This is a genomic window from Kordia periserrulae (assembly GCF_003054265.1).
GTDB classification, from domain to species: Bacteria; Bacteroidota; Bacteroidia; order Flavobacteriales; family Flavobacteriaceae; genus Kordia; species Kordia periserrulae.
This window is the reverse complement of the sequence record NZ_QBKT01000003.1, coordinates 346029-461371: the sequence shown is the minus strand read 5'-3', so window position 1 is coordinate 461371 and position 115343 is coordinate 346029. Positions and strand designations below refer to the sequence as shown.

The window sequence follows — 115343 nt, the reverse complement described above, 5'->3', positions numbered from 1 at the left end:
AATCGACACCTTGTAAGCGCGCAATCGTTGCCGCATTGTCAATCATAAATTGTTCACTGTTTTGGAAGGTAGCTATACTTCCATCAGCATACGTGTAGTATCGCGGATTGAATCCTTGATTGGCACGAATATCATTTTGATATTGTACATATTCTGCCGTATTCAATACATCGATATTGTTGGTAATGGTTCCTACTCGCGTGCTCACGTTATAGGTAAATTCCGTTTTACCAGCTTTTCCTCTTTTTGTAGTGATTAATACTACTCCATTAGCTCCTCTGGAGCCATAAATTGCCGTTGCAGAAGCATCTTTTAAGATTTGAATGTCTTCAATATCTCTCGGATTGATTCCCGTAATTCCTCCTTGTGGTGCCAAGTAACTATTTCCTCCCGATAGTGGATCGGCGGTGTCTTCTGTGGCAGAATCGACAATAATTCCGTCAATAACATATAGAGGTTCGGTATTTCCTGTAAGACTGTTTAAACCACGTATTTTTATACTGATTGGCGCGCCAGGTTCAAAACCATTAGAACTTACTTGAACACCTGCGGCTCTACCTTGAATTAATTGTTCAACCGTTTGCGATTGTGCAACAATGTCTTCTTGCGGTTTTAGTGTTGAAACAGCTCCTGTTGCGTCTTTTTTGTTGACTTCTCCATACCCAATAATAATCACTTGCTCCAGCGCTTGTTCGTCTTTTTCAAGCGTTACATTTACGGTTTTTTGATTCGTAACTAAGACTTCTTTTGTTTTAAAGCCGATATAACTGAATAGCAATGTTGCAGGACTTTTTTGGATGGCAATTGTGTAGTTACCGTCAATATCTGCAATCGCTACTTTAGAAGTTTCTTTGACTACTATAGAAGCTCCAGGAAGTGGAAATCCTGTTTCATCAACAACTTTACCTGTGATTTCAGTTTGCGCCGATAACGTTATCGTAAAAAGGGAAACTAAAAAGCAGACAAACTTTAGGTGTTTCATAATTTTGATTCGTTTGTTTTGTGCTAAACTACTATTTTAATGTAATGAGAGGGTTTTAAAATACATCACAAAAGGTCTATTTATTGTCAAACCCTTTAAATATCAGCAATAAACAAGGGTGAATCTTATATATTTCTGAATTATGAAGTCTGTTTTTTGATGATTTTGGAATGGTTTTGCCACCGAAGAACTAACTTTTTAGCTGTTTTTGTAAGTTTATTTTAAACTCTCCAAGAAACCACTTGGTGTCATTTTGTAGAATTTTTTGAACGAGGTACTAAAGTATTTCGGATTGGAAAATCCAGAACTGTATGCCACTTCTTTAATCGTTTTATCACCTTTGATGAGTAATTCTTTTGCGTATTTGAGTTTGGTGTGAATGATGAAATCCTGCGGCGACAAATCGACTAAGTTTTTGAGTTTCATGTAGAGTGATGTTCTACTCATCCCAAAACTTGCCGAAAGATCGTGAACAGAAAAAGAGTCATTGTTTATATTTTCAATAATAGTTTGCTCTAGCTTCGTTAGAAATTCTTGATCACTTTTGTTTCTGAATACGGTAGCATTTTCTACATCGCTTTCATGCACGTATTTTTTATGCAGCTTTTTCTGAAATTTGAGTGTATTGATCATTTTGGCAAACAATATTTTCATATTGATGGGCTTTTCAATGTATTCTGAAATACCGCTTTCCAAACTTTCCAGTTTTTGAGTAGAATTCTGCAAAACTGTCATCATAAACACAGGAATATGATTGAGATTGATGTCTTTTTTGAGTTGTTGTGCCATTTGCATTCCGTCCATTTCAGGCATGATCAAATCTGTCAATATGATATCTGGAAATAGTTGATGCGCCGTTTCTAGTCCCGCTTTTCCATTACTAGCTTCAAACACTTGAAAATACATGCCTAGCGTATTTACCAAAAGCTTTCGGAGTTCGTCATTATCTTCTACGATGAGGATTTTGCTATCGCTAAATTCTTCTAGTTCTTCCTGTATTTCTAGCGTATTTGGTATGTCTTCAACTGCATCTTCTGTACTTGCTTTATGGTTGTGAAATTCTTTTACATAATCTGGCAACGTCACGGTAAATGTTGTTCCCTTATTTTCTTCACTCACAAAAGAAATAGTTCCTTTTGTTTTTTCTACCAAATTTTTAATCATAATGAGTCCCAATCCTGTTCCTGGACGTTGACTGTTGATGACATTTCGCGCACGATAATATCGATTGAGTATATATTTTTGTTGATCTTTCGGAATTCCAATTCCGTTGTCAATAACGTCTATTTTTAAGTGTTGATTGTTAGTATGCGCAAGTACTATTTTAATTTGACCATTATCGTGTGAATATTTAATGGCATTGGACAATAGATTGAGGACTATTTTTTCGAAAGCATCTGTATCAAAAAAGAAATTATCATGTACTAATTTTTCTGTATCAACCGTAATTTCAAGATTGCGTTCCGTTAATAATGGTTTAAAATCATTGATAATTTGTGTAATGTGTTTGCGGAGTTCAATTTTTTGAATGTCTTGTAACAGTGACTCTTGCGAAGTGACTTTGTGGAAATTCAGCATTTGCTCAAACAACGAATTGATGCGTTTTACGGTAGTCTTTATTTGATTTTTAGAGGCTTCTTGCGTGGTAGATTCATCCGTAACATTATCCAACGAAGAAATTAAAATCGTTAACGGTGTTTTAATTTCGTGTGTAATATTATTTAAGAAGTTGATTTGCTGGTCGGCATTGCGCTTTTTTACGAGTATGGAGATGTAATGATAAATGGTGTATGCAATGGCAATTCCTAACATAATGTAGAGCAGAATCGCCAAATTGCTTGCCCACCAAGCCGTACGAATGTGAATTTGTAAGGTGCGTTCTTGACCAAAATCACCATATTTTCCAGAAGCTTTTACGCGAAAGGTATAATTTCCAGCATTCAAATTGGTGTAAGTTGCAAAATCTGTAGCACTTGGCGTAGACCATTCTTCGTCAAAACCTTCCAACTTCCATGAATATTTGAGTTTGGACGACATTCCATGTGAAATTCCTGTAAAGCCAATTTCTATTGAGTTCTCATGACTTTTTAACGTGATTTTATCCGTAACATTGATATGCTTTTCAAGAATTGCTGAACCTGGCACTACCGCTTTGTTAAACAGTTTGAATTCGTCCAAAACCACTGTGGGACGATAGTTTTCTCCTTTTATTTTTGCTGGATTAAACAGTACAACGCCATCTACGCCTCCAAAAGCGAACAGGTTTTCAGTAAGTTTTGCAAAACTTCCATAGTTAAACTCAGTACTTGCCAAACCATCTTTTTTATCAAAAGTATTGATGATGGTATCTTTTTCAGAGATGTTAATTTGCGTCAAACCTTTGGTCGTACTTGCCCAAAATGTACTATCATTCATTACTAGAATACCTTGTACAATATCAGAAGGCATGCCTGAACTTACCGTAAGTTTTTGAATTTGATCATTTTTTGGATTGTAAAATAATATGCCTTCTCCATTAGTCGCTACGATGTACTTGTTATCTTCCGCAAATTGTACTGCATTGACCGTGGCAAATGCTAAGGTTTTTTCATTCGGTTTTAATGCTTCTATTAGTTTAAATTCTTTTAAAGCATCATTAATGACATATACACCATTTCTACCCGCAACAACAATATTGCCTTCTTTATCTGTCGTAATTGACTTTACATTGTTAATGGGATAATTGTCAATTTGTTCATTATTACGAAGCACTGCCAAGTATCCACCAATTCCACCAATCCAAATATTGTTATTGGCGTCTTTATAAATTGTATATACTTTTTTTAATAAGGCAGGATTGGTTTCAATTTTAGAAAAACGCTCGCTTTCCAGTGTGTTGCTGTGTACTTTGTAGAGTCCATTATTGTAGGTGCCAACCCACATATAGTCGCCATCTGCTTCTATCGCCAATACAATATCTTTTACGCCTTCTTTATTTTTAGAGAGTTTTTCAATATGTGTCCAAGTTTTGCTTTGTTGGTCATAAATACTGGTTCCTTTTTTAGTTCCAAACCACAATTTTCCATTGGCATCTTTTGCTATGGCGCGTGTAAAATTGACTAATAAGCTATTCTTTTTATTTAACTCGTGTGTAATGTTTTGAAACGGAAGTTGTTTTGAGTTAAAGTAATTTACGCCGCCACCGTACGAAGCAATCCATAAAATACCGTGTTTACCAAATTCCAAGTCGTAAATTCCATTGCTAGAAATTGAGGTAGGATTATCAGCGTCTTCTGTGTAATGATTTAGAATAGAAAAGTTTTGATTTACATAGTACAAACCATTTCCATCTGTTGCAATGTATATGTTTTCTTTGTCATCGAGAATAAAATCATTAATCGGACCTTTGAAGCTTTTGGAAAGTTGTACCGAATCAACATTGAAGGATTTTGTATGTACTGTAAAGATTGTTCCCGTTTTTGTTCCGACCATTAACTGATCTTTCAACAAAACAATGCTGCTGATATCTTGATTGTTGTCGCTAAGTTTAATTTTAGTGGCAGTTCCAAGTTTTTTATCAAAAGAAAATAATCCTTTACTTGTTCCGATGAAGATAACCTCATTTAATGCTAATAATGCTTGAATTGCATGACCTTCTAATGCATGTTCAAGTTGTCTGTTGCTATTGTTGGGCGTGTATTTCCACAATCCATTAAACCCTCCAATCCAAACGGTTTTGTTGGAATCTTCACAAAAAGCTTCTACCAAAGAAGGATTGATGCTTTTTTGATTGTCTATCAAACTGAATACATCTTGATTGGCATCATAAACACAAATTCCTTTTTCAGAGCCTGCCCAAATTCGCTGTTGTGAGTCGATAAAGATTTCTGTAATTCTATTGTTCAGCGACGTTGGCAATCCGTTATATGTATTGTAAAATTTGAATGTTTTACTGTTGTGTTTGGCGATGCCTTCTTCAGAAGCGATCCAAATATTCCCTATACTATCTTGTTTAATATCGTATACTATACTTTGCGAATATTCATCTTCGCCTGCCAATTGTGCAAAGGTAATTTCGTTTTGCGCGAATGATTTCCACACAAAAAGTACACAGATGTATAGGAATATGTTATAAGAAAACTTCAATTTATGAGTTGAATATGTATATTTGGTGCTAAATATAATTGTTTTTTAAATATCCCTTCAATATTTTCAAGAATATGAAATATAGCCTACAAACCATCGCTTTCTTTTTATGTATAGTTTGTGTTAGTTGCAAAGAAAAAACTAATTCCAACACTAATGCTGATAAAAGTAATTCTATTCTTAAAGAAAAACCTACCAATATGGAGGCGCCAGAAGGAATGGTTTGGGTTGCTGGAAAAACTTTTACGCAAGGAGCAAAAGATGCGGATCCTTTTGCTATGCCAAGAGAAAAGCCTGCACATAGCGTAACGGTAGACGGTTTTTTTATAGATATTCACGAAGTAACGAATAAAGAGTTCAAAAAATTTGTAGATGAAACTGGTTATATAACCGTTGCTGAACGACCTATTGATTGGGAAGTGATGAAGAAAGAATTGCCCGAAGGCACCCCAAAACCACACGATTCTATCCTACAACCTGGAAGCTTAATTTTTAATAAAGAGGTAAATGCTGTCGCCAATATGAACAACTATGCACAATGGTGGACATGGAAAGTGGGTGCCAATTGGAAGCAACCCGAAGGCAAAGGAAGTTCTATTGAAGGAAAAGATAACTATCCTGTGGTACACGTAGCGTATGAAGACGCATTAGCCTATTGCAAATGGGCAAACAGACGCTTACCAACCGAAGCCGAATGGGAAGCGGCAGCACAAGGAACGCAAACAGATGCCATATTTACTTGGGGAAATGACAATGCATTACTTAATCAAAAAGCGAATACTTGGCAAGGTACATTTCCGACTAAAAACTTATCATTAGATGGCTTTACCTATATAGCGCCTGTAGGTTCATTCGAACCAAATAGCATTGGAGTGTATGATATGCTAGGAAATGTGTGGGAATGGACTTCCGATGTATATAATATGAATTATTATAAAAGTTTAGACACTACAAAACCTGTTATAAATCCAAAAGGTGCTGAGAAATATTACAATCCGCAAAATCCGTATCAAGTAGAAATGATTATGAAAGGTGGTTCGTATTTGTGTCATGATTCGTATTGTGCCAGTTTCCGTATTTCTGCACGCATGTCTACTAGTAAAGATTCTGGCTCTGACCATTTAGGTTTTAGAACGGTTGCAACGCCAGCTATGCTTCTAACTAAATAGGCAAACATTTTTTTAATACAGTGCTCATAAAAAGCTTCATAAGAGTACCGTTTCAGAGTACCGAAAAGTATAAAAATCGACACTTTTTCGGACTCCTTATTTTGCAAATAACTGAAAATCAGGTATGAAAATTTTAACCACCTGCTGGTTGCTGGTTGCTGGTTGCTGGTTGCTGGTTGCTGATTGCTGATTGCTGATTAACTTGTTTACGCTATCTGTTATTTCAAAATTTAAACTCCTCAACTTATAAACATATAAACTTCGTATTGTCGATTGTCGTTTAAAGATACTTTTACATTTTACGGTTTTACATTTTAAATTTCGTTATTCGTTTTTTGTGAATTCGTTTATCTAGAATGCTGAGCTTGTCGAAGCATTGAATTTTTAAATTGAGCGAAGTGAATAAAAAAACACCTCATCCGTTTGTTTAGATAAGGTGTTTTTGTCACGCTCTTTTTGGTGGAATTTCCAACTCATATTACGCGTTTTTTACAGTGATGGCTACGGCTTTTCCTGGTGCGAATTCGTTGGTAACTTCTACTTTTTCTAATTGTTCCAATAAGTTTTGATCTTGTTTCCACTCGCCATTTTCATAAACCAATACTTCATAAATGGTTCCTTCTGTGGTCAATTTTACTTGCAATCCTTCAAAGTTTGCGTTGTATGCTTTTACGACACTTTCGTAGTTGGCTTTAAACCATAATTCCGCTTCTTTTGCTTTTTGGGCAATGTATGCTGGAGAAGATTCTCTTTTCTTTCTTGCTGCTTCCGCTTTTGCTAAGGCTTCTTTCAATTCCAATTCTGCTTTGGCAATACTGTCTGCTTTGCGTTGCGCTTCTGCCGCTTCCATCAATTTGATTTCATCTTGAATCTTCGCGTATGCAATGCAATCTTCCATCGCTTTTTCCTCAAATTGTGTTGTTGTTTGTACTGCTACCTTTTCTGTGTTTTGAAGCTCTTTTACGACTTCTACATTGTTTTCTTTCGTTTTTGTGTTGCAAGCTAAAAATGTAATTGCTGCTAATCCTAATACGGTGAATGTTGTACGTTTCATAATTGTTTGTTTTAATTGTTATACTTGATTTATACTTCAAATATCCAACGAAACACGCTCATAATTTGGGTAGCTTTAGTATTCGTTAGGAACTATCTAGAATTCGTTTGGTAATAGTAAAATTGTTTGTGTTTTTCAATGTTTTTCACACTTTCGTGTAGCTGATTCCGTTTACAATAACAGGCGAATATTCATGTTGGGCATCCTGTTTCATAATCGGTTGCATGACACATAAAACCGTCGTTTTCCCTTTGATGCATAACGTGTTGCCACGCACTTTGGTCAACCATCTAAATTTTTCTATCGGAATATTGAATGCTTGAATGGTACTGAGCAAATTTTCATCTTCTGAAATCCAATCGATGATTTCTTGTGTATTGCGAAAATTGGGAATGTCTGCGCTGTCTTCAAACTCAAATTCCCACTCCACAGGAATATTGAAACGATAGGTATACAAATCGCCAGGCAATTGTTCGGTTCTGGTTTTCAACACCGTTTCCCAAGCTACCTTCACATTTGGATACTTCGCTTGAAATTCCATTGCCAACGCTCTCGGACCTGGCGAATGAGCCGTTGGATAGTATCCGTAATAGGTTTTTGCCAAATAATGCGCAGCATACTTTCCTCCAAAAACATTGAAAAATTCAGAAGCGTATAACGGAATGTTTCTATCGTTTGTAAATGCTTTTTTCAAACATTGCAATAGCGCTCTATTGGCTCCCAAACCACAGGAATGAAAGACGATTTTTGTATCTTTTCGCAAGAATTTTTTGTCCAATGGCACAATTTCGTTCTGCTGTAAAGCATCTTCTAAAGTTGCTTTGGTGATTCGGTCACTTTCACTCGTTACTTTCAGCGACAAGCCGCGCCACGGATTGCTGTGACTTACAATATGAATATCTCCATATACATTCGCATCGTAATGCAACCGCAACCACACTAAGATTTCAGCCAAACTTTGCGCCGCTTCTACCACTTGAAAATGCTGATTGATAAAGTAGTTTTTCGCATTCGTATAATAACGATTATCGCCTTCGTCAAAACCTGCGATAAACACCAACGGTTGTCCTTTTTTCCTGTTTTGTAAAGTCGTGTCAGTTCCCGCGAAAGCGAGAACTGCACCACAAAAACACACTATAAAACATAGCTTCTTCATCTTATGCGTTTTTTAATGTAATAGTTACTTTTTGTCCAAAATGATACGCTTCGTTGACGTCTAACAAGTTGATGCGCTCTAACAATACTTCATTCAAAATCCAACTACCGTTGATGAGGATTTCTACTTTTACAATCGTGCCGTCTTTTGCTATTTCTACGCGAATTCCGTCATAGGTTTTTAAATACTTTTTGATAATTTTTGTATAGTTTTCACGAAACCAAACGGTTGCTTTTTCATTAAGATTTTTAGTATCTGCTTTCGCGATGGCAACACGCTTTTTTCGTTTTATAAAAGTTTTCCCTTTTACTGAAGCTGCTGCACCAACGGCACTATTGTTCACGTTTTTCGGCATTGGCAACGGTTGCTTTACTGTGATTTGCTTTCCGTTTTTGTTGACAACTTCATGATCAACTGCTACAAACGACGTGTATTGCGTCACCAAATTATACTGCAATCCCAACTTGATGACTTCTTGTTTGGTGTTGTCTCTAAAACGTCTTTTATAATCGTCCAAGCGTTCTATTTTTTTGCGCGCCCACAAGTATTTTAAAGCTTCGTTGTCTTTACTCAAAACACCATCCGAAATGTTGAATTCTTTTTGAAAAACACCATTTCCTGTGTGTCCCGTAATGGTCAGCCTTCCTTTGGCGTCTCCTTTGTATTTTCCAAAAACCAAAATCGGTCGCGATGCAAACACATCCGGAATGCTACTTGGCGTTACGTCATACGCGTTGAAACCGTCTGCTTTGATGCGAATTTGCGTCAATAAAGGCGATTTGATATAGTTTCTAAATTTTTCTGCGACAGCATCCGCTTCGTTCTTTTCGGTCGCAATGAACGACTCGCTATTGCTGACCTTTGCCATGCCTTCTATCAAATATCTATTCACGCCCGCACCAATTCCAAACGTAAATACATTGGCTTGTCCCAAGTTTGTTTCAATCATTTCAAAAGCTTCACGCTCTACACTCACGTAACCGTCTGTAATCACTATCATGGAGCGTGCGCTAGTTTCGTCCATTCGCGGCAACGCATACGCTTTTTTGAGTGCGTTTAACAAATTTGTGCCACCTCCACCACGAATATTGCTTAAAAAGTTGACGCCTTTTTGGATGTTTTCTGGAGTACATGGCAACGGTGTATTGGACAATGTGCTAGAACCGCCTGCAAAGAATAGAATGTTGTAATGATCAGTTTCTGGGAGATTTACCAATAGATTGCGCAATAATTTTTTTGAAACTTCCATCGGATATCCGTTCATGGAACCCGAAACGTCTACTACAAATAGGTATTCTTTTGCGGTAGTTTGCATGTTTACAGACGCTTTTGGCGGCTCCATCATGTAGGCGAAGAATTGTTCATCGTTTTCTTCATATAGTAATAATCCTGATTGAATTTCACGACCACGCATGCTGTAGCGTAAAATGAAATCGCGATTGGAAGGATTTTGATTTTTGCTTGTCAACGAAATTTCTGCTTTTCGTGTTATTGGATAGTGTACGTTGATGTCGTGCGTGTTGGAAGAAACATCTGCAATTGGAATTCCCGAATTGATTTGGACATTGATATCGTAGTCAAATGTATCTGCAATGCCTTTTTTTGTATATGGTTGATTGAAGTTTGTTTCTCCCGAAGTATTTTCGCCTGTATAACGCGGTCCGACCACACCTGGAAAGACAAATTCGTAGCTTCCAGCCAATGGCACTAGCATTTCAGTGTAATAAATATCTATTGTTACGAGGTCATTTTTCAAGATGTTTCCCACGTTCATTTGAAATACGTTTGGACGCTGTTGATCGAGTTTTGCGGCTCTTTTTCCTGCTTTAAGCGCTTTGTCATACACGCGTTGTGCTTCTTGTTTTTCAAAGATTTGTGCATTGATGGTACGATTGCCTATCGTCATTTGCATTTTGTGTACCGCAGCTTGTGTGGATAATGGAAATAGGTATTTTGCTTCAATTGGCGTGTTTCCTGTGTTTTGATAAGTTTGCGCAATATGTACATGTGCGATGTTTCCTGAAATTTTCACGTTCGCTTTGGTAGATTTTAATGGAATTACTGCATTTGGCGTAAGGATTTCTAGGTACGGACTTTCGGTTTTTTGTGCGAAGCTACTAATGGAAATTAGCAATAGTAAGAAGATACAAAAGTGTTTCATGATATTGGATTTTGATAGTTTTTGTGTGTTTGTGGTACCAAATATCCTTTGAAACTGCTGTAAAATTTAAGTTGTTTTAGTATTCGTTGTGAGCTATCTAGAATTCGTACTGCAACCTATTATTTCTCATGAAAGTGAAAAAAAGACATCACACTTCCCCTTTTCCACGTATTTTCACCTGATTTACAACACATTGCCATTCATTTTAACTGTTTTCATGTGTTTTTCAACTATATTTAATTGAAAGAAAACAAACCAACTTTAATTGATACACCATGAAACGTCTCCTTTTTTATTTTTTAATCGCTAGTATTGGATTGCAAACTTCCTGTAAAAAAGACAAAGAACCAATCGTCCTTTTTAAAACAACGTATAGTACTACAGAAGATTCACTTACGGTGATTGATGATGAAAATGCCTTACTGACGGTTTCTTTGGAAGACACAGATGCGTTTTCAAAATATACCTATACCATTAGTGACGAAGGAAAAACGCTTTACACCAATGATACGCTGCAACTTGCCAAAGAATTTGCTGTTGATATAAAAAAACTAGTCAAATTTAAAACGTTTTCCAACCAAGATGTGGACCTCAATGTAACGCTTTTGGGCGATGGAACCAGCAAAACAATTACACGCGATGTAGATTATATATATGACGCCACTTCGCCTATTCCGTATGTGGTGATTACTGTAAAAAATGGTGATTTTCCTGAAGACAGGACTCGCCTAGAAGCCGATTTTAAGTTTTATGACGTTCCGATGCCGAATGGTTGGTATAGCTTGTCTGGAGAACATCAATCAGCTTCTGGAACCATCCATGCGCGCGGTCAAGGAAGTATGGCATTTCCTAAAAAGAGTTTTTCATTAAATTTTGGAAAAGACAATCCACTGTCAATTATGGGCATGCCTGACAGTCATAAATGGGTAATGATTGCCAATTGGGTAGATACCTCGCAATTATGTAATAAAGTAGCGTATGACAGTTATGCGGAAATGGGGCATTACGGCGCACAAAGTAAACATGTACAAGTATTTTTAAATGGAGAATATTGGGGATTGTACACCTATGGTGAAAAAATTGAACGAGGAAAAAATCATGTAAATACGCCTAAAAAGAGTGATGGCGGATTTATCGTAAAAGAAGTTGACAATTCACCTGATTTTACAACCATTTCAGGAAGAACGTTTCAGTACGAATATCCTGATAGTGAAGATGCTACCGACAAACAAAAAGCGCATATTCAAGAAACGATTAATGCGTATGAAATTAAAGTAAAAAAAGGAGGAAACTGGGAAGCAAACGTCGCTGAAGAAGCGGAGATTGACTATTTTATCATGACCGATGTTTTTGCCAATCCTGATAGTTATTACAATGGAAAAAATGTGTTTTATTTCTTGAACCAAGAAAGCAAGCTAGAACCTGTAATTTGGGATTTTATTTGGGCATTTGGAACACCGTATTATGTGTGTTATGGCAACAATCCGTGGTGTTATATTTATTCGCCTGTAGGCGCGCAATATTGCAGAGCTGAAACGCCATGTTCTTCTTGGGTTGGTACTAGTATTTATAGTCCTGACAGCGAACTCATGTATGGAAATCCAAAATACAGAAATAAACTTGGATTCAACCGTTTTTTATTGATGGAAGAATATATGAAAACCGCTCAAAATGTCAATATGTTTAAAGACCGTTATTTTGAATGGAGAAACGGAACAAATGGCAAAAAGGCCGTTTTATCTGATGAAAACATTTTGGGAAGAACCGAAGAATTGATTCGAATTTTACGCTCTGGCGAAATTTATAAAAAAGACAGCCTACGTTGGTCTATAGATCCTGATTTTCAGAAAAAACGATTCTCTCCCGAAGACATTCGCAACAAAATTAAAGAGCGTTTAGAGTTTATGGATAATGCGGTAAAAGCGTTGAAAGTGCAATAATCACTACCACATACTACGATTTTAATGAAAGAAGCTGTATTTTTATAGTGTCTTCTAAAAAAAGCACTATGAGTATACATTATAAATCTGCGTCCGAATCGCGCGTGGCAATTTCAGAATTGATGTTGCCCTCCTATTCTAACTTTAACGGAAAAATTCACGGAGGTTATATTCTTTCATTGTTAGATCAAATTGCTTTTGCGTGCGCTTCTAAACATTCAAGAGCGTATTGCGTCACTGCTTCGGTAGATACGGTTGATTTCCTAAATCCGATTGAAGTGGGCGAATTGGTTACGATGAAAGCTTCTATCAATTACGTAGGACGTACTTCCATGGTTGTGGGTATTCGCGTTGAAGCGGAAAATATTCAAACTGGTGTCGTAAAACATTGTAATTCTTCCTATTTTACGATGGTGGCACGCGATGATGAAGGTAATGGTGTGGAAGTAGACGGCTTATTACTGGAAGACACTACTGCGATAAAACGCTTTTTAAAAGCTGTAAAACGTATTGAAACGAAACGCAAACGCAAAGAAGAATTTGACAGAGAAGATTTTGTTCCAAGCGACTACTTAGCTGATTTGGAAAAATATAAAGTGAAAGTTGGGTTTTAGGTGTTTGGTGTTTGGTTTTGGGTGTTGGGTGTTGGGTTTATATACTAATAAACTTCTAAACTCATAAACCTATAAACTAATAGAAATTACTTCTTTACAAAACGCTTGGTAATCGATTTTTTATCAGTGATGACTTTCACTAAATAAATACCTGATTTCCATGAAGAAATGTCAATTGCGTTGTGAATATTGGTTAATTTTCCTGTGTAGATTTTTCTTCCCAACAAATTATACACCTCTACGTCAGCATCTGTTTTTTGAGAAAGTCGAATGTTTAATTCGTTCACACCAGGATTAGGTGAAATGGTAAAAACCGTTTCCGTAGTTGAAGCAAACTCAGAAGTCGCAGTACTTTGGGCAACAGTTGCCGTACTGAAAGAAACTAGTAAAATAAGGAAAAGTAATGTTCGCTTCACTCGTTATAGATTTGGTGTATTCACAAATGTAATAATTATTTAGAAATATGACCTTTTTTTAACATTCATTCTCTAAAATTTAATATATCAGTAAAACTACGTGGTTCTATATTCGCGTGAAAATCTTCTATTTGTTCTTTTTTTTTAGCTGTTAATTTGTAAGTATCGTATTAATTCTCACAATGAAAAAACACAATGAATATAACTCCACAACTCCTCCAGCAAATCTATAGCTTATCGTTTTCCGTTAATTCTGCCTCTGGATTGTCTTGGTCTCAAACCGATTGTAAAAGTGGCATGATTGAAATGCAAAATTACGTCACCAAAGTCGCACATGACGTTCTTACAGAAACTACTACTATTATCGGGAATTGGAAAGCCATTTGGGGACCAATTGTGTACGCAAACAACGCAACTTCTCAGTCGGTTCACGCAGATAATACGATGGGAATGTATTATAACGAAACTGAAAATACCATTGTGATTGCTATTGCAGGCACCAATATCAATTCACCGTACGGTTGGTTGGCAGAAGATTTTTCGGTACATAAAAGTGTTTCTTGGGAATTAATTACAGGCGTTCCGAGTTCCGGAAATATTTCTACGGGAACGCATACTGGACTCAATATTTTACTAAACATGACCGACAAAGCAACCGATTCGTTACTCACTGCTTTGAAGAATTTTTTAAATACTCAAACTAGTTCTGAAAAGCTACAAATTGCGGTGGCTGGACACAGTTTGGGTGGAGCGCTCTCTCCTACACTTGCTATGTATTTAGTTGATACCAAAAGTGAATGGGATACCGCAAATAAAACAACTATTGGTGCATTTCCAACGGCAGGACCAACGCCTGGCGATGAAGGATTTGCTTCGTATTATGAAAAACAAATCAAAGCAAAAAATATATACTACTTGAGTCAGCTTAATGCCTTAGATATTGTGCCACATGCGTGGGAAAAGGGCAATTTGGCAAAAATCCCAACTATTTATGACCAATATATCAAACAACCAAATGACGCCAATCCTGCAGAAGTTTTAACAGGAACCTTAGCTACCGTTGCAGCGTTAAATGCCTTGTCTTCCAAAAATATAGCAGGCATTCCCGTGAATCGTTACAAGCAAATTTCACCCTCAAAAACCTTACAAGGCAAGTTTAATCACGATATTGACGACAAAATTTCCAAAAAATTAAAATACATCCGATTGGTATTGCCACTTGCGTTGGGAAAATATGCGGTATACTTGCGCAATTTGGTTCGATTTGCCGCTCAGGCAGGAACGCAGCATGTAACTGAATATTACAAGTTGCTGAATATTGAAGAATTTATGAACGCTTATAAAACGATTTTAGAAAACAATAAACCTACGACAGAAATCACGCCAGAACCGTACGAACAAGCGGTAAAATCGATTGCAAAAATTGATTTACAAAAAATTGATGAAGCTGCCATGCAGCTTGCGCAAGAAAATCACTAATTCTTTTTGAATGGTGATTTGCCAATCAGTTTATTTATTCATTTATTATTTATTGTTAAGAAAAATGTTTCCAACAAATCAGCTGATTTTGCGGAAACATTTTTTATATGAGTTGAAATGTGCTTTTATCTAGAAAAAATGCTTCCCAAATCCCGCAGAATCAATGGTAAACGCCGAACTGTTCTCAGAGCGATCTAACTTATTGTTGATGGTCAACGCCCACAAAATTAGTTCTTTACAGAAAATTTTGTCTTCATCGCTATAATCCGCCGCGTATTCTTTAATGATTTCGTTTAAAGGTGTTACCGCATTGATACTTGCGTAAAATTCTTCATCGGTATCTGTGTAGTTTAGCTCGATAAAATTATCTTCAAACCAATTCACAACGTCCGTATACGTGGTTTTTACGCCTTCTTTTTCGAGTTTGGGTACGCGTGGAAAGATGTCTTCAAACTGTGTCATAACTGCGTTGTCAATCAAGATTTTTGCCACTTCATCTGCGCCTTCTTGTTCACCTTCATATACCAATTCAATTTTTCCCGTGATGGAAGGAATAATCGAAACGAAATCCACTAAACGAATGGTGGTTTGCGCTGCTCCTGTTTCTATCAAACGTAATTTTGCGGCTGCCATCAAATTTTCCATCGCACTAATCGTTAAACGTGCACTTACACCACTTTTAGCATCTACATATTCGCTATTTCGCGCTGCAAACGCTACTTCTTCTAATAAATCTTTCGCCAAATTTGGAATTTTAATCGCTGATTTATCTTCCGCAGCAACCTTTGCTTCTTGTTCCGTAATTTTTCGCGCCAACGCAATGGACTTTGGATAATGTGTAAATATTTGCGAGCCGATTCTGTCTTTTAACGGCGTAACTATGCTTCCACGATTCGTGTAATCTTCAGGATTTGCCGTAAATACAAACTGAATATCCAACGGCATTCTGAGCTGAAAACCACGAATTTGCACATCGCCTTCTTGTAAAATATTGAATAACGACACTTGAATGCGCGCTTGTAAATCGGGCAATTCATTAATCACAAATATCGAACGATTCGCACGCGGAATCATGCCGTAATGCAACACGCGTTCGTCCGAATAGGGTAACTTCAACGTTGCTGCCTTTATCGGATCAATATCACCAATCAAATCTGAGACATTTACGTCTGGCGTTGCTAATTTTTCGTAAAAACGTTCTGAACGATGCACCCACGAAATCGGTGTTTCATCCCCGTGTTCTGCTAATACATCCTTCGCATATTTTGAAATAGGATGAAACGGGCTATCGTTGATTTCAGAACCTTTTACGACGGGCATGTATTCGTCTAACAAATCCACCATACTGCGCGCAATGCGTGTTTTGGCTTGTCCGCGCAATCCTAATAAATTGATGTGATGTCCTGCCAACAAAGCTTTTTTCAATTGTGGAATGACCGTGTCTTCATAGCCCAACAAACCTTCAAAAATAGGTTCATTGGCTTTGATTCGCGCAATGAGATTCGCTTGAATTTCCTCGCTGATGGTTTTGTCTTTGTAACCGGATTCTTTTAATTCTTTGAATGTGATTTCTTTTTGCATGCTTTTTTTATTCTTTTAAAACGTCATTCTGAACTTGATTCAGAATCTTCTACTTTTTTATTTGCTACTGTTTGTCTAAAGGAGCGCAGTCGAGAAAAGTTTGAAACTACATTTTAAACTACACAACAATCTCTGTAAAACAACTACCGTATTCTCCGTTTTCTATTTTTTTCGTAATCTTCAAAAATCATTTGTCCCAAACCTGACAGTCCTGTGAGGAATGCTTTTCCTTTGTTTTGTTCGGTAAAAATCTCTACAAAACGCCGCAAATACGGATCTTGCGCAATCATAAACGTGGTGATGGGAATTTTGAGTTTTCGCGCTTGTGCGGCTTTGGTTAAGCACTTCGATACGATGCGTTCGTCCAAGCCGAAACTGTTTTTGTAAAATTCGCCATTGGGCAAGGTTAAACAGCTTGGTTTTCCGTCGGTAATCATAAAGATTTGTTTGTTGGTATTTCGCTTACGGCGGAGAATGTCCATCGCCAGTTCCAATCCTGCAACAGTATTTGTATGATACGGTCCGACGTTTAAATACGGTAAATCTTTGATTTTAATCGGCCATGCTTCGTTTCCGAACACAATGACGTCAATCGAATCTTTTGGGTATTTTCTGTGAATTAGTTCCACCAACGCCATCGCGACTTTTTTGGCTGGTGTAATGCGATCTTCTCCGTACAGAATCATGGAATGACTGATGTCAATCATTAACACCGTACTCATTTGCGATTTGTGTTTGGTTTCTTCAACGATGAGGTCGTTTTCTGTGATGTGTAAATCGCCAATTCCGTTGTTTACTTGTGCATTTTTGATGCTTTCCGTCATGTTGATCATATTCAAATCGTCTCCAAACTGAAACGCTCTATGATCGCCTACTTTTTCATCGCCCACACCTTGTTTGGACGTTTTGTGATTTCCCAAACCGCTTTTTTTCAACTTCCCAAAAATCTGATCCAACGCGTACGAGCGCAAGGCTGCTTCTAGTTTGGCTGTTAGGAGCTTCTTCCCTTTTCCTTGTCCGTCAGCTTGATTTCCTTGTTGATTCGGGTCGATTTCTTCTTTGATGTAGCCGCGTTTTTTTAAGTCATTTTCAAAATCTTGCAGCGTATAGTCTTCGTTAAAAATGTCGTATTCTTTATCAAGCGTTTCAAGCCAATCGAACGCTTCGTCAATATCGCCTGAGGTATGTGTGAGAATGTCTTTAAAAATATCAAACACACGCTCAAAATGAGAGATTTCTTCGGGAATGTGTTTACTAAACGTAAAGCCTTTCCCATAGTTAAAATTCATAGTAGTCATTCGGTTTTCCTTTCGCTTTCTTGCCAGTAAAATGATGAAGAGTTTACCAGCGTTTCTTTTTTCTATAAAAATACGGAAAAGATTTGGGAAATGGTTGTTTGTTGTTTGTTGTTTGTTGTTTGTTGTTTGTTGTTTGTTGTTTGTTGTTTGTTGTTTGTTGTTTGTTGTTTGTTGTTTGTTGTTTGTTGTTTACTAAAATAATTTTTTATTCAAAGTTTTATTTTAAATTAGCATTTAAAATTTATAAAAATGCCGCTAATTAGAATAGACCTTACAGAAGGAAGATCAGAAAAGGAAATTAAAAATATAATGGATACTGTTCAAGATTGTTCTGTAGAGGCTTTTAAAGTTCCAGTAAGAGATCGATATCAAATAGTAACTGAGCATAAACCTGGAAGAATGATTTTACTTGATACTGGTTTGGATTTTGAGCGTAGTGAAAAAGCCATAGTTATTCAGGTCTTTACAAGTCCTAGAGCGACGATTAACAAAAATAAGTTCTACAAGTTACTATCTCAAAATTTACAAGCGAATTGTAACTTAGAACCTAAAGATTTACTAGTTTCAATTATGACCAATACTGACGTCGATTGGAGCTTTGGTTTTGGAGAAACCCAATATTTGTCGGGAGAGCTACCAAAAGAAGAAGAATCATAAGTAAATTTTACCGCTATATTTATTTTATATGCTTTAAAATTTTCTGAAATGGCTCTTTCATTTTTTTCAGATATGTTATAATTTGTTGATTTTTAAGCTTTAAAATTTTATTGGATATTACAAAGCAAGATTGAGTTGCTTGCCCATAACGTGTTCGTGTATGATTTCGTTGCGTGTTTAAGTAATAAAGTTAGCAAGATAGAAAGTCCGCGAGGACTTTCGTAAGTATAGGCTTTATTATTGCGATATGTTATTTAATGCAAATTTCGCCATCTCAATATTTCCATAAGTTGAGTTAGTGTCGAAAATTACACTAGTCAAAATCTTCGTAGCATTTTCAAGTTCACCATTTTCATTTAATGCTAATGCTTTATTGATTAATAACATTCCTTTAGTTTCCATATCAGGATTTTGTTCAAGTCCTTTTTCTATTGCTTTTAGTCTTTCCTGACCATCTAATAAACTTGAATATTCTTTCCAAGCTGGTGCAAAAGAAGGGAATTTTTCAACAAGTAATTTAATCATTTCTGATTTGTCGGTTTGATTGTCAATCCATTCAATATAAAGATAAGATTTATAAAGTCCTTTTTGTAAATCTCCTGTTTTTTCTCTCTCCAAAGTATGTAACGCTGTTTTTGAAGTGTAAAACCCTTTTGGTGCAATTTTGTCCGTTAGTTGATAGTATTTCAAAGCATTTTCATAATCATCTTGAAGTAGATAAGTATATGCTAAATCATAAAGTGGATATGGCCAATTAGGTGCTTCTTTGTTTGCTTGAGTTAATTTTTCAATCGCATTTTTGTAATCGCCAGTTTGTCCAAACTGTCTTGCTTGATTGTGTAAGGATTTTGCTAAATCAGAAACTCCTTCGATTCCGTAAATTTCGTAATTGAAAGTTCCAGTAGAATTTTCTAATTCTTCTTTTGATATTTTATTTCCGTTACTGTCTGTAAATTCTATTTTCATATTATTATCTGATTCGGATTTGTTTTCAATTTTTGCTTCATTTTTACAAGAGGATAAAAGTCCTAATGTCATTAAAAGTCCTACTATTTTATTTTTCATTCGATTGTTTTTTTCAGCTTGCACATAACGGTTGGTATATGAAGCGTAGCCTGCCGATAGGCGGCTATGATTTCATATACAGTGCTAGCTGTTTTTTATCTTTCGTTTCTTTAGAGAATCAGTTAAGAATTCAATTACCTCGATTAATGAGTTTTTCAATCCTTCTTCTTTGACTTCGATTAATTTTGAAACATTAATGATTAGTTTTTGAATCAATTCAGTTTCCCAATTATTTATTTTCTCAAAGGAGTAGTATGGTGGTTTGATATAATGAATTACATTCCCGACTAGATAATCGAGATACTCCACATTTTTAATTTCACCAAAAATCTTAATATATAGCTCGTCATCTAGCTCGTCATTTTTACAAAATAGAATTGGATCAGCTATTTCGTATAAATGAAACTCACTCCAATTCCCTATGTCAATCCTTAACTTTTTGGCCTCCAATTTGCTTAATTTGGTCAAAGACTTTTCCAAATAAGGCGTATGTTGATATTCCCATGAACCATCGCTGTCATTTCTATATCTAGAAATGTAGTCCTCAATTTGTTTGACAGTATTTAAGCAATTTTGTTCGGTCATAATTACAGCTAACGGTCTGGCTAAACTACGTTTTAATGCATTTTAGGTTTTGTTGGCAAATCGTTTTTAATTATCCCGCTCCGAACCTGAACCATTTTCCTTCTAAATGTTCCAAATAAGTAAGGTCTAGTTGGTTATTGTTTCCATTTATTAAGGTTGGTTGATTTACTTCTTCCTGCGAGAATTCTCCATGAACAAATCCCCACCCCTTTCCAACAACTCCATATCCACAGAAGAACACTTTGAAATCCCCTAAATTTCTATATTCTAAGATTCCAATATCTTTCATGTTATCCAATACAGATTCAGGAATCTCGTCAGGAGCATTTTCAATCTCAAATCCTTTGGTTTCTGAATTAGATTCAAAATATGAAATGATTGACTGAAATTTAGATTCTTCAAACTCAATCGAGTGTGGATTAGGTCCTGTTTGCATTGAAGGAAAACAAGAGGTCATAAGTAGGAACGAGATAAGTAATAAATTCTTCATTTTAATGTTTACCAACGGTCTGGCTATAAGGAGTAGCGCGCAAACCAGCTTTTTTTTTCGTTTTATTCAACAAATTTAGCAAATAAACTCCAACTTTCGATTTTCAAACCCAAACCTGAGCTATTGCTTATAGCTATTGTTGGTAAATCGTTTTTTTATTTCGGTTCATATTCTTTTCGGAATACGAATTCAATTGGTTTATTATTTTTTTTCATTCCATTGTATTCAAATAGCATTTCATTTGTTGGGTATTCTCCATTTTCTCCAAATAAGAATAAAATCGAATTCCGATTTGTTAAATCCTTATTTTTTAATTCCGTAATAAGTTCATCGAAAAAATATTCAGAGTCGAGCAGATCTTCCTTATATTCAGTCAGTTTATCCAATTCAAGTTTGTTAAACCACCAACTTTCCATAAAATCCTCATCAAAATATTCCAATTCAGCATCTTTTCCGAATTCAGATTCAGGCTCAACTTCGTTTTCATAGTCAAAATTTAGATAGTTTTTGTAGAGTTTATCTTCTAATTTAAAAGTTCCAATCCAAACACAAATTATTTTTTTAGTCATCGATTTCTAAATGTCTGCTAACGGTCTTGTATATGAAAAGTAGCGGGTTTATACACTGATTTTTCGGTTTAACAATGACCTCTAATTTATTCATTTTATTTCGATTAAGCGATTAAACCGCTATTTTTTATATACGTTGTTAGCTTGCGTTTTTTTGCAGTTGTTTTTTATTCGTCAATATTAAAATTCCTCCAATCACAAATCCGCTTATCAGTCCACCAAAATGAGCTGCATTATCAATTCCACCTAAAAATCCAAATAGTAAACTTACTCCTGCGTAAAGTCCTAATAGCATCCAAGTCATTCCTCTCATATAATTTGGATAAATTTTAAACACTGTAAAAGCTAAAATCAGTCCATAAAGTCCAAAAATTGCTCCAGATGCTCCAACACTAACTGTGTTTTCGTGCCAATAAATACTCGCTAAACTTGCGAGTATTCCGCAAATAATATAGATAATTATTAATTTTACTGAACCAAGTACATTTTCTAATAAGCTACTTCCAAGTCCAAGACCAATTAAGTTCATAAATAAATGTAATAGTCCACCGTGAATAAACATAGAAGAAAATAACCTCCAATATTCTCCATTCATTACCTCAAATCTTCTATTTCCTCCAATTTCGAGTAATTCTTTTGGTGTAGGCGAAACAATGTTTAATCCGTCAAAAACCATAATTAGAAAGAATGTGATATTTAGAAGTAATAATATTGCAGTAGCTTTATTTTCTCCCATTGGATTCAATAAGCTTAATACATCTTTTAAATCGTCCTCTTTTAAAGGTTTATTCTGCCTAAAATCTTTCAATTCCTTTTCGTCAATTTTTGGAATTAATACCATTGCTAAAAGAACTAAAGCCCCAATCCCAAAAGAACCAAAAATCCAAGGGAATGAATTACCAAGTCTATTTTCAAAAACATCTTTTTTGGGAACAAGTATTATTTGTTCTTTTTCGTTCAAGTCGGTATTTCTTTCTTTAATAGCCTCTATGAAACCATCTCTATCGTCAGAATAACCAAGTCGCTCAAAATATTGAACATCTTGAAAATTATATGTTTCAAACTCTTTTTCTGATTTTTTCAGAAAAGTTCTGTATTCTGAATTTTTCCTTTGCTCACTAATTCTGTTACTTAAATTCTTTTTATACTCAACTCCATACCAAATAGAGTTTGCTCCATCAAAAGGACAAGCCAGATACAGGTAAAAATTTAAATTATCATTATTTCGACCAGAAGTTCTTGCAGTTACATATGGAAGACTTGATTTTTGGTTAACATCAAAGGAAGTAACTCTAAAGTATTTTTCTTGTTTTAGTTCTCCTACTTCTGAAATTGAAGATATTTCGTTTAAGTCAAAAGAACTTTTTTCGATGTAGTTTTGACTAATAATTATTGGAACAGCCATTGCTGCTGCCATAGCAAACTGATAACCAAAATATCCGTTGTCTCTTTTACCCTTAATGTTTAAAATTCGAATTCTTATTCGTAACCAGATAAGTATAGGAATCCAAGGTAGAGCGAAAGGAATCCAAAAATTCAATAAGTTTTCCTTTAAGGGTAAAATTCCGAGTTTGATATCTAAAGTCCAACGGAATATATTGTAAAAAAGAATAGTTCCTATCGAAACTATTAAAAATGGAATATAAACTTCTTGAAATTTTGTCTTAATGTTATTCAAATCGCAATGTTGGTTTTAAATGCAAGCTAACGTACGTATAACAAGAATTCCTGTTTACATACCAAATCTGGTAAATAACAGGAACTCATTTTCCAACAACTTCCTCTTATTCTCCATAAATGTAAAACAAAACTCACACATATACAATGCGGTTTTCCGTAGTGTTTCCGATATAACACAAAAAGACATTCTTAACAGAGCTAAGAATGTCTTTTTTATAAAATTAGTAGGAGTATTTTTTAAACTCTTACATGTCCGTCACCAAAAACATAGTATTTATTGGTCACCAATTGCTTTAGTCCTAAAGGACCTCTGTGGTGAAGTTTGTCGGTACTGATTGCCAATTCTGCGCCAACGCCCATTTGTCCGCCATCTGTAAATCGCGTGGAAGCATTGTGATATACCGCAGCACTGTCTACATTTTGCATAAAATTCATGGCTTCGGTTTTGTCTTCTGTGATGATGGATGCTGAGTGTTTTCCGGAGAACTTATTGATGATGTCAACAGCCTCATCTAACGTGTTTACTTCGCCAATTAATAGTTTTAACGCTAAAAATTCTTCGTACCAAATATCCGTATCTTTAATTTTTTCTTTTTGAGAAAGAATATCAGAGACTTTGTCATCGACTAAAATTTCAACTTGATGCTTTTCAAGTTTTTCTTGAAGCATTTTCAGCTTGATTTCGTATTCTGGAAGGTTTTTGTTGATTAAAACTTTGTCCAATGCATTGCATCCCGATATTTTATCGGTTTTCGCATTGATGATGACGTTGACTGCTTTGCTCCAATCTGCATGTTCAGAAACATATAAAAAGTTATTTCCTCTACCACTAACGAGTACCGCACATGTAGCGTGTGTTTTTACAAAATTAATGAGTCGTTCACCACCGCGCGGAACGATTAAATCTAGCGGTTCAGTTGGGTTTCTTAAAAATTCTTGGGTTTCTTCACGTTTTAGGTGTAATAGTTGTATCCATTCTTTGGAAAGTCCATTCGCTTCTAAAGCTTCATGCCAGCATTTTTCTAAAATAACATTGCTGTTATAGGCTTCTTTTCCACCTTTTAACAAGATTTTGTTATTGGCTTTAAATGCTAATACTGCTGCTTCTATGGTCACATCTGGTCTGGATTCATAAATGATAAGAATGGTTCCAAAAGGTGCTGTCGTATTGACAATATTTAGATTGTTTTTTAAGGTTCTGTTCGATATTTCCTGACCAACTGGGTCGTCTTGACTCATCACATCCTTCACCGCCGTAATCATTTCATCTACTTTTTTGTCGTTAACGACCAATCTATCATAGAGTGCTTGATCTTCTCGTTGAAAAGCGTCTAAGTCCTTTTTATTTTCTGTAATTATAGTTTTTCGTTCGCGTTCTAAAATTTCAATCATGGATTTTAAAACGTTATTTTTTATAGCTGTTTTTAAAAGTTTCATTTACTCAATTTTTTTTAAGATTATTTTAGGCAGTTATAAATTTGGTGCCTACTTCTTTATCGTTTACAATATCTACAATGACATTTTCTCGTTTACCGTTGGCAATGTAGGTTGTAATGTCTTTATTGGCAGTTCCTTTGGCTACTTTTAATTTTGAAGCCATTCCACCACGTCCTTCACCTTCTACTTTTTCAGAAGATTGCACATATTTTTCCACATTTTCATGTGTTTTTACTTCGTTGATAATTTCAGAGTCATCATCATCTGGATGTCCTGTATACAAACCGTCAGTATCTGAAAGAATAATTAATCGGTCTGCATCCAAAAGTTCTGCAACCAAACTAGCCAATTCGTCATTATCTGAAAACATCGACATTGTGAGTGATACGGCATCATCTTCATTCGCAATTGGTATGATTCCTTCGGATAAAAGACCTTCGTAGCAGTTTATCATATTGTCACGGTGTTTCCCTGAATCAAAATCACGTTTAGTCGCCAAAACTTGGGCACATCGCAATCCGTAATCGTGCACTGTTTTGTAATAATGGTGCATCATACGTGGTTGTCCCACCGAAGAATACACTTGTCGCCTAATAGATTTATCTTTTATGGCGATATCACCCAATACTTCCTTTCCTGCTATCACAGAACCTGAAGATACAAGGATAACACTAATGTCCTCTTCGTGTAAAACCGCGATTTGTCGTACGAGTTCTCGCAGCACAGGACCTAATATTCGATTGTCTTTATTTGTCAGTACGTTGGTTCCTACTTTTACAACCACACGTTTTATATCTTTACTCATATTATTCATTTTCTTTTCCTAGTTCTACAGCTCTTTCAAAGGCAGCATACGCCGCTTCTTTAATGAGCTGATTTACATTATTATCTTCCATAGAGTCAATTGCTGCCTGTGTTGTACCGCCTTTTGAAGCAACACGATCAATCCATTTTTCTAGGGAAATATCCGATTGATTGAATAATTCGATAGCACCTTTAAAGGTATTCGCCACCAATACTTTAGAATCGTAATCGGAGAAGCCCATTTTTAAGGCAGCTTCTAACATGGATTGCATAAAATAAAATACATAGGCTGGCCCACTTCCTGAGATACCTGTGGATTTGTTGATAAAGGTTTCGTTTTCAACATGAATAGTTACGCCTGTAGAGTCTAGCAAATTTCGAATCATTACTTGTTCGATTTTAGAAACCTCACTTGTTTCTGTAAATGCAGTTACGCCTTTACTAACTTTTGCAGGAAGGTTAGGCATTGCTCTTACAGCTTTCTTTAAACCCGTTGCGCTAGTTATAAAATCCAGTGTTACACCAGCCATTAAGGATACGATAATTTGTTGTTCATTAAGATGCGGTTTCATTTCTTCAAATACTGCTTCACAGTGATGAGGTTTTACGGCAATAAAAATGATATGTGCTATTTTTACAGCATCTTCAAGATTGTCATACAGACGAAATCGTTTATCATCGCTGAGCGCATCTACAACATCTTTACTTTTATCATATACTAATAAATAGCCATCTTTGAGATATGGAGAAGAAACCATGCCTTCGGCAAAAGTAAGTCCCATATTACCGGCACCAATCATTAAAACTTTCATTTTGTTACGTTTGATTTATATAACCTATATGCCACAAGAACTATACGGAAGTCCGTATTTGAAGTATTCATTTATAAAATTATGATATCCTAAACGATACGTTTAAATAGTTAAGAGATTCAAAAAATTAACCGTAATCGTTAATGATGTGATAATTAGGCTACAAAGGTTTGCGACAACTTGTCAGTGTCAAAATGTAATAAAATCACTATTTTGTCTTGATTGTAAGCGAAGTTCATTTTAAAATTCTATAACGAGCACCAAAAGAAAGGTGCCTTTAAAAGTGCTAGGAATACCTTGTTTTTTGTGGAATCATTGGGTTGTGTAACGGTTACCGTTGTTGTGGTTAGTTATTTTTATCCGATTTTCGTTTTTTAATTCTTTAATTTTCAATATTCTATTCATTATAATTCCAACATATGAGGTGAGAATTATAATCAATGATAAAACGATTTGCCAAGGTTCAGATTTCAGGTCGGTAAATAATAACTCAAATTGAGGGATTTGTAACAAAGTCAAGATTATTATTAAAACTGAAAATATGAGTAATGATTTTAAATTCTGATTAGTTGATTTTGATTGATATCCGACTAATATTTCTTTTGTGTAGATTATCAGTAGTCCAACTGTCAAGATATTTGGTAAGAGTAAATTCCAAAATCCGTATTTCTCTTTAAATAGATTTCCGAATGTCAAGTATCCAAAGGTCAGCCAACCAAAAATATAGATTGTGGTTAAGGTCAGTCCTATCCACAATAACTTCAATAATATTTCTGGTTTCCATTTTTCCATTCAATGTTCTAATTGCACACATTGGTTTGCATATGGCTTGTGGCGGTTTCGAAGCACTTTCCTGTCCACCGAAACCAAACTTGGCTACGGAGCGAAAACCTTGTTGGCAGTCGTTCTCTCGCCATAAGCTATACACGTTTTGCCTGTTTCACAAGTCTAAGATATTGAATAATTGTGTATCTTATTGTATGCAAGGCAAGAAAATCTATCAAGAAAAATTATGCAACAATTTTCAGTTAAGCGATTGAATTTAGTCATTGCTTACAACTTTAAAAAGTATCTAAAATTCATTTCAACAACGGCAAAAAGTGGAGCAAGATTACTTGCTTTGGTCATTTTTAAAATAAAGTCACTATTTGGTCACTATAGCTGGATTGTAAGCGGTGTAAATTTTAGGATTCAATAAGGAAGCTCAAAAGAAAGGCACTCTTAAAAGTGTTAAGAATGCCTTGTTTTTTTGTAGAATTATTGATTTGTGGAACGGTTACCGTTGTTGTGTGCTGGCTTTTTTTCATTCCGATATGCTCTTAATTAAGTCGTTTTGTAAAAATTCATACTCCGATTTTTTCCAGAAATTCAAGTTAATTAGTCCTGTTGTACTGTCCTCAATCCATTTTCCGTTTTCATTAGATTCCACAGTCCATTTTATAGGTCGATTTCCTTTTTTTGTCAATTTCAGTCGGCAGTCTTTGGAAAGTCCGAACGCAAAGCAATTCAGAGCATCATTTTCGTTATCAAACTCCTCGTGCCAAAAGTCAAACGCAACCATAAATCCACCATTTCCATTGTCAGTCAGCGTGACTGGAAATCCATTGTCATTTTTCGGATTCACAGTTATCGATTCCGCATTTAATTCATAATCCGCTTCTGGATATTTTTTCAATCGGTTTACTATTTCGTTAATCGTTTTACTCATTTTTCAGCTTGCATACAACGTCTCGTATAAGAAACGTAAGGCAGGTGATAAGCGATACGTTTCGATTTGGTACTAAGCCAAATATAATATTTTGCTTTTATCTTTTTTATTGAAAATGCCAAATTTTATAGTTGGCGACTTTGCAAATAAATACAGACCTTCATAATTAAGCCTAAAACGCCCTATGTTTTCTTATACATTGTTAGCTATAGTAGTTTTTTAGGACTTTACTTGTATTCCGTTGGAATCATATAATTTTATTTCAAAATCTGTTTTAATGTCTTTTAGGTAATTATTAACTATAAATTTGGTTGTAAGATGATAAGAAGCCGAGAAATTTAAAAAATATCTTAAAAAAAGAATCAATATTGATGACTTGTCAGAAGAACTATAACTCACAAAAGCACTTTTAGGTACTGTTAGTCCTTTGTCTATAAAATATTTTCCTAAACTAGTTTCTCTTATAGCAGGAGAATAAGAAATTAAACCTTTATCCATACAAACTATAAGGTCAGGAATTTCTTCAAGTCCAAGTATTTTATCTTTTATCTTCTTTGTCATAAATTTTATAGTATTTTCTAGTTTTGATGATTTAGAAGAAAATATGACACAAGAATTTTATTATAATATTTAGGAGGTTCTTTTTCTCCTGTTAATTTCCATATTTCAATTCGTTGAGTTTCTCGAGAAAGGTTTTTAACCGATTTTATTTGAAGTAAACCTTTTAAAAACTCACTTTTTTCAGTAAGAGTTGCAATATCTGGTTTAACTTCAATTGCCGAAAAGACTCCTTCTGCTAAAACAACTTCTCTTTTCGGTGTTATAAGCTTTGGGTGATTAGGTGAAAGAACGACACAATCAATATTATTTGTTTCTTGCGTAAGTGAATAAATTTTACTTCTAAGTTTTATTTGAAAATCCGAAGGTAAATAACTTTCTATAAATTGATTTACTGTTACTTCTTTAGAATCCGAAGTGTTTGTTCTATCTTTTTTGAAAGCATCGACTGTTTCCTCATATATAATTTCAATTAATTTGAGATTTTCAATAATACTTCCGTGTACTGCATTCATTATTTTTATATAATTATTTGTTGTACGCTATTATAGCTAATGTTGAGATAAGCTAAGTGAGCATATCCGTTCAAATTGATTTCTAAAGTTACCGTTTCGCGATGAAATTAGCTCATAGCTCAGCTTGCTCATTGAGCTTATTGCTTGTTGTGTGTTAGTTTTTTATTCTTAAATATTTATAATTTCTAAATTTTGCTGGACAACTTGCTTTTCAGTCCGTCTTTCATTTTCTCTAATATCAATAACTTTAGCAAGTTTTTCCGTCAGTCCATTTTCACTTTCTTGAGATATAATTAAATGGATTTTCTTTTCGCCTTTTTTTCGGTTTTCAATCTCATTTAAATAGATTCTTAATAATTCAATCCGCCAACTTTCTTCCATCTGCTCAAATTCTTCCATAACAATTAGTGCATTATTCTCAGAAATCCAGTCCCAATGAAAATCCAAAATTTGGCTTCCATTGTAACTTTTAGCTTTGTACCAAGGTTCATAAAGTTTCTTCTTTTTTACAAAGTCATAGTACTCATCAAATAACTTCATATTTGAAGGAAAACGATACACTTCAAAATTCAAACCTACGATTAAATCATTAATAAAATTCCGCCTTTCAATTTCGGATTTCCCAATAATCAAAACGTGTTTTTTATTCAATATATTTTTGGTTTTCTCAATCATTTCTTAAATGACACACAACGGTCTCGTATAACCGTCAGTTACGGGTTTATATGCGTTAATTTTCGGTTTGGCACAGACGTTAGCAATTCCGAGTGGATTCGGACGTAGTCGAATCCGCCGTAATTGCGGTTATACATTGTTGTGCGTTCGTTTTTTATTTCCATTGCTTGTTTTTCAAGTTGGTTCTCTTTAATGAATATCCATCGTTAAAAAACAATTTTCCGTTATTCAAAACCATTATTTTATCAGTCAAAAATCTCGGAACAGCGTTTAAGTCCAAATCTCTCACAATAATTTCTATTTCGTTATAATTTGGATTGTCGATTTCTATTGTTTCTTTTTGTCCTAAATAATGATATGTAATTGTTTTTATTTTTTGAGTTTCCAATTCCGCAATTCCATTCACGTTTGCTGCTTTTCCAGCGTTTTGGTCATTCACTACAATGAACGCAGCTGCAAGAGGTAATTCCAAATCTCGGATTGTAATTTTGATATTCTCAATTCGGTCAGGATTTATTTTTCCGCTATAAGTCGTACTTGGATTTTTTGGTTGTTCAAATGTGTTCAGTTTTATACTGTCAGTAGATATTTGTTCCCAATTTCCTTTGACTACAGTTCCGCCACCAACATCCATAAAAATAAAATATTCAAATGTTTTGTCCGATTTCAGTTCAATTTGAGTGCAATCCAAATATTCATTTCCGCATTTTCCATATAACCCAATTACGGATTTATTCGTTGAGCACGAACTAAAAAAAAGTAAAATAAAAATCAGTTTAATGTATTTCACGGGTTTTTATTAAATGACGCACAACGTACGTATAACAGGAATTCCTGTTTACATCTAGTAAATAACAGAAACTAAATAATAAACAACTTCCCATTATTCCCCATAAATGTAAAACAAAACCCACACATACACAATGCAGTTTTCCGTAAAGCATTGTCATTTTAAATAAAAGACTTTAAAAAATGGGGAATTCCTTCCTGCTGACGCGCAACATGCTTTCCCCAACAAACAGAACTATCCTGCAGCCATGCGACAAGCTTCTGTCAAAAAAAGATAAGTATTTTCAAAAGCAAGAGGATTTTAAAATAATGGATTCCTACCCTACTTCGACAGACTCAGCATAAGACGCCGAAAATCAAAGATTCGATGAAGTCAATGACAGCGTACTAATTAATTTGAAAATGTGGCAATTTGAAAATGTAACAATGAACTTCATAAATTGTTTACCCAATAAAACAATCTCCTGAATTTCAAACAAAAATAGATTCCTGCCTACACAGGAATGACAGCGTGGAGTCAATTTGAAAATGTAACAATGAACTTCGTAAATTGTTTACCCAATAAAACAATCTCCTGAATTTCAAACAAAAATAGATTCCTGCCTACGCAGGAATGACAGTAAAGCAAATCCAAAGCGAAGCGATACCAACAGGCGAAGCCAATACTAAAACTCTAACAGCGAAGCAGTCTAACATCTAAGAGCAAAGCGAGTCTAAAAGCGAAGCGTATCTAAAAAATTCCTATCTTTGCATTTGATGAAATCGTTTCTAACACATATCTGCTCTGTAGCCTTGGCACTCTTAGTGCTATTCTCTACGTTTTCGTTTACCATTAATGAACATGTGTGTGGTGGCGTTAAAATGAGCTTTGCAATCGGTATTGCAGCTGATGATTGCGGTATGGAAATGGAAACGAAAACTACTGAGGAAACAACGATGCAACAAAAATCTTGCTGCGATGATGTATCTACCCTAATTCAAGGACAAGACGAATTGCCATCGAAACAAGAATTGGATGTTGCTACAATAGCATTCCTCAAAGCTTTTGTATATAGTTACATTTTTATCCTTCCTGCAACTGACGAGGAAAAAGCTGTGTACAAACCGTATGTGCCGCCACCATTGATACGCGACATACAGGTACTTCACGAAACCTACTTAATTTGATCTCATACGAATTCTACTGTTTTTCCTAATCAAAGACTTTTGGAAAACATTCGCGTATGCGAAATTTTAATTGTAGTAATCACGTATCATATCAAAATCTATGCTCAACAATAGCATCAAATTTATCATAGAACACAAACTAGTAGCCGCACTCCTACTCGCTGCTATGATTGGTTTCGGACTCAGCACAGCGCCATTCGATTGGAATTTGGGCGATTTCCCCAAGAATCCTGTCGCAGTGGACGCCATTCCTGATATTGGCGAAAACCAACAAATTGTGTTTACCAAATGGGAAGGTCGCTCCCCAAAAGATATTGAAGACCAAATTACCTATCCGCTCACGACAGCATTGATGGGAATTTCAGGTGTAAAAACGGTCCGCAGTTCGTCCATGTTCGGATTTTCTAGCATTTACATCATTTTCAACGATGAGGTGGATTTTTATTGGAGTCGCAGTCGTATCTTGGAAAAACTCAACGCGCTACCAAGTTCGTTACTTCCCGAAAATGTACAACCAACCTTAGGCCCTGATGCTACAGGTTTGGGACAAATATTTTGGTACACCTTAGAAGGTAGAGATGAAAACGGAAATGTAACAGGCGGCTGGGATTTGCGAGAACTTCGCAGCATTCAAGATTATTATGTAAAACCCGGATTGTCTAGCGCTGCCGATGTGTCGGAAGTGGCTTCTATTGGTGGATTTGTACAAGAATATCAAATTGACGTACAACCAGACGTACTGAAAAAGTACAATCTCACGCTGGCGCAAGTGGTCAATGCTGTCCGCAATACGAACAAAGAAATCGGCGCAAAAACCTTGGAGATCAATCGTGCGGAATATGTCGTACGTGGTTTGGGGTATATCAAATCCATTGCAGACATTGAAAACACACCAATCAAATCGGAAAGCTTTACGCCTGTATTGATAAAAGATGTGGCTAGCGTATATCTCGGTCCAGCAGAACGACGCGGTATTCTCGACAAAGAAGGTGCCGAAGTTGTCGGTGGTGTTGTCGTGGCTCGCTATGGCGCGAATCCGATGCAAGTCATCAACAATGTCAAAGAAAAAATAAACACCATTGCCAGCGGGTTGCCAACGAAAGTATTGAAAGACGGACGGACATCGCAATTGACCATTGTTCCGTTTTACGATCGTACCGAACTCATTCAAGAAACCTTACATACGCTTGAAGAAGCACTGTCGCTCGAAATTCTCATTACCTTGCTCATCATCATTATCATGGTGTACAACTTGCGCGCTTCATTTTTAATTGCAAGTATTTTACCTGTAGCGGTGTTGGTGGTTTTTGTGGCGATGAAACTAGGAAATGTAGACGCCAATATTGTGGCACTTTCAGGAATCGCGATTGCCATTGGTACGATGGTCGACATGGGAATTGTATTGGTGGAAAACATCACGCGGCATATAGAAGAAGACACCGAAAACACTGCTATCAATACAATTGTGTACAACGCAACTGCGGAAGTTTCAGGCGCCATTGTAACTGCTGTATTCACAACGATTGTTAGTTTTATTCCTGTATTTATGCTCGTTGGTGCTGAAGGAAAACTATTCAGTCCACTGGCTTTTACCAAAACGATGGCATTGGTAGCAGCAATTATCATAACATTGTTTGTATTGCCAGCTATAGCCGCATGGTTGTTTGGATGGAAATCGATGCGAAAACGCTCTTCGTTATTCTTGAATATAATCTTAATAGCAATCAGTAGCTACGCAATTTTTAACGGAATGTACTTAGGAATTGCGCTGTTTGTTTTTGGTGTTGTGAATGTGTTGGAAATACAAAAAATCATCACACCAAAAACCAAAAAACAACTGCATATTGTCACCGCAATTGTCACATTGTTGATACTACTCAGTTATTATTGGCGACCTTTGGGATACACAAATCACATCAGTCTTAATTTTGTTTTTGTAACCTTGATTTGCGGATTGGTCATTGGAAGTTTTCTAGTATTTATTCATTATTACGAGCGATTATTGCGCTGGGCATTGGCAAACAAGCTTGTGTTTTTAAGCATTCCGCTATTGATTTTAATTGCGGGAATTTCTATTTGGCGAAACACCGGAAAAGAATTCATGCCTGCACTTAATGAAGGCTCGTTTCTCTTAATGCCAACCTCGCTTCCACATGCGGGAATTGAGCAAAACAAACAAATTTTACAAAAGCTAGACATGGCAGTTGCCAACATTCCTGAGATTGAAACGGTAGTTGGAAAAGCGGGACGTGTAGAAAGTGCCCTCGATCCTGCGCCGCTGTCGATGTATGAAAATATCATCATTTACAAACCTGAATATATCCTAGATAAAAACGGCAAACCACAACGGTTTAAGGTGAATGATAAAGGAGAATTTATACTAAAAGACATCTCGACTGCGCTCGATGTGACAAACGATACAAATGTCAGTTCGAGCTTAGATGAGAACAACAAAGACATCTCGACTGCGCTCGATGTGACAAATAAAAACCAAACGTCAGTTCAAAAGGCGCAAGAAACGAGCAATGAAAACAACACGTCAGTTCGAGTGGCGCGAGGAACGAGCGTTGTATCGAAAACTGCTTCGAAACGAATCACCGCGAAAGATTTAATCCCCGACGAAAACGGAGCATTCTACCGCAATTGGCGACCGCATATCAACTCGCCTGATGATATTTGGAATGAAATCGTACAAAACACCAAAATACCAAGCGTTACGTCGGCGCCCAAATTACAACCGATTGAAACACGCCTCATCATGCTTCAAACAGGCATGCGTTCTCCAATGGGAATTAAAATAAAAGGTGCTGATTTGGCGGAAATTGAAGCGTTTGGATTGGAATTGGAAAAAATTCTAAAACAAGTACCCGAAGTCAAGCAAGAAACGGTTTTTGCCGAACGTTTGATTGGAAAACCGTATTTGATTCTCGATATCAATCGCGAAGAAATTGCGCGTTATGGATTGTCCATTCAAGCAGTGCAAGACATTTTGGAAGTGGCGATTGGTGGAAAAATGGTGACGCAAACTGTGGAAGGTCGCGAGCGTTACAACGTGCGTGTACGCTATCCAAGAGAATTGCGCGCCAATCCGAGCGATTTGGAGAACATTTACATTCCCTTGCCAAACGGTTCGGAAATCCTGTTAAAAGATGTGGTGACCATTCGATACGAAAAAGGACCGCAAATGATTAAAAGTGAAGATACATTTTTGGTCAGTTATGTGCTGTTCAATAAGCAATCAGACATCGCCGAAGTTACGTTGGTTGAACAATTACAACAACAGTTAAAAGAACGCATTGCAGACGGACGTTTGCAAGTACCAAAAGGAGTGAGCTACGAATTTTCAGGAACCTACGAACAACAAGTCCGCGCCGAAAAAACCCTGTCCATCATCATTCCAATTGTGTTGCTAGTTATCTTTTTGATTTTATATTTTCAATTCAGTTCCATTGCGACATCGCTCTTTATTTTTGGTGGAATTGCCGTAGCTTTTGCGGGTGGATTTATCATGATTTGGCTCTACGGACAATCGTGGTTTTTGAATTTTGATATTTTCGGAACGAATCTTAGACAATTATTTCAAATAGAAACCATCAATTTGAGTGTGGCGGTTTGGGTAGGATTTATCGCTTTATTCGGAATTGCCACAGATGATGGTGTGATTATGGCAACCTATCTAAAACAAAGTTTTGCAAAAAGAAAAGTAACGGACACAGCATCGATTCGAAATGCGGTGGTTGCCGCAGGAAAAAAGCGAATTCGACCGTGTTTGATGACTACTGCCACAACATTGTTAGCATTGTTACCAATTTTAACCTCTACAAGACGCGGAAGCGACATCATGATTCCGATGGCAATTCCGAGTTTTGGTGGTATGTTAATCGCGTTGATTACCTTATTTATAGTGCCCGTTTTATACAGTTGGCATCAAGAAATTCAATTAAAAAGAAATACTGATGAAGCGTAATTTTATATATATTATCGTTGGTTGGTGGTGCATTCAGTTTGCGAATGGACAAACTTTAGAGAGCTATCTGGCGGAAGCCGAAAAAAATAGTTCGGAAATTTTAGCCCAACAATTGCAATACGAAAGCACGTTGGAAAAAGTCAACGAAGTCGGAAGCTTGCCCAATACACAAGTAGGTGTTGGTGTGTTTGCACAAGAAGTAGAAACCAGAGTTGGACCGCAAAAAGCACGCTTCTCGGCGAGTCAACAAATTCCGTGGTTTGGTATCTTAAAAGCGAAAAAAGAAAACGCAAAATTACTCGCAACGGCAAAAGAAAGTGAAATTGATTTCCTAAAGCGTCAGTTGCGACTGAATGTTAAAATGGCGTATTACAATTTGTATACGTTGCAACAAAAATACAATATCACCCAACAACATATTGAGATTTTGGACACGTATGAAAAGTTAGCGCTGAACGAACTCGAAAACAATCGTAGCAATATGGTGGATGTGTTGCATATTAAGATGAAGAAAAACGAATTGCAACAACAGTTTCAAGAAATTTCAGAAACCATTCAAAGTGAAAAAGCGCAATTTAATGTGTTGCTTAACAGACCTATCACCGCAGAGGTTTTGGTATTGGATTCGCTTCAAATTCAAGAAAACACCATTCTTACAACAATGGAAATGCTTGAAAAGCATCCAAAGTTACAACAATTAGACGCCATGGAAGAGGTATTGCAGCAATCGGAAATTGTTGCCAAAAAAGAAGGAAATCCGAAAATTGGTTTCGGATTGGATTATGTGTTGGTTGCAGAGCGTTCGGGCGTTTCAATGCCTGATAACGGCAAGGACATTATCATGCCCATGGTGTCGGTTTCCATTCCGCTGTTCAACAAAAAACACGTTTCTAAACAAAAGCAATTGCAATTGGAGCAAGAAGCGATTGTTCAAAATAAAACGACGGTAAAAAATCAACTGCGCATTGCGTATGAACAAGCAAAAAATAAGTTGAAAAATGCTATGGAAAGCATTAAAATACAAGAAGAAAATATCACACAAGCCAATCAAGCCAAAGAAGTCATTTTAGCGGCGTATCAAACGGACAAAATGGATTTTGAGCAGTTATTGGCGCTCGATCAATTAAAATTGGGGTTTGAAATGAAGAAAATAAACGATTTCAACACCAGTTTGGCAAACACGGCTATCATCGAATTTTTAATCACAAACTAAAAAACATGAAACAAACATATCACATCAACGGAATGACCTGCAACGGCTGTAAAAGTAAGGTAGAAAATGTGCTCAACAGTTTTGACGAAGTGACGTCGGCTACGGTAAATTTAGAAGCTGGAACCGCAGAAATTGACACGTCTACTCCACTCGACGCAGCTGCGATTCAAGCTGCGTTACCCGAAAAATATACGGTTCAAACTGAAACAAAAAACATGTTTGAATCGGCAGAAGTCAATGAAAAAAGTGAACTCAAACAACTCTTTCCGCTGCTTCTTATTTTCTTTTACATTACAACGGCAAGCGTTTTATTACACGTAAAAAGTTGGTCCACAGAAGCGTTTATGCTTGACTTTATGGGACTATTTTACATCGTTTTTAGCTTCTTTAAGTTGCTAGATTACAAAGGGTTTCCAAATTCCTTTCAAATGTACGACCCGCTCGCAAAAGCCATTCCCGCGTATGCGTGGATGTATCCATTTATCGAAGTTGCGCTCGGACTCATGTTTTTGTTTCGCTTTGAAATTCCAATCGCGTTAATCGCAACCATCATCATTTTAGGAATTACAACCATTGGCGTAACGAAAGTTTTATTCGACAAAAAAAGCATTCAATGTGCGTGTTTGGGAACAGCGCTCAAATTGCCCATGACCAAAGCCACATTTATTGAAAACTCCATCATGCTCGTCATGGCGGTTTGGATGTTAATCAACTTATATGCTTAACCGATGAAAAAGTATCTCATTTATATCGTTTTTATTGTAATAGGCATTGTGATTGGGAAGTTTGCCCTTTCGGGAGAACAAAACACAGGACATGCACATACAGAAAAAGACACTACAGAAAATACCATGTGGACTTGTTCCATGCATCCGCAAATTATGCAGCCAGAAGCGGGCGATTGTCCTATTTGTGGCATGGATTTGATTCCTGCGGAAGAAGGTGCTTCAGGACTTGCTCCGAATCAATTTCGAATGACCGAAAACGCGCTAGCTTTGGCAAACATAGAAACCACCAAGGTTGGAACTGCTAGTGCTACGGAAACAAGCTTGAAACTGACGGGAACCATTGAACCCAACGAAAAAACCAACGCTATCCAAACCGCACATTTTGGCGGACGCATTGAAAAATTATTCGTTAATTTTACAGGAGAAGAAGTCCGAAAAGGACAAAAAATTGCCTTGATCTATTCTCCAGCATTGGTGACGACGCAACAGGAATTGCTAACCGCAATGCGCATGAAAAACTCGCAACCTGAGTTGTACAAAGCGGTTCGCAACAAATTAAAACTTTGGAAACTCTCCGAAGCACAGATTCAACAATTGGAAACCTCGCAAAAAGTAGCTACACAATTTCCTATATACGCTAGTGTTTCTGGCGTAGTCACAGAAAAACTAGTAGAAGAAGGCAATCATGTGATGGAAGGCGGTGCTTTGTTTAAAGTATCAAATTTAAACACGGTTTGGGCAAGTTTTGATGCGTACGAAAATCAAATTGGGCGTTTTCAAAAAGGCGATGCTATTCGTATTAAAACAAACGTAAATCCGAATGAGGAGATTCCCGCGAAAGTTACCTTTATCGATCCTGTGTTAAACACCAAAACGCGTACGGTTGCTGTAAAAGTAGCATTGAATAATCGTGACAATAGTTTAAAACCTGGCATGTTTGTCACAGGAATTTTAGACACCGAAGTTTCTTCTGAAAGCAACACGATGAGCATTCCCAAATCGGCGGTTTTGTGGACGGGAAAACGCTCCTTGGTATATGTGAAAAAAGAAAACGAGCCTGTATTTGAAGCGCGCGAAGTGATTTTAGGAAACGTAAACGGAGACAATTACGAAGTCGTTTCTGGATTGAATTCAGACGAAGAAATTGTGACAAATGGTGCCTTTACTGTAGATGCAGCGGCACAATTACAAGGAAAAACCTCTATGATGAATCGTGAAGAAACTAAAGAAATAGAAACACTCAACTTAGATGCGCGTACGGAAAAAGCATTGCAACCAAGTATCAAAGCGTATTTGGCACTCAAAGATGCGTTGGTGCAAAGTGATACCAAAGTAGCGGCTGCTAAGAGTGACGATTTTAGAAAAGTATTGGAAGCATTGAACAATTCGCAACGTAAAAAAATAGAGAACCAATGGGCTACCATGCACCAAGCTTCCAAAGGAATTAACAACAAGGTTTCTATTGAACAGCAACGCGAACATTTTCAAATCGTTTCAGACAATATGATTACAATTGTAAAAAGCTTTACTAGCTTTGAAATGCCTTTAACAATTCAATTTTGCCCAATGGCAGATGATAACAATGGTGCGTATTGGATAAGCGATGTACAAGAAATCAAAAATCCGTATTTTGGCGACATGATGCTTAGCTGTGGAAGTGTGGTTGAGAAACTAGGAACTAGGAATTAGGGATTAGAAATTTTAAATGTTGGATGTTGAATTTTGAATTAAAATAACTCACAACGAATAACGAATAACGAATAACGAATAACGAAACTAAAATTTTAAATGTTGGATTTTGAATTTTGAATGAAAAACAACAGACAACAAAAAACAAACAACAGAAAACAAATCGACGAATACACAAATTAACAAATAAAAAAACAGAAAAAATGAAAAAAGTAATTCTATCACTAGCAATCATCGCATCTTTAGCAGTTATTGGATGCAACGGAGAAACAAAAAAAGACACTTCGTCAAACACGGAAACAAAAACGACTACAGACACTACAAAAGCCAAAGAATTGTCTATGGCAACTTTTGGCGTTCGTGGAAATTGTGGCATGTGTAAGGCTACTATTGAAGAAGCCGCAAAAAGCGTGGAAGGTGTCGTTGAAGCTACATGGGACGTACAGAAAAAGAGTATTTCTATCGCGTATGATGAATATAAAATTAACGAAAATGTAGTTCATAAAGCAATCGCAGCAGCAGGTTATGATACCGATAAAATGACAGGCGATACAGGCGCATATAAAAATTTACCAAAATGCTGCCTTTACGATAGAGAGCAGCAGATGAATCAATAATTGACGTGAGTCCGACCTAAGAAATCACTATGTAATTCATAATTCATTGAAAAATAACTAATTGTTAGTTCGAGCGCAGTCGAGAACAGCTAAGAATTAATAACTTCAAAGGAATCTCGTGAGCTATGCTCGGTATCTACGATAATGCTCGATTTGACACTTATTATAAATAACTAAAAATCAATAAAGTATAAAATTACTTGTACCGAACTTACGTTAATTAAATAACTACCTTTGCACCATGGAAAAAATCGTATTATTGAGTGCGGCTTTGTATGGTGCATTGGGAATTATTTTTGGGGCGTTTGGCGCACATGCCTTGAAAAAAACCTTTACAGAAGACTTGCTCAAAAGCTTTGAAACAGGCGTAAAATATCAACTCTATCACGCCATTGTTTTATTGGCGATTGGATTTCAATTGCCCTTCACAAATTCACTAGAAAAAAGTGCTGCATGGTGTTTGATTGTGGGAACGTTTTTGTTCTCTTTTAGCATTTACGGCTTGTGTTTGAGCAGTGCCAAAGGTAAAAAACTTCGATTTTTAGGTCCCATCACGCCGCTTGGTGGTTTGTTGTTGGTGATTGGCTGGGTTTTGTTGGGTGTTTCTTTTCTTTAAGTTATAAAATTACCAAAGACGTTCTGAATAATTGACTTTAAATCTTGTTCCTACCCTTTCTATAGTTTGTGTTTTAGAGAAAGTTTCGTCTTTATAATTGATGATTTCAAGCTTGGGATTTCTGGGTACATAATATTCTAAAAAGAATGTATAATCTGGTAAAAAGCCGTCATAATAATACGCTAAGTTTATATTTTCGGCATCGTGGGGCAGTTTTGGAAACCATGTTTTTCTTGCAATTTCTAAATATTCCTCAGCGGTAAGATTTTTTATTGAATAGCCTTTAAAACTTATTGATGAAGTAACTAACTTTTTCAAAACACCCGCTCGAATATCTGCATTCGCTATTCGATTTAAATAAATATGATATCCATAACTTATATAATAAAAAGAACTTACGAGTAAGGTGATAATGATTGATACTTTTATTCTTTTTCGCAACGAATTAATTTTATACCTTCTAAAAATTGAAACTGTAATTCTCAACACAATTAACAGGAGAAGTGTGATACCAAATAATTGTAAAAATTCTAAAGGTCGTACATACGTATTGAATGTGAGTTCAAAATCATCTGTCCAAATCGCCAACATGACCGTGAGAACAAATAAGTTTCCGAAAACAATAAAAAAATATTTAACTGATTTTTTAAGCACACATTGAGGTATAAGTACGTTGCAACTCAGGCAATGATTGGTTGGGTTTTGTTGGGTGTTTCTTTTCTGAATTTGTAAAAGTGGCGTTACTTATCTAATTCATTATACTTTTGTATAAACTCCAACAGCTTTTCCTTATTGATTTTCAAGTTTTTCTGAAAAACATTTTCTTCTGCCAATGCAAAAATTAAATGATTTCGACCGATAATTTTTTTGTTTGAAAATGTTTTATCTACCATTTTAAAAGTGATGATACTAAACCATTTTCCCTTGTCATTTTTACGAATTTCACCTGTAATTAACTCATTCCCTTTTAAATCGAGAATAGCATAGTTATTTCCTTCTTTTCGGTAATCAAAAGCCTTTTTACCATTTAAAATGATTTTATCTTTCTCAAATTGTACTTCAGTAATATTTTTTTGAGCCATTACTAAATATGAAGACAGTAAGCATATCGTAAAGAGTACTATGCGGTTTTTTAACATGATGATATTATTTTGATTATTCATAAATACGGGTAAAAATATACATTAAATTTTAATAAATGTATTCTTGCTTCAACTCAGGCAACGTTTTATTCGTAGTTATCAATCCATTAATGAGATAGTTTCGTAAGTCTTCCAAATCGTTGTGTGGAATGTATGTTGCCCATTTGGTTGCTGTGGTGATATTTTTGATTTGTCGCAAGACTTTTCGCGTGTCGCCCGCAGTTCGTAGCACAAATTTGGAATCGTATGAAGGTTCATCTCTGTGAAAATAGGTGTACTTTTGTGTGAATTTATCTTGCTGGATAAAATACAACTTCTCTACTTCATTGTCTTTGTAAAAGCTTGTCCATTGGGCAAATCCGACTTTTGTACCATTTTTGGAAATTCCTGCTTCCGTTTGCAATCGCCAGCGACACGTAGCTGCGCGTCCCCAATGTGAGGAAACTCGATATACACCATCGTTCATATAAAAATACTGACTGCCTGAACGACTAACAAAATCAGGAGTTTTATTTTTTACAATCTGAAAATCAACGGCTTTAAAAACACAGTAGGTGTTTTTAAAAAAGTTTTGTTTATGAAAATTTAATTTCGTCACAACGTTGTAATGTGTATTTTTGCCAAAGTTACAAAACGCGTTACGATACTACGTACCAACAAAAAAAATAAAGTTTGGCACAATAAGTGAATAGTATTGCGTTAATAACAAAGAATAAAAACACCTAAATAATGAAGAGCATGAAAAAGATGATAGGTCTTCTCATCGTAACTTGTCTGTTTCAAGTAGCGGCACAAGCGCAAAATTTACCTTTTAAAGATGGAGAGAAGTTGGTATTTACCGCGTCATATAAAATGTCTGGTTTTTTAACCGACTTGGCGCAAGTGAGTATGGAAACTTCGCAAGTAAAAACATCTTCCAATACCTTATTACACTTTAAATGCAACGCCAATACATTTAGAAAATATGATTTTTTCTTTAAGATTCGTGATGTCTATGAATCGTATGTAAGCAAAAGTTCCTTATTGCCAGCTTTGTATAAGAGAGATATTAATGAAGGAAGCTATAAGAAGAAAATGAAGTATGTGTACAATCAGCGAACGAAAACTATCAAAAGTGAGCAAGTAAAACGCAGAGGCGACGGAACAGACTGGGTTGTAAATGAGGATTTTAAATTTAGTAATGGCGCTATGGACGTAATTTCAACGTTGTATAACGTACGTAATCTTCCTATTGAAAATGCACGTGTGGGCGATTCGAAAGTTTTTAAAATTATATTTGATAAAGAAGAAACGCCAATCACACTAAAATATATAGGTAAGGAAACGATTGATGCTGGAAATTTGGGACAAAAAGAATGTCACAAACTACAAATCATCACCAACGGAGATTTTCTAAAAGCCGCAACGCTTTGGATGACTGCCGATGCTAATAAAGTTCCTGTAAAAGCAGAGTTTACCATTCCTATTGGAAGCGGAATGTTACAACTTGACAGTGCTTCAGGACTTGCAAACTAATTACAATAACACCAAAAAGATAACACCATGAGAATTTTTAGTATCATCGTAGGAAGTATTGCTACAGTGTTGGCATTTTTACTTTCCTTCTTCGCAGACAATTTTGCGTATATTCCCGTGATTTTAGGACTTATTTTAGGCTTTACTGCATTGTATATTTCCAAACAAAACGGACTTCGCGAAAGTGTTCCAAAGTTGATTATTGCACTGTCGTTTCTGGCAGGAGCAATTACCACAATGAATTTGTTCAGAGAAAACGAAGTCGCTGACGATGGCAAAGAAACGATACACGAAAAGAAAGAACAAGAAAAAGAAGATATCAAAGAAATAGAAGAACTCGAAGGATTGGAATAATCACGAAAAAGAAAAAAGTCTATCAAAACAGAAATGATAGACTTTTTTTGTGCTTCAAATTGGCGATTACGATGTTTTTTTAAGAAATCTATAACAAAAACACGCATTGCTTTTCAATATCTTTGAGCATCCTAAAACCAATACTATAAATCTGTTAAAACAACAACGCCTACCAAACATTGTTCTGACAAATTAGATAGCAAACACTAATTAAAAAGATTCATGATGAAAAAAATCCTAGCGCTGGCGCTTTTAGCTACTATCGGATGCGGCACCAATTACAAAACAGCTGAAAAAAAAGCTGTTAAAAATCTCGATCCTGTTCCGTATGCAAACACCATTACAGAAGCTGAACTCAAAACACATTTGTACACCTATGCTTCTGACGAGTTTGAAGGAAGAAATACTGGAGAACCAGGGCAAAAGAAAGCGGTTGCCTATTTGAGAGATGAATACAAAAACTTAGCGATTCCTGCAGCACAACAAAATGGCGATTATTTTCAAAATGTACCTTTACAAAAAGGAGGCGATTTAGACGGCGAACTGACGATCAACGGCACTACCTTTACTTTTGGAGAAGACTTCTTAGCCTTTAGTCCGCAAGCCAACGGAACTACAGATATCACGGAAATTGTGTATGTAGGATTCGGAATTGACGATGAAAAATACTCTGACTATAAAAATGTAGATGTTGAAGGCAAAATCGTTTTATTTAAAATTGGTGAGCCAATGCAAGAAGATGGTACGTATTTGATTTCTGGAACAGACGAAAACTCTCGATGGGGAAATCGATTTAGAGGTGCCGCTGCAAAAATTACCGCAGCTAAAGAACACAAAGCAAAAGGCGCTTTTTTCTTTGCAGGAGAAACCTTCTCCATGTACAAAGCGCAATTAGCATACATGAAGCAAAACAGTCGCGTTTCTTTAAAAGAAGAAAAAAATCCATTCTTTTATTATGTGATTAATGAAAATATAGCTTCCAAAATGCATTCTAAGATTGCTGAAAGTGATGAAGCATCAAGCATACAACTTGCTGGAACACTTGTAAACAAAGACAAAACAAACGATGTTGCTTCGGAAAATGTAGTGGCTATCATTAAAGGCAATGAAAAACCAGAAGAATATATTGTCATTTCTGCACATTTAGACCACGAAGGTGTGAAAAATGGTGAAATATACAACGGTGCGGATGACGACGGTTCAGGAACGGTTGCTATTTTAGAAATTGCAGAAGCGTTTAAACAAGCACAAAAAGACGGAAATGGTCCAAAACGCTCTATCGTATTTTTACATGTTACTGGGGAAGAAAAAGGATTATTAGGTTCGAAATATTACACAGACAACCCAATTTTCCCGCTAGAAAATACCGTGTCGAATTTGAATATTGACATGATTGGTCGAATTGATCCAAAACGTACCGAAGGCGACCGTAATTATGTGTATTTAATTGGCTCTGACAAATTGAGCTCAGAATTGCACAACGTTTCCGAAGAAGTCAACAAAAAATACACAAATATTGAGTTAGACTATAAATACAACGACGAAAACGATCCCAATCGTTATTACTATCGTTCTGACCATTATAACTTTGCAAAAAACAATGTACCTGTAATTTTCTATTTTAACGGAACACACGACGATTACCACAAACCGTCAGACACGCCAGATAAAATCAACTACGATTTATTAACAAATCGTGCGCGTTTGGTATTTTACACAGCTTGGGAATTGGCAAACAGAGACGAGCGCGTGAAGCTTGATAGTGATATCGAAACGAAATAATAAGACATTTATATATAAGAAAAGGCTATCTGTAAAATAACAGATAGCCTTTTTTAAATCAGTTAGTTTTCACTTCAACACGAGTACGTAGAATTGCGTGTTTTGTAAAGATGCGTAATTGCGCGTACACTATTTATAACTTTTACAAGTACTTTTATATCATAACCAAAACCCTATCCTAATGATGAGCCTTCAAGTAAAAATTACCAACAATAGCGGAATAGCATCCACAGATGTACATTGGATTTGCTTCGGATTGAATAGCGATCCAGGAACCAGTTCACCCGATTGGTGTTACGTAGATGTAGATGCCAAAGGAAATGCTTCGCTAACAAAATTTACCAAAGGACAAGATTGTTCCAAACTTTTTAAAACTGTAGATGCATTAAGCTCCTTCAACAACTTACCAAAAATGTGGTCTGGACAGTTTTTATTCTCGTTTAAAAAATTACCCAATGTCTTTAATGTTGTAAAAGGTGGACAAAATGGTTTAGGTGTGCAAACCCCGCCATTTACGCCAGGAAGTGCCGATGCAGATACCTTATTTGTGGTTGTAGAATTTACCAATATTGGCTCCGAATTGTATGCCGATTGTACCATTGTAGACTACTTCTCTGCTCCAGTGTCTATTGAAGTGATTGGCGACACTACCAAAACAAATGGAATCCTAAAATCAACCAGTACACGTGCTTCTATTTTTGATGCGATGACAAATGTTGGAAAACCGTGGAGCGATTTGGTCATGCAAGATGCTTCTGGCAATAACATTCGTGTATTAGGTCCACAACACGGTGTACAAACGACAAATCCAAACTTGCTTTCGCCAAACATTTACGATGCCTACATCACAGCTTGCTGGAAAAATTTTACCACAAATACACTTACCGTAAACTGTCCGACATTCGGAACCTATACAGGAAAAGTAAACAGCAGCAACGAATTTGTATTTTCTCAAAAAGGAAAAACAGATGTAACCATTCAAAAGCCAGCAGCTGGCGATGCGTATGACATTTTCGGTTGCGTAGGAACCTTAAATGCTCCAAATAATACGCCTTTGGGCGAAATTGCTGCCATTTTAGGTGCTTCGCTCAACAGAACGACATTAAGTACTTCACAAAATGATACACAGCCAAACTGCGATGTGTCTGAATTTTACAAAGCACAAAACGGTGTCACTAACGAATATGCCAAAGTAGTACACGACAACTATAAATCAGGAATCTACGCGTTTCCATTTGATGATGTTTGTAATACAGACAATCCATTGATTCAAATTTCGGGCGCGACTAACTTTAACATTACACTCACTAGCTGGAGTTAATATCAATATTGTATTAGTTACAATTTAGTTTTACGAAGCGGACTGAGAAGTTCGCTTTTTTTATAATAAAATTGACTAAAAATGAGGTATTTATACGCTGTTTTGATATAAAGTTTATTGCTACTTTTGAAAAAACCATTAAAATTAATTCAACCATGGCAACACAATTGGAAGCAACTATGACCATTCCGAAAAACGGAAAAAACTTATGGACGGACATGATGCAAAATCCATCCAACTATAAAATCCCGCAAGGCATCACAGAAGGAAACTATTTGGCAGCCTCGTACGCAAAATTCTCGGACGGTGTTTTTGTATTTGGCGGTGTCGCCGTAGGAACAGCTGACTATAACTATCCGCTATTTATGGTGTTTGATAAAGATTACAATCAAATTGGTGGTTGGCCAATTGATCCTAGCGATTGGGAAGATTTTCAAGTCAACAGCATTGAATTTACACTCAATGACGACGAAGATCCTACGTATATTTTAAATATTGTAGAAGAGAAATAAAAAGTATCATCATACAGGTTTTATTTATAAAGCGAACTTTAGGTTCGCTTTTTTTAATGAAGTGTGTAAACTTTTTGTTTTGCAGCCATATGGAAAAGTTTCAATCACTTCAATAATTGAAACACTCAAAAACCAGATACTCTATAATTTTTCCTAATTTCGTACACCGTACAAAAATTACTATGCTTCGAGACGAAAAAGACATATTCAACATACTTTTAGATGCTGTTTCTGAAGGTGTGATTGTGGTAAATGCGCAACAAAAAATTGTAGATGTGAACAAAGCCGCTGCAGAAATGTTTGGCTACACACGCGAAGAACTTCTTAACAAATCTATTGAAGTGTTGATTCCTGTAAAGTATCACGCAGGACACGGAGCGCATTTTAATAATTTTATGAAACAGCGGGAAAGTCGCCAAATGGGACACGGACGCGATATTTACGGCGCTCGGAAAGATGGCAGTACATTTCCTGTAGAAGCTGGACTCAATCCGTTTACGGTACAAGATACACATTATGTGATGGCGTTGGTGATTGATATTTCTGTGCGAAAGCAACAAGAAGAAAAAATTCAGGAGTTGTATGCCGATTTGGAAGAAAAAGTGATTCAGCGTACGCAAGAATTACGAAAAACAATTGAAAAACTAGAAGCAGAAAACAAACTTCGACTGCAAGCGGAAAAAGAAGCGAAAATTGCGTTGAAGAAAGAACAAGAACTCAACGAACTGAAAACAAAGTTTTTATCGCTAGTTTCTCACGAATTTAAAACGCCGTTGAGTAGTATTTTAACTTCTTCGATGTTGTTGGGAAAATACAAATTGACCGAACAACAAAGCAAGCGCGACCGACACATCAAAATTATTTCAGACAAAGTACATTATCTGAACAATATTTTGAACGATTTCCTTTCCGTAGAAAAATTGGAAAAAGGAAAAGTGAATTACAAACTCAGTACGTTCACGGTGAGCAAAGTTGTCAATGAAGTTGTGTACAATGCCAATATGTTGTTAAAAGACGGACAACAAATCAATTACCCTGAAAATATTGATGGTTTTTCGATGTATCAAGATGAGAAAATTGTGGAATTGGCGTTGTCAAATCTGGTGAATAACGCCATTAAATATTCTTCTGAAAATTCAATCATCGATATCAGCATTACGCAAGATGACACCACAACCACGTTTAAAATAAAAGATAACGGTATTGGAATTCCCGAAAAGGAGCAAAAAAACATTTTCAATCGTTATTTTAGAGCTGAAAATGCCTTATTAGTACAAGGAACAGGCATCGGATTGAATATCGTAAAGAGCCATTTGGAAAACTTGCACGGAAGTATTTCTTTTGAAAGTACGGAAAATGTCGGTTCAACTTTTATCATGAAATTGCCGAATACCGCGCCACAAAACCAATTGTAATAAAAACCATAAAATTGCCCAATGAAGAAAGTATTATTAATTGAAGATGATACCATTTTAAGAGAAAACACCGCAGAATTGCTTGAACTTGCAAATTATGAAGTCATCACTGCACCCAATGGAAGAAAAGGTGTAGAAAGTGCCATACAGCATGCGCCTGATATTATTGTGTGTGATATTATGATGCCTGAATTGGACGGTTATGGCGTGTTGGAAACCTTGTCTACAAATGATACTACGAAATACATTCCGTTCATCTTTTTATCGGCTAAAACAGAACGGCAAGATGTGCGTAAAGGAATGGATTTGGGTGCAGACGATTATATTACCAAACCGTTTGAAGAAGAAGAATTGGTAAGCGCTATTGAAAGTCGCATCGCGAAAGCTGCTATTTTAAAAGAAGAACGCGAACAACATCGTCCGAAAGAAGACGAAGACCAATTGCGCGATTTGAACGATTTAAAAAATTTCTTTGACGATAATGGTGCTATTTTTAGGTTTTCTAAAGATGAAATCATTTATGAAGAAGGACACAGTTCTAATTATATTTACCTGATTATCAAAGGTGTGGTAAAATGTCACAAATTTGACGAACAAGGAAAAGAACTCACGACAGCCTTGCACAAAGACGACGATTTATTTGGCTATACGTCCTTTACACAAAATATGCCGTATCAAGAAACGGCTACAGCGATGAAAGACACCGAAGTGGTGGGACTTTCTAAAAGTGAATTAGTTGATGTGCTGGATAAAAATCATAAAGTAACGTTGGAATTGATTCAATTGTTGACCGATAACATTTCGGGCATCAAAGATCAGTTATTGCAAATGGCATACAGTTCGGTACATCGAAAAACAGCAACGACGATTTTAAAATTTGCCGAAAAACTCAATCGCAAACCTGAAGATCCAATCAAAATTTCACGAAACGATTTGGCAAGCGTTGCCGGAATTGCCACAGAAACCCTCATCCGAACACTCTCGCGCTTTAAAAAAGAAGGCATCATTGAAATTGAAGGTCGCAACATCAAAATTGTGGATTACAAGCAGTTGCAGGAGATGTATTAAAATAATTCAATTGCTAAAAAGTTAACTGAAAGGACTTTCTTTTTATGGTGAAACCGTAATCCTTTTCTTTCTTTATTGTGTACTTTAGAGTATTATTAATTAAAAAAATACTACCATGTTACAAAACATTAAAAATTTGGAAGGGGTGACGGCGATTCCTAAAAAACAACAGCAAAAATTAATTGCAGGAATGGTTATCGATGGATATAGTTGTCTTGGAGGAGAAATTATAAAAAATTGCAATTCTTCGAATCAAAATATGCATCCAGAAGGACATCCTTTTTGTTGCAATGGTGGTCTTTGGGTTGTTGAAGGACCATATATTGAAGGGGATTTTATACCTTAATAAAACTATATTATTCTTCACGTTTCATTTGTAAAAAATAAACTTTCTTTTAACCTGTTGTGTATTTATTATAAACATCTTGTAAAGTTGAAAACTGACTTTTAATATTTAATAGCAGAATTATTTACTAACAAATACTTAAAATATTCTTCATAAGTAGGAATACTTTTCCCTAAATGCACGACAGGTTAATTAATTTTTCAAATCTCATCGAAGTAGATAAAACATCAAACATGACCGAAATCATTTTTTGAAAAAGTCGGGCATGTTAGATTTGTTGGTAAATGTCATAGTACGCATGAAAAATATATTATTACCAACAGATTTTTCGCAAAATTCATGGAATGCCATTGCGTATGCGTTGCAGTTTTTAGAACATACAGCGTGTAATTTTTATCTGTTGCACGTAGTCAATGATGCGGATACGACTGACGTTAGCTCTTATTTTTCAGAACTTTGCACACAAATTTCGACATCATTTTTAAAACAACAGCATCATCACTTTTTTTCCATAGTGCGTCATTGTTCTTTTGTGGAATCGGTGCGTGACGAAGTAGCAGATAAAAAGATTGACATGATTATCATGGGCGCGAAAGGCGTTTCCAATACGCAGGCACATGTGGTGGGACATTACGCTGAAAATGTCATCACGAAAGTGAAATGCAAATTGTTAATCATTCCTGAAAATGCTACGTATAAAGTGTTTGACGAAGTTGCGTTTCCTACCGATTTTACACTCGCAACCGACATTCAAACTTTAGCGCCAATTGATACTATTTTGAACGATAAAACGACGTCGCTTCGCATTTTACACATTAACAAAGTTACCAACGAGTTGAATCAGCATCAACAAGCCAACAAAGCGTTATTGGAAGATTTTTTGGACGGTCGCGAATATAGTTTTCACTTTTTATCGAATACACATGTAGAAACTGCCGTAGAAAATTTCACCGAACGAAAAGACATCAATCTCATCATCATGGCGGCAAAAAATCTGAATTATTTTAAACAGATTTTATTTCACTCCAACGTAGACCACATCAGCTATCACCGAAAAATTCCATTTTTAATTCTGCACGAATAACTTGCCACTTAAAACCCTTACAAGCTGATATATATCATAGTTTTTAGCTCTTTTTTGCGATACTTTTAAACAAGAAATTAAAAACGTACCGCGATGAAAAAAATACTATTACCCACCGATTTTTCCGAGAACTCGTTGAATGCAATTCGTTACGCTGTTCAACTATATAAAGACCAAAAGTGTAATTTTATTTTACTCAATACGTATACGCCTGTGATTTATCATGTGCAATATATGGAAGTGGGCGCTGCGCAATTTGGATTGTTGGATGCGTTAAAAGAAAAGTCGCAAAACGGTTTGAAATCTGTGCAAGAAACCATTGAAAAAGAGTTTCCGAATCCGAAGCATTTTTTTTCGCGAATTTCTGCGTTTAACATGTTGATTTCAGAAATTGAGCAATTGTACGAGGAAAATACGATGGACATGATTATTATGGGAACACAAGGCGCTTCTGGCTTACAAGAAGTGTTGTTTGGCTCCAATATGGTGCATGTATTGAAAAACAGCAAATGTCCACTACTCGCTGTGCCAAGTGACTATAGCTATCAACATCCACATGAAATTTTATTTCCTTCCGATTATGGAGTCAATTTTGAAGAACGACACGTAGAAGATTTGAAACAAATTGCGTCGTTATTTGCCGCGCGAGTGAACATTTTACATGTGTCAAATGCAGATGAATTATCACCATCGCAAGAAGCGAATAAACAAAAACTTACAACGCTTTTAAAAGGAACTTCGCATTTGTTTCATATTGTACAGCATCACGATGTGGGAACGGCGATTCAAGAATTTCAATCACAATCGCGCATTGACTTTTTAACGATGCTAAACAATAAGCATTCGTTTTTTGAAAATTTATTCTTTGGCTCCAAAGTCAAGCACATCGGATTGCACTTAAACACCCCGTTTTTGATCATTCCTGCAAAAATATAATTCACACAACAAACAAATTTTACCTTAAACTTTAATTCAAACATTATGACCAATATTTTGTTGCCAACTGATTTTTCTGATAATGCCTGGAGTGCCATTATTTACACTTTAAAATTATATCAACACGAAACTTGCAAATTTTACTTATTAAACACTGAAAAAGTAGCTTCGTCTCGCATCTCAAGTTTTTCTAATAAATTATTAAAAACCATGCTTGACAATGCGCGAAAAGATGTTGAAAAGCTAAAAGAGCAAATTGAAGCCACCAACGCCAACAGCAATCACGAATTTGAAGCCATGGTTGTTTTGGGCGATTTGGACGATGTGATTGAAGACTTCGTACCAAAATATAATATTGACCTTATTGCGATGGGAACCAAAGGAGCTACAGGCGCTAAAGGAATTTTATTTGGAAGCAATACAGCTAAAATTTTTAAGAAAGTAAAAAACTGCCCAATTCTTGCCATTCCAAACGATTATGAATTTATAACGCCCAAACAAATTGCCTTTCCAACCGATTTGAATCGCTATTGCGATGCGAAGGAAATCCATCATTTACAGCAATTGGCAGATTTGTACAATGCTAAAATTAGAATCGTGCACATCAATGACAACGAGGCTTTAAGTGACAAACAAGAGAAGAATTTGAACGTTTTAAAAGAATATTTAAAAAATTTCGAACTCAGCGTACACATCGTTCCAAGCTATGCGAGCAAGGAAACTAGTATTCACGATTTTATTGACGAATTGGATATTGACATTCTCGCGATGGTGTATTATTCGCACAGTTTTATTGATGGAATTTTGCGAGAACCTGTTGTGAAAAAAATTGCGTTCAACCTAAAAGTACCGTTTTTAGTCATTCCAGAATAAGCTGATATTTATCATAGTAATTCTGTAATGTGCAACGTACTTTTAATACTGTAATTAATACCGTAAAACTCATGAAAACAATACAAACTACGCCAAAATATATTGAATGGATTAGTGCTGAAGATATGCACACAGATTCATTGCATTGGTTATCACAACTGAATTTTATAAAAGACGAACATTTCTTTTTTGAAGATTTGATTTCTACGTTTTCTTCTCAGTTAAAAAAACTGGATGTTTTTTCGAGCGATAAAGAAATTATTGATGTCATTACACGCTCGTATCGACGCACAGAACAACTTATAAGCATGGTAAAAAAGCATGAAAAAGAGTTGGAAATTATGCTCGATGGCGTTGACCAAATTGAAGATGAAAAACAATACAAAGAAACGCACCGAAATTTATCCAAAGAAATGGAAGACTTTCTTAAAGAATATCGTGGGTTGAAAGTGCAATTATTCAACATCATCAAAGACATCAAAAAAGAAGAAAAATTACAATCTTCTCTCGACAAAAAACTTTAATACTATCCTTATGAAACGTATTTTCTATTTCGTGTGTGTAAGCGTGTTGCTTTTTCCAGCCTGTACCTCAACACAGTTGGTAGACCAGTGGAAAAATCCTGATATTGATGTGTACGAACCACAAAAAGTATTGGTTGTCGGATTGACGTCTAACGTGGAAGCACGTCAAAAATTTGAACAAAAACTCAAAGAAGAACTAGAAGCACGTGGTAGTGAAGCTGTAACGAGTCTTACCATATTCAATCCGTCCATGCAACCAGAAAAGCTCACTAAAGATGAACTGAAAGCTATAGAAAATACGCTTATTGAAGATGGTTTTGATACTATTTTGCTTACTAAAATTATTGGTGTAGAAGATAAAATTGCCTACAAAAATAATTATGACGATTACGATGCAACCTATCGTAAATTTAGAAGTGAATATTTAATGTATCAAGATATTTACTACAATCCTGATTATTACAACGAATACACAGTGTATCATTCGGAAACGTCCATGTATTGTATTTGTCCGACGAAAGATAGAGAGTTGCTTTGGAAAGGATATATAGACATTGTTGATCCTTCTTCCATTGAAAAATCGGTTACAGATTATGTGTACATGGCAATTGCGGTATTGGAAAACGAACAGCTCATCAAACCAAAAACAACTCGCAAAAAAGAGAACTCAGACGAATTGATTAACTAATCACAAATGAAAAAAATTACGCTATACATCATTACGCTTTTAATGGTAAGTTGTGCTTCCATTCAACGAGGTGAACATTGGAAAAATCCTGAAGTGACCGAATTCAATCCAAAAAATGTATTGGTAGTTGGTGTTACACCCGATTTTGATGCGCGCAGTAACTTTGAATTTGTATTGGTGCAAGAACTCAACAAACGCAATATCAACGCCATACAAAGCACGGTGGTTTTTGAAAAACTATTTCAAGATGCTACCAAAACCGAAGCGGACATTGAAGCTAAAATCAACACGCTGCTTACAGAAGGTTTTGAAACAGTTTTGGTTTCTGCGGTAAAAGGAGTGCAAGAAAACGAATCGCGAAGTGGCGCTTCTCCCCGATTTGATTATAGTTTGCAACGTTTTTTAGGCGGTTATTTAGCTTCTCGCGATGATTATTTCAGTCAGGAAGACTATAAAAAGTACCAAGTGTTTTATGTAGAAACCACCATTTACCGATTGCAAAAAGATGAAGAAAAATCACTGGTTTGGTTAGATTCTTACAATATCATCAATCCTGAAAATATTGCGGCTATGACGGATGATTATGTCAAAAAAATCATCAAATCGATGGAAAAAGAAAAACTCATTCCGAAGAAAAAAGCATTACAATAACTACTATTTTACAGCTTTATAGTACCACAATTCAGAAAATGTTTTAGAAAAACATCCTGTATTGTGGTATTTTGTATATTTAACTGAAATATTCCCAAATAGCAATAACACATTGCTGTAACAAAAAGAAATATACAGTTTGCCTAAAACGTGATAGCATCTAGTCATTATTTCGCTTTTGTGCCAACAAAACAATAGAATAATATCCTATAACTTTAAAAAAGTATAGATTTATAACGTACATGAAAAAATATTACAAATTGATATACTGTGTATTGCTATGCGGCTTGCATACAATGCTCGGACAAAACGAAGGGAATAATTGGTACTTCGGAACCAATGCTGGCTTGGATTTTAGCACAACTCCACCAACCGCTTCACTCAACGGTGCTTTGACGACCAACGAAGGCGTGGCAACCATTTCTGACGGTAGCGGACAATTGCTTTTTTATACCGACGGAAGTACTGTGTATGATAAAAATCATCAAATTACACCAAACGGTACAGGCTTAACAGGAAATAACTCCAGTACTCAATCGGCAGTGATTGTTCCCAAGCCTGGCAATCCGTTGATTTACTATATTTTTACCGTAGATGAAGGCGCAGGACCTGACGGACTTCGCTATTCGGAGTTCGATTTGTCGTTAAATAATGGCAATGGTGATGTTACCACACTTAAAAATGTGTTGCTTTCTACGCCAACTACCGAAAAAATTACCGCAGTACAAAAAACCAACGGAACCGATTTTTGGGTGCTAAGCCACTCATGGCAAAACGATACATTTTTAATCTATGAAGTCACTGCAGCAGGCGTAAACGAAACTGCTATTACACAAAATATTGGCTCTGTACACAGTGGCGGTTCTGCGGAATCTATTGGCTATTTCAAAGCATCTTCCAACGGAGAACGACTCGCCATCGCACAATGGGGCTCCAACAGTTTTGTAGAACTTTTTGACTTTAATGCAGATACAGGTGTCATTTCCAACCCGATAAAACTAGAAAATGTATTCTTTAACGGTTCAGGTTCTGGCGCGTATGGTGTAGAGTTTTCTCCAGATGTGCAATTGTTATATGTGTCCGATTTGAATTTTGACGACCCAAGCAGTCCTGACAACGGACGCGTACATCAATTTGATTTAACCGCTGGAAATGCAACGGATATTATAAACTCTGACGTCATCGTGTATCAAGGAGGTGATTTTATTGGTGCTATTCAAATTGCCAATGATGAACGCTTATATTTAGCAAACTCTGGCAGTCAATTTGTGGATGTTATTGAAAATCCAAACGTGGTCGGAACGGGTGCTACCTATGTAATAGATGCTATTGATTTGCAAGGGCGCACGTGCAGATTGGGACTTCCGACGTTTATACAATCCTTTTTTGGTGCGACCATTCAGCTTGAAAATTTCTGCTTAGGCGATGTCACAAATTTTTCGCTAAATACTACCGAACCGCCGGTGTCTGTCAATTGGGATTTTGGTGATGGCACTACTTCTACGAGTCTAGCACCTTCGCATACGTACGCGAGTGTGGGAACATACACCGTATCAGCAGACATTAATTTTGGTACCGAAATACGCCAAACGAGCAAAGAAGTTACCATTTATGAAATTCCTGTTGCAAGTGCTGTGAGCGATTTTTTATTGTGTGATGATAGCACTAACAACGAAATTGAAAGTTTTGATTTAAGCACTAAAATTACCGAAATCTTAGGTTCGCAGTCCAATCTAACCTATGATGTGGCTTTTTATACTTCTTTAGAAGATGCCGAAAATGACCTTAATCGGTTGCCATTAACATATTCCAACACGACCAACAATCAAGAAATTTTTGCACGTATTTACAATTTGGGACAAGGCAATTGTTTTGATATTACCAGTTTTATGCTCATCGTAAATCCGTTTCCTTTAGCAAATACGGTTGCCGATATTGATATTTGCGACGACCAAAGTAATGACGGTTCGGAAATGGTGAATCTCAATCAATTTAACAGCGAAGTATTGCTCAACCAAACTGCGGAAGACTTTGAAATTACCTATCACCTTACACAAGACGACGCCGATAACGACATCAGTGCATTGCCTACAAATTTTCAAACTCTAGACAATCCCCAACCGTTATTTGTACGAATTGAAGCTGTGGGAAATCCCTTGTGTTTTGATACGACCAATTTTGAAATCAACATTACGCCAGCTATTATTGCCAATGAAATAAACGATTTGTTTGAATGTAGTTTTTTGGACGATGCAAATGCGGCGACATTCAATCTAGCTTCTCAAAATGACGACATTATAAATGGACTTACAGGAAATTATGAAATCACCTTTCATCTCAGCGAACAAAATGCTATGATGGATGTAGAGTCGATTAGCAGTACGTTTACCAATACGACCAATCCGCAGCAAATCTACGCACGTGTGGAAGATACAACGAATGCTAGCTGTTTTGATATTGTCGATTTTCAAATTACAGCACTAGCCACACCCATCATCAACGAAACCGAAACCGTGTATTTGTGTACCGACGGAACTGTCATGTTATCTGCTGACGTTACCGCCGATTTTTACAATTGGTCTACAAACGAAATTACCGAAAGTATTGTTGTTGATACGCCAGGAACTTATACGGTTGACATTGGAAATAGTTATACTGCTTTGGGCGAACAAATTAATTGCAGCAATACCAAAACATTTACTGTCATAGAATCTGGTCCAACACTAAGTATTGACGTGAGCATTACCGATTGGACAAACTTTCAAAACACCATTTTAGTCACGGCAGAAGGTTTGGGCGATTATGAATATTCGTTAGATGGCATTAATTATACCGATGACAACTTTTTTGAAAACTTACTTTCGGGCGAATATACTGTGTATGTACGAGATAAAAACGGCTGCGGAGTTGTTACAGAACCTGCGTATCTTCTAAATTATCCACGATTTTTCACACCAAACAACGACGGCATTAACGACAATTGGCAAATCATTGCCGCTGCCAGCGACCCGACGCTTCAAATCTTTATTTTTGATAGATATGGAAAACGACTCACTACGCTAAACCCAACCACAGAAGGCTGGAACGGCAACTACAACGGGCGACCAATGCCTTCAGGCGATTATTGGTTTAAAGTAGAACGCCCAATGACAGGAAATGTATATACAGGACATTTTACGTTGAAGCGATAGTTTTTTATATCATCAAAATACGCAACTCTACGTATTGCCAATCTTCTCAAAAAAATAAAAATTAGCGATACTATTTAGATTTCTGTCGCATGCAAAAACAACTAACTCAAAAAGACCGTAAAAAATTAAAAGGAAAACTGTGGCTTGGAGCACTTTTTGCCCTAATTGTTTTGGCCTTTTTTTATGGAATGTATCTATTTATACTTCGTGATGCCTTTATAAAAACAGACAATTTTGGAGCAGTTCCGCTTGTTATATTTGGCATTTTCGCATTGTTCTTTTTTGGAGTGATTGGCTATATGATTTCGCTGTTCCTAAAAGACTTAAATAGTGGCGTGAAAAATTGCATCGAAGGTGTGGTGGAAGACAAACAATTGAGCATCAATAAATCTACCTCACACAGTACAGGAACTGGAGCTCGAAGCGGTCGTTCTTCCAAAACAAGCACACAACGCTATTATTATATGACCGTAAACGGCGAACAGCACAAAATTGAATATGCCATGTATTCAAAAATTAGAGTGGGCGATACTGTTTATTTTGAAATTACACCAAGCTCCAAAACAATTTTATCATTTGATATACGCGAAAGTGCTGCTGATGCCGCGGTCGATCCTCAAAAAATATTTCATAAAAGCAGCTATCCAACTTCTAGAATTCGACAAGCGCCTTTGACACAAGAAGACCGCGAAATCATTCATGAATATTATAGCAAACAGTTAAAAAGACGTCTTACCTACATAGCGCTTTTTGGATTGCCTGTTGTGGGTTTGCTCATCAATAGTTTAGAAGGAATTTTGCTGCTCATTTTTCCCATACCACTCATTCTATTGTATCAAATCTACAAAACAATACGATTGTACTTCAATTATGAAAAATCAACTAAAAACGGCAGAAAAGAGCTTGTTACCACGCATGTTATAGACAAATTATTTACGACAATTACGCATAACGGAAGACAACGCGTCAAATATACCCTAAAAACGACGTATCGAAACGTTTTAATTCCTGAAGAATATTACCAAGAATTCAATGCTGGTGATGAAATTATTGCGCACAAAGCCATGAATTTGCCCGTAGTTCTTGGTATTGCTAAAGATGACTATTACTATCCGTTTTAAAGTTTTGCATCACAAAAATCTTTAGCTTGGAACGATACAAAACGCTTGCCTTAACTTCTGCGCATTCTTCCTGTGATTTCATCAATTCGAATTAGAAAAATTACAGGAAAATCATCTTTGTAAATTTTACTTGAAAATTCGTTGATAAAGTCTAGTTTTCGTTGTTCTTTTCGAATGATTAAATCCTTTACACCCAAAGAGAAATCGTGCAAATAGGCTTTCGCAGTGCTTCCTTCCAGTTCTTCATATTCGCCGTGAACCACAATCGTATTCCAATGGTTTACAGAATCAATCTCAGCAACTTCCATAGCTACGTTATTGACTTTACGCATCGCTTTGATTTTATGTCCTTCCGCAGAATAGCCAATAATGATATTGCGTTCTTTGTCAAAATAATACGTAATTGGCGCAATAAACGGTCTATTTTGATAGATGTACGCCAAATGACCAATATAATTTTCTGCTAAGATTTTTTGGCGTTCTGCTGGATTCAATACTTTAATCATGATACTTAATTTAGGTTCTATACTAAAGTATAGATAACTCGGTAACTAAAACATGATTTTGGTCAGTTGCACATTTCTATTTCAGTCTTATGAAGCTTCATAGCGAAGCAATCGCAATGCATTCAGGACAACGACAATGGTGGAACCTTCGTGCAATAATACGGCAACACCAATATTGGTCAAGCCTAAAATCGTAATCGGCACTAAAAAAAACACCATTCCAAGACTTATGTAAATGTTTTGCTTGATAATTTTTTTAGAAGCATTACTCAATCCAAATACGAAAGGAAGATTTTCAATTTTGTCAGACATCAATGCTACATCGGCAACTTCTAAGGTAACATCGCTTCCTGCCGCGCCCATCGCGACACTTACGGTACTTAGTGCCATTGCAGGCGCATCGTTAACGCCATCGCCTACCATCGCAACTTTTTTATGCGATTGCAACAGCTTTTCAATTTCTGTAACTTTAGCTTCGGGAAGTAGATTTCCCCGAGCTTCCGAAAGTCCTATTTGTTGTGCAATAGCGTCGCCTACATGTTGATGATCGCCTGTAAGCATCACCATAAACTTTACACCAATTTCTCGCAATCGTTCAATGGTGCTTTTGGCTGTTTTTCTGGGAATGTCCATCACGCTTATCATTCCAATCAATTGACTTTGAAACGCTACCAACATCACGGTTTCACCTTTTTGCAACAGCGTTTTCATGCTAGTATGAATCGAATCATCAACTGGTATTCCTTCACTTTCCATCATCACGACATTTCCAATACATATTTTGTCGTTTTGATACATTGCCGTAATTCCTTTTCCTTGAATTGCTTCTACATCGGTAGCTTTGTCTGTTGCTTCTAGTTGATAGCGTTTTTGAATGTCCTTTGCAATGGCTTTTGCCAATGGATGATTGCTTAAACTTTCAACTTCCAGTACCAATTCGGCTAGTTTTTGTTCGTCAAAATCATGAAGCGGAATGATATTTTTGAGCGATGGTTTTCCTTCTGTTAATGTTCCTGTTTTGTCAAACGCAATCGCTTTGATACTTCCTAAATCTTCTAGTGCTTTTCCGCCTTTAATCAACACACCTTTTTGTGCAGCTCTCGCAATACCACTTAATACAGCACTTGGTGTAGAAATTGCCAACGCACACGGACTTGCCGCTACCAAAACGGTAATGGCTCTGTACAGACTTTCGTCAAATGTTTCATTTATCACAAGATATCCAAAACACAACAAAAACACGACAATTAAAACTATAGGAACATACCATTTTTCAAACTTTTTAGTGAGTCGCTGTGTGGGTGATTTTTGCGTTTCTACTTCACTCACCATATCAATCAATCGTGCTACGGTAGAATCTTTACTGAGTTTGAGCACTTGCACTTCAATACTGTGGTCACCATTGATAGTTCCTGCAAATACCGTATGTTTTTTGTCTATTTCGCTAAATGCTGGTAAATTTTCTGTTGACGGAATTTCGACTTTATCCACAGGAATACTTTCGCCTGTAATTGGTGCTTGATTCACACTTGAGTGTCCTGTAATGATGACACCATCTGCCGCGATTTTTGTATTGGGTTTTACCACAATAACATCGTTTATTTGTAAATCTTCTATAGGAATTTCGTGAAGTGTTGCATTTCGTTTCACCAAAGCCGTTTTGGGCGATAAATTTCCCAACGCTTCTATCGATTTTTTAGCTTTGTGCATCGCGTAATGTTCTAACGCATGTCCCAAACTGAACAAGAATAACAGCAATGCACCTTCTGCCCAACTGTCAATATACATCGCGCCAAGCGCCGCTGCTATCATTAAAAAGTCAATGTCAAATTCGCCTTTCGGAATTTTTTTAACAGCTTCCAAACTCACAAAATAACCACCGAAAAGATACGCAAACACATACACCGTTTTCCAAACAGAAGTTGGGATTTCCGTTAGTCTTTCCAACAAAAAACCTACTACTAAAAAGAAACCGCACAACAGCGCAAAATACAGTTCTGTGTTTTTACCTAAAATACCGTGATGTGCATGTTGATGAGCTGTGGAAGTCGCCATGAATGTTTGTTATGTATCTGACTTTTCTTTGAATTCGATGCTTAATTTTCCAAGTAAAATCAATTCTGACTTGTTGACATCTGAAAAACTACCCGCAATTTTTCCTGCAATTTTCAAAATGGCTTTTTTGATTTCAGCAGTAAATAACGATTCGTTATTGTTTTTGTACTTGATAAATTCTTCGTAACAATCTTCCGAAGTGGCTTTGTCAAAATACAGTATTTTAAATGTGGAAGTTATTTGGTGTTCAATATCAATTTCGGCATCTGTAATTTTTACATGTTCGCTCATGCTTAATAGCGAAATTTCTTTTCGCATCGCTTCAAACTCTTCTTTTTTTATGTTGGCATCTGCCAAAGCAATCGCATAAAAAAGCTTTCCCAAGTGTTGGTAAAATACGACAGCAGCTTGTGTGGTTAGGTTCATATTGATGCGTTTCTTACAAAGTTACATTATTTCTGCGGTTTACCAATGACATTCCTCAGTTACCAAATATGACCTATATCATGTTTTTTGAGCTTGTATTCTAGTAGTTTTGTTAGGGTGTAAAAACATTCAACTATTAAATTTTTAAAATTATGAAAATAAATATTCAATTTCTCCACATGGCAACGAGTGAAGCTATGGAAAGTTATGTGACTGAAAAATTAAATCATCTGGCAAATAAGTATGACATGATTATTCACGTAGATGTACTTTTTAAAAGTGAAAAAGATCCAAAAGGAAAGGGAAATATTTGTGAGATGGAAGCAAGTTTGTCCGGGCCGCGAATTTTTGCTTCTTCCAATGAAGAGAATTACGAAGTAGCTGTAAAACATACCATTAAAGATTTGGAAAAGCAATTAGAGAAACGCAAAAGCACACTAAAACCCTATTTGTAAAAGTACAGGTATTCTAACATTATTTCTTGGTATTTATAGAAAAATACGTCATGACACAAAGCGACTTCAATATTGTGAAATCTTCAGGAGAAAAAGTAAAGTTTTCACTGCATAAACTTCGCGCTTCATTAAAACGAACTGGTGCGGATGAAAACTTTATCAATCAGATTTTAGATAAAGTACGCGACGAGTTGTATCAAGGCATTTCTACCAAAGAAATTTACAACAGAGCCTTTGCCCTTTTAAAACGAAAGAAAAGTTACTTTGCATCCAAATACAAACTGAAAAAAGCCATTTACGAATTAGGTCCCACAGGATTTCCTTTTGAACGTTTTGTAAGTGCTATTTTGACGTATTCGGGCTACGATACGGATGTTGGAAAAATTATGCAAGGAACCTGTGTTTCACATGAAATTGACGTCATTGCTAATAAAAACGGAGAAACGACGGTGATTGAGTGTAAGTTTCACAGCGAACAAGGAATTGCCTGCAATGTTAAAGTGCCGTTGTACATTCATTCGCGTTATAATGATGTAAAATCGCATTGGAATGGCAATGCTAAAAGAAGTACGAAATTGACCAAAGGTTGGGTAGTCACCAACACCCGATTTACCAAAGATGCCTTAACGTATGGAAATTGCGTAGGTTTGTATTTGCTCAGTTGGGATTATCCTGAAAATGAAAGTTTAAAAGATAGAATTGACCGATTGGGTTTGTATCCAATTACGGTTTCTACATTGCTTACAAAACGCGAAAAGCAGTTTTTATTGAGTAGAGATATTGTGTTGTGTCGCGAATTGCTTCATGATAAATTTTTCCTAGACCATTTGAACATTTCGGAAACACGACAAGAAAAAATTTTACGTGAAATTACATTATTGTGCAATCTTTCAAACGAAACAACATGAGCGAGTTTGTAAAAATCAATTTTTTAGGTGCCGCTGGCGTGGTTACAGGTTCTAAGTTTTTACTGGAAACTGCTGAAAAACATATCATGATTGATTGCGGCATGTTTCAAGGATTGAAAGAACTCCGCGAACTCAATTGGTGCGATTTGCCTGTGAATGTTCCTGCTATTGATATTGTATTGTTAACGCACGGACATTTAGACCATGTAGGCTATTTACCGCGATTGGTAAAACAAGGATTTACAGGAAAAATAGTAGGCACTGCTCCTACGCTTGCCATTGCGGAAATTATTTTGAAAGATAGTGCCAAAATTCACGAAGAAGAAGCCGAAAAAGCCAATAAAGAAAACTATTCCAAACACCAACCTGCGTTGCCTTTTTACACCAAAAAAGAAGCCGAAGCAACCATTCAATTGTTTCAGGTGGAAATGGAAGCTACTTGGATACCACTTTCCGAGCATATCAGCTATCGTTTTCAGTACAACGGACATATTATTGGTTCCACGTTTATTGAATTGGACATTCACGGGAAACGCTTTGTGTTTTCGGGAGATATTGGACGACAAAACGATTATTTGCTAGACGCTCCAAAAACGCCTGAGTGGGCAGATTTTCTCTTTATAGAAAGTACATATGGCGACAAGTTACATCCTGAAGAAGATGTTGAGGAAATTTTGGCTGACACCATTAACGAAACCATTCGCAACAAAGGAAACCTCATCATTCCGAGTTTTGCCGTGGAGCGTTTGCAGACGCTGATGTACATTTTATGGAAATTGTACCAAAAAAATAAGATTCCGAATATTCCAATTTTCATTGACAGTCCGATGGGCAGCAATGTGTTGGATGTTTTTAAGCGATTTCCGAAATGGCATAAGCTTTCACCAGAAGAGTACCAAGCGATGTGCAATCATGTAACTATTATTGAATCCTACCGAGAAACTTGGGAAACGATTGATGATACGCGTTCTAAAATCATTGTCGCAGGAAGTGGCATGGTTACGGGCGGAAGAGTGCTCACCTATTTGCAACAACTTATTGATGAGCCTTCTACCACAGTATTATTGATTGGCTATCAAGCAGAAGGAACTCGCGGAAGAGCCTTGAAAGAAGGTGTGCACGAAGTACGCTTTTTCGGAAAGTATTATCCTGTAAAGGCAACCATTAAAAGTATAGAAAGTTTGTCTGCGCATGCCGATCAAAGTGGATTGTTACAATGGATTTCAACCATTAAAAACATTCCAGAAAAAGTGTATTTGATACACGGAGAAGCTTCTTCGCTAAATGCGTTTAGAGTGAAAATCAAAGACGTACATAACTGGAATGTTATTGTTCCGAAATTGACTACGGTGGAGGAAGTTAGGGTGTAATTTTTTCGTAGCGTAATCTTGGTAACACTATTGTATATTCTTTTTCTTCGTTTTTATCATACCAATAGACTAAATATTCTACAGTACCATTCATTAGTTTATAAGCATCTTTTTCAAAAACACCGTGCTTATCTTTTAAAAAATCTTTGGAAAATAGTAGAATATTTTCACCCTTCAAATTTGCTAATCCTAAAGCGTCATTAGTTTTAAATTGTACTACGTCTTTTTGTAACTGACCGCCAGAAATTAATTTTGAAATTCTATAGGGTATATTTCCAAATTTTATGGAACTCAAATTGATTTCTTTATGATTTAAGACAATTTCAAAAGATGAAGGTTGGTGTGTAGTTCCTTTAAATAAAATGGTTTCGAATGCATCATTTTTAAACTCATCAAAGAAATTACTATTACAATGTAATTGCAAACTAAGTTTTGCGCGCGAACAACCTACATATAATACACGCTTTGCTTCTGCTGTATCAAATTTATAAGTATCCAGTAACATGTATACATGATCAAACTCTTTCCCTTTTGCTTTGTGAATTGTAGCTATTAGAATTACATTGCTATGTATATTCACGGCATCTTGCATGTTAATTTCACGAATATACTCATACCAATCTATCAACAGTTTATAGTCTGGATAACTTTTTTCAAATCTAGAAATGATTGCATAGCACGTTTCTAAATGAATACTTTCTCTATGCGTTTCTGTCAAAACTTCCTTTGCTTCTTTCCAAATGGAATCTAAAATAAAACCTGTTTCTTTTTTGTTGTTTTTTAGATATTCTGTAAAAGTTCGTATTTCATACAAATCGGAAAGTCGAAAACCATCCAATCCAGCAATTAATTTCGTTTTTTGTCCTGCACTTTTTAGGAATGTTTGTATCATCAACGCTTGTTTATTGGTTCTTACCAACACAGCTCTAGTTCCTGCATAATCATCGGAAATAAGTTTGTTTACTAGTGATTGTTCCAAGTAGTTTGAGGTATATCGTATGAGCTTCACATTTTCAACTAATGTATCATCTGCAGGCACTAATGTTTTAGTTTTAATTCGATTCTCTATATTTTTTAATATTTCATTATTAAAAGTTACAATTTGCGTGCTACTTCTATAATTTCTAATTAAGGTATACGGTTTAGCCTTATAATTTTTGTAAAAGTCAATCATGTGTGTGTTTGATGAACCACGAAATTCATATATATTTTGATCGTCATCACCTACGGCAATTACTCTGATATTTCCTGCCTTTTTAATAATAATTTGTATCAACTCCCATTCATCCGCACTTACATCTTGAAACTCATCTAATAGCAAAACACTTTTATTTTCTATGGCTGTGATGTCTATTTCTTCGTTTTTAATCGCTTTTACACAATCTTTTATAATGTTTTGCGACTTTTCTAAATCGCCCAATTGTCCTAGCAATTGAAAGCAAAAACCATGAAATGTTGTTATTTTGATAAATCGCGCGTATTCTGGCACTAATTTCGTCGCCCTGTCTTTAAATTCTAGTGAAGCAGCTTTGGAAAATGTCAACATTAAAAATTGCTCTGGTTTGATATCTTCTAACAATAATAAGCTTGCTATTTTATGCACTAAAACTCTAGTTTTTCCACTTCCTGGACCTGCAAGTACTAAAATAGTATCGGAATCTCCATCGTTTACTATTTCTAACTGATCCGTATCTAACTCCCCAAATATTTGCTTGAAGCGTTTTGTGCTTATCGCTCTTTCTAACTGAACTCTTTGATTTCTTTTTGGAAAATATTTTCTCAGAAAATCTTCATAAGGTAAACTGAAATAATCACTCACAAATAGCAACGCTGATTTGTAGTTTTGCAATCTGCGCTTTGCATATTCGCCCACAATATGTATTTGTTGTGTTTTATGCTGATAATGAAGCCTTATTTTTTCATAATTCTCATTTGTAAAAACACGAATAGAGTCTTTGATGTCTCTAATGTTTAACCGATTGTAAAACACCATAAAACCTCCTTCTAACTGTATAGATTTTATTTGATTGAGATATAATAATGTGCGCTCGTATTGCTTTATCTCATGGTTTTTATCTACACTAAAAAGTCCTGAACCTTCATTTTTAGCTTTCAACTCTAGCATAGAAAAACCTACTGGTAAATCTCGTTTGCCATCATTAGGAAGCTTCCCTTTTTGATTTTTATAAAGAATTATGAGGATTTCAAGTGTATCCGCTGCCAACTCATGTCTCCATTCAATATCTTTTATTAAAGAGTCATAATCTTTTATTTTGATACTGTATCTTTCTGTTTCTCTATGAATCCGTTTTTTTGAGATGAAATTTCGAATCTCCCAATAATTTAGAATATTCTTTATATCACTAATTGAAGTCTGCTCAACGTTTGCATTAATCATATTCTGATTCAATTCACGCAGAGAAATTTTTACATCTTTTTGCAGAAACTGAATCAGTGCTTTTTCAAGAACTACATATCGTTGTAATATATTTTTTGAACCATTTCTCGATTGTACCAAACTGATAAACGCTGTCAAATCTCTAGCATCACCCAAAATTTTTAGTGTTCTTAAAGTAGTAACCGTATTTTGAACTTCTTTAATACTCATTCCTGTGCGTTCAGCGATATAATCAATTCGACATTCTTTGTCTGTAATGATTCGTTGTAAAACTCTTGAACAATTCGTCATTTGTTGTTCTGTTACAATAGGACTTTTTTTGAGTTTTTCCAAGGCATTACTAAGTTTAGGAACTAATAAACTATCCGCAAAGACACGTGGCGAATTTTGTTTTCGTTGTAAAAACCCTTGATCTTCCAAGGCAGCAATGGAAGTTTTTACTTTGGTTTCTAAATCTTTAATTTCAGTATCCCAACCTGCTTTTTGTGCTATTTCAAGTGCGGAATTGCTAATGTTGTTAGTTTTTTTTCTAGCCAAATATTTCAATGCTTGCCATACTTGCTGAATTTCTTTATGATTAATTTTTGTTTGTTGTAATAAACTGAAATGTTTGTTTAAATCATCTTCATTAAACAACACATAACATTTTGCTTTAATTTTTTCATCTCTTCCTGCACGACCAGCTTCTTGTACATAGTTTTCTAAAGAATCAGAAATATTATAGTGAATAACAGATTTCACATCGTCTTTGTCAACTCCCATTCCAAAAGCAGAAGTTGCCACAATGATTTCCTTATCATCATTCATAAAAGCATCCATATGAAGCTTCTTCACGTCCTTATCTAATTTTCCATGAAAATAGGTTGCATTGTATCCTTTTTCGGTTATCTTCTCATGAATTTCTTCTACTCTTTTGGTTCGGGAAGCATAGATGATAGCAGGCTTTTCACAATCTTCTAGGAGTAAAAGCAATTTACGTATTTTCTTGTCCGTATCTTTTATATCAATTACTTCATATTCTAAATTGACACGATTGGCTCTTGTGACAAATTCTTTTAGTTGAACGCTTAATTTAGATAGAAAATATGCTTTAATATCTTCAATTACTTTTGGTTTTGCCGTTGCTGTAAAGCAAGAAACAGGAATATTTCTTGAAATTTCTTTGGATTGTAATTCCTTTATAAACTCACCAATATATAAATAATCGACTCTAAAATCTTGTCCCCAAGAAGAAAAACAATGTGCTTCATCTATCACAAACCGTGCTATAGAACGCTGCTGTAAGATTCGTAAAATAGTAGGCGAACGCAACGACTCCGGAGAAATGTATAACAATTTTGCATCTCCCTTTTCAACACGTTCAATAGCATCTTGTCGCTCTAAAGGAGATAATAAACCATTAATAGCAACCGCTTTGATAATATTAAACTTTCGTTCCAAATTATCTACCTGATCTTTCATTAAAGATACTAACGGAGAAATGACAACTGTTAGCTGCCGTGACAAATCACCTTTCATCAAAGCAGGTAATTGAAAAGTGAGCGATTTTCCGCCTCCTGTTGGAAATACTGCTACAAATGATGTGTCTTTTAATCCTGCTCTTACAGTTTGTTCTTGTAAACTTACTATTTCATTTACATCAAAACTTCTGAAATTGTAATAACCAAAATATGTTTGTAATGCGCTACGTGGATGCAGTTTAGAATTACAATAGTGACAGCTTTCATTTCCGCAGTATTGGAAACGAATTGTATCTAAAATTTGCTGTGTCTTCGGATGGTTTTTACGAACCCAATTGGGTAAAATAGAATTTTCATTTGCCGTAATTAATGCTATTACGTATGCTAATTCAACAGGGTGTTCTCGTACTATCTTTTCAATATCAGACTGATTACATATACTATCTTTTAAAAATTGATGTAGAAATTCATTTGAAACTATACGGTTTGGTTGAAAATCTACTAATTGTAAAAAATCTTTATACGCTTCTGATTTTGAGAGTAAACTTGCGTATATATGTTTCAACTCCGCAGAAAGAGAAGAGAAAGCGTTTTGTTCATTATTTAATAATTCTTCCGTAAGGATACAATCTGAAAGCGGATTATTATATTCGCTATCATTAACAATTTTATATCCTTTTACAAGTTTATGATAAGGATTCTCATTAAAAAGAATTGGAGACCACAATAAAGTATCTACAATTTTTTTATGCTGAAAGATTTCACTCCCAAGTACTTTTGCTAATAAAGGAATATCATGAGCTATAATATTGTGTCCGCAAATATACTCGGCAGTATTAATAAAAGGTTTCAATGCTTGTACAGAAGACGTGTGTAATTTTCGATTGCCAAGCAACGCGCCCACATCTTTTATCTGACCTTGTTGTGTGGTTTCAATATCTATATACAAAAGTTTCGTATTCATATAGTATGTGTAGTACAAAGCGCTATAGCTTTGTACTGCAAACTATCCTGCCTAGGATTGACATGAGGGAATTGATAGCGTGTTTTTTGGTTTATTATTTTACATATTCTAAGCCAATTTACTAAAAAGAAGCTAATCTTTTATGTATAGTGAAGAAATTTTATACAATATTCATAATGTATACGCTTGTAAAATTTTTAATCCAAAATATTGTATTCTAGAAATAAATATCAGTGTGATTGATTCCAATTTGAGTAAATCTGCAATTGCTTCTCCTATCGCTGCTGCAGATGGTTTGATAATAATATTATCGATGGAACGGATGGTCCTATTAGCGAAAACGCAAATGTTGCTTCCCGACAAGTCAACACGCAAATAGTTGATTTATTATTTGTAAATGCAGAAAAATTTGATTTTACTTTGCAAGCGACTTCTAAGGCCAGAAATCCTTCTACAGCATTGCAAGATGCACCTACAATTGATTTCTTTAACACAACAAGAGATCGTAATCCTGATATTGGTGCTATCGAATATACGGTTACATTACACATAGAAAATGAAGAAGTAGCAACGATAAAAATCTATCCAACTCCAGCAACTCATCAAATCACGATTGAAGGCATTAAATATGATCTTTCAAAAAAAAAATTGTATGATATGTTGGGAAGAGAAATAAATACTATCAAGTTCATTTCCAATACAGTCATTGATATAAGCAACTTGTCGTCAGGAATGTATCTGTTGAATTTTGAAGGAAGTGCCAAAAAGTTTTAAAAAAACTAAACCACCATCTACGCTAAGTTGTAAGATTTACTCCATTAATACCACTAAAAATCTAAAAAAAATCGATTTTGATATGTGTACGGACTACTTTTTAAGAAGTTCAGAGAGAATATTAATATTATTAGGCAACCTACCCACATTTTGAAGTTTTAACGCAGCCAATTGTAAAGCAATATGCAAGCAGTCTTCAATAGATTTTTCTTTGAGATACGCAAATAAAAATCCTGACCAAAACGCATCGCCTGCACCTGTAGCATCCATAACTTTATTAATCTTTATGGCAGGCATTAGAACTAAGTCTTTCCCTTTTTGAGAGAGTTTTACGCCGTGTTTTCCCAAAGTCAAGCATACAATGTCAACGCCTAATGAATGGAAGAAATCAAATACCGCATCATGTGAAGTTTCTGTACCGAACAGGCGCGCAATATCGTCTTCGCTGATTTTTACCAAAGGATTGTAACTACAATATTTTTTGATAATCTCAAGCGCGTTTGCTTTGTCGCTCCAAATTTTTTCGGAATAATTAATATCGATACTGAGCCTACAACCCAACGCAAAAGCTTCTGCTGCTTTTTGAATAATAGTTTCTTGCGCCGGATTTTTACTCAACGCAAAGCACGTAGTGTGAAATATGCTTGCTTGTTGTAATAATTCTGAAGGGAGTTGCTCTTCGGTGATTAGAAAATCGGCACTTCTGTAAGGAATAAAATCGGGTGTATCTTTGGAACGCGACACAAATATGACCGATGTAGGATGCGTTTTTGTTTGTTTGATATGTGTTGTATCAATATTGATTTCGTTTAATCGCTCTACAATATAACTTCCCAAACCATCATTTCCAATGGTTGCTACTAAAGTAGATTGCAAGCCCAAACGTGCTGTATTCATAGCGACATTTGTAGGCGAACCGCCCAAATACCTGTGATAATCGCGCGTATCACTTATGAGTACACCATCTTGATGTCCGATAAAATCAACCAATGCTTCGCCAACGCAAAGTATATCTATTTGTTTATTTGTAATCACACTATTAATCTTTTTCCGTTTATATATTGTGTTAGCAATAATTCCCCAGCGGCACTCCATGTACATTGCGGAACTCCAATTGCTTTTCCTGTTTTGGTATTGAAATTTTCGTAAAATCCGTAATTTTCTTTCGCGTTTAATTGTTGAATTGCGGCAAGTACTTGCTTCGGATTTTCTACATAATTTTGTTGCACCAAACTCATTCCATAAAAACCATTCACCATTTGCCACGTACCGCCATTATGAAACTCGTAAGGAAAATTTCTAAATTCATATTTACAGTTATTTACGAGCAATTTCCAATCGTCATCATCTTCTTTAATAGGTTTCCAAAATGCAGGTACTAATTTTAAAGGCAAGCTTTCTCGTAAGGTTTCGGCATACCGTATTCCTCTTTTTTGAAACGTAGCATCTCCCAATTGTAGCAATTGCGCAATGGAATTTCCAAAGGCATCAAACATCGTTTGATATCCTGACGGATTCACCGAAGCCACCCAGTACGATGTATCTTCTAATTGGTTGTACGCTTTGGGGTGAAATGGTGTTTGATAATTTGTTTTTCTATAATTTCCGTTCAGTTTTTCGGTAATTCGCTCAATTTTTGATTGAAAAGCTTCTGACGGACGTACTTTTTGCACACATCGTAATGCCCATAATCGCAACACTTGATCGTAAAATGTATGTCCTTCCGTAATGTATTCATCTGCCCAATTTCCCGAGCGTGGCACATATAGCAAATCGTTATTGTTAAATTCCCAAGCTTCTAACAACTTTAAGCCTTTTTCGATGTTGGGAAATACATCCGATAAAAATTCGTCATCTTTCGTTATCGACACATAATTGCAAACTCCAATAATGAACCAAGAAACGGTGTCGACTCGTCCTGCCAATCCGCCAAAACTCAATTCGACTTCATTTGTTGCTTTAAAATAGACATTGGAAGGAATTTGTCCCAACTCGTGCTGATGATTCGCTAGGGTTTGTAAGGTATTTTTAAAAGTTTGAATCAGTTCCGCATCACCATCAAGCAATGCAGATAATCCACAAATAACACCATCGCGCGCCCAAATACGTTTGTAATTGGTAATATTTTCAGCACTTGCTAAAAATCCTTTTTCCGAACGTGCTTTAAAGAGTAATTCTTTTGCTTTTATGTACGATGAATTCATCATGTTGTGGCGACTTTTTGTGTTGTTTTCGATTTGATAAGTAACGTACAAACTACACTAATCAACAGTAAAACGCCTGCAAACGTTATGGCATTTCGCGGATCGTTTCCTAAAAAGTGTTCTAAAACATACCCAAATGATAATGTTTGAAGAATCATCGGAATCACAATCATCATGTTGATAATGCCCATATACACACCATATCGTTCTTTCGGAATGTCGTGAACAACCATTAAATACGGAATTCCCATAATACTTGCCCAGCCAATTCCGAATCCAGTAATGGCGAAGAATAGCAAGTTTTTATCTTCAATATGCGGAAATACTAAAAATCCTATGGCGGCAAGCAATAAACAACCTGCATGCACCATTTTAGGACTGTATTTTTTAGCAAAACCAACCAACGCAAACGCAACTAAAAAGGTAACAGCATTGTACCAACCGTTCACCAAACCTGTCCAACTTGCCGCTTGTTCATACGCTTGCGGATCGCTCTTTGGCGTGGCATTCCATACCGAAAGTGCTACACTTTTTGATGAATTTTGCCAATAACAAAACAATGCATACCATTGAAATAGATAAACGAGCGCCAATTGCCACATTACTTTGGGCATGTCGCCAATAGCTTCATAAATTTCAATGAATGGTTGAAAAACACTGCGCTTTTCACTTCGTAAGGCTTCTAATTCTTCGGGTGTTGGTGGAATTTCGGGAGTCGTTTTCATCGTCCACAAAATAGAACCGATAGAACAAATAGCTCCTAAAAAGAAAGAAGCATACACCCACGTTGGTAACGAACCTGTCATTCCTATAAAAATCATCGGAAATATAAAGAGCGAAACGTTTGATAATACTTGTCCCAACCCTGTAAAAAAGCTTTGCATTTGAAAACCAAGCGGTTGCTGTTCTTTGTCAAGTTTGTCCGCAATAAACGCGCGATAGGGTTCCATAGCAGTATTGTTTCCCACATCTAAAATCCAGAGTAAGCCTGCTGCCATCCACAACGAACTGCTAAATGGAAAAGCTAACAAACATACGCTACAAATTAATGCGCCTACAAAGAAATACGGTTTTCTTCTTCCAAGTTTAGGATGCCATGTTTTGTCACTCAACGCGCCAATGATAGGTTGTACCAACAAACCTGTTACAGGTCCTGCCAAGTGCAAAATAGGAATATCGGCAGGATCGGCGCCTAAAAAATCATAAATTGGCGTTACCGCACTTTGTTGCAATCCGAAGCTGTATTGAATTCCGAAGAAGCCAATATTCATGTTCCAAATTTGCCAAAAACTTAGCTTGGGTTTCTTGAATTTCATGCTATTCTAGTATTTTTTTAAGAAATTCTTCAAAAGGTTCACTATTGGTAAAAATTTCTCCATCTTTATCAATCACAGGCAAACTCAAATTGGACGTCGATATGTTCGCCTTTCGCAATTTAAACAACATTTCCTTGAGTTTTTCTTCGTTCACATCCACATCATAATAGACAAACGTAACCTTTTTATCTTTTAAAAATTGTTTCGTATCTACACAAAAATGGCAGGTATCACTTCCATATACAATAATGGTTTTTGTTATTGTGTGTTTGCTTTTATCATCCTCACCAATATTTTTTACAACAGCTGAATAGGCAAAAGAGATACAAAATATAGCAATAAGTAGGTTTTTCATGCTCTTGTTTTTATGAGAAAAAGAGCCAATATCAATATTGACATTAGCTCTTTTAAACTAATTAAAAAACTTATGGTATTCAAATAAATAATTAAAACTGGTATTGTAATGTAAGAGAGATAGATCTTCCTGGAAGCGGTCTTGCTCTTACAATGTTTGTTTGTCCTTCTACAATACTACCTTCTTCTGATTCTGTAATTCCTAAAGAATCAAAAATGTTATTTGCCGCTAGGTTTACGTTTAACGATTTTGTAATGCCTACGTTGATGAAACTGTTTACGATTAAGAATCCAGGCATTACCAATTCGTTGTTGTCTTGTGCATATGCTTTTGATTGTCCGATGAAGCTCAATCCTACCGAATTTTGACGTTCTTTTCCAAAATCGTATGCTGGAATGAGGTTATAGATGAAATCTGGTTGTCTTCTTGGTGTGTTTCCTTCGTTAACTCCTGAATCAACTTCTGCATCTGTCCACGTTACAGCTCCGCGTAAGCTAAAATCATTAAATCTGTAGAAACCTTCTACTTCAATACCTAACGATTTGTAATCATTTTCGATGATGCTGTTGGTGGATGCTTCAAATCCACCTTCTTCTTCTGTTTTTGCGTAAAATGCCGTTGCGTAAATCGCTCCGTTTTCAAAACCACGCTTATACCCTATTTCTGCCTGATTGATAAAGTCTAATGCGTTGATACGATCGCCGTTTAAGTAATCCAATCCAGAGAATAAGATACGATCTGCTTTGGCAGAAGCACCGCGACTGTAACGTCCGAAAATGGCTTGTGCATCGTTTAATTTATAGTTTAAACCTAATGAGTACGAAACATAGTCATAATCATAATCAACTGCTGTTGGATTTGCATTATCAATAGTTGAAACACTTTGTTCTGGTGCTGAAATCACTCCGTCATTATTTACGTCAAATACTGTTTGTACGCTGTTGGTAAACGAACCTGAAACGCGTCCTTTGTCGTAACGCAAACTCGCATCAATGGTAAAGTTTTCGTTAGCTTCAAGCGTTACATTCATATAAGGTGCCGATACATTGTATTGCGTATCATAGTTACGCTGACAGCAATTTCCCCAAAAAGGAACACCGTACGCGTACAATCCATTTTCGCTCAATGCGCCACCAGTTGCATCAAATACATTGATTAAGCGTGCATTGTCGTCGTTTACTTCTTGCAGATATGAATTCCACAACCATGACATTGAAATATCTTGAATCGATTTAAAGTATCCAACTGTCACGTCAACATTGTCAAACGATTTTGAAAGTTTTAAATCGTTCATAAAGTTGTTAAAGTTATCTAATTCCACATCAAACATGTGTACTCTGGCTACTAGACTGCTTCCTGCTACGGCAGATCCGTCTGTAAATTGTAAGGTAGAACCTGTTCCGAAAGAATCTGCAATAGCAGATGCTGAAGCTACTTCCGCTGGAAATGGTGATACAAACGCACCACGATTGGATGAAAAACGTCCGTTATTGCTAACTTTCCAATCGTCTCCCAAGTTAAAGTTTGCTTGAATTCCTACTGAAGTTGATATTGGATTCATTCCATTGGTTACATCGCCGCGACGACGTTGTCCATCAGCTCCTAAGCCTAAAGTTTGTGTCAAATTTGCACTATGAAGTGAACCTCTTGTTGCGTCAAAATTTGGTGCATCGCTCCAATCTGGATCGCTGTTGGTTCCCGTTACCTGAATTGGCATTGGCAAATACGCTGCTGCTCTATCGTTTAGGTATTTTGCATATACACGAACCGAACCACTTTCAAACTCTTTTGTTAAGCTTAGTTTTAGTTGTCCTCCATTGTTTGCCGTAAATCCTGTTTCTCTGATTCCTTCACCTGCACGGTAAAATCCTCCCGTATGAAAATACAATCCGTCACCTATTTTAGATCCGTAATCAAAATCTGTTCTGAACGAATTGAAATCCACACCAAACGTAGTTCCGATAGCGCCGCCTTCATTTTTTCCAGTTTTGCTAATGATGTTGATAATACCACCCGGACCGTTAGATGTTAAGGTAGATGCCGAACCTCCACGAATGGCTTCAATGCGTTTTACATTGTAATCAAATCGTGTAAAAATATCTGCTGTTCCAAAAGCAATGTCACCAAATAACAATACTGGCAAACCATCTTCTTGCAGTTGCACATATTTTGATCCACCTGAAGAAATTGGCACACCACGTACTGCAATGTTTGCGTTACCTTCTCCACCCGAAGATTCTGAACGAATTCCTGGAATGGTTCTAAAGATTTCCGCTGTTGTTCTCGGTGCTGATTGCTTAATCGTTGCAGGCTGCATGCTCGTTACCGAAATACTCGATTCTATTTTTGAGCGCGGATTTACAACTCCTGTAATAATTACTTGGTCTAGCGATTCTGTATCTTCTGCCAAGGTAATTTTTAAAACAACATCACTTCCTGCTGCCGTAATAGATTGTGTGTAGTTTGCATATCCAATAGAAGATGCTTTTAATGTATACGTTCCATCTTCTACATTATCGATAGAAAATTTTCCATCAAAATCGGTTACTGCTCCTTTTGTTGTACCTTCCAGTACCACATTTACACCAGGAATTGGCATTCCTTTTTGGTCATTAACAGTACCTGAAACCTTGGTTTGAGCAAATGACATTGCTGCTGTTAAAAAAAGCAACCATGTACAAAGTCTCTTTAAGTTCGTATAGTTTTTCATTGTAGTATTAATAGTTTTTGGATTAATTTTTAGCTAATTTATATTTCTTGGTATATGATTTTGCATTTTTTTCATCGAAAACGTTTTCGATTTTACCGAAAACGTTTTCGATTTTGTATTTTGCACTTTTTTAAATTAGAAAATTACGTTCGTTTTTATGAAGCCAGCTACTTTAAAAGATATTGCCGAGCATTTAGGAATTTCGGTCACTACTGTTTCTAAAGCATTGAAAGATTATCCAGATGTGAGTAAAAAAACCAAAGCGCTGGTGAAGGAATTGGCGCAAACGCTAAATTACAAACCGAATGCGTTTGCGGTTAATTTACGTATGGAAACTTCTAATACGATCGGATTGATTATTCCTGAGATTGTGCATCATTTTTTTTCGAGCGTGATTAAAGGGATTATCAGTCAAGCTGAAAAGAAAGGCTATTTGGTCATTATTCTGCAATCCAACGAATCATACGAATTGGAAAAGAAGCAAATAGATTTGTTGATGAGTAAACGCGTAGACGGAATTTTGATTTCTTTGGCGAATGGCACTGCCGATTTTAAACATTTGAACGATGTGATTGAACAAGGTAAACCGTTGGTGATGTTTGATAAGATTGCGAAACTTGTCAATTGTTCAAAAGTGATTATTGATGACCGAAAAGCTGCTTATAATGCTACACAACATTTAATTGATACAGGCTGTAAACGCATCGCGCATTTTCGCGGGCCGCTGTTGCCACAAAATTCTATTGATCGGTTTTTGGGGTATAAAAAAGCCTTGGAAGACAACGGAATGAGCTATGATCCTTCGTTGGTGTATATTTTTGACAATATGACCTTTGAAGTTGGGGAAATGTTTGCGCAAAAAATTCTTAGAGAACATCCTGATGTGGACGGAATTTTTGTAAATACCGATTTGGTTGCCATTGGTGCGATTACAGAATTTAATAGAAATGGAGTCAAAATCCCTGAAGATATTTCTATTGTAGGATTTAGCAATTGGTTTATGTCTTCGGCAATTACACCTTCGCTGACAACGATTGACCAACCAGGTTTTGAAATGGGAAAAATGGCGTTTAAGCAGTTATTTAAAGAATTGAAAGCCAAAAAGAAAAAGAAACCTATTGTACCAAAAATTATAGAACTTGAAACTAGTTTGGTAAAAAGAGATTCTACGAAATGATGTAGGATTAAAAGAATTGCTAAAAATTAACGATTTCAAAAGTGGGAATCGCTTCTTGGCTAGTGCTTATTAAAAAATATCTAAAAGTAGTATTAAAAAGGGAGCAACTGAAGTTTGTGTTTTTATAATTTTTAATGCTTTTGTCATGTGACCTTCTACAGTTTTGACAGAAATATTCAAATCTTCAGCGATGTCTTTATATTTCTTTTTGTCAAGTTTTGCCTGTATAAAAACTTCTTTGCATTTCGGAGGCAATAATTTGAGTACACTTTCAAGTTTATTGGCATATTCTTTTTGAAAATCTTCATTGTCATACATTTCAAAAATAGTTTCCACTCGCAATTTTTCTAAGAAATCGGTTTTAACTTTCTGCTTCCGTAAGTACTGTAAATATTCATTGTGACACGATCTGAAAAGATAGCTTTTAATGGAGCTTTTTATATGTAACGATTCTCTATTAAGCCAAATTCTTAAAAAAACTTCTTGTACAATATCTTCCGATAAGTAATAGTCATGACTCAACTTGTAGATATAATTACAAAGCCACTCGTGATGGTTGAAATATACCAACTTATACGTTTCTTGACTTCCTGTTTTCAAGCTATTTACAATCTCCTCAGTTGTCATATTAATGGTAAACTTATTAATAAATTAAGAAATATTAAAAAAAAGCAAGGGTTTTTTATGTTTTCCTCATCTTATATATAAAAACAACTATTACACGTTACTTTAAATGATTGAAAAAAGAAAGTTACTAAAAAAATTAGTCAACAACACGATTACAGCTGAAGAGAAAGCAGCATTGGAATCTTGGGTTTTAGAAAAAGAGGAAAATTTAGTATGGTTTAAAGATGAACTTCAAGAAATTGAATCTGCTACTACCAAAAGTTTTGACACGGAAAAATCGTATGCTCAACTTATTCAAAAGATTCAACAACGAGAACGTTTTTCCATTAAAATGTTTTATAAATATGCGGCAGCGGTTTTGATTCTTATATCGGTTTCTTACCTAGTATTTACTAATATGAAAGATGAGGAAACCACTGTAGTGGTGAAAGAACAAGTAGACTCGCTCAATGATGCGACTAAAAATGAAATAATCATTACATTGGCTGACGGAACCCAAAAAACGCTGAAAGAAAGCACAAAAGAAGCTATTAAAGATAAGCATGGTAATATTGTTGCGAGTGGAGATGGAACTACCCTAAATTTCACAGAAGATTCAAAAGTACTGGAATTGGTATACAATACCATTACCATTCCCAGAGGGAGAACGTTACAATTGAATTTATCAGACGGATCAAAGGTGTGGCTGAATGCTGGAACCGAGTTTAGATTCCCTCAAAATTTTAATGCAGAAAAAGATCATAGAACGGTGTTCTTGAAAGGAGAAGCTTTTTTTGATGTAGAAAGCGACAAGAACAAACCTTTTATTGTCAACAGTAACGAAATACAGGTAGAAGTATTAGGTACACAGTTCAATGTTTCCTCTTATGATAATGAAAACAAGTTAACCACTACTTTGGTAGAAGGTTCGATAGCTATTGCTGAAAAAGACAACACAAATACAACTATACTTACTCCAAGTCATCAAGCTGTTTTTGATAAAAAAGGCAAAACACTACATACTAAAAAAGTCAATACCAAGATTTATACAAGCTGGATGGACAATGTGTTGATTATTGACAACTACACATTTTCAGAAATATTGAAAAGACTCGAACGAAAATTTGATGTCAAAATTGTGAATGCATCTTCTATTGAAAATGAAAGCGGTAATTACAAAGGAGAATTTAGCTATAACGACACTATTGAAGATATTTTATATACAATCTCTCTGAGCAAACCATTTAAATACACAAAAACAAATGAAACAATTACTATTTCAGATCCGTGATTTTTTCCCAGATTAACTTCTGGCAATAACTAGATGTATTTATTCTATAAAAAAAGGGAATGCTGCAACATTCCCTCATTAGAATAGATCATCAATACATAAATATTAATGACTAAAAACAATCAAAATTATGAAAAAACCTTTAACAATAGGTGGTTATTGGGTTAATAATCTCCTAAAGTTTAATAATCTAAAAATGAGAGTAAGCTTCTTTTTGCTGATTTTTACCTTTTGTCAACTACATTCAAAAAGTTTGTTTTCGCAAAATGAAATCATTTTAAATTATCAAAACACTCCTATTAAAACTGTCTTTAATGAAATTAAAGCGCAAACAGGCTATTCTTTCTTTTATGATTTGAACGAAATTGACGAAACTAAAAAAGTAGACATCAAAGTTCGTAAAAGTAATTTGCAAACGGTGTTGGCAACATTAGCTAAGCTTGCAAATTTTGAATATAAAATTTTCAACAAACAAATTGTAATTACTAAAAAGAAGCCTTCAGAAAATTCTTCAAAAGAAATTAAAAAACCGGAAAGAGTCATTAATGGAATTGTAAAAGACAGCAAAGGAATTCCCTTAAGTGGCGCTAATGTCGTCGTCAAAGGAACCACCATAGGTGCTCAAGCTAACTTTGATGGAGAGTTTACAATCACTGTTCCCGACGATCAAAATATCCTTGTAATTTCCTTTGTAGGCTACGTTACCAAAGAAGTTAATATAGAAGGTAAAGAAAGTATCGAAATTGTATTAGAAGATGATACCGCAGCTTTAGACGCAGTATTGCTGGTAGGATCTCGCGGTAAAGCAAGAGTGGATGTAGACAGAGCTGTTCCAGTAGATGTACTAGAAGCTCGAGACCTTGCTTCGACTGGACAAACGGATTTAGGACAGCAAATTCAATTTACCTCACCGTCATTCAATTCTGCCAAATATGGAGTCAACGGAACTACAAACTATGCAGATCCTGCAACTTTAAAAGGAATGTCGCCTGACCAAGCATTGGTGTTGATTAATGGAAAAAGACGGCATCAATTTTCGACCTTAAACCTGAATGTAGCACCAGGACTTGGAACAATTGTTACCGATTTAAACTCTATCCCAACAGGCGCTATCAAACGTGTAGAAGTATTAAGAGATGGTGCCGCAGCACAGTACGGATCGGATGCAATTGCAGGTATTATCAATTTATCGTTAAATAATTCTACAGGAGAACTGACATACAACGGAACTGCGGGTATTCATAAAGAAGGCGATGGAGCTACTTTTAAACACAGCTTTAATTATGGTTTTGGTTTAGGAAAAGAAGATAGTTTTTTCAATTTTACCTTAGAAACATTCCGATTTGAAGGCACCAATAGATCTGATCCGTATACAGGACGTATCTACCCTACTTTTGAAGAATTTAATGATCCTAATGGACCGTGGGTACAAGATGTAGATCAAGTTTGGCCATATGCGACGGAAAATCCTAGAGCCGATAGAAATGTGTATCCGCAAGAAGATTTTGTGGTTGGAAATTATGGCGCGAATGAAAATAATACCTATCAGGCATTTTACAACAGTGCTTTCCCTATTAGTGATGAATGGAGCCTCTATAGTTTTGGAGGTGTTTCACGTAAAGATATTTTCGCTTACGGATTCTTCAGAAATCCTTCCCGATACAGTAGAGCTTCGCTGTCCATTTTCCCAGACGGATATGTTCCTGTGTTGCCGGGAACTTCATTTGACGTATCAACCGTTGTAGGTGTGAATCGTAAAACCGAAACAGGATGGAAATATGACTTAAGTTATGGTTATGGTAGAAACTACTTGGATTTATGGGCAAATAACACTGTTAACCCTTCTCTTGGAGCAGCTTCTCCTACAGAATTTAAAGTTGGTCGATATGAATTCAAACAAACGATTGGAGAATTTAATATTTCTAAGCAAGTAAGTGAAACGTTAAGCTTAGCTTTTGGAACACAGTTAAGAAGTGATAATTTTATTCTTCATTCTGGTTCACCAGAATCGTATGAGGTAGGACCTTTAGCTTCTATCGGAAAAGATGTAGGTTCTAGTGCGCGACCAGGAATTGCAGATGTGGATGAAAATGATTTAAAACGATCTAATTTTGCAGTTTATGCAGATGCAGAGAAAGACTTTTCAGAAAAATTCCTCTTAACTGCTGCATTGCGTTATGAGAATTATAGTGACTTTGGAAGCAATCTTTCAGGGAAATTAGCTGCGCGTTATAAATTATCTGAAAAATTAGCAGTGAGAGGATCGTATAACAGAGGTTTTAGAGCGCCTTCTGTTGCACAAATTGGAAACAGGGTAAATACGTCTACTGTACAAAACGGACAAATATTTATCACCAAACAAGTATCGAGTGATGATCCAAGATTGGCACAACTCGGAATTGAAGATCCAGAAGCTGAAATTTCAAATAATTACAACATAGGTTTTACCGCAAAACTTTTAGACGGAAATCTACTTTTTACTGTAGATGCTTTTCAAATTGATATTGATGATCGTATCGTGATTTCGGAACGACTCAGAACAGCAAATTTCCCTAATGTAGCCACACTGTTCCCTGAAGCGAGAGAAATTCGTTTCTTCACAAATCATATCAGTACGCGAACTACAGGTTTGGATATTGTTACTACTTATAAAAAGACTTTTGCGAATGAGAGTAAGTTAAATCTAAGTTTGGCTTTTACCCTCAATAAGACCGAAGTACGAAGTCAAAAAGACACGCCAGATCAAATATTAGAAGGAGCTGCTCCAGAATTTCAAGACACTAAATTATTAGGAGCTGTAGCTACTGAACTTATAGAAGTGTCACAACCTAGAAATAAATTATTACTCTCAGCTACCTACAATATTGGAAAATTTGATTTTATGACAAGAGTTACAAATTTTGGTGAAGTAAGAGCTTCAAGTGCAGGATTATCATTAGACGATTCCAATGTTGTCGCTGGTGCAGGTGCAAATAATGTGCAAATATTTTCTGCAAAAGCGATTACAGATTTTAGCATTAGCTATAAGTTCAATCCAAAATATAAAATAACATTTGGAGCCAACAACATTTTTGATGTGTATCCAGATAAGTACAATAACACAGCTGACGGATTTGTAGGTCAAGCAAGCTCCTATGCCAATGGTCAAATTCCGTATTCACGTAATTCAAACCAATTTGGGTTCAACGGAGCATATTATTTTATGGGAATGAATATCAGCCTATAAAAAACCTCAATAAAAACAGGTTGTGATGTAAAGGACTCATCATGTTTTTTTTAATTAGTTTATTTGACTAAAAAAGCAGAGGTCAATATTGACCTCTGTTTTTATACTCGTATGGAAAATTATAGTTATATCATTATTGTGATTTTATTGGGCGTATTGATTAAAAAATCAAAACTACTCGCTCAAAATTTTCATATGAGTCTGAATAGACTTTTAATTTACGTCTTTATCCCAATATTGACACTCTTACACGTTCCAGAAATCAATATAAACAGTCAGCATTTATGGCTCATTGCGACTCCGTGGATTATCTATTTTGGAGCAATGCTATTTTTCTATGTAGCGCACAAAATAACACCCATAGATCATAAAACTCGAGGCGCGTTAATTATGACTGCTGGAATTGGAAGTATTTCCTTTGTTGGATTTCCTATTTTTGAGCTATTTTACGGAGCAAAAGGACTCAGTTATGGTATTATACTTAGTCTTGGAGGTACTTTTATTGTTTGTAACTCTATTGGAATCATTACAGGTATTTATTTTAAAAACGAAGGTTTTCGACTAAAAAAAATAATTCGAAATTTGCTCATATTTCCGCCTTTCATTGCGCTTTTAATTGCTATTTTGCTAAATGTGTCACGCTATGAACACCCTGTATTTGTCAAAGAAATTTTAACTCAATTATCAAAACCTTTTAGTATGTTAGCGTTGTTTTCTGTGGGATATCAAATTGTTTTTAGAAACTTACATAACGAAAGGAAACATTTGTATTTAGGACTTTTTTACAAACTCATCTTAGCTCCTGCATTGCTGTTTTTTATTTTTTATTTTCTGAATGATTTGAACAACGACATTGTAAAAATTTGTATTCTTGGTGCTGGAATTGGCTCTATGAATACCATCGCTATTATTGCTGCGGAATTTGATTTGCGCCCCAAGTTAGCATTACTAATGCCTGGATTTGGCATTCCTATCTCTATGATCACCATACTTATTATACAATATTTGCTAAACCTATAATATGAAAACTACAAAACTCACTGGTCTCCTATTAGGTCCGATAGTGTTCGCTTTAGTATTAACTTTTTTTAAACCAAAGGACTTATCTCCAGAAGGAGTTTCCATATTAGCCGCTACCTTATGGATTGCTATTTGGTGGATTACTGAAGCAATTCCAATTGCAGTGACAGCTTTATTACCTATTATTTTATTTCCACTTACTGGGGCACTCAATCTCTCTGCAACAACAGGATCATTTGGTCATAAGTACATTTTCTTATACATGGGAGGATTTATTATTGCGATAGCTATTGAAAAATGGAATTTACACAAACGCATTGCCCTAAATATCATCAAAGTCATCGGCACCAATGTGACAAAAATAATTTTAGGGTTCATGATTGCTACGAGTTTTCTTTCTATGTGGATTTCAAATACGGCAACTTCCGTTATGATGCTTCCTATCGGAATCGCTATTATTCAACAACTCAAAGACAACCCCGATACGATTGAAAATGAAAATACTATTTTCGGAAAAGCCCTCATGTTAGCCATTGCGTACAGTGCTTCCATTGGTGGAATTGCTACCCTTATTGGAACGCCTCCAAATTTAGTTTTGGCTGGGGTTATAAATGATATGTATGGTTATGAAATAACGTTTATGCAATGGTTCATATTCGGACTCCCAATTTCTTTGATTCTACTTTTTATTTGTTGGAAATACTTAACCAAATACGCTTTTACATTTAAGCAGAAAGAATTTCCTGGAGGAAAAAAAGAAATTCTACGACAAATTAAAAATCTAGGGAAAATATCCTATGAGGAAAAAATAATTGCATTAATCTTCGGGCTTACTGCTTTTTGTTGGATTACAAGGTCATTTCTTTTGCAAAAAATACTTCCAAATCTAGATGATACTATCATTGCCATTACCTTTTCTGTGATACTCTTCATGATTCCTTCAAAAAAAGAAATAAATGGCAGAAAAGATAAAATCATTAATTGGTCAGAAGCTGTAAAAATGCCTTGGGGAATTATCTTGCTCTTTGGTGGTGGTATGGCAATTGCGAAAGGGTTTGACACCAGTGGTCTTGCTGTTTGGTTGGGCAATCAAATGACTTCTTTTTCTATATTTCCACTAGCTGTTATCATCATTTTATTAGTAGCTTCTGTAAACTTTCTAACTGAAATCACATCCAACCTAGCAACAACAGCCATGCTATTGCCTGTATTGGCTCCAATGGCACTTTCCATTGACGTTCATCCTTTTGCACTCATGATTGGTGCTGCCGTTGCTGCATCGTGTGCATTTATGTTACCTGTAGCCACACCGCCCAACGCCGTGGTATTTGGATCTGGTTATTTAAAAATTATAGATATGGTAAAAAAAGGAATCGTTCTAAATATTATATCCATTATAATTATAACACTATTTGTTTACTTCATTTTGCCTTTGTTATGGGATATTGATATCACGCAATTTCCTTCATTTTTTAAATGATGATATACATTTCAAGACATAAACATAATAACCCTACTATGTAGAAACAACGCTACTCTATTCAGGTTCAAAATTTGCTTTTGAACCTTTAAAATATGATTATTAATCGAACTTGGGAATCTTTTGAAAGTTGTCAAATTCAAGTTCAGTTTCAACTTCAATTTCTCGCGCGGCAAGCTGGCTACTCGCTCAATAGTTCTACAAGACTTATTTCTTCCGCTCGTCCCCAACGTCAAATGCCAAGTACTTCTAAAACCCGTACTTTTTACAAGCTCAATAAAATCAACACTTTCCAAGGATTTTAACATTAGATTCCCGTATTGGTTTATCTTGAGCTAAGTCGAAAGACAGGAACTATGGTTTTGTCTCATAGTATGCATTGGGTTCAAATTATCATAGAGCGTTTTATTTTTCACTAAAATTAAAAGGAATGTTTGTGTAAGAGTATACCTTGACTAGGGTATTTTTTAAGTCACTTTTAAGAATACGTACAAGCCTTCAAAAACAAAAAAAGCTGTAAATACTATAAAGGAGAGTATGCTAATCATGGTGTTGGTTGATTCGATATTTTGTTTTCAAGTTGAAAACTAAAAAACAAAATTGATACTTTTTAAGAAATTTGCTTTAATACACCTAAAAACAAATTCCTTAAAAAGTATCATTGTATCATTGTTATGAATGGTTTTTATTTTTTGATGAATAATTTACTATAGGATTGACCAAATTCATCTTTGATATGTATTACATAACTTCCCGCAGTGAGTTTTCGAATGTCAATATGATTCTTTTCTATAGTTTGCGATAATACTTCTACTCCAATTGAATTATAAATAGCAACCGAATATTGATTACTTTTTTCTTTAAATTCAAAATGAAGTACATCAGCAGTAGGATTTGGATAAATTGAGAAATCGGTTCTGATGACTTCTTCATTTGCTGGCGTAATGAGTCCCAAATCATTTGTTGCTGTGCGTGGCGCACTCGTTGTATTCCAGTCAAAAACTTCCCAACCTGAAGCAGTTTCTCTATTACAATTCATTCCACTAGACGATCCACCTTCCGAGCTTACAAATTTTCCATTGAAGCCTTTTAATGCGACTTTTCCATCGATTTCAATCCATTCAAAAGATTCCCAACCCGAAGCATTCACACTGTTACAAGTCATTTCAGAAAGTCCGTTTTGCGAGTTTACATATCGATTGTTATTTCCGCGTAAAGCGATTTTATTGTCGCCCGAACTGATTACCTGAAATTTTTCCCAACCGCCAATACTAGTTCTATTCGCTGTTATAGGACCTGAACCGTTATTGGAAGAAACATATTTTCCATTATTTCGCAACCATATATATGAACCAATTGGTTTTGGCGGAATTAACAAACTGTGCAGCGAACTTCGAAATGTTGAATTCGAAAGTCGTATGCGACCTATCAATCGATTGAGCGTAGTTTCGGTTTCACTCACTGAAGGTCTATTGTTAGAATCGCCACGTAAATACGGTGCAATTTTATTTCGCCATCGCGCTGGACTTGAATATGAATATATAGATCTTGCAGTGTTTTCTCGTTTCCATGCCCAAAATGCCCAATTCACATTTTGAGAATCGTAATCGGTTCGTGCAGCTTTTACCCAAGTCTCGGTATTTTCTCCAAATTCGCCCGTAAACAACGGAATATTTAACCCTAATGCTTGATTTCTAATCGTGTTTAGACTAGGATTGGGATTACTTTCTCCTTGTGGTCCGTAGTAATGATTTGAAAACACCAATTTACTATCCCAACGCTCCAACATATCATAAAAATCACTTCCATAATAGTTTCCTTCTGCAAAAACCAAATGTCGTGTATCTACTTGACGAATAAAGGAAGTCATTTCTTTGTACGCTTGCATCAAACGATGTTTATTATTATCTAACACAGGTTCATTTAGCAAATCGTATCCTGCCAACCATTCGTTTCCTGACCTGTTAGCATATCTTCCTGCTACATGTTTCCATACTTCTTTGGCAATATTTACATTACTCCAATCACTTTTCCAAAAATTTACGCTCGTTCCTGGATTGTCAGAATGATGATCTGGATTTTGATATCCAGGCGCGGCATGCATGCAAAAAATGACGTACACATTGTTGTTTTTTGCCCATGTCAACGCAAGATCTAACCAAGTAAATCCGTCGTTTTTAGTAGTTCCCGTAGCATCATCCCAAAACATATTATAATGAAATGGAATGCGAATTACGTTGAAACCAAGTTCTTTCACTTTGGCAAAATCCGAATTTGTAATATAATTATATCGCCAATTGTTTTCAAAGTTTGAAATTTTTGTTTCGCTATTTCCCAGCAAATCTTTCAATCCTGCTCTAATTTGTGAATGCGATTTGATACCTTCTTTGTCTAAATTCATCATGTAACCTTCCCACAAGAGCCAGTTTCCAAAATTAACGCCTCGTAATGTAATGGGATTTCCGTCCTTGAGTATTTTACCTCCAGTATTGGAAACGGTTAATAATTGTGCAAACGCTATGCTTGTCGCGAAACAAAAGACAATCAAAGCGAGTCTTATTCTTGGTACATAATTTTTAGTTTTCATAATTTTTTGGTTTTTGGTGGTTTATTTGATTGGGTTTTAGGTTTTAGGTTTTAGGTGTTTGGTTTTGGGTGTTTGCTCCTAGCCTTTAGCTTTTGGCTAATGGTTATTGATGGTTGAATTTTAATGTTTAATTCTTGATTCTTGACTCCTAATGCCAAGTACCAAATGCCTAATCCCTAATTATAGAAGCAACTCTAAAAAACAAGTACTTTTTGAATCTGTCGTTTGTTTTGATTTTCTATTTGAATGAAATACAATCCGTTGGTTAATCCGTTGAAATCTATCTGTAGTTCTTGGGAATGCACTTTTTTTGGGGAACGAACTTGTCTTCCACTCACATCAATAATTGTAACCGTAGTCGCTGCATTAACAGCGTTTGCCTGTGTCAATACTGCACTGCGTTCTTGTGGATTATAAATAACTTTAACATCATTTTTGGCAACTTCATCAATACTCAAACTTGCGGGAGTCACAATTTCAAACTGCTGATTCTGATTCATTCCATCAACATCAAATGTTTGAATTTTCGCTTCTGAATTTCCGCCGTCAATATCAAATGCTTTTACAGGAACATTAGTCGAACCAAAATTACAAGCAGCGTCAAAGGCAATTTCTAAGGTATATTTGTTTGTAATTCCTGTGGCAGAAACTTTAAAAAATATCCAATCGCTCGTATCGGCAAAACCCACTTGAACATCACCAAAAACACCACACCAACCATCTTTAACACCTAAGTAAGTGTTATCGCCCACATTCTGAATCGTGTAAATATCATTTCCTTGATGCGTGAATGTCCAAAGTTGCAAATCGTCGTTTGCATCTTGTGATGCCATGCGTGCTCTTCCTATGATTAAGTTGTCTGGATTTCCTGGATTGCCTTGCGGAATAGTGTTTACACTCATGACTTCCGTATTTACGGTATTGAAAATCTTATACGTTCCGTCTGCGATAATTTGTGCGGAAGCAATCGTACAACACGCAAAAATGATGACCAACGTTAGTAAAATAGTTATGTAGTTTTTTTTCATATCAAAAAAATTTAAGATTAATAAATTATAGATTGAATCGCGTGTGGCGCGATGGAAAGTTGTACTTCTTTATGTGCTACCAACAGTTTGTAACCAATGGTTTCATCGGTTGAGTTCATCACAACAGTTACGATGCTTCCATCTGGGTTTTGAAAGGAGGTACTTTCCAACGTGCTTCTGCTCGTAGTAGTACTAATGCGTTTTGCGTTCGGCTTGATAAATTTTGAAAAGTGACCGATATAATAGTACGAAGGTGTATAAATTAACTCGTTGGTTCTCGTATCTGCGTGAATCGGCGCAAAGCAGAAATTTTGCACATGATTCGGTCCACCAGTATGATCCAACAAAATATTCCAGTCTGTCCAACCAACCGTTCCATGATTGAAATCATTGATCATGGAGTTTCCGTAACGTTCTGCATTCGACCAACGTTGGTAGGCTTTTTCATCAAATTTTTCCTGACAACCTTCGGTAAACAACAAATTCTTCGTTGGAAAGGACGTGTTTATGTTTCCTAAGTTTTCATATTTGGCATCGCCACCAGTCCAAGTTTCGTACCAATGAAACCCAATTCCCCAAGCGTATTTCGCAGCTTCTGCATCTTCAAAAATAGTATTAGCTCTGTGCGAAATTAGGTCACGATTATGATCCCAAACTACTATTTTTTTATCGCTCAATCCATTTTTCTCAAAGGTTGGACCAAGATTATTTTTTAAGAAATCACGCTCTTCTTCCGCCGAATAAATACACGATTCCCACCGTTGTGTCGCCATCGGTTCATTTTGAATGGTTACGCCCCAAACAGGAATGCCTTCTGCTTCGTATGCTTTGATAAATTTCACAAAATAATCTGCCCAAGTTTGGTAATATTCTGGTAATAATTTTCCGCCGCGCAACATGTGTTTATTGGTTTTCATAAATGCAGGCGGACTCCACGGACTCGCATAAAACACCAAATCATCAGCAATCATTTTTGTGGCACGTTTAATCATTGGAATGCGTTTTTCTTTGTCTTTTGTGATGGAAAAAGTTTCTAGTTTTTCGTCGCCTTCTTCAATATACGTGTAGCTTCCCAAACCAAAATCACTACTGTGAATACTTGTGCGAATGATGTTGTAATTGATGCCATTTTCAGAATAATATGCGTTGAGTAATTCCTCTTGTTTATCAGCAGAAAGTTTAGAGAACACTTCTGCGGAAGCATCCGTAATAGCGCCACCAATTCCTAAAAATTCTTGAAATTTTTTGTGTGGATTTACAAACACAGCAACTTCAGTTTCCAACGGTTGCGCTGCTTTTGAAAACGTTTTATCAACTTCGTTGGTCAAACGTAGATTTGTGTTTTCCGCCGTTGTATATACAGTTGCTTTTTTCAAATTAAACACTTCTTTTTCAACATTTTCTGCTAACAAATCAGTATTTTTCTTTGGTTTCGTTTCGACAGTAGTACATGAGGCCAATAGCAATCCTGCTACGACTGGGATGATATATTTTATGTTCATGTTTATTGTGTTTTATTACCAAACATAGGTTCCTACGGAGCCAGCTGGCAGAATGGTAGTTATAGGTTCTGATTGTACGTTTATATTGAAATTTTTCTGTGTGTCCGTATTGTTTAATACAAGGACAACTACATTTCCATTCGGGGTTTTGTAAGCAACATTTGGCAAATCTGTTAAATAATTTGAACCAATTCGAACGGAACCGACAGGAACAAATTTGGCAACTTGCGCTACAATGTAATAGGCTGAATTTCGAGTAATATTATTTCCGTCAATCGTAATCGCTCCTAAGCAATTTGTACAACCTCCATCTGTAAACGGTCCGTTGTTTGGGTTTGCGGCTAAATTCCATTCCAATACGTTTTTACTCCAATTTCGCGGCGCTCCAATCATGAGTTCTCTAAAATGCCAACGAATGTCTTCTTGAAAATTTCCTGGCGCTTCAATCCATTGTTCGGTGAAGTAGATATTTTTATCAGGATGCGCGTTGTGCACCAAACTCAAATTGTTGATTTGTCCCGCGTATAAATGAAAAGCAGAACCGTCAATAAAACTGTTTGCAGTTGCGTTGTTCAAAACAGCAATTGGATAATTGGTATTGTCTGGATTGTGATCAAAGGCAATAATTTTTGTGCTAATATTTGCCGAAGCAAACGCTGGACCTAAATGATTTCCAATAAAATCTATTTGTTGTGCTGCAGACATGACCATGCTTGGATTGTTGAATGGATTTTCGGGTTCGTTTTGTACCGTTATCGCATCAATAGTAATTCCTTCTGCTTGCATGGCTTCAATATATTTTACGAAGTAATTTGCATAGGTTCCGTAATATTCTGTGCGTAATTCTCCACCAACTGAACTTTGATTGGTTTTCATCCACGAAGGTGCGGACCAAGGCGTAGCGAGAATTTTTATGTTGGGATTGATGGCTAAAATTTCTTGTAACACTGGAATTAAATTCGCTTGATCTGGATTGATACTAAAGTTGTCCAAATTCACATCGGTTTGACCTGATGATAAGTCGTTGTAACTAAAAACCGTCGCATCCAAATCAGAAGCGCCAATACTGATACGCAAATACGAAGTGGCTACATCATCTTCTCCATTACCAAACAATTCGTTTAACAAACTGCTTCTCGCACCTGACGACATGTTATTAATGAGTTGTGCACTTCCGCCCGTGAGCGTAAATCCAAAACCATCCATTTCTTGGAAAGTTTCGTTTTCGTTTATACTAATTGTTGGATTGTTGTTGGTCACTAACGGAAATACATTGCTTTGCTGTAACGTAATTAAGCTAGATTGGTCTGGCGTTGTAAGATAGAAATCTACGTTCACTTCCGCTTGTGCAGGCGGATTGTATACAGGCATTTCATCATCGCTGCATGCAGAATTCAAGCAACATAACATTGCTAGTAACAAAAATTTCATGGTTTGTATGTTTTGTATGTTCATTTTCAAATTTTATAGCGTTTAGGGAGCAAATTCGTAGGTTCCTGTTTGGTAATCGTTGGCTAGTATGATGGTTACTGTATAAGTTCCGTCAGTGGTTATATTTACCAAATTGGAACCACCTCCATTTATTAAATTTCCTGAAAGTGCGCTTGGATTGTCACTTCCTAAATCAAAATCCCACGGACTTATAAATTTACTGTCGTATCCTGCCGTTAAATCCACAGTAATGGTATACGTGTTTGGATGCGAATAGTTCATTTGTGTTTCTACGCGATCATCCCAAATTTGCCAATGAAATAGCTTAAAGTTATAGAATGTCCAATTGAGTTGTGGCACACTAAAGTCAATACTGAAACGCAGCGCACGATCATTTGATACTGTAAACGTATTACTGTTTTCAAACAAGGTCAAGTCGTCCGAAACACGATCGCCGTCAGCATTTACGGTTTCTGCAAGATTTGCATTTACGGAATATGAAACTCCAGAACCGTCCATGGCACTGTTAAGCGTATATGAATTGCTTGCTTGCATTGGAATGAATTCGTTAGAACTGAACACATCACCATCTTTAGAAAATTCATAAATCATTGTACCATTTTCAAAAAGAAATAATTGACTTGGCGTTGCAATCGGATATATGACTGTATTGTCTTCTTCAAACGAATAAGAATAATTTTCTGCCGAAAGGTCTAAGGTGACAATGTACAATCCTGTAAGATCGTTTGGAATATCTTCAATAGAAAGTCCTTGATTGGTTGCATCGTTTTCCAATACTAATGTATTTGGCGTTCCTACGACACGTTTTAGCAAATACGCCCAGTCACCATTCGCTCTAAAGACAAATCCACCCGTATTTTCAAGATTGATAGAGGCCTGCCAGATTCCGTTTCCTTGGTATTGCAACGGTTCATCTCCGCCCCAACCGCCCTGTACAGGCGATCCAACCATTCCCCAATAGTTGATTTGTAAGAGTTCGTACGTATTGGTATCTAAATTGATTCGGATTCTGTATTGTCCGTCATTTTCTGCTACGATTCCATCACCAAAGAGTTCTAAGTTTCCTTCACTTCCACCGTATACCAATGCTGGTAAACTGCGCTCACTGTAAAATTTATACGTTTCGCCGCCAATTAAACTTGTGTAAACTTCATGAATGTTTGCATTCAATCCGTTTGTGTCGGTGAGTCGTCTCATGACAATGGCTTCCGCCAGATTGTTGTTATTTTCGGTTGCTGTTCCAGAAATGTAAAGCTTCGTCGGAACGATTTCATTTTCAAACCGTGTGACACTCATATCGCCAGTTGCGATGCTACTTTTGCTTAAACTGTTCGCTTTTACAGCAAAAGATATAGTTGCTTCTGAGTTTGCTGGATATCCTCCATACGCCAACGCTTCATTGATCGCTTCATACGTAATCGAAACTGATGTTTCCGTTCCGTTATTGGACGAAGCTGTTGCTAAAATTGGCGTGCTAAAATCTGTGGTTCCTAAGGTATCAATCATCACTTCATAGGTGACAGCATAGCCTGCAGATGATTCCGCAGCGTCCCAAGTAAATGTGATGGTTTCGTTTGGTGTTGTTTCATCCAAAATAATGGAAGTTGTTTCGGTTGGCGCGGTAATTACTGGCGCACTTAACGTCCACTCACCTTCTGGTTGCAGATTTTCTTCCTTCTGACAAGAAATCAAACCGACAAGCGCGATTACAAATAACGTAATGATTTGTACATACTTCTTTTTCATTTGTTCATTTTTTTAGATTATAGTGGATTTTGAACTAGCGCAGGATTTCTATCGAGTTCCTGCTGTGGAATTGGTAATAGTTTTTTTGCTTCTGTCATATTGTAATTCACAGGACTTCCGTTGCGTAAATCTATTTCGTTGAGATTGTTCATGGTGCTGACTAATTGATTGTAGCGTGCCAAATCGTCCCAACGTTGTCCTTCTTGAAAGAGTTCCAATCGGCGTTCTTTTAAGATCGTTTCTCGCAATACTTGTTGCGAATTGCTTTGTGCCATCGTCAAATCAGGCAAACCTGCACGATTGCGAATTCGGTTGACTTCTGTTACTGCATTTCCAAGTTGATTCAATTCATTGTACGCTTCTGCTTTCAACAACACAATGTCGCCGTAGCGTAAAAGGTATGTATTGTCTGCGCTTGCAAAACCGTTGGCATTTTTCCATTTGTAACTAAAAGGAATCGCACTTCCTTGCGCATTTCCCCAGTATTCATCTACCCATTGCACAGATTCGAAGAGAATTGCCGTGTTTTTTCTGATGACATCACCTTCTGCATCAAACGCATTGACCAAATCTACCGAAGGCGTGACAAATTTTCGCCACGTATCTCCACTGATGGAAGGCGGCAATAAGAGTTGCGGACCAAAGTTTCCTTCGTTTCCTCCTAAATATTGTACTTCTAGAATTGATTCTGCATTGTTGTAATTGTTGCCATCAAAAAGTTGTGGGTATGCAATTAGTTGATAGTTTGCCGTACTATTTTCTACCGCTTCAATGTGTGACAAAACCGCGTTGTAATCTGGCATAGGTTGTTGTGCATACGCTTTTGCTGCTAAGGCATGTGCTGCTCCCGAAGTTGCTCTAGCTTTGTTAATGCTGGCATCATTTCCGTACACATCTGGCAATAATGTTGCTGCGAGTTCTAAATCGGAGGTAATTTGTGTGTAAATTTCTGTTGCCGTTGCACGTGGAATGTTGACACTTTCACTATCGGTTGAGGTGATTGTGTTTAGAATTAGTGGAACGCCGCCCCACAATTTTACCAAAGTAAAATAGTGATACGAACGTAAAAAGTACGCTTCGCCTTTGATTTGATTTCGGCGTTCTTCTGTGAGTAATGGATCGTTGATTCCATCTACACGTTCTAATACCAAATTGGCTTTTGAGATTGCATTGTAAATGTTGGACCAATGTGTGAATAAGCGTGAATGCGTTGGCGCGATGTCTAAAAAGTCGATTTGAAATATTTCTGGATTGTCGCCACCTGCATACGCATTGTCTGATCGTACATCTTGAAAGAGAATGTTGTCCCACACATAGTACTCGGAGGATTGAAACGACTCGTACGCACCTACTAAGGCTGCTTCTATTTGACTTGCAGATTCGTAGGCATTTCCACTCGTTTCTTCTGATATCGGATCTAATTCTAGGAAATCGTTACAGGAAATCGTGATGATTCCGATCAAGAGAATGAATATGTTTTTATAGATTTTCATAACAAAGCTTTTTAAAATTGAACATTGAGTCCGAAGATTAGGTTTCTGGTTTGTGGGTAGGTTCCGAAGTCAATTCCTCGAACCGTGTTGCTTCCGCCGAAAGCGTTTACTTCTGGATCAAATCCCGAATACTCGGTAATCGTAAAGATATTTTCGCCCGTAGCGTAGAGTTTCAAACTGCTAATGTGTAATTTTTCTAAAAATCGAGAAGGCACGTTGTAACTTAGCGTGATTGCCTTGAATCGCAGATATGACGCATCTTCAATAAATCGTGTAGAGACTCTGGAATTGTCGCTATTTCCGAAACTTGCACGTGGAATATTCGTGATATCACCAGGTTGACGCCAACGGTTTAATACAGCTGTTGACTGATTTTTAGGATCAATCATACCTTCGGTTTCTATACGTGTAGCGTTGAGTAAATCATTTCCTTGCGAACCTTGCAAAAAGATGAATAATCCAAATCCTTTGTAATTGATGGTGTTTGTGATTCCATAGAAAAAATCGGGATTGGCATCACCAATAATGGTTCTGTCGTCTGGACTTGGCGTAAAGGTTGAATTTCCGTTTCTATCAATGTAAAACGCATTTCCTGTTGCTGGATCAACGCCACCAAAGATATATCCGTACAACGAACCTAAGGGTTCACCTTCGCGCACAATACTCGCCTCGCCTCTTCCGCCTGCAATACCACCTTGCAGAATTTCCTGCCCCACCAAATCGATGACTTCATTTTCGTTGAAAGAGATGTTGAAACTCGTTCTCCATGACAGATTTTCTTTTTGAATATTGATACTGTTCACCGCAAATTCGAGTCCTTTATTTCTCAGTTCACCAATGTTTTGGATGGCGCTGTCAAAACCTGTTGCGGTTGGTAGCGGTGCGTTAAGTAGCAAATCACGCGTATTTTTGATGTATGCGTCCGCAGTAAGGCTAATTCTGTTATCAAACAACGAAAGGTCAATTCCGACGTTCATTTGCTCGGATTCTTCCCATTTGAGTTCTAAGTTTTCGATAGACGCAGGAAAGGTTCCAGGTTGCACAACACCTCCAAATGGATAGTTGGCACCATTTCCTACTCTCCCTAAATACGCGTAGTTTGCTATTTGGTCGTTCCCTACAATTCCCCAGCCTGCTCTTAGTTTTAAGTCACTAATGATAGATTCTTCAGGAATAAATTTTTCTTTGGAGATTCGCCAACCCAGTGAGAACGATGGAAAATATCCCCAACGTTTGTTAGGTCCAAAAGCACTGGAACCGTCCGCACGAAAATTCACGGTTAACAAATATGTATCATCGTAATTGTAATTGATTCTACTTAGAAAAGAAGAATTGGCACGTTCTGATTTGAATGCCGTAGCATTGAATAATTCTGAACCGCCGTTTGGTGTCGTCACCGCAGCGCTTGCAAAGTTTCTAGTTTGGATAGAGCTGTTTTCAAAGAGAAATTTTTGATTTACAGAACCCACCAACGCTTCTAAAGAATGCTTTCCGAATACGTTGGTATAGCTTATTGTATTTTCTAAAATGAAATAGGAGTTTTTGTTAGTGTTGTTAATAGCTTGTCCGCCAATTGCTACCCCAAAACCTGTTCGAGAAGCATCTAGAAACGAGTCAAAAATACCGTTGCTGTTGTCAATTCCATAATTGATTTTGTATTTGAAATTTTTTAAGAATTTTGCTTCTGCATAGAGATTTCCCAAAAAACGCTGACTATTAAACTCACGGTCGAGTCCGTCTGTACTTGCCAATGGATTTTCCCAGTTTTGGAAAGGATTGCTAGCAAACATTCCATCTTCATTAAATACACCGATGATAGAAGGTGTTGTTAAGGCTCCGAGCAAAACACCACCTTGATTTACATTGTTATTATCGTTTACATCCACGTCTCGGTAGCGTGTGTAGGCAATTCTTGAACCGATTTTCAACCAATCATTGATGTCTTGATCTAAGTTTATTTTGAAGTTGGTTCTGTCTAATTCTGCACTTCTTACCGCGCCTTCTTGCGAAATATATCCTGCCGATACAAAGTAGTTGGTATTATTGGATTTACCAGAAACGGATATTTGATAGTTTTGGGAGAAACCGTTTTGAAATATTTCATCTTGCCAATCGGTTCGTGCGGTAAAACTGTCCCAATCGGTACTTAATCCCAATTCGGTCATTAAGTCTCGATATTGTTCCCCGTTCAAAACTTCCAGAGTATTCCAGACTTGCGAGAAACCTGTGTACATGTCCAAACTGATTTTTGGCTTTTCCGTGGTTCCACGTTTCGTTGTAATAATTACAACGCCATTGGCACCTTGCGCTCCGTAGATTGCTGTAGACGACGCATCTTTTAATACAGTAATAGTGTCGATATCGCTTGGATTGATAGATCGTGTATCCGTTGTAGGAACTCCATCCACAACATATAAAGGTTCGCTTCCTGCGTTGATGGAATTGGTTCCACGAATTCGGATGCTGAATCCTTCTGAAGGTTTTCCTGAACTTGACAATACTTGCACACCTGCGGATTGTCCTTGAATTAGTGCGCCAACTTGTGTATTGGGACGTGATTCAAATGCTTCTCCGTCAATAATTGCCACCGAACCTGTGATGTCTTTTTTGAGCTGCGAACCATATCCAACAACCACAACTTCATCCAATGCATTGAGGTCATCTTCTAGTTGAACATTGATTTCTGTTTGTCCGTTAAACGTGATTTTCTTTGTTTTGAGTCCAACATAGCTAAACACTATCACTGTATTTTCAGTAAAGTTATAAGTGATGTCATATTTTCCATCAAAATCAGTACTGTCACCCTTACTTGTTCCTTCAATAATGACGGAAACTCCTGGAATTGGTACGCCGCTTGTGTCGGTTACTGTTCCTGATATTTTGTTTTGTGCGGTTGCGCAGATTCCATATACTAATAATATGGAAAAAATTGCGATGCGTTTTAGTGGTTGTATAATCATTTTTCTTTTGTGAATTGCTTCGTTTTTGAGTTTTCGAAAACGTTGTAGCAATTTACTTCGAAACGCAGGCTTTTTGAACAAGTGTGTTTTTAAAAGTGGATTCTTAAAGAGCTTATAAATTTATAAATAATTGTTTATAAGCAACTTAAAACCATTTTAACAAAACAAATAAGTGGATTTTGATAGCGTTTATTTTCCTAAAAACGTCGTGAATTTTCTTCAAATAGTAAATTAAGAAGCTTGAAAAAGAGAAAATTTAAATTTTATTGGATATTTTTTATCATATCCTCAAAAGTGTCTTTGTTTTTTGCAGAACTTTTAATGCTTGCGCGATAGTTGTATATGGTATTGACGGAGTAGCGCAGTATTTTTGCAATTCGTGAGCTGCTTGTAATTCCCAGTTTAATGAGTGCTAAAATACGAAGCTCTGTATTTAATTTTTTGTCATTTTTTAGGATGATTTGCGCGTCTGGTTTGAGCAACTCGTTGACGTACTTTACAAAGTCAGGATAGATATGAAGAAATGAACCATCGAAGTTTTTGTTGAAGATTTCTAGTTCTTCTTCTATGAATTGTTTGGATTTGGAGAGTTCTAGTAACGACTTCATTTGATTAGTGTTTACATATTTACGCACCAATTTTCGGTAGGTATCCAATTTCGTAATGTATTCAGAATAGAGATTTAGAAACGTTCCAATATATTGCTCTTTGACTTTATCCGATTCTGAAAGTTCTTGGTATAATCGTGTTAAATCTTCATTAGAAGCGTTGAGTTTTTCATTGAATTCTTGCAATTTTTCATTGGCAGTTTTGAGTTTGTTGCGCGCTTCTGATACTTTTTTAACTTGTTGAAATACAATGTAGATAGCTATGAGTAAAAATCCTGCTAAGATGCTTATAAAGATGAGCGATTGTTGTAGTTTTTCTTTTTGCTTTTCGCTACGTTCTTCATACGCCTTGGAAATCATAGGCAAACTGTTTGCAATGTTTACAAAACGAAGTTGCGAATTGTAGAATTCGGCATCATCAAAGGAAAAGTTTACATACCTGTGTGCGCGATCGATATCGCCTTCTTCAAACATAATTTTAGCCAGCGTTCCCATAGAAGCATTGTCTTTTACAGACGCTTCAATGTCTGATATTGCGGAAAGTATTAAGTATTGTTTTTGCTTTTCCTTGTCGTTCATTAATTCGTATAACAGCGAGCGTTCAAAAGTGATTAATGAAAAACCTCTGACACCCATTTTTACAGCTTCCAATCGTTGGGAATTGATTTTTAAGGCATCGTCTAACTTGCGATTATCACGTAAATTCTTTTCCTTGAGTCGCAATAATTCTTCCGAATTCGGATCTAACCGATTATATAAGGAATCTTGGTAAGCATCGTACAATTGCGAATACAAAGCTTTGCTACTTTTGACAGTTGTGTTGAAGGAAAGTCCGGAATATCCTTCTTTGTACGCAATATAATAGTCGTTGAGTAATTGTGTTGGCAGCGAATCTCTTTTGATTTCGTTGAGCGCGTCAATCGATTCTTTATAGCGTCCAGAATCAATAAGCAACATACTCAAAAGCAGCTTACTTTTGTTGAGAAACAAACTGTTGTTGAGCGTTTCGGCAATTTCAATATTTTGTTCAATATAATTTAATGCTTTGTTGAAACTGTAAAATTGATATTCGTCAATGACTTCATCATGAAGTAGGTATTTTTTTTCTAAATCGGAAGTTTGCGTTGCTTTTTCCAGTAATTGTTGAATGCGTACTTCTTTTTGTTTGTCGAATAGTTCGCGTTTCTCCATTTTAGCATCGAGTGCGATGAATAGGGAATCTAGGTTTTGGGCAAATAGTGAAACTTGAAAAGAAAAGATCACGAATGAAGTGAATATATAGCGTAATTGTTTGATATAAAATTGATTAAGCATTAATAGATTATAAATTTATTACTATCCATTAAATTCACAAAAATTATTTGTTTCAAAATCATTAAAAATTCGAATCTTATTGTAATCTATGCTATCAATCATTTAAAATCTTTATAAAAAATTGGAGTACCGTTTTTAACATTTTTTCAGAAGAACAAAACCATCTTAAAAACAAAAAAAGTCGCTGAAATTCAGCGACTTATAAAGGGTGAAAGACTGGGTTCACTTCGTCTTCACTCAGCGTGAACTTCTCCCCTTAATTACATATATCTAAAAAACAATTGCACAAAAAAACCTCTCGAAATTGAGAGGTTTGCTTTTGGGTGAAAGACCGGGTTCGAACTGGCGACCTCTGGAACCAAAATCTAGCAGGTCGCTTTATTAAAAAGCCAGTTTCACTTTGATAAATTAATCGAAATTAGAAAGTAATTTTGAAAACGTATGAATTGATAAGTCTTTTAATTGTTGCTCTTGCACTTCTTTTGATAGGCATATATGCTCTATGGGAAATTGATTTTTTATTTTTTTATAATATACATGAGAAGGTTTTGCCGAGGATATAATTACACCATCCACACTCCCGTCAAGAATACTTTTTAAACAATCTTTTTCACGTTTGGTTTCTTCAAAAGATTGAAACAAAATAATACGATAGCCAAATTTTGAAGCTACTTTTTCAATATGATACACAAACAAACCATAGATACTTTTATTAATTTGCGGAATGATAATCGCTACTGTTTTGGTTTGTTTTTTGCGTAAAGCAACTGCATAATTATGAGGTACATAATTATATTTTAAGGCTATTTTCTGTATTGCTTTTCGCGTATCTTTACTAATATCAAATTTATTATTTAGTGCTTTGGAAACCGTAGAAATTGAAAAGCCAGAAAGTTTTGATAATTCTTTTAATGTAATTGATGAAGATTGAGACAGGCTCATGTCTTTAATTCTTTTATGATTTTTAGCATGTTTTGTATTGTACTTTTTATTTTAATAAGATTAAATTCTCCGTTTTCTTTTTTATGAATCAACTTGGAACCCATTCCCACACACATGACACCAGCAGCAAACCAAGCTTCTAAATTTTCTTGTGTAGGAGATACGCCTCCTGTGGGCATAATACTTGTCCACGGTTGTGGTCCTTTAATTGCTTTTACAAATTCAGGACCATACATACTTCCTGGAAATAGTTTCACAATTTCACAACCCAATTCTTCTGCTTTGGCAATTTCTGTCAATGAACCGCAACCTGGCGACCATAATACTTTTCGTCTATTACAAACTACCGCAATATCTTCTCGCAACACAGGTGTTACAATAAAATTCGCACCAAGCGACATATACAACGAAGCCGAAGCTGCATCGGTTATTGAACCAACACCTAGTATCATTTCTGGAAGTTCTTCTCGAACATATAAACTAAGTTGTCCAAAAACTTCGTGAGCAAAATCACCCCGTGCAGTAAATTCTAACAAACGAGCGCCACCATCGTAACAAGCTTTTACAACTTGTTTAGCAATTTGAATATCATGATGATAAAAAAGTGGTACTAATCCCGTTTGATTCATAGTTTGTGCGACTGCTATCCGTGTAAATGTTGCCATAATTATCTTGATACTTTTCCGTTATTATTTCCTGCTAAGAAATTGTTGATATCCGTTGTTGATACTAAGTTGTAATCGCCATATATCGTGTGTTTTAGACAACAAGATGCAACAGCAATATTGATGGCTTTTTGTATGTCATTTTGATATTCCATTAATCCGTAAATCAATCCGCCCATAAACGCATCTCCGCTTCCTACTCTATCCACAACTGGCGTAACTTCTTTAATATCCGCATCGTAAATATGTTTTTTATCATATAAAATTCCTCCAATACGTTGATGTGAAGCACTCACCGAATAGCGAAGTGTAGTGGCAATGGTTTGTAAATTTGGACACCATTCAAAAATGCGATTGTACAAAGTTGGCAACGATTTTACATCTTGATAGTTTGGGTTGACTTTGTTATGTCCTAACATAAAATATGCCGTATCTATATCACCCAAAATGATGTTGCTATATTGCAGCATTTCTGGCATAACTTCGTACGGTTCTTTTCCGTATTTCCACAATTTAGATCGATAATTCAAATCACAAGAAATAGTAACTCCTAATTCATGCGCTGCTTTGATAGCTTCTAAGCATTCCTCAGCAGCTCCTTGTGAAATAGCAGGAGTAATACCGCTCCAATGAAACCATGTAGCCTCTTTTAAAATTTCCTTCCAGTTGAAAGTTCCTTTTTCTAAATTTGCCATGGCGCTATGCGTCCTATCATATACAACATTACTTGCTCGTGTTCCTGCGCCAGTTTCCAAAAAGTAGATTCCCAAACGATCTTTTCCGAAAGAAATATTATTTGTGTTTACGTTGCGTTTTCGCATCTCAATTAAAGCACACTCACCTATTTCATTATCGGGTAATCGCGTTACAAATTCACTTTGTATCCCTAAATTTGCCAACGAAACAGCTACATTGAATTCGCCGCCACCATACATGGCATTGAAAGACTTTGACTGAGAGAATCGTAAAAAACGTTCTGTAGAAAGTCGTAACATTATTTCGCCAAATGTGACTACTTTTTGCATGTGTAAAAATATAAAATCAAATTTCTATTAAAATACAATTTATATTCCAAGTGCTTGTCCACCGCCAATTTGAATCGTTTCAGCAGTTATGAAAGAAGCATCTTTGCTTGCTAAGAATGAAATAACACCAGCTATATCTTCTGGTTGTCCTAATCGTCCTAACATAATATTGTTTGCCCAAGAAGCGAAAACTTCTGGTTTTGTTGATTTTATTTGTGCGTGAAATGGTGTATCAATCGTACCTGGCGATACTGCATTTACACGAATTCCATATTCTGCTAAATCTTTTGCCAATGCTCTTGTAATTGCGTGAACACCTGCTTTTGATGTTCCGTAGATTCCTGCACCTGGTCCACCTGCTGTCCATCCTGCATTTGATGTATAGTTTATGATAGAAGGATGTTCCCCTTTTTTAAGAAATGGTATTGCTGCTCTGGAAGCAAAAAATACAGAGTCAAGATTTAATGCCATGACAAAACGGTAGAATTCTGTTGTCATTTCTTCAAATCGAGACCTTCCGCCTAATCCACCTGCGTTGTTGACAAGTACATCTATTTTACCGTATTTTTCTCCAATTTCGGTAATATTTTTAGTTACTTGATCTTCTTGTGTTACATCAAAACCATAATACTCTGCAGTAATTCCTGCGTCTGTTAATTCTTTAAGTTTTTCAGCACCAGCTTCATCGTTTATTCCATTTAAAATTACGGTATATCCGTCGTTACCTAATCTTTTTGCAACTTCGAAACCAATTCCACCAGTGGCGCCAGTAACAATGGCAACTTTTCCTTTATTGTTACTCATATTAAAATGTTTTTTTGTTTAGTTTATGTTATTTTCTATAGGTTTTATTTCTTTAATTAAAAGGTAAATTGACAATACTGCCAACGGCGCTAGTATTGCGAGTATGATAAATGCTGGCGTGTAAGAATCTTTGGTAATAATTGGAATTAACCAGTTCATTATTATTACTGAAACAGCACCAATACTTCCCCCCAAACCAGCTAAAGTCCCTACTGATTTTCCATTTAGCAAGTCGCTCGGAATTGTTTGGATATTACTGATTGAAAATTGGAATCCAAATAATACGATAAATACAAAGGAGACAAATTTTTCTGGTGTATCTGCAAAGAGTATCGCTGCAATGATTCCTAAGAAAATAATGATTCCGCCGATGGCAATCACTTTTTTTCGAGCTTTGTCAAGTGTTGTTTTGTTCATTAATTGTTTTACATACCAACCGCCAGCTAGACTACCAATCATAGCTCCTATATATGGAAACCATGCGTATAGTCCAATTTTTTTAACATCGAATCCGAATTCATCAAATAGGTATATAGGCATCCAAAATACAAATAGCCACCAAATAGGTTCGATAAAGAATCGCGCTGCAATTACGCCCCATGATTCTTTTTTGGAAAGAATTTGTATGACTGTTAGGCTTTTGTCATCTTCTACATTTTTACGACTTTCCAATCGTCCAGATTCTATATGTTCTTTTTCTTCTTCGGTAATCCAAGGGTGGTTTTTTGGTTGAGTTTTATTGAAGATTAACCATGGAATTATCCATAGAAAACCTAATACACCAATAATGATAAATGTTACTCGCCAACCGTAGGCTCCAAATAGTTCAGAGACCGCTGGCGCAGCTACAATGGATCCTATTGCTGCTCCAGAATTAAAAATTCCTTGTGCCAAGCCACGTTCTTTTATTGGAAACCATTCTGCATTGTTTTTTACTGCTCCTGGCCAATTTCCTGCTTCGGCTACACCTAGTAATCCTCTAAAAATTCCAAGTGATGCTGCTCCTTTTGCAAAGAAGTGTAATACAGAAGCCAACGACCAGAAAAAGATAGATAGTACAAAACCAATTTTTGTACCTACTTTGTCATATACTTTTCCTGAGATAAATTTACCCGCCGCATACGTAATGGTAAAGATGTTGATTATCCAGGAGTAGTCTTGTTTTGTAAGTCCTAAGTCTTTACTCATTTCTGGCCACATTATTCCTAATGCAGATCTATCAATATAGTTAATAATGGTAGCAAGACATACTAAGCCTATTATCCACCATCTGAGACCTCTTATTTTCATATTTTATGATTCATAGATACAAACTCCTTGAAAACACAAGTGCATGTATGTAGATTTTTGAGCAAATTTGCTCGATGTTGTCTGTAATTTAACGAGAAGAAATGTGCATGACGTTTTTCTGTATAAAATTACTTCCCTCCGTATTTTTCAGTTTTGAATTCGTGCATTTTCAAAACTGGTGTTTTTTTAGATATTGTAACAGTATTGATACAATACGCTAAAGTGTTCTTTCATTTTTTGTTTTGCCAATTGTGGTTTTTGATCTTTTATTGCATCAAAGATACTTTGATGTTCAATGATTCCAGACTGAGCTAAGTCTTTATCACACACGTGATATTTTTCAAAGTTTGTGATAATTTCTGGTGTAATGATTAGCATAAATGTATTCATCGTACTGTTTCCACTAGCTTTGGCAATAGCTAAATGAAATAGTAAATCTTCTTGTACTGCATCTTCACCATTGAGTACTTTTTCTGTATAAGCATCTAAGGCTTCTTTCATTTTTAAAAGATCGTCGTCAGTTCTTCGCAAAGCCGCTAGTCGTGCTGTTTTTAATTCTAACAAAATTCTAGTTTCTACCAACGATTTAAAATCTGGTTCTTCTAAACGTAAGATATCTTCTATCATTCCATTCATTGCTGTAACTCCAATGTTTGCTACAAAGGTTCCGCTTTGTGGAATTGATTTTAATAAACCGTAGAATTCAAGTTTTTGAATTGCTTCTCTAACATTGCTACGTGTTACTTCAAACTTTTCAGATAACATACGTTCTGAGGGAAGTTTGTCACCTGGCTCCAAATTTTTGGCATTGATTAGGTCTCTGATTTTTGAGATAATCGTTTTTTGAATGTCAAGTGTTTCTGTTTTTGTTAAGATATCTAATTTCATACGTAAGCAACTGTAATTGGTTAACCAGATTTTGTATGTTAAATTTAAAAATTAATAGTGAATATACGTTAACATTCTGTGAAATCTTTACATGAATTTTACTGATCTGCTATAGATCAGTAAAATCCAATTAAAGGCTTCTATTCAAATATAAATTAACTTCATTATTAATGCGTTACTTCTAACGTGTAGTATCGAACTTTTGCATATGAACCTTCATCACGTGTCTGAAAGTAGTTTCCTGCTTTGAAATAATTTTCAAAGATTCCCCATTTTCTCATGTGAATGTTTTCATAGGTTTTAAATTCGTTATTGTTTAATACTACAGTCATTTTTCCTTCACTAACTCTTACTTCGAGTCTAAATTTTCTAAAGCCTACTTTTTCTTTGAATGTGTATCCTTTGTCATCTTCCCAAGCATCTTCATGTAGTAATTCTGTTTGAGTTGCATTCAAGTTTTTTAAGACTTTAGTTTTGACCCGAATTTTACCATTTTGCCAATAAATTTTTAGTACTGGTGGCGCATTGTTGTCCTTTTGACCAATTAAATCTCGCTGTTCATTGGTTAAACGGCCATGAATTTGCATGATGATGACTTTGTGATATTTTCCATCTGCATCACGAGAAATTTCATCAATCGACAATTTTCCTTTCATAATGCCACCTTGCTTAAAGGTCCAATTGACATTGTTTTCGCCAGGCACCATTTGTTCACGCAATTCTGAACGTGAGTATTTGGTATTGGCTGTGGTGGCTTTACTCGGATACGCATGAAAAACAATAGCACCGCGTACAGAGTCATTGTACATAAATGGTTTTAAGTCTTCATTTGTTGCATAATCCAATATTTCGGGTGGAGACACTTCCAGCGGCTTTTTTCCGTTGCCCGCTGGAGTTGTCACCTTCCAATGAGATAAATCTATATCAGCTAATTTATATTTCTTTTTACGTTTTTTTCGCTTCTTTTTCTTTCGTTCTTTCTGTACGTTTTCTGCACTGTTGCTATCACTAGATTGTGTATATCCAACGCTTAGACTAAAAGCAAAAAATACTATAAATAGTGTTCGTATTGTCATAAATCGTATTAGTTAACCGCAGTAATTACTACAGAATCTGCACGTATTTCTTCGTCTCCACTTGTATAATTAAAGTCTCCAATACTGTCTCCTCCAATACCTCTGATGAACAAGGCAACGCTGTCGTTTGCACCTGCATTGAAAGAGTATGTGTATGAGAAGTAACTGTCGTCAGATGGATTTGTTTGTACTTCAAGCAGCAAGTTGTTTGCTGGATCTTCTACTTGAGCAATTGTAGTGTATCCCCAATCCTCTTGTGGAAAATCAACTGTATTGGTGTAATATGTTGGAGAATACCCATCAATATACCCTGAACCTGCTAATACTCTTAATTCTAGCTCGCTAGGGAATGATCCGCCAGTTAGGTTTTTGAACGAAGTTACAATTGTAATTGTGTAATCCGCATTTGGTGTTACCGCAAATTCTTGGTATACATGATCTGGTTCGTTGTTGTCAAATTTTACAACATTGTCAGAACCTCCGTTCCCTGAACTAGATTCTCCTTGATCTCCCAAGTCTTTATTGATCCAACCTGCGCAACAACAGTCTGAACCAGATGATTTTGGAAGTTTGTCAAAATCTGCATTGACTAATACTGGATCAGCAACTAAAGGTGCTTCTGGTTCTATTACTTCTATTGTTTGTGTAAATGTACTTGTTACGCCAAGTGCATCAGAGGCCGTAAGTGTTACCGTATACGTTCCTTCGCCTGGATAAGTATTTGCCCCATCAACTTCTGTTGAGGTGTTTCCATCTCCAAAATTCCATGCGTACATGGTAGCACTTGTTGACAGATTGGCAAATGTATAATCTTTCCACTCTTCTGCTGCTCCTTGTCCTTGTGTAAAAGTAAAGTTAGCTTCTGGTGGTGTAGCATCGGCAATTGAGTTTGCTTCTAGCGGTTCAAATTTGTCAATATCACATGATTGATATATGAGTGTTCCTACAAGTAGGAAAGCCGTACCAATTATTTTTAGTGTTTTTTTCATCATATATTTTTTAAATTTTAATACCCAGGATTTTGCGTCATTAATCCATTACTAAGATTTATCTCTCGCTGTGGCATTGGCAATAATAAATCTGTAGAAGTAAAGCTATAATTGTTTGCTGCTGATAAATCAGATAGTACACTTTGCGCTTCTCCAAAACGTAACAAATCAAATAGTCGTTGATTTTCAAATGCCAATTCAGCACGTCTTTCGTCTAACAGTTCTTGTTTCGTGATAGAAGTTACTGCATCTGTCAATCCGGCTCTGTCTCGAATTGCTTGGAATGACGCGATTGCTGCCGCATTGGTTGTTTCTTGATTTCCTGCTAAGATTGCTTCTGTGTGCATAAGTAATACATCTGCATAGCGCAATACTACCCAATCGTTTCCTGAAAGTGTTGCATCTGACGTGAATACATTTCCGTTATCGCCACCATCTTCTCCATTTGGTAAATATTTTACAACTTGTCTTTGAGTCGGTTGTAATGGATCGATTCGGTATGAGAATTCTGTTCTGTTTCCTCCGTTAGCATCTAAGAATGCTGCAGCATCTTCTGTTACGTAGTTTACACCTACGGTACGTCCTACACCATTCATAAATTCTGCAGAAAAATCTTGACTATCAGCTTCTATACCTTGTGTGTATGCAATTACAAAAATAACTTCGTTGTTTCCTTCATTGTAAAAGATGTCGTTGAAGTTTGGTTCTAAAGTATATCCATATCCCATTACATTTTCGCAAAGAATTTGTGCTTCAAGATAGTTTCCTAATGTTAGATGTACTTTTGCTAATAGTGCTTCTGCAGCAGCTTTTGAAGCTCTTGTGTATTCACCATTACTAAGATTTGCAGCGGCAGTTTCTAAGTCACTCACAATTAAATCATAAATGGTAGCTGTAGCCACTCTTGTGAATGCAATTTCGTCTTCTTGTGGCGAGATTGTTCTGTCAATTAGAGGAACATCTCCAAAAAGGCGTACTAAGTTAAAGTAACTGTAGGCTCTTGCGAATTTTGCTTCACCTTCAAAGATGGGCGCCATTGTTTCTGAGGCATTTGCGAGGTTTTCTAATACTAAATTAGATCTAAAGATTGTACTGTAACAGCTTCTGTAATAGTTTTCTACGATACCGTTGTTTGGTGTAATTACATAGCTTTCAAATTGTGCTGCTTCACCTTCTTGATTTTTAGTTCTGGTATTGTCACTACGCATTTCAGTTACGTAATATTCGTGTTGTATACCACGATTGTCATTTAGATTTGTAGAATTTACTCCTTGTATCGCATCGTAAATAGCAATAACACCAGTTTCAATTTGTTGATCGTTTAGAAAGTAGTTTTCGCTACTTACTGCTGCTTCTGGAATTGGTTCTAAGAGATCTTTGTGACAAGACTGAAGACTTATCACTACTAACATCAAAAAACCTATATATTTTAATTGTTTCATAATTAAATGTTTTTAGAATGGTGTATTAAAATTGTAAGTTTAACCCTAATGATATCGTACTGAATATTGGCGAACCAGCAAGTTGGTAACCATATGTTGTTGCACTTGTATCGTTGATAGATTCTGGATTGAAACCTGTGTAATCACTCGCTGTAAAATAGAGCAGGTTTTGACCTGTTGCATAGAGCCTGAATGATGATGCTCCAAATCTGTTAGCGATGTCTTCAGGAAGATTGTAACCAATTGTTAGGTTACGAAGTGCAATGTAACTTGCGTCTTGAATGATGGCATCTGTAAAGATTTTTTCTTTTATGAAACCTTGATTTGGTGTTGTAGCCGTATTAAAATCTTGCCCGCTGTTAAAGTGGTTGAACAAGTATTGGTCTCCCATGTTACGTATTTCGGCACCATGACTTCCTTGAAACATGAAGCTTAGATCGAAATCTTTGTATCTGAAATTGTTTGTGATACTCCATACTAAGTCTGGATAAGGATTCCCAAGAATCGTTTTGTCATCATCATCAATCAATCCGTCTCCATTTAAATCTCTTACATATACATCTTGTGCTTGTCCACCAGCTGGATGGTATGGATCATTGATAAATTCTAAAGGAATGTCACGATCTACTACCCAACCATAGTATGATGAAATAGGATTTCCTACGAGGTTGATCCATTCTGCAGCTCTTTTACTGTCTACATTTTGAATTTGTCCGTTAGAGTCTGCAAAGTCTAATAATTCATTTTTGTTGTGAGAAGCAATTAATGTTGTTCCCCATCTGAAATCTTCTGTAGCAACGTTTCTTGAAGTAACTTCTAATTCAATTCCTGAGTTTCTCACTTCTCCTAAGTTTTCTAATGCTGCAGAAAAACCTGTTGAAGATGCAACTGGGTTGAATAATAAGAGTTGATCACTTGTTCTTGTGTAGTAATCTACAGAACCTGTAATTTTGTTGTTAAAAAATCCGAAATCGATTCCTGGGTTAAATTCAATTAATCTTTCCCACTGTAATTCAGGATTTGCAATGTTTAACGCTACAAAAGCTGCTTGTGAGTTGTAATTGTCTGTTCCAAGTAATGATATTGAAGGATATAAATCTGTAAGATTGCTTCCTGTGTCAATATCTTTGTTACCAGTAACTCCAAAACTTGCTCTTAGTTTTAATGAGCTTAGTAATTCGCTTTCCCTCAAGAAATCTTCTTGCGATACTACCCAACCTACCGAAGCAGAAGGGAAATTACCGTATTTGTTATCTACACCGAAGATTGAACTACCATCTCGTCTAAAACTTAAAGATGCTAAGTATTTGTCTTCGTAAGAATAGTTTACTCTTGCAAAGAAAGAGGAGAATCCTTCTTCGTATTTGTATGAGGTAATTTCATTTAAAACAGTAGCTGCGCTTAGTGTTTGTACTAAATCTGATGTATAACCAGAGCCGAGTGCGCTGTCTCCTTGCCATTCCCACTTTTCAGCAGATGCGCCAAGAACTACATTGAACGCGTGTCCGCCAAAAGCTTTATCATATGTAAAATATCCTTCTGATAGTGTGTGAATTCTGTTTTCGTTAGATTCAAAGTAACTTGCTGCCGAAGCACCATTTCTGTTAGATAGAACACCTTGCCACCTATTTCTAAATGTGTTTTGGTAATCACCTCCTAAGGTAGCTCTGAATCGTAAACCATCAATGATTTTATATTCACCATAAAAAAGTCCTGCTAATTTAAATTTGTAATCGTTACGATCGCGCTCTAATACTTTTGCAGCTGGGTTTGTGTTAGATGTATTACTGATGTCTTGTAAAACAGAACCATCACCAAATAAATCATAGTTGTCGAAGTGTCTTTGAATAGCATAATCACCTATTTGAACGTTTGGATACGTTGCGGTATCAACAAACTGAATTGAATTGGCGTCGTGGTATAAAGGCAACCACGGCGTTTGCCTTAAAATATCGTGTGTAGAACCATCAAAACGTCTTCTTCTTGTGTAAGATGGCGCAAAGTTTACCCCTAATTTTATTTTGTCGCTTAGTTTTGTATCTAATTTTAATCTAGCATTGTAACGTTTGTAATCATCTGTAAGTAAAACACCTTCATCATGATTGTAACCTAAGGAAGCACTAAATTTTGTATTTTTGTTTCCACCACGAGCGTTAAATGAATGCGTTGTAATAGTTCCGCCTTCAAAGATCTCATCTTGCCAGTCCCTGTCAATACCAGTTGTTTGTGTAAGTAATTGCTTGTAAGCTGTTCTGTTGGAAAGTGTTCCTGTTGCAGCACGTTCTGCAGCAACAGTTTCTGCTACTGTAAAGTAGTAATCGTCACTTTGTCTTGCTTCTTTAAAACCAAAGAAAGAATTGTAAGAAAATGATGTTTTACCATCTTTACCTTGTTTTGTTGTAATTTGGATTACACCATTTGCACCACGAGAACCATATATTGATGTAGAAGCCGCGTCTTTGAGAATGTCAAACGTTTGTACTTCGTTCATATCTAAGTTTCCAAGAAAATCGCTATCTACTACCAATCCGTCAATTACAATTAAAGGAGCAGAATCTCCATTTAAGGAACCAACACCACGAATACGAATGGTTGGATCTGAACCTGCTTCACCTTCTGTAGCTGCAACATTTAAACCTGCTACTTGTCCTACAAGCGCATCGTCTAATCTGGAAACAGCTATTTTATCTAATCCTTTCTTTTCTACATTTAATGTAGACATTGCACCAGTAAGGTTGCTTTTCTTTTGTGTTCCATATCCAATTACAACTACTTCATCTAAAGCATTTGCATCTTCAACTAACGTAATGTTTATCGTTTTTTGAGCATCAATAATAACTGTTTGTGAAGCATAACCAACATAAGAGAATTGTAACACATAACCTTTTGTAACTGAAATTTGATAATTGCCATCAAAATCTGTAGTAGTACCTTTTGATGTTTTAACCACCTGAACGTTTGCACCAGGAATAGGTTGGTTGTCTGCTTTGTCAACTACTTTTCCCTTGAGGAGATAGGACTCCTGAGCGTACATTGAAATGCACAAGAGAAGCATTACAATACAAGTAAGCTTTGTTTTTAAATTCATAATTAGTTTTTTTAATTAGTTAATATTCTACTAATCACTTAAAGCTTTACTTCTACTGGCATTTTTTTTGTATTTTTGCAATATGCATGTTACTGTAAGTAATTATGTATAATTTTACTTCCCTCCAAAGAAGTAATATTCCAAAAAGGATAGGCGTGCACCTGTCCTTTTCTTTTGATTAAAAAATTGGTTGACCAGATTGGTTTACCAAATATATATAAATTTTTGAGATTTACAACGTTTTCGTAAATTTTATTAAATAATTGTTAATTTTTCCACATTTTATTCCATAAAATCTTCTCGTATTGGACTAAAAACGTCTATTAAAATTCCTTCTTCTGTGCAGATAGCTCCATGTAACACGTGTGGCGGAATATAAACAGTATCACCCCCTTTTACAACACGTGTTTCTTCTCCAATTGAAAATTCGAATGTTCCACTTTCAACATAGGTAACCTGACTGTGGTAGTGTTCGTGCTTGTATCCTATTCCTCCTTTGTCAAAATGTACTTTAACAAGCATGATTTTATCATCATAACCCATAATTTTACGTTTTACACCTTCGCCCACAACTTCCCATTCGAGGTCTTTGTCTAGTATAAATTCTTTGCTTGCTCCAAATGTTTTCATAATTATTTTACTTTATATTTTTTTTATTCAGATTTTTAAAGTCAATTTATTTCGGTGCTGTTCCTGGTCCAACGGTAGCTTCTCTAAACCATACTTCTGTGTAACAACCATTTTCGTATTGCTTAGCAATATCGCCTCCATAGGTTTCTGCTCCTGCACACCAAACCATGTTTTTTTCAGGACTTTTCCCGTTAGTTTGATTGTATGCTCCTTGCTTAAAATACCCTAGTTCTCCACTGTAGGCAGTAGCACGCTCGGTACCATCTTGTCCAATGGGTACAAATAGTTTTTGTGCTTGTGTTGGTATGTCTGATTTGGTTACATATTCAGATTTGATAAGGTTTTTAGTGAACGTTTTGGTTTCGTGACCTTCACTCTTAAACGTGAGATACATGATTCCTTTGTACACGTTTACTTCATAACTGAATTCTTCTCCTAGTTCGATTCCATCTTTAGGTTCTGCAGGGTAATCGTCTTTGGTTTTTCCGATGACTGACATGTCATTTCCCCAAACGGCAGTAGAATAATCCCAACGTCCTGAGTTGTCATCGCCCGCAGTGTTTATTTCGTAGTTCCAAAAAACAGAACCTTTGGTATGTCCTGGGAATTTTTTATAAAATATTTTTAGCGGTTCGTTTTCATGTCCTTCTCCACTATGAATTTGTCCTACTACTGTAGCGTAAGAAGCTGCAACTCTAGCATCACCAGAGACTGAAACTTGCATTACTTTACAAGTACCCGTGAGTTTTCCACCTTGTTCTGGTGTCCATTCGCGTTTTTCGTGTAATTCTGTTCTTGTATTGCTTGAATTTTTTGAGGTAACTCCTGAGTTTGGTGTTTTGTAAACTACCCAGCGTCTGGTTCCGTCAATTACAGTGTAAAAAAAGTTTTCATCTTGAAAGTTGATAAGATTGTCTTCATTGGTTCCATCACCCATTAAGATTTTGAATTTATCCATAAAAGGAATAACCTCATTTGGATATACTATTTTTTTGTTTAAACCATCGTTTGCTTTGAAATATCCTTCATTAGAGATTGCATCATCGCTGATTTCAATACTTGCGGATTTAAACCAAACTTCAGCATAATTTCCATCAGCATACTGTTTAATAATGTCTCCACCATGCGTTTCTGCTCCAGAACACCAAACTTTGTTTACTTTAGGATCTTTCCCGTTTGTTTGATTGTAACAACCTAATTTAAAGAAAAGTCCCTCACCTGCATACGCTTTTACACGTTCAACACCATCTTGACCAATTGGCACAAATAAATTTTGAACCTGTTTCGGAATGTCTGAATCTTTGGTATATTCGGAAGCGATCAGATTTTTAGTAAAGGTTTTGGTTTCGTGTCCTTCACTTGAAAATGTAAGGTACATGATACCATCTTTTACTTCAACTTCATAACTGAATTCTTCTCCTAAAGCAATTCCGTCTTCTGGTTCAGGTGGATATGTATTTTTATCTGTTCCGACCACAGAAAAGTCATAACCCCAAATTGGATAAGAATAATCCCATCTTTTTGAATTGTCGTCTCCTGCAGTATTAATTTCATAATTCCAAAAAACAGAACCTTTGGTATGACCTGGAAATTTTTTGTAAAATATTTTTAGCGGTTCATTTTCATGTCCGTCTGCACTATGAATTTGACCAACTACTACTGAATATGTTGCTGCCACACGCGCATCACCTGTTGTTGCAACATTCATCACTTTTAGCGTAGCATTCATTTTTGCATCTGTTGTTGGCGACCATTTTTTTAGTTGTGCCAATTCAGTCCTTGTATTGTTGGAAGTTCCGTGTGTGTTTCCTGCATTTGGTGATTTAAAAACTACCCAATCTCCTTTGCTATCATTTGCTGTGTAAAAGAAGTTTTCGTGTTTGAAGTTTGTAGCTTTTCCAGCGTTGGAACCATCTCCCAAGATTAAATTCCAATGCTGAAAAAATGGAATCACCTCATTTGGTGTAGCGATTTTTAACTGTGTTTCACACGAATTGAGAGCAATGACACAGAAAGAAATTAAAATAATGAAAGAATGATTTTTAGACATGAATAGGTGATTAATTGGTGATTATTTTTTTGATAGTATTCTCGGCGTCAGTTTTTATTTTTGAAAAATACATACTTCTTATAAACAAACTTATATCTATACGATTAAGATTTATACTTTTGGAATGTACCATTTTTTCTAAAGGATTTACCATGATATTGTTAATGACAAGGTTTTGAGCCCTAGCTATTATATTGATTGCCAAAATGTAAAGTATACGTAAT

At 36.1% G+C, this 115343-nt stretch carries 92 protein-coding genes and 1 pseudogene (1 of these 93 only partly in view); 37 read left to right on the top strand and 56 right to left on the bottom strand.

Annotated elements, in window-relative coordinates; translation table 11 throughout:
- Window positions 1–982: the 5' end (the start) of a SusC/RagA family TonB-linked outer membrane protein gene (locus tag C8N46_RS08925; RefSeq protein WP_108114529.1), read on the bottom strand. It extends 2192 nt beyond the left edge of the window; the window shows 982 of its 3174 coding nt (coding positions 1–982); its start codon is at window positions 980–982; its stop codon lies beyond the left edge, outside the window.
- Between the two features lie 216 nt (window positions 983–1198).
- Window positions 1199–5062: a hybrid sensor histidine kinase/response regulator transcription factor gene (locus C8N46_RS08920; protein WP_108114528.1), complete on the bottom strand. Its 3864-nt coding sequence runs from the start codon at window positions 5060–5062 to the stop codon at window positions 1199–1201.
- A gap of 245 nt (window positions 5063–5307) precedes the next feature.
- Between C8N46_RS08920 and C8N46_RS08915 the strand changes: the two genes are divergently transcribed.
- On the top strand, window positions 5308–6276 hold the full coding sequence (locus tag C8N46_RS08915; RefSeq protein ID WP_317046690.1) for a formylglycine-generating enzyme family protein: 969 nt from the start codon (window positions 5308–5310) through the stop codon (window positions 6274–6276).
- Between the two features lie 478 nt (window positions 6277–6754).
- Here the strand turns inward: C8N46_RS08915 and C8N46_RS08910 are convergent, their stop codons facing one another.
- From C8N46_RS08910 to C8N46_RS08900, 3 genes are all read right to left on the bottom strand, one after another.
- Window positions 6755–7330, bottom strand: a complete 576-nt coding sequence (locus tag C8N46_RS08910; RefSeq protein WP_108114526.1) for a hypothetical protein — start codon at window positions 7328–7330, stop codon at window positions 6755–6757.
- 145 nt (window positions 7331–7475) lie between these two features.
- Window positions 7476–8486, bottom strand: a complete 1011-nt coding sequence (locus C8N46_RS08905) for a hypothetical protein (RefSeq protein WP_146169776.1) — start codon at window positions 8484–8486, stop codon at window positions 7476–7478.
- Window position 8487: 1 nt separating this feature from the next.
- On the bottom strand, window positions 8488–10647 hold the full coding sequence (locus C8N46_RS08900) for a VIT and vWA domain-containing protein (protein WP_108114524.1): 2160 nt from the start codon (window positions 10645–10647) through the stop codon (window positions 8488–8490).
- A gap of 275 nt (window positions 10648–10922) precedes the next feature.
- Here C8N46_RS08900 and C8N46_RS08895 point away from each other — a divergent pair, with 275 nt between their 5' ends.
- Entirely contained in the window at window positions 10923–12587 is a 1665-nt protein-coding gene (locus tag C8N46_RS08895; protein WP_108114523.1) for a CotH kinase family protein, read from the top strand.
- Window positions 12588–12655: 68 nt separating this feature from the next.
- Complete coding sequence (locus tag C8N46_RS08890; RefSeq protein ID WP_108114522.1) at window positions 12656–13201, top strand: acyl-CoA thioesterase; 546 nt, start codon at window positions 12656–12658, stop codon at window positions 13199–13201.
- A gap of 86 nt (window positions 13202–13287) precedes the next feature.
- Here the strand turns inward: C8N46_RS08890 and C8N46_RS08885 are convergent, their stop codons facing one another.
- The gene (locus C8N46_RS08885; RefSeq protein WP_108114521.1) at window positions 13288–13617 is read right to left on the bottom strand and encodes a T9SS type A sorting domain-containing protein; all 330 of its coding nucleotides are present in this window, start codon (window positions 13615–13617) and stop codon (window positions 13288–13290) included.
- 195 nt (window positions 13618–13812) lie between these two features.
- On the opposite strand from C8N46_RS08885, the gene C8N46_RS08880 reads away from it, so the two are divergent.
- A complete protein-coding gene (locus C8N46_RS08880; protein WP_108114520.1) occupies window positions 13813–15096 on the top strand; it encodes a lipase family protein in 1284 nt (427 codons plus the stop codon).
- A gap of 129 nt (window positions 15097–15225) precedes the next feature.
- Here C8N46_RS08880 and C8N46_RS08875 read toward each other — a convergent pair whose 3' ends face one another.
- Window positions 15226–16677, bottom strand: a complete 1452-nt coding sequence (locus C8N46_RS08875; RefSeq protein WP_108114519.1) for a sigma 54-interacting transcriptional regulator — start codon at window positions 16675–16677, stop codon at window positions 15226–15228.
- Window positions 16678–16820: 143 nt separating this feature from the next.
- Entirely contained in the window at window positions 16821–17975 is a 1155-nt protein-coding gene (locus tag C8N46_RS08870) for a vWA domain-containing protein (RefSeq protein ID WP_108114518.1), read from the bottom strand.
- 249 nt (window positions 17976–18224) lie between these two features.
- On the opposite strand from C8N46_RS08870, the gene C8N46_RS08865 reads away from it, so the two are divergent.
- On the top strand, window positions 18225–18632 hold the full coding sequence (locus C8N46_RS08865; RefSeq protein ID WP_108114517.1) for a tautomerase family protein: 408 nt from the start codon (window positions 18225–18227) through the stop codon (window positions 18630–18632).
- Window positions 18633–18869: 237 nt separating this feature from the next.
- Here the strand turns inward: C8N46_RS08865 and C8N46_RS08860 are convergent, their stop codons facing one another.
- From C8N46_RS08860 to C8N46_RS08785, 14 genes are all read right to left on the bottom strand, one after another.
- On the bottom strand, window positions 18870–19697 hold the full coding sequence (locus C8N46_RS08860) for a tetratricopeptide repeat protein (RefSeq protein WP_108114607.1): 828 nt from the start codon (window positions 19695–19697) through the stop codon (window positions 18870–18872).
- Window positions 19698–19781: 84 nt separating this feature from the next.
- Complete coding sequence (locus C8N46_RS08855) at window positions 19782–20282, bottom strand: hypothetical protein (protein WP_108114516.1); 501 nt, start codon at window positions 20280–20282, stop codon at window positions 19782–19784.
- 70 nt (window positions 20283–20352) lie between these two features.
- On the bottom strand, window positions 20353–20772 hold the full coding sequence (locus C8N46_RS08850; RefSeq protein ID WP_146169775.1) for a hypothetical protein: 420 nt from the start codon (window positions 20770–20772) through the stop codon (window positions 20353–20355).
- A 155-nt stretch (window positions 20773–20927) separates the two neighbouring features.
- The gene (locus C8N46_RS08845; RefSeq protein ID WP_108114514.1) at window positions 20928–21341 is read right to left on the bottom strand and encodes an immunity 22 family protein; all 414 of its coding nucleotides are present in this window, start codon (window positions 21339–21341) and stop codon (window positions 20928–20930) included.
- A gap of 139 nt (window positions 21342–21480) precedes the next feature.
- Window positions 21481–23019: a rhomboid family intramembrane serine protease gene (locus C8N46_RS08840; RefSeq protein WP_108114513.1), complete on the bottom strand. Its 1539-nt coding sequence runs from the start codon at window positions 23017–23019 to the stop codon at window positions 21481–21483.
- A 239-nt stretch (window positions 23020–23258) separates the two neighbouring features.
- On the bottom strand, window positions 23259–24458 hold the full coding sequence (locus C8N46_RS08835; protein WP_108114512.1) for a glutamate-5-semialdehyde dehydrogenase: 1200 nt from the start codon (window positions 24456–24458) through the stop codon (window positions 23259–23261).
- 25 nt (window positions 24459–24483) lie between these two features.
- On the bottom strand, window positions 24484–25263 hold the full coding sequence (gene proB, locus C8N46_RS08830; protein WP_108114606.1) for a glutamate 5-kinase: 780 nt from the start codon (window positions 25261–25263) through the stop codon (window positions 24484–24486).
- A 1-nt stretch (window position 25264) separates the two neighbouring features.
- Window positions 25265–26074 (bottom strand): pyrroline-5-carboxylate reductase, encoded by an 810-nt coding sequence (proC, locus tag C8N46_RS08825; protein ID WP_108114511.1) that lies wholly within the window; start codon window positions 26072–26074, stop codon window positions 25265–25267.
- A gap of 312 nt (window positions 26075–26386) precedes the next feature.
- Window positions 26387–26866: a hypothetical protein gene (locus tag C8N46_RS08820; protein WP_146169774.1), complete on the bottom strand. Its 480-nt coding sequence runs from the start codon at window positions 26864–26866 to the stop codon at window positions 26387–26389.
- A 511-nt stretch (window positions 26867–27377) separates the two neighbouring features.
- The gene (locus tag C8N46_RS08805) at window positions 27378–27782 is read right to left on the bottom strand and encodes a hypothetical protein (RefSeq protein WP_108114507.1); all 405 of its coding nucleotides are present in this window, start codon (window positions 27780–27782) and stop codon (window positions 27378–27380) included.
- Between the two features lie 219 nt (window positions 27783–28001).
- Window positions 28002–28343 (bottom strand): hypothetical protein, encoded by a 342-nt coding sequence (locus C8N46_RS08800; RefSeq protein WP_108114506.1) that lies wholly within the window; start codon window positions 28341–28343, stop codon window positions 28002–28004.
- 17 nt (window positions 28344–28360) lie between these two features.
- Window positions 28361–28855: a DUF6602 domain-containing protein gene (locus C8N46_RS08795; RefSeq protein ID WP_108114505.1), complete on the bottom strand. Its 495-nt coding sequence runs from the start codon at window positions 28853–28855 to the stop codon at window positions 28361–28363.
- A 168-nt stretch (window positions 28856–29023) separates the two neighbouring features.
- A complete protein-coding gene (locus C8N46_RS08790; protein WP_108114504.1) occupies window positions 29024–29530 on the bottom strand; it encodes a hypothetical protein in 507 nt (168 codons plus the stop codon).
- Window positions 29531–29684: 154 nt separating this feature from the next.
- Window positions 29685–30221: a hypothetical protein gene (locus C8N46_RS08785; protein ID WP_146169773.1), complete on the bottom strand. Its 537-nt coding sequence runs from the start codon at window positions 30219–30221 to the stop codon at window positions 29685–29687.
- Window positions 30222–31075: 854 nt separating this feature from the next.
- Here C8N46_RS08785 and C8N46_RS08780 point away from each other — a divergent pair.
- The 7 genes from C8N46_RS08780 (at window position 31076) to C8N46_RS08750 (ending at window position 40316) form a co-directional block, all read left to right on the top strand.
- Window positions 31076–31486 carry an HYC_CC_PP family protein gene (locus C8N46_RS08780; protein ID WP_108114502.1) on the top strand — a complete coding sequence of 137 codons (411 nt, stop codon included), beginning with the start codon at window positions 31076–31078 and terminating at the stop codon, window positions 31484–31486.
- 100 nt (window positions 31487–31586) lie between these two features.
- Window positions 31587–35453, top strand: a complete 3867-nt coding sequence (locus C8N46_RS08775; RefSeq protein ID WP_108114501.1) for an efflux RND transporter permease subunit — start codon at window positions 31587–31589, stop codon at window positions 35451–35453.
- Window positions 35443–36666, top strand: a complete 1224-nt coding sequence (locus C8N46_RS08770; RefSeq protein ID WP_108114500.1) for a TolC family protein — start codon at window positions 35443–35445, stop codon at window positions 36664–36666. The genes C8N46_RS08775 and C8N46_RS08770 overlap by 11 nt, the downstream gene beginning before the upstream one ends.
- Before the next feature lie 5 nt (window positions 36667–36671).
- Entirely contained in the window at window positions 36672–37391 is a 720-nt protein-coding gene (locus C8N46_RS08765) for a heavy-metal-associated domain-containing protein (protein ID WP_108114499.1), read from the top strand.
- Window positions 37392–37394: 3 nt separating this feature from the next.
- On the top strand, window positions 37395–39083 hold the full coding sequence (locus C8N46_RS08760) for an efflux RND transporter periplasmic adaptor subunit (protein WP_108114498.1): 1689 nt from the start codon (window positions 37395–37397) through the stop codon (window positions 39081–39083).
- 203 nt (window positions 39084–39286) lie between these two features.
- Entirely contained in the window at window positions 39287–39700 is a 414-nt protein-coding gene (locus C8N46_RS08755; RefSeq protein ID WP_108114605.1) for a heavy-metal-associated domain-containing protein, read from the top strand.
- Window positions 39701–39941: 241 nt separating this feature from the next.
- Window positions 39942–40316 carry a DUF423 domain-containing protein gene (locus C8N46_RS08750; protein WP_108114497.1) on the top strand — a complete coding sequence of 125 codons (375 nt, stop codon included), beginning with the start codon at window positions 39942–39944 and terminating at the stop codon, window positions 40314–40316.
- Between the two features lie 9 nt (window positions 40317–40325).
- Here the strand turns inward: C8N46_RS08750 and C8N46_RS08745 are convergent, their stop codons facing one another.
- The 3 genes from C8N46_RS08745 to C8N46_RS08735 form a co-directional block, all read right to left on the bottom strand.
- Window positions 40326–40757 (bottom strand): hypothetical protein, encoded by a 432-nt coding sequence (locus C8N46_RS08745; RefSeq protein ID WP_146169772.1) that lies wholly within the window; start codon window positions 40755–40757, stop codon window positions 40326–40328.
- A gap of 299 nt (window positions 40758–41056) precedes the next feature.
- On the bottom strand, window positions 41057–41479 hold the full coding sequence (locus C8N46_RS08740) for a hypothetical protein (protein ID WP_146169771.1): 423 nt from the start codon (window positions 41477–41479) through the stop codon (window positions 41057–41059).
- Between the two features lie 28 nt (window positions 41480–41507).
- Complete coding sequence (locus tag C8N46_RS08735; protein WP_108114494.1) at window positions 41508–42056, bottom strand: hypothetical protein; 549 nt, start codon at window positions 42054–42056, stop codon at window positions 41508–41510.
- Window positions 42057–42196: 140 nt separating this feature from the next.
- Here C8N46_RS08735 and C8N46_RS08730 point away from each other — a divergent pair, with 140 nt between their 5' ends.
- From C8N46_RS08730 to C8N46_RS08655, 16 genes are all read left to right on the top strand, one after another.
- Entirely contained in the window at window positions 42197–42973 is a 777-nt protein-coding gene (locus tag C8N46_RS08730; RefSeq protein WP_108114604.1) for a DUF3108 domain-containing protein, read from the top strand.
- A 27-nt stretch (window positions 42974–43000) separates the two neighbouring features.
- On the top strand, window positions 43001–43327 hold the full coding sequence (locus C8N46_RS08725; RefSeq protein ID WP_108114493.1) for a hypothetical protein: 327 nt from the start codon (window positions 43001–43003) through the stop codon (window positions 43325–43327).
- 225 nt (window positions 43328–43552) lie between these two features.
- Window positions 43553–45109: a M28 family peptidase gene (locus C8N46_RS08720; RefSeq protein WP_108114492.1), complete on the top strand. Its 1557-nt coding sequence runs from the start codon at window positions 43553–43555 to the stop codon at window positions 45107–45109.
- 181 nt (window positions 45110–45290) lie between these two features.
- Complete coding sequence (locus C8N46_RS08715) at window positions 45291–46430, top strand: beta-1,3-glucanase family protein (RefSeq protein ID WP_108114491.1); 1140 nt, start codon at window positions 45291–45293, stop codon at window positions 46428–46430.
- A 155-nt stretch (window positions 46431–46585) separates the two neighbouring features.
- Entirely contained in the window at window positions 46586–46942 is a 357-nt protein-coding gene (locus tag C8N46_RS08710) for a hypothetical protein (protein WP_146169770.1), read from the top strand.
- Between the two features lie 182 nt (window positions 46943–47124).
- Window positions 47125–48357 carry a sensor histidine kinase gene (locus C8N46_RS08705; protein ID WP_108114489.1) on the top strand — a complete coding sequence of 411 codons (1233 nt, stop codon included), beginning with the start codon at window positions 47125–47127 and terminating at the stop codon, window positions 48355–48357.
- A 21-nt stretch (window positions 48358–48378) separates the two neighbouring features.
- The gene (locus tag C8N46_RS08700; RefSeq protein WP_108114488.1) at window positions 48379–49425 is read left to right on the top strand and encodes a response regulator; all 1047 of its coding nucleotides are present in this window, start codon (window positions 48379–48381) and stop codon (window positions 49423–49425) included.
- A 115-nt stretch (window positions 49426–49540) separates the two neighbouring features.
- Window positions 49541–49771: a hypothetical protein gene (locus tag C8N46_RS08695; protein ID WP_108114487.1), complete on the top strand. Its 231-nt coding sequence runs from the start codon at window positions 49541–49543 to the stop codon at window positions 49769–49771.
- A gap of 298 nt (window positions 49772–50069) precedes the next feature.
- Window positions 50070–50855 (top strand): universal stress protein, encoded by a 786-nt coding sequence (locus C8N46_RS08690; protein ID WP_108114603.1) that lies wholly within the window; start codon window positions 50070–50072, stop codon window positions 50853–50855.
- A 93-nt stretch (window positions 50856–50948) separates the two neighbouring features.
- Window positions 50949–51791, top strand: coding sequence for a universal stress protein (locus C8N46_RS08685; RefSeq protein ID WP_108114486.1), 843 nt, complete (start codon window positions 50949–50951; stop codon window positions 51789–51791).
- 45 nt (window positions 51792–51836) lie between these two features.
- On the top strand, window positions 51837–52664 hold the full coding sequence (locus C8N46_RS08680; protein WP_108114485.1) for a universal stress protein: 828 nt from the start codon (window positions 51837–51839) through the stop codon (window positions 52662–52664).
- Between the two features lie 71 nt (window positions 52665–52735).
- On the top strand, window positions 52736–53188 hold the full coding sequence (locus C8N46_RS08675; RefSeq protein ID WP_108114484.1) for a hypothetical protein: 453 nt from the start codon (window positions 52736–52738) through the stop codon (window positions 53186–53188).
- Window positions 53189–53198: 10 nt separating this feature from the next.
- Complete coding sequence (locus C8N46_RS08670; protein WP_108114483.1) at window positions 53199–53876, top strand: hypothetical protein; 678 nt, start codon at window positions 53199–53201, stop codon at window positions 53874–53876.
- Window positions 53877–53882: 6 nt separating this feature from the next.
- Window positions 53883–54527 (top strand): hypothetical protein, encoded by a 645-nt coding sequence (locus C8N46_RS08665; RefSeq protein WP_108114482.1) that lies wholly within the window; start codon window positions 53883–53885, stop codon window positions 54525–54527.
- A gap of 242 nt (window positions 54528–54769) precedes the next feature.
- Entirely contained in the window at window positions 54770–57718 is a 2949-nt protein-coding gene (locus C8N46_RS08660) for a T9SS type B sorting domain-containing protein (RefSeq protein WP_108114481.1), read from the top strand.
- Window positions 57719–57807: 89 nt separating this feature from the next.
- Window positions 57808–58839, top strand: a complete 1032-nt coding sequence (locus C8N46_RS08655) for a hypothetical protein (protein ID WP_108114480.1) — start codon at window positions 57808–57810, stop codon at window positions 58837–58839.
- A gap of 50 nt (window positions 58840–58889) precedes the next feature.
- On the opposite strand, the gene C8N46_RS08650 is transcribed toward C8N46_RS08655, so the two are convergent.
- From C8N46_RS08650 to C8N46_RS08640, 3 genes are all read right to left on the bottom strand, one after another.
- Window positions 58890–59345, bottom strand: coding sequence for a pyridoxamine 5'-phosphate oxidase family protein (locus C8N46_RS08650; protein WP_108114479.1), 456 nt, complete (start codon window positions 59343–59345; stop codon window positions 58890–58892).
- Between the two features lie 87 nt (window positions 59346–59432).
- Window positions 59433–61400, bottom strand: a complete 1968-nt coding sequence (locus tag C8N46_RS08645; protein WP_108114478.1) for a heavy metal translocating P-type ATPase — start codon at window positions 61398–61400, stop codon at window positions 59433–59435.
- A 9-nt stretch (window positions 61401–61409) separates the two neighbouring features.
- Window positions 61410–61826, bottom strand: a complete 417-nt coding sequence (locus C8N46_RS08640; protein ID WP_108114477.1) for a hypothetical protein — start codon at window positions 61824–61826, stop codon at window positions 61410–61412.
- Window positions 61827–61978: 152 nt separating this feature from the next.
- Between C8N46_RS08640 and hpf the strand changes: the two genes are divergently transcribed.
- Genes hpf through C8N46_RS08625 form a run of 3 tightly spaced genes read left to right on the top strand, consistent with a single transcriptional unit; the run spans window position 61979 to window position 64559 of the window.
- Entirely contained in the window at window positions 61979–62281 is a 303-nt protein-coding gene (gene hpf, locus C8N46_RS08635; protein WP_108114476.1) for a ribosome hibernation-promoting factor, HPF/YfiA family, read from the top strand.
- Window positions 62282–62331: 50 nt separating this feature from the next.
- Complete coding sequence (locus C8N46_RS08630; RefSeq protein WP_108114602.1) at window positions 62332–63189, top strand: ATP cone domain-containing protein; 858 nt, start codon at window positions 62332–62334, stop codon at window positions 63187–63189.
- Window positions 63186–64559 carry an MBL fold metallo-hydrolase RNA specificity domain-containing protein gene (locus tag C8N46_RS08625; RefSeq protein WP_108114475.1) on the top strand — a complete coding sequence of 458 codons (1374 nt, stop codon included), beginning with the start codon at window positions 63186–63188 and terminating at the stop codon, window positions 64557–64559. The genes C8N46_RS08630 and C8N46_RS08625 overlap by 4 nt, the downstream gene beginning before the upstream one ends.
- On the opposite strand, the gene C8N46_RS08620 is transcribed toward C8N46_RS08625, so the two are convergent.
- Complete coding sequence (locus C8N46_RS08620; protein WP_108114474.1) at window positions 64549–69381, bottom strand: RecQ family ATP-dependent DNA helicase; 4833 nt, start codon at window positions 69379–69381, stop codon at window positions 64549–64551. The two genes, C8N46_RS08625 and C8N46_RS08620, sit on opposite strands and share 11 nt — an antisense overlap.
- A gap of 420 nt (window positions 69382–69801) precedes the next feature.
- Between C8N46_RS08620 and C8N46_RS08615 the strand changes: the two genes are divergently transcribed.
- Complete coding sequence (locus tag C8N46_RS08615; protein ID WP_158269112.1) at window positions 69802–70155, top strand: T9SS type A sorting domain-containing protein; 354 nt, start codon at window positions 69802–69804, stop codon at window positions 70153–70155.
- A gap of 93 nt (window positions 70156–70248) precedes the next feature.
- On the opposite strand, the gene C8N46_RS08610 is transcribed toward C8N46_RS08615, so the two are convergent.
- The 5 genes from C8N46_RS08610 to C8N46_RS08590 form a co-directional block, all read right to left on the bottom strand.
- Window positions 70249–71187 carry a carbohydrate kinase family protein gene (locus C8N46_RS08610; protein ID WP_108114601.1) on the bottom strand — a complete coding sequence of 313 codons (939 nt, stop codon included), beginning with the start codon at window positions 71185–71187 and terminating at the stop codon, window positions 70249–70251.
- Window positions 71187–72362, bottom strand: coding sequence for a glycoside hydrolase 100 family protein (locus C8N46_RS08605; protein WP_211314485.1), 1176 nt, complete (start codon window positions 72360–72362; stop codon window positions 71187–71189). The genes C8N46_RS08610 and C8N46_RS08605 overlap by 1 nt, the downstream gene beginning before the upstream one ends.
- A complete protein-coding gene (locus tag C8N46_RS08600) occupies window positions 72359–73675 on the bottom strand; it encodes an MFS transporter (RefSeq protein ID WP_108114471.1) in 1317 nt (438 codons plus the stop codon). The genes C8N46_RS08605 and C8N46_RS08600 overlap by 4 nt, the downstream gene beginning before the upstream one ends.
- Before the next feature lies 1 nt (window position 73676).
- On the bottom strand, window positions 73677–74030 hold the full coding sequence (locus C8N46_RS08595) for a glutaredoxin family protein (RefSeq protein WP_108114470.1): 354 nt from the start codon (window positions 74028–74030) through the stop codon (window positions 73677–73679).
- Between the two features lie 91 nt (window positions 74031–74121).
- On the bottom strand, window positions 74122–76740 hold the full coding sequence (locus C8N46_RS08590) for a TonB-dependent receptor (protein ID WP_108114469.1): 2619 nt from the start codon (window positions 76738–76740) through the stop codon (window positions 74122–74124).
- A gap of 157 nt (window positions 76741–76897) precedes the next feature.
- On the opposite strand from C8N46_RS08590, the gene C8N46_RS08585 reads away from it, so the two are divergent.
- Entirely contained in the window at window positions 76898–77917 is a 1020-nt protein-coding gene (locus C8N46_RS08585) for a LacI family DNA-binding transcriptional regulator (protein ID WP_108114468.1), read from the top strand.
- Window positions 77918–77986: 69 nt separating this feature from the next.
- Here C8N46_RS08585 and C8N46_RS08580 read toward each other — a convergent pair whose 3' ends face one another.
- On the bottom strand, window positions 77987–78544 hold the full coding sequence (locus C8N46_RS08580) for an RNA polymerase sigma factor (protein ID WP_108114467.1): 558 nt from the start codon (window positions 78542–78544) through the stop codon (window positions 77987–77989).
- A 106-nt stretch (window positions 78545–78650) separates the two neighbouring features.
- Between C8N46_RS08580 and C8N46_RS08575 the strand changes: the two genes are divergently transcribed.
- The 4 genes from C8N46_RS08575 (at window position 78651) to C8N46_RS08560 (ending at window position 85540) form a co-directional block, all read left to right on the top strand.
- A complete protein-coding gene (locus C8N46_RS08575; protein WP_108114466.1) occupies window positions 78651–79814 on the top strand; it encodes a FecR family protein in 1164 nt (387 codons plus the stop codon).
- Window positions 79815–80067: 253 nt separating this feature from the next.
- Window positions 80068–83040, top strand: a complete 2973-nt coding sequence (locus tag C8N46_RS08570; RefSeq protein WP_158269111.1) for a TonB-dependent receptor — start codon at window positions 80068–80070, stop codon at window positions 83038–83040.
- A gap of 111 nt (window positions 83041–83151) precedes the next feature.
- A complete protein-coding gene (locus C8N46_RS08565; protein ID WP_108114464.1) occupies window positions 83152–84060 on the top strand; it encodes an AEC family transporter in 909 nt (302 codons plus the stop codon).
- Window position 84061: 1 nt separating this feature from the next.
- Entirely contained in the window at window positions 84062–85540 is a 1479-nt protein-coding gene (locus tag C8N46_RS08560) for an SLC13 family permease (RefSeq protein ID WP_108114463.1), read from the top strand.
- A gap of 685 nt (window positions 85541–86225) precedes the next feature.
- Here C8N46_RS08560 and C8N46_RS08550 read toward each other — a convergent pair.
- The 21 genes and pseudogenes from C8N46_RS08550 to C8N46_RS21050 all read right to left on the bottom strand — a co-directional run.
- Complete coding sequence (locus C8N46_RS08550) at window positions 86226–88127, bottom strand: cellulase family glycosylhydrolase (protein ID WP_108114461.1); 1902 nt, start codon at window positions 88125–88127, stop codon at window positions 86226–86228.
- A 194-nt stretch (window positions 88128–88321) separates the two neighbouring features.
- Window positions 88322–89155 carry a T9SS type A sorting domain-containing protein gene (locus C8N46_RS08545; protein ID WP_108114460.1) on the bottom strand — a complete coding sequence of 278 codons (834 nt, stop codon included), beginning with the start codon at window positions 89153–89155 and terminating at the stop codon, window positions 88322–88324.
- Window positions 89156–89172: 17 nt separating this feature from the next.
- Complete coding sequence (locus C8N46_RS08540; RefSeq protein WP_108114459.1) at window positions 89173–90657, bottom strand: glycoside hydrolase family 30 protein; 1485 nt, start codon at window positions 90655–90657, stop codon at window positions 89173–89175.
- 15 nt (window positions 90658–90672) lie between these two features.
- Entirely contained in the window at window positions 90673–92088 is a 1416-nt protein-coding gene (locus C8N46_RS08535; RefSeq protein WP_245896766.1) for a glycoside hydrolase family 30 protein, read from the bottom strand.
- A 42-nt stretch (window positions 92089–92130) separates the two neighbouring features.
- Window positions 92131–93855, bottom strand: coding sequence for a SusE domain-containing protein (locus C8N46_RS08530; protein ID WP_108114457.1), 1725 nt, complete (start codon window positions 93853–93855; stop codon window positions 92131–92133).
- 17 nt (window positions 93856–93872) lie between these two features.
- Window positions 93873–95348, bottom strand: coding sequence for a RagB/SusD family nutrient uptake outer membrane protein (locus C8N46_RS08525; protein ID WP_108114456.1), 1476 nt, complete (start codon window positions 95346–95348; stop codon window positions 93873–93875).
- Between the two features lie 11 nt (window positions 95349–95359).
- Window positions 95360–98308, bottom strand: coding sequence for a SusC/RagA family TonB-linked outer membrane protein (locus C8N46_RS08520; protein WP_108114600.1), 2949 nt, complete (start codon window positions 98306–98308; stop codon window positions 95360–95362).
- 263 nt (window positions 98309–98571) lie between these two features.
- Window positions 98572–100107: a DUF6377 domain-containing protein gene (locus tag C8N46_RS08515; protein ID WP_158269109.1), complete on the bottom strand. Its 1536-nt coding sequence runs from the start codon at window positions 100105–100107 to the stop codon at window positions 98572–98574.
- 531 nt (window positions 100108–100638) lie between these two features.
- Window positions 100639–101172 carry a LacI family DNA-binding transcriptional regulator gene (locus C8N46_RS08510; protein ID WP_108114454.1) on the bottom strand — a complete coding sequence of 178 codons (534 nt, stop codon included), beginning with the start codon at window positions 101170–101172 and terminating at the stop codon, window positions 100639–100641.
- Window positions 101169–101837, bottom strand: a complete 669-nt coding sequence (locus C8N46_RS08505; protein WP_108114453.1) for a bifunctional 4-hydroxy-2-oxoglutarate aldolase/2-dehydro-3-deoxy-phosphogluconate aldolase — start codon at window positions 101835–101837, stop codon at window positions 101169–101171. The genes C8N46_RS08510 and C8N46_RS08505 overlap by 4 nt, the downstream gene beginning before the upstream one ends.
- Before the next feature lie 2 nt (window positions 101838–101839).
- On the bottom strand, window positions 101840–102862 hold the full coding sequence (locus tag C8N46_RS08500; protein ID WP_108114452.1) for a sugar kinase: 1023 nt from the start codon (window positions 102860–102862) through the stop codon (window positions 101840–101842).
- 39 nt (window positions 102863–102901) lie between these two features.
- Window positions 102902–103666, bottom strand: a complete 765-nt coding sequence (locus C8N46_RS08495) for an SDR family NAD(P)-dependent oxidoreductase (RefSeq protein ID WP_108114451.1) — start codon at window positions 103664–103666, stop codon at window positions 102902–102904.
- A gap of 18 nt (window positions 103667–103684) precedes the next feature.
- Window positions 103685–104956 (bottom strand): MFS transporter, encoded by a 1272-nt coding sequence (locus C8N46_RS08490; protein WP_108114450.1) that lies wholly within the window; start codon window positions 104954–104956, stop codon window positions 103685–103687.
- Between the two features lie 186 nt (window positions 104957–105142).
- On the bottom strand, window positions 105143–105844 hold the full coding sequence (locus C8N46_RS08485) for a FadR/GntR family transcriptional regulator (protein ID WP_108114449.1): 702 nt from the start codon (window positions 105842–105844) through the stop codon (window positions 105143–105145).
- A 167-nt stretch (window positions 105845–106011) separates the two neighbouring features.
- On the bottom strand, window positions 106012–106920 hold the full coding sequence (locus tag C8N46_RS08480; RefSeq protein WP_108114448.1) for a polysaccharide lyase family 7 protein: 909 nt from the start codon (window positions 106918–106920) through the stop codon (window positions 106012–106014).
- Window positions 106921–106928: 8 nt separating this feature from the next.
- A complete protein-coding gene (locus C8N46_RS08475) occupies window positions 106929–107909 on the bottom strand; it encodes a PKD domain-containing protein (RefSeq protein ID WP_108114447.1) in 981 nt (326 codons plus the stop codon).
- A 17-nt stretch (window positions 107910–107926) separates the two neighbouring features.
- Window positions 107927–109351 (bottom strand): RagB/SusD family nutrient uptake outer membrane protein, encoded by a 1425-nt coding sequence (locus C8N46_RS08470; protein ID WP_108114446.1) that lies wholly within the window; start codon window positions 109349–109351, stop codon window positions 107927–107929.
- A gap of 25 nt (window positions 109352–109376) precedes the next feature.
- On the bottom strand, window positions 109377–112439 hold the full coding sequence (locus C8N46_RS08465; protein ID WP_108114445.1) for a SusC/RagA family TonB-linked outer membrane protein: 3063 nt from the start codon (window positions 112437–112439) through the stop codon (window positions 109377–109379).
- 282 nt (window positions 112440–112721) lie between these two features.
- Entirely contained in the window at window positions 112722–113069 is a 348-nt protein-coding gene (locus tag C8N46_RS08460; protein ID WP_108114444.1) for a cupin domain-containing protein, read from the bottom strand.
- A gap of 46 nt (window positions 113070–113115) precedes the next feature.
- The gene (locus tag C8N46_RS21055; protein ID WP_394340250.1) at window positions 113116–114105 is read right to left on the bottom strand and encodes a polysaccharide lyase family 7 protein; all 990 of its coding nucleotides are present in this window, start codon (window positions 114103–114105) and stop codon (window positions 113116–113118) included.
- 639 nt (window positions 114106–114744) lie between these two features.
- A pseudogene (locus C8N46_RS21050) lies at window positions 114745–115119 on the bottom strand (polysaccharide lyase family 7 protein); the annotation flags it as partial.
- Between the last annotated feature and the right edge of the window lie 224 nt (window positions 115120–115343).

Bases quoted from the DNA above. Each gene is read 5' to 3' on its own strand.
- C8N46_RS08730 (WP_108114604.1), top strand. From the start codon at position 42,197: ATGAAAAAGATGATAGGTCTTCTCATCGTAACTTGTCTGTTTCAAGTA.
- C8N46_RS08510 (WP_108114454.1), bottom strand. From the start codon at position 101,172: ATGAGCCTGTCTCAATCTTCATCAATTACATTAAAAGAATTATCAAAA.
- C8N46_RS08485 (WP_108114449.1), bottom strand. From the start codon at position 105,844: ATGAAATTAGATATCTTAACAAAAACAGAAACACTTGACATTCAAAAA.
- C8N46_RS08495 (WP_108114451.1), bottom strand. From the start codon at position 103,666: ATGAGTAACAATAAAGGAAAAGTTGCCATTGTTACTGGCGCCACTGGT.
- C8N46_RS08820 (WP_146169774.1), bottom strand. From the start codon at position 26,866: ATGGAAAAATGGAAACCAGAAATATTATTGAAGTTATTGTGGATAGGA.
- C8N46_RS08740 (WP_146169771.1), bottom strand. From the start codon at position 41,479: ATGAATAATCAAAATAATATCATCATGTTAAAAAACCGCATAGTACTC.
- C8N46_RS08630 (WP_108114602.1), top strand. From the start codon at position 62,332: ATGACACAAAGCGACTTCAATATTGTGAAATCTTCAGGAGAAAAAGTA.
- C8N46_RS08620 (WP_108114474.1), bottom strand. From the start codon at position 69,381: ATGAATACGAAACTTTTGTATATAGATATTGAAACCACACAACAAGGT.
- C8N46_RS08895 (WP_108114523.1), top strand. From the start codon at position 10,923: ATGAAACGTCTCCTTTTTTATTTTTTAATCGCTAGTATTGGATTGCAA.
- C8N46_RS08515 (WP_158269109.1), bottom strand. From the start codon at position 100,107: ATGGAGAAACGCGAACTATTCGACAAACAAAAAGAAGTACGCATTCAA.
- C8N46_RS08905 (WP_146169776.1), bottom strand. From the start codon at position 8,486: ATGAAGAAGCTATGTTTTATAGTGTGTTTTTGTGGTGCAGTTCTCGCT.
- C8N46_RS08605 (WP_211314485.1), bottom strand. From the start codon at position 72,362: ATGATGAATTCATCGTACATAAAAGCAAAAGAATTACTCTTTAAAGCA.
- C8N46_RS08475 (WP_108114447.1), bottom strand. From the start codon at position 107,909: ATGAAAAAAACACTAAAAATAATTGGTACGGCTTTCCTACTTGTAGGA.
- C8N46_RS08520 (WP_108114600.1), bottom strand. From the start codon at position 98,308: ATGATTATACAACCACTAAAACGCATCGCAATTTTTTCCATATTATTA.
- C8N46_RS08795 (WP_108114505.1), bottom strand. From the start codon at position 28,855: ATGAATGCAGTACACGGAAGTATTATTGAAAATCTCAAATTAATTGAA.
- C8N46_RS08870 (WP_108114518.1), bottom strand. From the start codon at position 17,975: ATGACTACTATGAATTTTAACTATGGGAAAGGCTTTACGTTTAGTAAA.
- C8N46_RS08645 (WP_108114478.1), bottom strand. From the start codon at position 61,400: ATGGCGACTTCCACAGCTCATCAACATGCACATCACGGTATTTTAGGT.
- C8N46_RS08680 (WP_108114485.1), top strand. From the start codon at position 51,837: ATGACCAATATTTTGTTGCCAACTGATTTTTCTGATAATGCCTGGAGT.
- C8N46_RS08765 (WP_108114499.1), top strand. From the start codon at position 36,672: ATGAAACAAACATATCACATCAACGGAATGACCTGCAACGGCTGTAAA.
- C8N46_RS08670 (WP_108114483.1), top strand. From the start codon at position 53,199: ATGAAACGTATTTTCTATTTCGTGTGTGTAAGCGTGTTGCTTTTTCCA.
- C8N46_RS08535 (WP_245896766.1), bottom strand. From the start codon at position 92,088: ATGAAATTTTTGTTACTAGCAATGTTATGTTGCTTGAATTCTGCATGC.
- C8N46_RS08660 (WP_108114481.1), top strand. From the start codon at position 54,770: ATGAAAAAATATTACAAATTGATATACTGTGTATTGCTATGCGGCTTG.
- C8N46_RS08460 (WP_108114444.1), bottom strand. From the start codon at position 113,069: ATGAAAACATTTGGAGCAAGCAAAGAATTTATACTAGACAAAGACCTC.
- C8N46_RS08595 (WP_108114470.1), bottom strand. From the start codon at position 74,030: ATGAAAAACCTACTTATTGCTATATTTTGTATCTCTTTTGCCTATTCA.
- C8N46_RS08500 (WP_108114452.1), bottom strand. From the start codon at position 102,862: ATGCAAAAAGTAGTCACATTTGGCGAAATAATGTTACGACTTTCTACA.
- C8N46_RS08480 (WP_108114448.1), bottom strand. From the start codon at position 106,920: ATGACAATACGAACACTATTTATAGTATTTTTTGCTTTTAGTCTAAGC.
- C8N46_RS08690 (WP_108114603.1), top strand. From the start codon at position 50,070: ATGAAAAATATATTATTACCAACAGATTTTTCGCAAAATTCATGGAAT.
- C8N46_RS08865 (WP_108114517.1), top strand. From the start codon at position 18,225: ATGCCGCTAATTAGAATAGACCTTACAGAAGGAAGATCAGAAAAGGAA.
- C8N46_RS08725 (WP_108114493.1), top strand. From the start codon at position 43,001: ATGAGAATTTTTAGTATCATCGTAGGAAGTATTGCTACAGTGTTGGCA.
- C8N46_RS08890 (WP_108114522.1), top strand. From the start codon at position 12,656: ATGAGTATACATTATAAATCTGCGTCCGAATCGCGCGTGGCAATTTCA.
- C8N46_RS08875 (WP_108114519.1), bottom strand. From the start codon at position 16,677: ATGCAAAAAGAAATCACATTCAAAGAATTAAAAGAATCCGGTTACAAA.
- C8N46_RS08545 (WP_108114460.1), bottom strand. From the start codon at position 89,155: ATGAAAAAAAACTACATAACTATTTTACTAACGTTGGTCATCATTTTT.
- proC (WP_108114511.1), bottom strand. From the start codon at position 26,074: ATGAAAGTTTTAATGATTGGTGCCGGTAATATGGGACTTACTTTTGCC.
- C8N46_RS08790 (WP_108114504.1), bottom strand. From the start codon at position 29,530: ATGATTGAGAAAACCAAAAATATATTGAATAAAAAACACGTTTTGATT.
- C8N46_RS08805 (WP_108114507.1), bottom strand. From the start codon at position 27,782: ATGAGTAAAACGATTAACGAAATAGTAAACCGATTGAAAAAATATCCA.
- C8N46_RS08900 (WP_108114524.1), bottom strand. From the start codon at position 10,647: ATGAAACACTTTTGTATCTTCTTACTATTGCTAATTTCCATTAGTAGC.
- proB (WP_108114606.1), bottom strand. From the start codon at position 25,263: ATGAGTAAAGATATAAAACGTGTGGTTGTAAAAGTAGGAACCAACGTA.
- C8N46_RS08850 (WP_146169775.1), bottom strand. From the start codon at position 20,772: ATGAAGAATTTATTACTTATCTCGTTCCTACTTATGACCTCTTGTTTT.
- C8N46_RS08880 (WP_108114520.1), top strand. From the start codon at position 13,813: ATGAATATAACTCCACAACTCCTCCAGCAAATCTATAGCTTATCGTTT.
- C8N46_RS08565 (WP_108114464.1), top strand. From the start codon at position 83,152: ATGGAAAATTATAGTTATATCATTATTGTGATTTTATTGGGCGTATTG.
- C8N46_RS08910 (WP_108114526.1), bottom strand. From the start codon at position 7,330: ATGAAACGTACAACATTCACCGTATTAGGATTAGCAGCAATTACATTT.
- C8N46_RS08655 (WP_108114480.1), top strand. From the start codon at position 57,808: ATGCAAAAACAACTAACTCAAAAAGACCGTAAAAAATTAAAAGGAAAA.
- C8N46_RS08755 (WP_108114605.1), top strand. From the start codon at position 39,287: ATGAAAAAAGTAATTCTATCACTAGCAATCATCGCATCTTTAGCAGTT.
- C8N46_RS08685 (WP_108114486.1), top strand. From the start codon at position 50,949: ATGAAAAAAATACTATTACCCACCGATTTTTCCGAGAACTCGTTGAAT.
- C8N46_RS08525 (WP_108114456.1), bottom strand. From the start codon at position 95,348: ATGAAAATCTATAAAAACATATTCATTCTCTTGATCGGAATCATCACG.
- C8N46_RS08505 (WP_108114453.1), bottom strand. From the start codon at position 101,837: ATGGCAACATTTACACGGATAGCAGTCGCACAAACTATGAATCAAACG.
- C8N46_RS08470 (WP_108114446.1), bottom strand. From the start codon at position 109,351: ATGAAACAATTAAAATATATAGGTTTTTTGATGTTAGTAGTGATAAGT.
- C8N46_RS08665 (WP_108114482.1), top strand. From the start codon at position 53,883: ATGAAAAAAATTACGCTATACATCATTACGCTTTTAATGGTAAGTTGT.
- C8N46_RS08770 (WP_108114500.1), top strand. From the start codon at position 35,443: ATGAAGCGTAATTTTATATATATTATCGTTGGTTGGTGGTGCATTCAG.
- C8N46_RS08580 (WP_108114467.1), bottom strand. From the start codon at position 78,544: ATGACAACTGAGGAGATTGTAAATAGCTTGAAAACAGGAAGTCAAGAA.
- C8N46_RS08915 (WP_317046690.1), top strand. From the start codon at position 5,308: ATGGAGGCGCCAGAAGGAATGGTTTGGGTTGCTGGAAAAACTTTTACG.
- C8N46_RS08845 (WP_108114514.1), bottom strand. From the start codon at position 21,341: ATGACTAAAAAAATAATTTGTGTTTGGATTGGAACTTTTAAATTAGAA.
- C8N46_RS08860 (WP_108114607.1), bottom strand. From the start codon at position 19,697: ATGAAAAATAAAATAGTAGGACTTTTAATGACATTAGGACTTTTATCC.
- C8N46_RS08705 (WP_108114489.1), top strand. From the start codon at position 47,125: ATGCTTCGAGACGAAAAAGACATATTCAACATACTTTTAGATGCTGTT.
- C8N46_RS08640 (WP_108114477.1), bottom strand. From the start codon at position 61,826: ATGAACCTAACCACACAAGCTGCTGTCGTATTTTACCAACACTTGGGA.
- C8N46_RS08540 (WP_108114459.1), bottom strand. From the start codon at position 90,657: ATGAACATAAAATATATCATCCCAGTCGTAGCAGGATTGCTATTGGCC.
- C8N46_RS08720 (WP_108114492.1), top strand. From the start codon at position 43,553: ATGAAAAAAATCCTAGCGCTGGCGCTTTTAGCTACTATCGGATGCGGC.
- C8N46_RS08490 (WP_108114450.1), bottom strand. From the start codon at position 104,956: ATGAAAATAAGAGGTCTCAGATGGTGGATAATAGGCTTAGTATGTCTT.
- C8N46_RS08600 (WP_108114471.1), bottom strand. From the start codon at position 73,675: ATGAAATTCAAGAAACCCAAGCTAAGTTTTTGGCAAATTTGGAACATG.
- C8N46_RS08780 (WP_108114502.1), top strand. From the start codon at position 31,076: ATGAAATCGTTTCTAACACATATCTGCTCTGTAGCCTTGGCACTCTTA.
- C8N46_RS08675 (WP_108114484.1), top strand. From the start codon at position 52,736: ATGAAAACAATACAAACTACGCCAAAATATATTGAATGGATTAGTGCT.
- hpf (WP_108114476.1), top strand. From the start codon at position 61,979: ATGAAAATAAATATTCAATTTCTCCACATGGCAACGAGTGAAGCTATG.
- C8N46_RS08585 (WP_108114468.1), top strand. From the start codon at position 76,898: ATGAAGCCAGCTACTTTAAAAGATATTGCCGAGCATTTAGGAATTTCG.
- C8N46_RS08590 (WP_108114469.1), bottom strand. From the start codon at position 76,740: ATGAAAAACTATACGAACTTAAAGAGACTTTGTACATGGTTGCTTTTT.
- C8N46_RS08710 (WP_146169770.1), top strand. From the start codon at position 46,586: ATGGCAACACAATTGGAAGCAACTATGACCATTCCGAAAAACGGAAAA.
- C8N46_RS08855 (WP_108114516.1), bottom strand. From the start codon at position 20,282: ATGACCGAACAAAATTGCTTAAATACTGTCAAACAAATTGAGGACTAC.
- C8N46_RS08715 (WP_108114491.1), top strand. From the start codon at position 45,291: ATGATGAGCCTTCAAGTAAAAATTACCAACAATAGCGGAATAGCATCC.
- C8N46_RS08560 (WP_108114463.1), top strand. From the start codon at position 84,062: ATGAAAACTACAAAACTCACTGGTCTCCTATTAGGTCCGATAGTGTTC.
- C8N46_RS08760 (WP_108114498.1), top strand. From the start codon at position 37,395: ATGAAAAAGTATCTCATTTATATCGTTTTTATTGTAATAGGCATTGTG.
- C8N46_RS08650 (WP_108114479.1), bottom strand. From the start codon at position 59,345: ATGATTAAAGTATTGAATCCAGCAGAACGCCAAAAAATCTTAGCAGAA.
- C8N46_RS08835 (WP_108114512.1), bottom strand. From the start codon at position 24,458: ATGAAACTTTTAAAAACAGCTATAAAAAATAACGTTTTAAAATCCATG.
- C8N46_RS08530 (WP_108114457.1), bottom strand. From the start codon at position 93,855: ATGAAAAAGAAGTATGTACAAATCATTACGTTATTTGTAATCGCGCTT.
- C8N46_RS08800 (WP_108114506.1), bottom strand. From the start codon at position 28,343: ATGACAAAGAAGATAAAAGATAAAATACTTGGACTTGAAGAAATTCCT.
- C8N46_RS08550 (WP_108114461.1), bottom strand. From the start codon at position 88,127: ATGAAAACTAAAAATTATGTACCAAGAATAAGACTCGCTTTGATTGTC.
- C8N46_RS08625 (WP_108114475.1), top strand. From the start codon at position 63,186: ATGAGCGAGTTTGTAAAAATCAATTTTTTAGGTGCCGCTGGCGTGGTT.
- C8N46_RS08465 (WP_108114445.1), bottom strand. From the start codon at position 112,439: ATGAATTTAAAAACAAAGCTTACTTGTATTGTAATGCTTCTCTTGTGC.
- C8N46_RS08775 (WP_108114501.1), top strand. From the start codon at position 31,587: ATGCTCAACAATAGCATCAAATTTATCATAGAACACAAACTAGTAGCC.
- C8N46_RS08700 (WP_108114488.1), top strand. From the start codon at position 48,379: ATGAAGAAAGTATTATTAATTGAAGATGATACCATTTTAAGAGAAAAC.
- C8N46_RS08695 (WP_108114487.1), top strand. From the start codon at position 49,541: ATGTTACAAAACATTAAAAATTTGGAAGGGGTGACGGCGATTCCTAAA.
- C8N46_RS08750 (WP_108114497.1), top strand. From the start codon at position 39,942: ATGGAAAAAATCGTATTATTGAGTGCGGCTTTGTATGGTGCATTGGGA.
- C8N46_RS08575 (WP_108114466.1), top strand. From the start codon at position 78,651: ATGATTGAAAAAAGAAAGTTACTAAAAAAATTAGTCAACAACACGATT.